Consider the following 87,012-nt stretch of genomic DNA (forward strand, 5'->3'; position numbering starts at 1 on the left):
CCGAAACAAGCGATACGACTCCCGCGCCTGCTGTTGGACATGAGCGGGCAGGGCCGCGAACATCGCGCGGAAGCGCCGAGTGAGATGCGAGTTCATAGCCGCTCGGGGTCGAGTTCCTCGGTCAACCCGGCACGATGCTCGGCCAGCGCCTCGTTTGCCAGCCCCACGAGCCGATGAGCGGACCCGGCAATGGTCCGATCGAAGTCGTCCTCGGCTGCCAGTTCGGCCAGCAGCCTGGACGCCAACACCTCCTGCTCGGCCTCGGGAAGTTTGGCTGCCTCGGCGAATGCCTTCTCAAGCAGCGTTGTCATGTCGCTGTCCTCCGACCCAATAATACCGCCAAGAAAACCGATCGGCGGGTGCCCTCGGTAGCTCGCCAACCGGGGCGGCGTCGCCGTAAGAGGCTTGGAGCGCCTCACCGTGGCCTCTCGTTGTTCCGCGACCCCGGTTGACGAGCAACCGGGGCCACCCGCGAAAGCCCCATCATAACGACCCCGGCGGTTCCTCCCAGATTGCAGCCCCTCCGGCTTCGCCCGGCGACTCCGGCGACGGAGCCAGGAGGGGAGGCTCTCGCCCGGCGGGTGGCTGGGGTCTCGGGCGGGTGGCTGGGGTCTCGGAACGAGACCCCGGCGGCTTGGCCTCGCTCAACGGGACCGGGGTCCGAAGACGGACCCCAGCCACCCGCCGCTGGGGGGAGCCTGCTACCGGCCGGGCGCCGAGATGATTTCGCGGCCATTCCGGCTACCGATTGCTCTCCATGTCTCTAGGGCGATGTTCTCCTTGGTGAAATTGACGTGACCATCGACGTAAAGTGTGTTGACGCCGCTTCGGTGATTGCTGCTTGCGGTCCATGCCCCGTAGATCCATGAAGTCCCGTTGGCGCACGACTTCTCATTCGGCAGGAGCACGTGGTTATAGAGGGTTGATCCGTAGTCGCCAAAGAACCAGTTGTTGCCCTTCCCCGAGAAGTTCCGCGTGGCGGTCCGGGGATCCAGCGCCTCGCAACGATCCGCGAATTGCTCGTATTGATCCGGATAGAACAATTGATCCGGAGTCTGGAAGACGGTTCGCTTCGCGTCGCGCGCGAGGCGGGAAGAGGGTCCGACGAGCCATTCCGTGAAGGCGATCGTCGTTGAGGCGCCATCGGTGAAATCACGATACCCGACGGGTGCGTTCCCGAGCCTGACGAAGGACCCATTGTGGCCGAACGACTGAATTCCTAGCCCGAGATTGCCGACGTAATTCGTCGATCCACCCATTCTGTACGAGCGATCCTCTCCGTCGGCCGGGCAGATGAAGGTGTTAAGGCTGGTCGTGGCCAGCGTGCTTCCCTGATCACCGATCTCCGGCGCGAGTCTCGCGAAATTGATCGCATTGTAGATCGCACCCTGTTCCAGATAAGGAAGGATCGCGACGTGAATGGAATAGCCGGTTGAAGACGAAGCTGCCGGGAAAACACCGTGGAGCGAGGCATATTGGGCAAGCGCGAGGCCAGTCTGTCTCAGGTTGTTCGAGCAGTGGACCTTTTGGCTAGCCTCGCGAGCCGACGCGACGGCGACCAAGGTCAGGACCATCAGAATCCCGATCATCGCGAGAGAGACGACGACCTCGATCAGTGTGAAGCCTTCGCGAGAACCCAGTACATTGCGACGGATCATTGGTCTCCCTCGCGAATCGAGACCTCCACGATCGGCGATTTGATCATTTGCGTAACGGAATCGATGTCTCTCCCTTTGATCTCCTCTCGGAAGTAGATGACCGTCGTGGCATCCGCGAAGATGATGTAATTTCCCGGTCTCTCGGGAGGCCGCTCGAGTATGGCCTTGTACCTCAGCGCGCCGTCAGCCATCGTCTCGCCCGGGGTGTTGTCGTCGGAATGAATATTGATGCTCGCGTAATCATATCCGGTTTCCCCTTGCAGTAGATTGACCCCGAGCGACACCGGCAGGCTGATTTCCGGGTTGTTGCGGTATACGTCAACCACGCAAGTGATCGCTTCTCCAATCCCGAAAGAGGCGCCGTTGACTGGTTCAACGAGGCGGATGTCGAACGGTTCTCTGAAGTTCTGCTTGATCTCGACGACATCGGTCTCGTTATCGACGACAATGACCGCTGGTCCTGCTCCTTGCCTGACCTGAAACGCACCGTCGTCTGATCGCGAACAGCCCAGGCCGATGATCACCAGGAAAACGCATGGAACGAACGTGCGACTCCTGAGAAGAGATGACACTTCTCACCTCCAATGCGATAAGCAACGACCGCATTCCACCGCAATGTTTCAACAGTAATCAAGTTGATTGTATAGTGTCAAGAGATAGTCAATACTTTTTCATCTTGCTCCGCTGAAAACGGAGGCATGTCGCCTCGCGCCCCACTCCACAGATCAAAGCAAGTCCCTGACCCGCTCCAGCTCGGCCTGGATGTTCCGCAGGGCGGCGACCGCCCGATCCGGGTCGACCACACAGCCCTCCAGGCTGCCGTAGTGCTCCTCCAGGGCCGACAGGAGCAAGGCCCGGAGCCTCGGCTCGTCGGGGACAGGAGGCAGGGGACTCTCGGCATAAAGGCGCTCCAGGTGCGACTCCTTCTCGGCGAACCACTGCCGGAGCCGATCCTCGGTCCACTCGCCCCGACGGATCGCCTTGAGCTGGTCGTTGTTCCGCTGCAGGTCGATGTCTCCTTCGAGCAGGATCTGCTCGACCTCGCCGATCAGGCGCACCACGTGGTAGGCGAACTTCGTGTCGTAGCCGTGCTCGGCGACCAGCTCGGCCCGCTTCCCCTGCGGCTGCTTGATCGTCAGCTTGTGCAACTGGCTGTAGGCATACCCCTTGAACTTCGGCCAGGCCCCTTTGTGCAAGAATAGCCGCCGATTCTCCCGCACAAGGTTCCCGACCCTCGTGCTGTGCAACACGCAGGTTGCAGGCGTGAACAAGCTATCAATGATGTTCGGGTTGTTCTCCATCGCCAGTTGGAAGAACTTGACGATGCCGAAGATCGACAGGTCATACATCCTCCCGTGCCCGGCCAGGGCGTCCCGATCCTCAACGTGATGCTCCTGAAACACCTCGAAGCGTTTGGCCGTCTTGCCGAAGCCGAGGATCTCCCCCCGAAGGTGCGGGAAGATGTCCTCCTTCGGCGGAATCGCCCAGCCGTACACGTCCATGTCGCTCGTGTCCGACGAGACGCCATAGGCGACCGACCCCATGATCGTCTCGTACATCACGTTGTTCGGCAGCCATCGCGGGGGCCGGATGAGCCCTCGATCCGCGAGTCGTTTCAGCGTGCTCATCGCGGTCCCTCCCTCAAGCCGCCCGTCCGGTGCGCTTCCGACCCAATCACGCCCCACGGCTTCAGACCCCTGCGTCGGGGCCTGGGTTCGGGGCGTTGTCCCAAGGTCCCGGCATCGATTCCGGTCTCAACCCATCCCGACCGTTCCCGCCCACGGGGGGCCAGTCCCCACCGAATCCCCCCCCTCAAGCCCCGAAGCGCCACCTCGCGATCAGTCGCAACGCCACCAATCCCCCGAGCACCGGCCCCCACCCAAAGGTCCCAAACCATCGCGACACCGCCAACATCCCCTGACTCTCCACCGAATCCGGACCGAGCCCATCGCGCAAAATCCAGCAGAACGGCCCGACAAGCAACACCCAGCACACGATCAGCCCGTCGATCCCCACCCCAATCACATGCCGCATCCCGCCCCCTCCTCCTCCTCACGCACAGGAGTTCCAACCATCGACCCTCTCAGGCAGGAACGGCGATCCCGAATCGACCCCGACTCCCCATCGCCAACAGCATCCGCGGCGGTCTCGAATCGCCGCATCAATAGAGGTGATTTTTATAGGAAGTCTCAATCGCTTCACTCAGCGATCCCACCGTCTGTCCCTCGATCCGGGTCTGATCGACGAGAATTTCGGCAAGCGTCGGCACTGATGACTTGCGGCCGGTCGCGCTCGGCTCCCACAGCTTCGACCGGATGAGGGCCTTGGCGCACTGAAAGAAGCACTCGTCGACCTCGATGACGACCCCAACCAGGGGTGTCTTGCCCTCGACCGCCAGCGGAGCGAGCACCTCCTCATCGCGGATCACACACGCCCGACCGTTGACGCGAAGGGTCTCGCCTACCCCAGGAATCAGGAACAAGAGGGCCGCGCGACCAGTCTCGATGATGTTCCGCAGGCTGTCGGCGCGGCGGTTCCCGCGCCGCTCGGGAATCAGCAGCGTCCGGGCGTCCCGGACCGCCGCCAGGCTTCCGGGCGCATCGCCTCGCGGAGAAACGTCGCACGACCCGTCCCGGCCGACGGTACCGATCAGAACGAACGGCGATTCGGCAATAAACCGGCTCATGTGGCCGTCGAGTTCCGACAGTTGCTTCTTGATCACCAGCTCGCTCGGCGAGCCGATCACCTCGGCAAGTTCCTCGGCGGAGGTCACACGGTTCTTGAATGCGGCGATTCCCATCGAATTGACTTCCCCGACGACGATCTTGGAAGGAAAGGGACGGTCCGAACCGAACTCCTCGCGGCGCCTCACACGCCGAGGATACGGACAGGCGGGTTCATCCGCCAGCTCCCCCGGGCCATCTCGGCGAAATCCAACGGACAGCTGCCGTCGGCGACCGATCGCTCACTCAGTGGCGCGACTCAGCGCCGAGGCAACGCAAGGGCCCCAGGCCCGACCTCCCAGAAGAGGCACGGTCCGCCGCCACCCCCGGCCGCGAGCAATCCTGCTACTGGACACTCCAGCCCCCCACGAGCCCGATCACCACCGGATAGATGATCACCCAGACGAGCGACGTCACCAGGGAAAACCCCAGCTCCAACACTCCCAACGCCATCACGATCCTCGATCCCCGACGGTCCCACGATCGCGCCGCCACGATGATCGCCAACGCAATCAGGACACGACCAAACCCACTCCCGAACCGCAGGAAGGGAATCACCGGCAACACGCCGCAAATCACCAGGCCGGCGCCGAGCAATCGGTACGCAAGCCGAGGCGATTCAATGTATGTTTTATTCACAAATCCAAGCATTCATCTGACTCTCGAAACCAAACGCCCCGGCCTCCCTTGGGAGAGGACACCCTCCTTTGCGGTCCAAAGGTCGCCGTCGAGCTTGCTCAGGCCGAGCTTCGCGCCTCCTCCTGCAAGGCTCGGACGATCCGACCGATCACCTCCCGCGTTCGAGGGCTGCCAAACGCCGGATCCTCCCCCTCCTGCCGGAGCAGTTCCTCCATTAACCCAACGAGCCCCTCAGACCCCGACACTCCCACCGCAATCTCCTCCACCTCGGGCAAGTCGTCCAGATACGGCACCAGCTCATGATCACCGCCGTTGTACACCCGATCCAGCAGCGATTCGGTCACGTCCTCACAGATCTCGGCAAGCGTCAACTGCGCATAATCGAGCGTACCGTCGGGCTTCAGCGGTGGATCGTTCCAGAGCCTGCTCATCACGTCCTCCCTTCGCCTCAACTTCCTTTGGGGACTGCGCGGCGGCCTTTCTCCCGAACTGAGCACCCCACCCCTTCGTGCCGATCATCGGCGTCACGCTCGGCACATGCAAGAGCGTGACGCGCGCCGATCCTTCCGAGTCTCCTCGGTCCCAAGGTGAGGCCCTGTTCCCCTCCCTTCCGTCATCCCCTTGGCCCCCTTCGAATCAACCCGCTCCAGCCCCCTCGAAAAAAACGTGCTTAAGACGGCCGATTCTCCCGATGATTTCAAGTGTCGGGCCGTCCTCCGCCGCATCCTTCTCCTTCCGTTCCCGACCCGAAACCGGACCCCGTTGACGAATCACCTTGGAATTTTGAGCAAACACTCCCATGAGCCACGCCACCGGACCCCGCAGCGACGACGGGAAAACCATCTCCTCCTCCAACGCCACCACCCACGGCCTCACCGCCAAACGCCCCCTCTGCGCCGAGGAGGCCGAACGCTTACAGGTCATTGTCGCCTCCTGGACCGCCAAGGCCATGCCCGAAACGGCTCCCGAGGAAGCCCTCATCGCCTCGGCCGCCATCGAATATGTGCGCTATTTGCGCTGCGTCGATGCCGAGGAAAGCCGCCTGAAGCCCGGCCTCCACCAGGCCCTCCGCGACTGGCGCGAGCGGAAACAACACGCCATCCGACGCCGCGCCCAGGATCTCAAACACGATCCCGAAACCGTCATCACCGAATTGCATGAAAGCGCCTTTGGCATCGACTGGATGCTCCGCCACTGGCGCACCTTGCACACTCTCCTCGTCTCCGGCCGAGGCTGGACCGGACGCGACCTGATCACCTCCCTGCACCTGCTCGGCCACCCTGCCACCTCCCCAACCGACCCGACCGGCGAACCCGCCCTCGTCTGGTCCCTCGCCGCCTCCGCCTTCCCGAAAGCCGTCCAACCCGCCACCGACTCGACCGGCGACCCCTCCGCCGTCGATCGCCTCCGATCCTTCGTCGACCATCAGATCGCCCGCCTCGAAACCCTCCGCCCGATCGTCTGGAACGACGTCGACCGCCCCGAGGCCGATGCCATCGAGGTCGCCGCGCTGGTCGACACCAGCAAGGACGGCCAGCTCCGCCACCGCTACCGCCGCGACGCCTTCCGCGACTTCCACAAATCCCTCAACGCCCTGACCCGGCTGCGCTCCGAACGCTCGAAAACCTTCGCCCGCGAGGCGAAGCTCATGGACGCCTCCCGCTCCCAGCACTCCGACCGCCCCGCCTACGTCCCTCCCTCGGCCGATCGGCCCGATCCTCCCCGCGTCGATTCCCGAAACGAACCCCCGCCCGGCCCCGAACCCTCTCCCGAGAATCGCCGCAACCCCCAAATCCCAAAAGAGATCCGCACCACGCCCTCCGACCCCTTCTCCCCTCCCGACCGGCGCACCGCACCGCGCACCGACGAGCGCACCGCGCCCGACCGCTCCGCCCCGAAACCCTCAACCGGGCCGATCGACCGCCCGATCGACGCCCCCGATCGCCCCTGACCACCGCCCTCCCCTGCCCGATCCTTCTCCCCGCCGCCCGACTTCGGAGCCGGTCCCGATCGCCGACCGCCCGGCCCGTTCTCTGGCCGATCGACCCCGGCGAGGCTACGATCGACCCGACCGGGCAGCGCGGCCCTCGGCCTGCGATCCCCCGAACTCAGCCAGGGCGCTCCAGAATCGAACACGAGGAACCCGTTGATGCATTGCCTGCTCCCGCCGAACCGCCTGGGTCCCGCGGCCGTCGTCCTCCTGGTCGTACTCGGCTTGGGAGTCCCCCCGTCTCGGGCGATCGCCCGGCAGGAACCGGCCGAGGGGGGCATCCCGACGGCCGAGTACGCCGTGCGTCGGCAGCTCCTGATCGACACCCTCGACGCCTCCGTGCCCGTCGTCGTTCAGGGGGCCGAGCCGCCGGTCGAGGACTACCTCCGCTTCCGCCAGCGGAACGACTTCCTCTACCTCACCGGCATCGACCAGCCGGGGGCCTTGCTCCTGATCGAGCCCCCCTCGACCGACGATCCCGACGCCGCCCCCCGCGCCGTCGTCTTCCTCCCGCCGTACAGCGCCTTCGCCGAGCGCTGGAGCGGCCCCCAGATCGTCCCCGGACCCGACACCGCCTCCCGATTCGGCCTCGACGACGCCCTGCCCCTCAGCGACTTCGACGCCCGGCTCACCGAAGCTCTCGGCCTCTTCCCCGACGTCGCCAACCCCGATCCCGATGCCGCCGATCCCCCCGCCCTGTTCACCCACCTGGCCCGAGGCCACAACGCCGACCACTCACCCGACGGCCGCTTCCAGACGAGACTGGAACAGCTCGCCCCGGGCATCCAGCTGCGCGACCTGTCCGACGCGATGGCCACCCTCCGGCTGATCAAGTCCGAGGCCGAGCTGGCCCTCTTGCAAACGGCGATCGACATGACCATCGAGGCCCACCGCGACGCCGCCCGGGTCATCCGCCCCGGGGCCTTCGAGTACCAGGCTCAGGGGGCGATCGAGTACGCCTTCACCCGCAACGGCGCCCAGCGCCCGGCGTTTGCCTCGATCGTCGGCTCAGGCCCGAACAGCGTCATCCTCCACTACCACGCCAACCGCCGGCAGATGCAAGGCGGCGACCTGGTCGTCATCGACATCGGGGCCGAGTTTCACGCCTACGCGGCCGACCTGACCCGCACCTACCCCGTCTCCGGCCGCTTCACCGACCGCCAGCGCGCCGTCTACCAGCTCGTCCTCGACGCCCAGCGCGCCGCCGAGGCCGCCTTCGAGCCGGGCAAGACCACCCTCGCCGATCTCCAGCGCGCCGCCGCCGACTGCATGCGACGCAGCCCGCTCCGCGACGCCGAAGGGAACACGCTCGACCGCCACTTCATCCACGGCATCGGCCACTGGCTCGGCATGGACGTCCACGACGTCGGCAGCACCCGCCAGCCGATTCCCGTCGGGGCCGTCTTCACGATCGAGCCGGGCATCTACATCCCCGACGAACAGCTCGGCGTCCGGATCGAGGACGACTACCTTGCCACCGCCGACGGCCTGGTGAAGCTCAGCGCCGCCTTGCCGTCGGAATCGGAGGAGATGGAAGCAATGATGATGGCCCCCGATCACCCGGTGCCGTGATGGCGGATCAGCTCCACCACCTCCTCGTCATCGGGCGGCCCGAGCGTGGGCAAGGCAGCCGACAGCACGGCCGCGATTCCTCCCTCGGGAGCGAAGATCGGCACGGCCACCGACCGCTCGGCCCCGAAGGCCCGCAGCCAGTAGCCCGACCCCACCTCGACCGGCAACCGACCGGCCACAGAGATCGACGCCGCTCGCTCGACCACGGCACTGACGATCCCCAGATCGGTCCGGTCGAGCGAGACCTCGCGCGCGGCTTCCTGGAATCGCTGCGCGACCTCGTCGGGCATGTCCGGCGCCGGCGCAAAGGCCGCCAGCTTCAGCCGGTCTCCCTGGTAATACCACAGACCCGTCGCTCTCGCGTCGAGGAACTTCCGGAGCGCCTCGACATGATCGCCGGTCCCTCGCCCGTTCTTTTCGGACATCGTTGCCTCGGCGACAGGGCGGAGCGGAGAGAGCGCCGCCGCCTTCGGAGTGTTGGGGAGATGAGTCGGAGATGCCTTCTGGGTGGGGCACCGCGGCGGTTGTCACACGCTCACAATGCCCAACCGGGTGTTCAACGTCAATGTCAGACCGATCCAAAGACCCACTTACTTGATGCCGAGCAGCTCGACCTCGAAAATCAAGGTCGCGTTCGGAGGAATCACTCCCCCGGCCCCTCGGGCGCCGTATCCTTCCTCGGGAGGGATCGTCAGCTTTCGAAGACCGCCGACCTTCATGCCGGCCACGCCAACATCCCAGCCTCGAATCACCTGACCCGCCCCGAGCCCAAAGGCAAACGGCTGGCCACGATCCCGAGAACTATCAAATTTCGTACCGTCTTCGAGCGTCCCCACGTAATGCACCGAAACGGTCTGCCCCGCCTTGGCCTCTGGCCCGGTCCCCGGCGTCAGGTCTTCGATCTTGGTTGCGAAATCGGCCATCACCGCCACCTGTCCGAAACGAAACAACACGCAATGTTCGGCCCGATCGACGGGAGATCCGGCCATCCTTGACCACGATCGTACGGCCAGAACGCCGGTCCAGCAACCGGAATCCCCTTCGATCCCTGTCAATCGACCACCACTCCGAATGATGTTCGATGTCCCTGGTTGCGAAGAATTTCGCCATCGCCGATGCCAGTCCCTGGTTGATTGTTGACCCGATTGACTCGCCCGGAGCCTTCCCCGATGCGTCAGAGTGTCCACGTCAGCGTCTCGACCCACGGCCACCGTCACCTGGCCTCGACCGGCTCTCCGTGGGAGCCGAAGGTCGGCTACTCGCGGGCCGTCCGGATCGGCTCGACCATCGCCGTCACCGGCACGCTCGGCCTGGAGGCCGACGGCTCGCTCGCCCCCAGCGCCGGGGCGCAGGCCCGCCGGGCCCTGGCGATCATCTTGGCCAGCATCGAGGCCCTCGGCGGCTCGGCCTCCGACGTGATCCGGACCCGGATCTACGTCACCAACCTCGACCACTGGCCCGAGATCGCCGAGGAACACGCCGAGGTTTTCGCCGCCATCCGACCCGCCACCACCATGGTCGAGGTCTCCCGCCTGATAACCCCCGAGGCCCTCGTCGAGATCGAGGCCGACGCCGTCGTCACCAGTTGAAATTTCTGAACGCCTTCGGTCCGCAAGGTTGACAGGACCGAGGCCGTTGGTAATAACCTGTTCTCAACTAGCTCACCTGATCGTTGGACCTCCCGCCGAGACTCCTCCGACCCAAGCCGATCGGAACTCGTGAATCAACTTCGAATTTCACACCTGTTGATATTTGCGATTCTCGCGGCTCATGGGGCGATGACCGTGGGCGGGCACGGTTTGCACCAGCACTCGGTGCCCGAGTGTAGTGACACGCACGATCACCCTGCTGAGCCGGACAATCGGTCCCCCTCGGTCCCGATCCACGATGAGGCGGCCTGCCCCGTCTGCCAGTTCGTCGAGCAGGGTCAGCTCTCGGTACCGCCGGTCCAGGCCACACCCCCGACTCTCGAGGGGGAGGGGCCGGATCGTCCAACCGTTTGGCTCGTCCTCCGGCTCGTCATCTCCCCATCTCCTGCCCGGGCACCTCCGGTTCTCGTCTGAGTCCTCCCATCCGATCGGGTCGTAAGGAGTCGACCGCCGTGCCTCGGCAGGTCGGATTCAAGGCCTAGGCCGTGGCATCGACCACTGCCAAGCCACCCGTGCGACCAGCGATTCCCGCCGTTTGCTCCCGCGGATCTCGGGGCTCAAGGCGCCTGGTCCGTGTCGGATTCGATCGCCCCTCGATTCGCTCGCCGAGCCGAGCATGACAGCCCGTGTTCTATGCGCTTTGAGTGCGGGCAGCATAACCGATCGATCCGATTCAAAATCACATCTAAAAAAGAGCATTCTAATGCGTTTGAAGCTCTGCTGGCTCACCTTCACTCTCATTGCGACACCGTTTGCGCTGCTCCGTTCAGCGTCTGCGAACTTCGTGACCGACTGGAACGTGGAAGTTCGCAACACGATTCGCGCCACCAGCACTCCGCCGCCTCGTGCCAGCCGGGCGATGGCGATGCTGCACGGGGCGATCTACGACGCGACGAACGCGATCACACGGACGCACCGGCCGTATCGGTTCAGAGGCGTCGCGCCAGGCGCCTCCATCGAAGCCTCCGCGGCACAGTCGGCGCGGGACGTACTCGTCGGGCTCTTCCCATCGCGCACCGCGATCTACGACGCCAAGCTCGCGACACAGCTCTCCACCATTGCCGACGGCCCGGCGAAAGCAGCGGGGATTTCGCTCGGGTCGGCTGTGGCGGCGGAGATGCTGAGCTGGCGCAGCAACGACGGCTCGGACGCTCCGTCGAGTTACACGCCGACGATTGCGCCTGGCCGATGGCGGCCGACCGAGCCGGGCTTCGCGCCGGCGCTGCTGCCGCAGTGGGGCGCGGTGACGCCGTTCGGCATCACGTCGGTCGAGTCGTTTCGACCGGTTGCGCCGCCCGCACTCGACAGTGTCGAGTACGCGAATGCCGTCAACGAGGTTCGCCTGATCGGCAGCGCCACGTCATCGACGCGCACCGCCGACCAGACGCAGATCGCCCAGTTCTGGGCCAACGGCGCCGGCACCGAGACCCCGCCGGGCCACTGGAACCGCATCGCGATCGCGGCCTCCGAGTCGCGGAATCTCTCGATTGCGGACAACGCGCGAATGCTCGCGCAGCTCAACATCGCGCTGGCGGACGCCGCCATCGTGAGTTGGGAAAGCAAGTACCTCTACGACTTCTGGCGGCCGATCGACGCGATCCGCGAAGGCGACACCGACGGCAACCCGCTCACGTCCGACGACGACACCTGGACGCCGCTGCTGATGACCCCGCCGTTCCCCGAGTACACGAGCGGACACAGCACCTTCAGTGGTGCCGGCGCGGCCGCGCTGGCGGGCTTCTTCGGCACCGACGCGATCGCGTTCACCATCGGCAGCGACGACATCGCCGGTGTCGAACGAAGCTACGCCAGCTTCAGTGCCGCTGCATCGGAAAGTGGTCTCTCCCGCATCTATGGCGGGATTCACTTCTCGTTCGCCAACGTCAACGGCCTGAGCAGCGGCGATGCCGTCGGCAACTCCATTGCGGCGAACTACTTCCAGGTCATCCCCGAGCCGTCGTCGCTGGTCCTGCTGGGCGTGGGCATCGCCGGCCTGGCCGTTCACGCCGTCCATCGCCGGCGGCGAAGAAGGTGAGTCCCGTCATCCCTCCCGCCGCTCCGGAGACGCGGCGGGCAGGTTCTTGGTTCGTCGGCGTTCGGCACCCCCGCGCATCAATCAATTGATAAGGAAAGAACATGAACTTACGACTCATTTTTATGTCCTTCGCGTTCGCTTGCCTGATGGACGCGGCGACAAGCACCCAGGTCGTTGCGTCGACAATCGTTTTCGACCTCGAAGATCAGGCCCAGACAGGATTCAACGATGGGGCTCTGACGTCGCTGACCCTGACCCGGCAGGGGCTCTCGATGACGATCACCCGGCCCGGATCGCCAAATCAATTCGACATTTATGACGTTACCGACATCGGCAACCCGACTTTCCCCGCATCGTGGGGGGTTCGGTCGATCAGCCCGTGGTTCAGCAATGACGGGACGGCGTTTGTCGCCAACTTCTCGAAGCCGGTGCAGTCGGTGTCCATCGACATGGGCGACTTCGGCGGCGACCCCGACGACCTGTTCATCGAAGCCTATTCCGAACTCGATGCTACCGGCACGCTGCTCGACTCCGTGACGTCGCAGCTCCAGGGGGGTGGTGGTGACTGGACTGCGGCCACACTCCGGGTCTCGGTCGCGACTCCGTCGATCCGGTCCATCCGCTTCATGGGTGGAACCGAACGATTCGAGACACCGATCGGGGTCTTCCGGGTCCCCAATTCGGTCTATTACGACAACTTCGCCGTCGTCGTCCCCGAACCGGCCTCGCTCTCGCTGCTGGGCGTAGGCATCGCCAGCCTGAGCGTCTTCGCCATCCGTCGCCGTCAACGAAGGACGTGAGTCCCGTCATCCTCCCCTGGCAATGATCCTGGAACGCGGAGGCGAAGGTCTCGGCTCGCCGGTATCCAGCGAGCCACGCTCTCGATCGATCGACAAGGAGAAACCATGTTCTTCCGCCCATTTTCCGCGTTCATCGCTTCCGCTTGCCTGATGCTTGCGGGGGCGTCCGCATCGGCAGGATATCAGTACGAGTTGCTGACCGCCGACGGCAGGCTGATTCGCTATCTGCTTGACTCCAACGACCAGGGCGACATGATCGGCAGCGTGCCGAGCATTCCTGGCGGTAGCCTCGATGGATTCCTGCGTTCCGCCGATGGATCGACCTCGTTCTGGTCGACGTCCGACTACCTGGCCTATCCGACGTCGATCAACAACGCCGGGACGATCGTCGGCGTCAACATCCCCCTCGTCGGGGGGCTGCCCGAGGGATTCATCCGTTCCTCGGCGGGTGTCGAATCGCCTTATAATTTTCCGGGTGCACTGGGCACGATCCCCTTCGGCATCAACAACGACGACGTGATCAGCGGCTTCTACGTCACGCCGACGGGCCGCAAAGGCTTCCTCGAGAGCCTCTCTGGTACGCTTTCCCGAACCGTCGAGTTCCCCGGAGCGGCGGAGACACAGCTCTTCGCCCTCAGCAATTCCGGGCTGGTCGGCGGTGCATCCTGGGACTCGGCCGGCGTCATCTCGCCATTCCTCTATGACGTTTCGACCGAGACGTTCACACTGCTGCCCAAACCGACGACCGGCGACAACTACATCGTCAGCAGTGTCAACGACTCCGGCGACGCGATCGTCTTCGGCCTGGGGAGCGCCGCCGGGAACTACCGTGACGTCAGTAGTTTCGTCTTCGATGCGTCCGAAGGGACGCTGACCCAATTGAATGTGCCCGGCGCCTTCGAGACCTACGGCTACGATCTGCGTAACGATGGCTCGGTGCTGGGCTATTACCAGAATCTCGACGGCAGCTTCGGCAGCTTCAGGGCCACAGACATTCCGGAGCCGTCGTCCGCGATGTTCGCCATGATCGGCGTCGTCTCCATCGCTGCTGGCATCGCCCGGCGACGTCGTTGCTTGTCCAGCCGGAGGGTCGATCGCCCCTCGATTCGCTCGGCTCGGCGAGCCTGAGGGGTCGGTGTGGGGGTCATTCCTCGCGAATGGCCCTCGGGCCGCGCGGGCGTTCGCATGCCGCTCGCACCAATCAGTGATTTTCCGATGTTTTTCAGTTGACCTCTTGTTTTGATTTTCTCAAGGAACTGCTGATGCTTCGTCTACGATGTGTCCGTCTCCTCACCCCCCTGGTCTTCCTGGCGATTCCCTCGTGGGCCGCCGCGGAGACGCTGTTCACGATCACCGACCTGGCCACGTTGGGAGGTAATCAGAGCTTCGCCCGGGCCATCAACAACCATGGCGAGGTCACGGGCAACGCCTCGACCAACGCCGGGAGCAACTTTCCCCTGAACGCTGCCAGGTGGTCTCCCGGATCGTATCAGAGCCCCACGAACCTGGGAGTGCTGCCCGGCGCCGACAGCAACTTCAGCCGGGGCTTCGCCATCAACGACTCCGGCACCGTGGTCGGCGAGAGCAGTAACAACACCTCACGGGCCTTCATGTTCCGCGACGGAACCTTGAGCGACCTGGGCACGCTCGGCGGTGCCAGCGCTGTGGCGCATGGCATCAACGCGCACCATCAGGTCGTGGGGATCTCCTCGACCGGGACCCAGTCCAATGCCTTCCTCTGGGAGGATGGGACGATGACCAACCTGGGAACGCTGGGGGGCAACTTCAGCCGGGCCTGGGCGATCAACGACGGGGGTCAGGTCGTGGGTGTATCCCGGGTGACCGGCAACACGACGAGCCACGCCTTCCTGCACGACGGCAACTCGATGATCGACCTCGGCTCCCTTGGCGGTGCGGACCGATTCAGCGAGGCGTTGGCGATCAACGCCTCAGGCCTGATCGTGGGGCGTTCGTCCCTGGATATTGGTGGAAACTCCGTCCAGCGCGCGACCCTCTGGGACGGCGTCGGCTCGATGATCGACCTCGGCACGCTGACCAATCCCGATGACGGCAACCCGTTCCGATTCAGCCGGGCCAACGACATCAACGACCTGGGAGTGGTCGTCGGTACCGCCTCTCGGTTCGAAGGGTTTTCGGGTCGAGCGTTCATCTGGGATGCAACCCACGGCATCCGAGACCTCAACAGCCTGATCGCTCCCGGCTCCGGATGGCTGCTGACCTCGGCCGAAGGGATCAACAATCGCGGCCAGATCGTTGGCTTCGGCACCTTTGAAGGGCAGACCCGAGCCTTCGTGCTGACCGTGATTCCGGAGCCCTCGTCCGTGATCCTCGCCGCGATTGGCGGCATCTCCCTCGCTGCCGTGGAAATCGCCCGTCGTCGTCGCTCGTCATCGATCCACAGGGTCGATCATCCCTGATCCGGGAGGTTCACTCATGCTCATTTGCATCACTCGCATACGCAAGAGCGATAATCCCTCAATCATGATGAGTTGCACAATGGTTTCCCCTATCCGCTTCTTCCGTATGTCCGCCGGCTTCATCCTGTCTCTCTGCCTTCTGCCCGCTGTGGCGGAGGCCGGAGGGCTCCGGTTCACGATCCAGACCATCCCGGCCCTACCGGCGACGAATCCGCGGTCGCAGGGCAATGCCATCAACGAGCTCGGCCAGGCGACCGGCCTGTCGAACATCCCCGGCAACTCGGAGGCCTTTCTCTTCGAGGGTGGCACCACCACAAGCCTGGGGAACCTGGGGCTGGGCGGCGGCTTCACCAGCGGCTCGGGCATCAACGACGCCGGGGTGATCGTCGGCTCGGGAAGCGTGTCGACCGGGACCGGATCGTTCTCCGACCGCGCCTTCGTCTGGCAACCGGGGCTCGGCTTCACGGCCATCCTCGATCCCGAGGGTATCGGCCTCGGCTCCAATGCCAACGCCGTCAACAACGCCGGTCAGGTCGTTGGCGTTTACCGCTACAGCGGCTTCGACCGACAGGGGTTCGTCTACCAGGTGGGCGACCCGATTGACACCTACGCCCTGCTGCCGTTCCTTGCCGGCAGCGACACGACCAACGGTGCCCGGCAGTTCGCCAATGCGATCAATGACGGCGGCGTCGTGGCCGGCGCGGCTCGGACCCAGGCCGGCGAGGCGACCCAGGCCGTTCGCTGGGTGCCCGACGGCTCGGGCGGCTACACCATCGAGACGCTCGCTCAGCCGACCTCGGGCACGACCTTCAGCAACAGCTTCGGAATCAACGACCACGGCCAGATCGTCGGCAGCTTCACCGACGGCCAGTCCCAGGCCGTGCTCTGGAACCCGGACGGCACGGTCGAGCTGCTCGGCGTGCCCTCGGGCGCGTTCAGCACCACAGCCCGGGACATCAACAACCACGGCCTGATCGTCGGCGATGTCGTCGACAGCGCCGGCAACTACGGCTTCCTCTACAAGGACGGCCAGCTGCTCGACCTCAACGACCTGATCTTCGGCCCCAGCGACTTCTCCCGTCTGACCAACGTCCGGGGAATCAACGACCGCGGCCAGATCGTCGGCTTCGGCACCCTGGCCGATGGGACCATTCGGGGTTTCGTCCTGACGGTTGTCCCGGAGCCGTCGAGTATTGTGCTGGCCGGGCTCGGGGTTATCTCTGCGGTCGTCGCGGGGATCGTGCGTCGACGTCGTTTGGAGAAGAGCCTCGGCGTTGATCGACGATGAGGCCGCCTGTGAATTCATGCCCCAACAGGTCCGCCCACAGCGAGAGGGGCAAACACAAAAGAATGAGCTTGCTTCGATGAATATCATGATCCTTCTGAAGCCAGGGTGCTGTCACCTTGCCTCCCTGGTTCTCGCCGCGCTCTTGCTTTGCCCACCCGGCTCGGCCCGGGGTGGCTCCATCGTCGTTGTGACCGAGATCATCGATTTCTCCGGGGCCGATGTGGTCCAGGCCCGCGGGATCAACGACGCCGGGCAGATCGTCGGCTACCGCACGGTCGCAGGGGTGACCGAGGGGTTCGTTCGCACCGGCGGCGGATACGAGTTTTTCCAGGTCGGCGGGGCGAACACGTTCGCCCTCGGGATCAGCAACTCCGGGACCGTTGTCGGCGGGGTGGCCACGCCGCTTCCGGGGAACGACTCGTTCGTCCGGACCGCTGGAGGCGACGTGACGACCTTCCAGCCGCTCGGGGACACCAACTCGGGCGCGATCGGGCTGAATGACTCCGGGTTCGTCGTCGCCTCCGGCAATGCGTTCGGCACTGGAGGTTATCTCCGCCGACCCGACGGTACGGTCACCCCCGTCGACTCTCCGTCCAGCCCCGAGCGCGTCGTGCTCAAGACGAACCTCACCGATATCACGAACTCCGGCACCTTGATTGGGCACGCGATCGGGCAGGAGGGTCCAGAATTCTTCGGCCGAGGGTGGATCAGCTCGGACGGCGGGGCCACCTTCACGGACCTGGTCATGCCGGGCGAGCAGTTCACCTACGCCTGGGGCGGGAATGACCGTGGTCTGGTGGTGGGTGACTTCAGCACCGGATTCACCGGCAATCGGACCGGATTTGTGTTCAACACCCTGAGCGGGAGGTTCACCACGTTCTCGGTATCCGGCGCGGACTGGACGGTCCCGACCGGGATCAACGACGACGGCCGCGTGGTCGGGTTCTGGCGGTCCGAGTCCGACGGCCAGGTGCGGGGGTTCGTCGCCCAGGTGATCCCGGAGCCGTCGAGCATCGCGCTTGCCGGGATCGGGCTCGCCGGAGGAGGCGTGATTGCCCTTCGACGTCGGCGCGGGGGCGCGACCCAGCCCCGCTGAAGACCCCATCGAGCCACCGTCCTCTCGGGCCACTCGGCCGGTAGGACCCTTTTCGGAGCGGAGCCATGTTGTTCACAAGCGTCGAAGAACTGGCGAGAACGAGGGCCTTCGAAGAGGGCCACGAGCCGGGCGTCGAGATCGCCGACGGCGTGCGGATCGTCCGTCGCCAGGCCTTCCGGCTCGCGGCGTATGGGCTCGGGGTGGCCACACTCGGCGGTGGCCGGTCCATTGCGCGTCAGGACGATACAGGCCCATTCGGTCGGGGGCCGACCGCCCAGCCCCTGGACTTCGACGGGATGGTTGACCGGCTGCGCCCGCTGGCCCGGCGCCTGGTCGCGGAGGACGACCCCGACGAGGAAACCTACCTCCGCGCCGTCGCCGAGCTGCTCTCGAGGCTCGACCCGATCCCCGAGCCCTGGTCGGAGCCGAGATTCCCGCCGGGAGGCGACCAGGCATACGGCCTGTCTCTCTGGTATCCGCCCCTGGTGGTGTTCGAGATCGTGATGAAGCCCGGCGCCGTGATCGAGCTCCACGACCACCGCTTCTACAACGGTGTCCTGATGGCCGTCGAGGGTCGTGTCCAGGTCCGGAACTTCGAGATCTTCGACCGCGAGGACCTCCCGCCGATGGGTGAGGAGTTCCTGATCCGCCAGACGGCCTCCCGGGCCCTGGAGCCCGGCCAGTCCGCGAGCCTCTCGCGAACCCGCGATAACCTGCACGAGGTTCGGGCCGGCGACCGAGAGGTCCGCCTGCTCGACGTTTTCACCTACTTCCGACCCGAGGCCCGCTCGTTCGAGATTGCCTTCGACGACCGGCCGATCGACCGGGATCGCGGGCTTTACAAGGTCGCCTGGAAGGAATCGGGCTGAATTCTCCCACGACGGGCAGCGTTCCATGCTGAGTCTGGAGAAGGATCGACATTGAAAAACTTCCTGATGATTCGCGTCATCAGGTCCGCCACCCCGCTCCGGGCGATAGCCTCTCCGGAGCCGTCAATTTCGGGACCAGCGGGGAACGTTTGGGGGGGATTGCCCGCTACGACCTGGACGACGGGACATGGTCGCTCGATGGCACCAACCCCGGTCTGATTCTCTTCGGGCTCGGAGCCACCGTCGTTCCCGAGCCCTCCAGTCTGGTGATGCTCGGCCTGGGCCTGACAGGGGGATTGGTCGCGGTGCGTCGGAGCCGCAGACACGGCTCCTGAGGGGTTGCCCTGGGATGGATCAGACGAGAGGTCCTTCGGGCGGTTCCCGACCGTCGTGCTCCAACACGCGCGGGGAAGGGCCGACCGAGAGCCTCTCAATCGCATCGACGGCGATTGATAAGGTCTCCCGGCCTCAATCCGTGGATGACTCGCCCTGAAGCTCCTCCGGCACCTCCCGACCGGCCAGGCGGTACATGTAGGCGGCCAGCGCCTGGATCTGAGCGGGGTCGAAGGCCGAATCCCAGCCGGCCATCTGGGTGCCGGGAACCCCTTTGGCGATGACGGCGATCACCTGATCGGGCTGGTCGCCGTGTTTCCAGTCGTCATCGGTCAGGTCGCCGGGTCCAGGTCCCGAAAGGCTCTGAGCGATCGGTCCGTCGCCGCGGCCGGAGTTGCCGTGGCAGGAGGAGCAGCGCGACTCGAACAGCCGCCTCCCCTCGGCCACCACCCCTTCGGTCGATCCGCCCCCGCCACCTGCTCCCGGGGGTATCAGCGATCGCCCCGCGATCGCGGCGACCACCAGGACCGCCACCACGGCTCCGGCAATCAGAAACCCTCGCCCTCCGGCCGAGGAACCACCACCGCCCGGCATCGCATCGAGATCGTCGTCCACCGTCATCTCCCCTGGGATCGAGTCGCGTCGGTCCGGAACCGCCAGGCCCGGCCGATTCCCGCAGAATGCTCCCTCAATCGAGGCATCGAACACAAGCCCAAACGTTCTTTCTCAAACACCATCACATCATCACTCTTCGGAAACGTCTTCCAGCAAGGTCAGGGCCACCACCTCATCGAGGCGGATCAGGACACGCGCCCGGTTGCGACGGATGCCGAGGCGGGCGGTGTCGACGACGTAGATCTCGCGCGAGGATCGGCCGTCGCGGAGGTCGTGCAGGTCGGCGTCGCGGAGGTCGAGGAAGGCGGAGTCGGCCTCGGCCAGGGTGCCGATGCAGACGAACGGCGAGGTCAGATCCACGACGACCGGGCGGCCGAGGTAATCGTTGAGCAGGGTCGAGCGGTCGGTCATGGCACGGGTCCTTCGGACGGTCGAGGGTGGCGGTCAGGGGGTTCGGATTGCCTCGGAAAGCGTCCGGCACGCAGGGTCGGCCAAGAGCCTCTGGAATCGGCCGGATCGGGCCTTCGGGGACCGGGGCCGGAACTGGGCTCGGCTCGCCTTGACGGATTTTAAGGGGGACGATAGGGTCCGGCCACCATGTCCAACCATATCTCCTCCATCGTCGTCGGCCTGGGCGTCGCCGTGTCCGCGTTTCCGATCGTGGCCGTGGCCGGGCCCCCGCCCGTCCCCTCGGCCGCGCAATCGGTCTCGGACGACGGCCTGCCCGCCGACCTGGCGCCGGCCGAGGGATCGCTCGCGGCGCCTTCGTCGTCCCTGGCTTCGCCCGAGGGGGAGGCCACCGCACCGACTCGAACGGTGCTCTTGATGAAAGACGGTCACGTCAAGATCTTCGACGGCCCGGCCTCCGAGGATCGCGTAGACCATATCATCACCCTCGACATCGGACAGATCCGCATTCCGAAGGCCCAGGTTGAGCAGCGCTTCGACACGCTCCGAGCGGCGTACGAGTACCAGCGCGACCACCTGCCCGACCGCGACCCGGACGAACACCTTCGCCTGGCTCGCTGGTGCCTGACCCACGGGATGCAGGACGAGGCTGCCGAGCAGCTCAACGCCCTGCTCTCCTGGAGCCCCGACGACGTCACGGCCAAGAACATGCTGCGCAACCTCAGCATCGCGAGCCGCACTAAGGGGGCTCGCGATTCCGGGGTCGTCCGCACCGGAGCCGAGGCCGGCCGGGGTGGCAACGAGCCGAGAGAGCTGGACGTCTCGGTCCTCGGCCAACTCCGCTCCTACAAGGGGAGGATTCCTCCTCCGGTCGTCTTCGACCTGCCCGAGCCGCTCGCCGTGCGCCGCTTCCAGGAGTACGGGCAGACGGTCCACCGCGTGCTGCAGGTCCGTTGCGCGAGCTGTCACGATGAATCCTCCGATCGCAACTTCCGGCTCATCCGGGCCCGCGATCCGAAGGATCTGACCAACGCGATGCTCGTCCGCACGAACCTCGACGCCACGCTCGGCCTGATTGACCGGACGAATCCGGGGCACAGCCCGCTCCTGATCAACGCGATCATGCCGCATGGGCCAGACCAGAAGGCGATCCTCACCAACCCGAACTCTCCGGAGTATCGGGCCATGTGGGGCTGGGTTGAATCGCTCCGGCGAGACGCGCCCCAGACCGCCCAGGCCGAGGCCCCCGCGCCCGATTCTCAGTATGGCCCCGCTGCCGTTCCTCAGCCGACCGGATACCCGCAGCCGGGCTACGAGACGGTGCCGGGCACGCAGGCCCATCCGGGATTCGGCGGCGGCTTTGCCGCGCAACGAGCCGGTCAGGCAGCGGTCCAGGCTCCGTCGCTGTATCCGGCGCAGGCCCCGAGCCCCTACGGGGTGCCCGGTGCTCCGGGGATGACGCCGTACCCGAACGCGATCAATCAGCAGATCCAGATGGATGCCGTGCACCCGTCGGCCCCTGAGGACCTAAACTTCCAGACCGTCTCCCCCCTGTTCGGTTCGCCCGACTCGGCCTCGTTGTCGATCAACGGCCGGACGATTCCGCCCCCCTCGGCGACCCCAACCGCGCCGGTCCCCGGAATGGTTCCTCCGGGGACCATCCTGCCACCGAACGCGGTCGGGATTCCGGGGATGACGCCTCCTCCCGGGTTCGTGATGCCTCAGGGAGCCACGCTTCCCGGCACCAACGGCCCTGTGCCGACCCTTCCGCCGGGGGCCTCACGGACGGCCCCGGCCCCGGCCGGCGGGGCGAACCCGATCGTCACGCTGCCGGACGGAACGCAGATCATCACGCAGGCCGACGGCTCGAAGATGATGCGCCTGCCTGACGGCGAGCTGGCCCCGATTATGGACAAGGCCGCCATCAACAACGCGTCGGGGCCTTCTCAAGGCGACTCGTCGTTGCAAATCGACCCCGCCCTGCTTGAGCGGCTTCAACGCCGACGGATGGGCAACGCTCCCTGAGCGATGCTCGCTCCCTGGCCTGTTGAATGCATCTGATCCACGAGAAAGGGCCTGCCTTCCGAACGGGGAAGGCAGGCCCTGATTTTGTTTATAGATTCACTTTCTTGGACATCGCGATCAGCCAAGCACGAAGCGGGAAATGACGGCCCCGGCCGCCCCGGCCGAGGCGAGGGCGACGAGGCGGAGGCGACGGGTGTAGTAGCCTCGGGTTGCCTCGTCGGCCCGGATGTAGAGGGAGAGGATGGCCAGGCAGCTCAGGGCGAAGCCGACGAGGCCGCCGAGCACGCTCAGGCGACGGGCGCCGACCTCGCGTCGGTAGACATCAAGGAAGGCTTCGCGGTGCTCGGGGGAGAGCTCGGCCTGCTCGGCGGCGATGTAGAGGACCTGGGGCAGGGCCGCTTCCGGATCGCTCGCCAGACTGACGCCGAGCCGATCGAGGTCGAGCACGATCGGCTCGACATGCCGGTCGAGGATCAAGGACTCGACCTGCTCCTCGGGCAAGGGCCAGCCCTCGGGGATGTCGGGAGCGAGCCACTCGGCCACGGTCTGTTCGAGGAGGGCTCGGGCGTCGTCGAGGGCGCGCTCCTCGCTGTACGATCGGCGTCCCTTGGCCACGATCGGGCCGCCGTCATCCTGGAAGTCGCCCCTCGGCGTGACGGCTCCTTCGGAGACGTCGAGAAACCAAGCGGGCTGTGCCAACGGTCGCGCGTCGGTCCCGACGGCGGGCTGCTCGGCCAAGGCCGGCAGGCTCGCGGCGAGGCCGAGGGCCAGGGCAATGTTCAGGGCGATCCGATTCATCGTGAGACGGTCCTTGCCTGCGCCGAGGGCGAGGGGCTGACTGACCTGCGTTTGAACAGAGTCGGCTTGCCCTCGGCCGAGCGGGCGGAGTGCTCCGCCCAGGTGATCATTCGCTCAGAAAGGAATTCGCTCCCCAACGGTCAAGCTTGAGTGAAATCGGGTGGCGAGGGTCCAGATCGGCACCGAGGGGTTGACGAGGGCTCAGGCCCCTCGGGCCAGGGCGAACCGAGGGTCGCGGGCGGCCTTGTTCCGGGGGCTGACCAGTTGCAGGACGATGGCGGTGAGCATGACCGAGCCGACCCCCATCGCCACCGGAGCCGGGATGAACTGGGCGACGACCAGGCCCAGCAAGGCCGTCCAGAGGACGGGCCAGATTCGGAAACGTCGCAGGCGGTTGCGGGCAACCAGAGCCGACCAGGGACCGACGGCAAAGATTAGGCCGAAGTAGACCAAGGGGCCGATGGTCGCCACCCGGTGTGCTCCCAGGCCGGTCGCGTCGGCCCAGAGGTTGACCGGGTCATTGCCAGCGAAGGCGACGAACTCGCCGGGCAGGTCGAGGTTCGTCCAGTCGAGCGTGGTCATCAAGACGGCGCCGACCGCCGTGCCGATGGCCCCCAGGGTGAAGCGGCGGGTGGCCGGGTCGATTGCTCGGCCTTCCCAGAACTTCGACGGGATCAGCAGGCTCCAGGCCCCCAGCAGCGAGGCTCCGGCGAGCACCCCGATCTGACCGGCCACAGACGCTCCGGGCCGCCCGTCATACATCAGGGCGACCATGGGAATCGCCAGCAGCAGGCAGAGCGGCGCGGAGACGAGCATTGAGGTGGCAGCCTCGGCCACCCGAATCCGAGGGCTCGGCAAGGGGGGCGGCGCGGTTGGGATCGGGGTCGAGGGCCGTCGGACGGCGGCCGGGTTCGACCGCGCGGGTCGGTGTCGAGGGCCTCCCAGGAGCGATCGCGAGGCCGAGGCGGAGGCCGGGGTTCGGCGCGCCTGGCGGCCGAACCGGGGGCGGAACCAGCCTCGGCCGCGAGGAGACCGGGGGGGCATGGTGTTCGGGCCGATGTAGAGGACCGAGTCTTCCTCGCCGATGTGCAAGACGTCGTCCTGCTCGTTCGGGGTCTGCGGATCGGGGGCGGCGACCGGTTCGGCCACGGGAATCGGCCCGGCGGGGCTCGATTTTCCCTCGCCGATGAAGCGCATGTCGGGTGCCTTCGGCGCGTCCTGGGGGACGAGCAGCTCGACGGCGTTCTGCGGGCGTCGGGTCGGGTCCTTGGCCAGGGCTCTCGTCACGATCGAGCGGTACGGCTCGGGCAAGGGGGAGAGGTCGGGCCGCGAGGTCAGGTGCTTCATCAGGACTTCGTGGGGCGTCTCGCCGTCGAACGGGACGCGGCCGGTGAGCATCTCGAAGATGATGATGCCGATGGCGTAGATGTCGATCGGCTTCTGATACTTGCCGGTCGAGATCTCGGGGGCCATGTAGTGACAGGTGCCGACGCTGGCCGAGTGCCCGGCCTCGGCGGTGTTGGCGATGAACTTCGAGAGGCCGTAGTCGCCGATCTTCACGACCCCCTCTTCCAGGAAGAGGTTGGCCGGCTTGAGGTCTCGGTGGACGATGCCGTGGTCGTGCAGGTATGAGACGCCGTCGACCAGCCCTTTGAGCCACATCCGGGCCTCGTGGATGGGCAGGCCGTCGGGATGCTGTTCGAGGATCTGGGCGAGGCTCGGGCCGGGGACGTATTCCATGACGACGAAGGTGTCACCCTCGTCGGTGGTCCTCATGTCGAAGATGGTGATCAGGTGTGGGCTTTTGAGGTTCATGCACTGCTGGACGCCGCGTTTCTCGATCTCGACGTTACGCAGCAGGAGCTTCAGGGCGACATCCTTGCCGGCGTCGGAGACGGCGTAGTAGACCTCGCCGAATCCGCCTCGGCCGATGGCGCGCTTGATGGTGTAGCCATCGAGCGGCCGGTCGCCCGAGCCGAAGAAGTAGCGTTCGCTCAGCCGGCCGTTGGAGGAGGAGGAGCGATCGCGATCGGGCATCGGAGAGTGCTCCGCGGCGAGAGGCTCCGACCCGTCGGAATTCGGCCGAGGAGCGTTGGCCGGCGGGTGAGCGATCGTCTCGGCCAGCGGCTCGCCGGAATTGGGTCGGGCCAGGGGGTTCATCGGAAAGAGACTCCGTCGGCGAGAGTTCGATTCAGGCTCAGCCGGTCGCGGTCGTTGAAGGGGCTTGAGCTTCGGAGCGATTCGGGGAGGCCCCATCATCGGACGAACTCCAGGATACCGTATTGATCAGACACGCGCCGTGGTCCGGGGTTCAAGAGGTTCGAGACTAAAGGAGAAGCCCTCTCCCTTGACGGCGGAGGTGCTGGTCAAGGGGGCTCGGGAGCGCGCGGGAGCGCCGTCTACCTCGAAGCTGCCCGGGCATCGGCACCAAAGGGCGTCGGCCTGGCGAAACAACACGATCGGCTGATCGAGTTTCGGGGCCGCGATGTGGCATTGCCGGGTCGGCCCGATCAGGCAAGACTGGGCCATGAGCAAGACGCCGTCGATGGCCATCGGCGGGCGATGGCGGCTCATGAGGCGAAGGGTCGCGGTCGCACTGATGGGGCTGGGGCGTCGGAATTCGAGCTCGACGTTGGCTCCGAGGCGGATCAGGTCGCCATCTCGCAAGGGGGCGGAGTCGATCGCCCGGCCGTTGACAAACGTCGGTTGCAGGGCGCGCAGGGTGTAATGTTCGCCGTCCCGGACAATGACGGCATGACGTCGGGCCAGGTCGGCCAGCAAGGGGAGGTCGGCGGTGCTGTCGGGCCCGGCGCGACCGATGGTGATTTCGTCATCGAGGCAAACGAGGTAGCCGCCGATCACATCCGCCCAGAGCAACAACCGGCCATGCGGCCCCCCAAGACGCGAAGGGGGGCGTTCGGTCACAGGAGCAGGAGACGGCGAAACGGAATCGGCCAGGGTGCGATCGTCGAGGAAGCGGATGTCGGCCGTTCGGGGACCGTTGGCCGTCGAGGAGCGCGGGGGCAAGGTCGGAACTCGGGGGCCGATCGCGCCAATCTGCTGCCAGGCCCGGCTGCGCGCCTGTCGGGCGGCGGGATGGTCGGGGACGGTCTGGAGGAGGTCCTCGGCGGCGGCGAGGATCGCCGGCCACTGGTTCGGAGTGTCGGCCAGGGCTCGATAGAAGCGGTCGGCCTTGGCCGAGGCGGTCTGCTGGCGGGCTTCCAGCTCGCGACGATACGCACCAAGGGCACTCGTCGCGTCGTCATCGGCAAGACGAGCGGCGCGATCGAGGAGTTCGAAGGCCAGGCCGAACTCGCCGCGACGGGCCTCGGTCCGGGCCACTTTCCAGGCCTCGGCCGCCTCTCGGAGACGGTGGAGCGTGGGGCTGTTGAGCTTGCGACCGGCCAGCGCGTCGAGCCGCTCGACGACCCGGTCGGGCTCTCCGGCGATCAGGTCGGTCCGAAGATCGCGGGCCACGCGATCGCTCAGTTTCGACCGGCACGAGGCGAGCAGATCGGGAGCCGCGCCGAAGGATTCGGCCGTGGCGAGATCGGCCAAGGCACCGTCGAGGTCGTCGGCCTCGGCGCGTCGGGAGGCGCGTTGGACCAGTTCCTTGGCCCACTTGCCGCGAAGAACGATGGCCTGGCGGTACTCGGCCACATCGGCTCGGGAGGCCAGCGCGAGCGCCTCGTCGAGCCGGCCGGCCCGGGCCGACTCCTCCGCCTGCTTCAAGACGACTCGCCAATGTCCCAACATGGTGGAGTTGCCGCCCTGGTTGACGTTGCCCATGGGGGTGTCCTGTTCGCCTGCCTCTGCCCAGACCTGCCTGGCCCGTTGCGTCCGTCACCGAGTCGGGCCAGGCCAGGCGATTGGCCTGGATCAGCCTCAGGGCGGCTCGGCTTGGCCTGGCTTGGGGCAAGGCGGCCTCAATCGTCGCATCGGCCGGTTGACAGCGTGCTCGCGAGGTCCGCGATCCGCAACGCACGAAGGAAAGACCAAGAAAAAAAAGGGATCGGGGAACATGCCGAGCCGGAGGCCCGATGGCTGCTTGGATCGGGTCGCGTGTGCTCGTGTCTCCTCGGGAAGTTATTCGTCACGCCGACCGATCAATTGCGAGGAATATACGGTCGTTTCTCGAGTGGCAAGGCCCCAAAGGGAACGTCTTCGCGACCCGGGGGAAAATGCCACGGATCGAGGCGATTTTCGGCCTGCTGGCCCGCAAACGGCGGAAACCCGAACCCGCGCGCCCCGGAAGGTTCGGGAAGACGCGCGGGCCGGGCCATTGCGATCGCCGAAGGAAGACCGATCCGGGCGAGCCCGGATCGGCGAGCGAGCGGTCCGTGACTCAAGGGTCAGGTGGCCGGGGTCGGCTCGGGGGTCGGGGTGAGGTTGAGGCTTTCGAGGGCCGACTCGACCTCGGAAGAGATGTCGCGGTCCGGGGCCACCTCAACCTTCACGCCCTGCTCGATGTATCGCCCTTCCAGCTCGGCCTTGCGGGCCATGATTTCGAGCTGCTTGTCCAGTTCGGCGATCGTCTTCTTGGCCTGGGACAAGGGGGTCGTGTCGAAGGTGAACTCGTTGCTCGACTGCTCCGCCTTGATCTGGGCCAAGCGGCTCTCAATGGCCTCGATCTTGACCAGCAGGTCCTTCTTCTGGGCACTCATCTCGTCGAGGGCTCGCTGGATGGCGTAGGTCCGCTCGACCTTGGCCTTGAGGGTCTCTTCCAGGCTGTTGACCGTGTCCTGGGTCCGGTTGAAGGTGTCGAGGCGGCGGGCCAGATCGGCCTTGACCTCCTCAGCCGTGTAGGTGACGCCGCTGGTCAGTTGCAGGCGGCCCTTGTCGAGCCCTTCCTTCAGGGCGAGCATTTCCTTGCCCTGCGTCTCAAGGTTCCCCTTGGCCACCTGAATCTCTTGCTTCAGGGCGTCCACCTCAACCTGAGCACGAGCCAGCGACTCGATGCTCTCCATGATCGCCGGCTCCAGGGCGTCGACCTGCTGGCGAGCCTCGTCAATCTTGTACTCGATGGGCACCTGCGACTGAGCCAGCGCCCGGGCCTGTTCGACGGCCGTCCGGGCATGATACTTGGCTGAGGTTCCGAACAGGAGCCCCAGCACCGCCACGCCCAGGCCAGCCCCGACGACCGCCTTCTTGACCGTCTTGCACATCTTCGTTACTCCTCGTAGATTCCCGAAACTTCGCTTCGGCGTTCGCTCAATGTCGAGTGATTCGGCCGTTTGGCCCGGTTGGTTCTGGCGGCTGGCCAGAGATGTCCGGTTGGAATCGGCCGCTCTACCAGGAATTCGGGCCTCAGCTCCGATTATTCGGGAAATCCGCGCTGAGGGAATCCGATCGGGCGAAAAATCAAGGAGGGAGGACCGCTGAGGTCAAGGGCCGGGCGGGGACGGCGTCGTCTTATTGAGACGGGGACGGGGAACAGGGGGACGGAACCGAGCCCGAAGGGTTTCGTTGGTGAGAGCCTTCGGGGGAGAGCCCTTCGAGCGAGGCATCGGGATCGAGGCCGGCCTCGATCAGCAGCTCTCGGGCAAAGGCAAGCGCCGCGGGAGAGAGGGAGCGGTCGGCGAGCCAGGCCATGCCGGCATGGAAGGCCAGCCGAGGGGCGTTGAAGTGCAGGATGACGAAATCGCCGTGGGCGAGTTCGGATCGGACCATGTCGGGGTGGACCAGGGAGATCGCGTCCCCTTCTCGGATCATGGCCTTGATCATGGTGACGGAGGTGGTGTCGATCTTGCGATGGGGCCGCTCGTGCCGCGAGGAGCCGGAGTCGAGCCAGTGGCGGATTGAGGGAGGAATGGGAGGGCCGATGAGGGGATAGTCCTTCAGGACTGATCGCTCGGGCGATTTCAAGGTACTTAGCGGATGATCGGCGCGGCAGACCCAGATTCCTTCCTGGGGAGGGAACTCAATGACTCGAAATTCCTTCTGATCCCGAAGGTGCTCGACATTCGCAACGAACAGGTCGATTTGCCTGCGGCGAAGCAGTTCCGGCAAGACGTGCCAGTGTTCGACATGCAGGGTCAGGTGAAGCTGAGGGAAGCGCCGCATGACCCGCCCGACCACCGAGCCGAGCCAGACGTCGGCCACATACGCACCGGCACCGAGCGACAGCTCTCCGTCTTCGAGATCGACATATTTTTTTACGGTGCGAGCCATTCCCTCGATCGTCTGGAGGACTTCCCGAGCGGACTGGGCGACCAGCTCGCCGAAGACGGTCGGGACGACGGTTTTCCCGTGCCGGTCGAACAGGCTGACACCCAGCTCGCGTTCGAGCTGTTGAATGCTTTTGGAGAGGGCCGGTTGGGTCAGATCCAGCCGTTCGGCCGCCCGGTGGTAATTCCCCACTTCGACCAGTGTCAGCACGTGGCGGAGCTGCCGCAGTTCCAAGCCGGTACCCCTGGCTATCAGACTGATAAAGATCGAAAATCGAGTCGCTCTCTTCTTGTGCGGAAGACGCTGCAGACGTATCACTCATCGTAGCAGTTCGTGAATGCGATCTCCAGCAGTCACGTCAGCCACCTTTGAATAATCCGCAACCCCGCTCGATCGTCGAGGCGACCGGAACGAACTTCCGAGCGAAGCAACCCGAGCCGATCGGATCGCGTGCTCTGAGTGCGCCGAGGAATCTCATGAAGTCATCAAACAGAGTGCTCGCGCTCGTCTTGGCCACCGTGGTCAGCGGTGGGGGGAGCGCCCCGGTTTCGGCATGCCCGTCGGAAGCCGACGATCAAGGCGCCGTTCGGGCCGTGATGGAGTCGTTTGTCAAGGCGTTCAATGCTGCGGATCCGAAGGCCCTCGCGGCCCACTGGACCGCTCAGGGAGAGTACATTGACGAGGAGGGAGGGGTGATTCGGGGCCGCGAGGCACTGGAAACCGGGTTTACCGCCTTTTTCGAAGGAGCTCCCAAGGCTCAGGCCGAGGTTCAGTCGGACGCCTTGCGGTTTCTCTCCCCGGACGTCGCCGTGGACGAAGGGCGGGTGACGATCCGGTTTGAGGATGCTCGCGGGACGACCCGAGCCTTTTACACTGCCCTGCTCTCCCGAGAGGAGGACCAGTGGCGTCTGGCATCGCTCCACGAGATGACCGACACGGGACCGTCGCTGGAGGAACTTGACTGGCTGGTGGGGGAGTGGAAGTCGACCGACCCGGCAGGCACCGAGATCGCGACCCGATACGCCTGGAATGCGACCAAGACGTTTCTGACCGGTCATTTCACGATGGAATTCGGCGATCGGACCCTGGATGGCGTGCAGATCATCGGGATCGATCCGGCGACCGGCGGCATTCGCTCCTGGACCTTCGAGGCCGAAGGAGGGGTCGGTGAGGCCAACTGGGAGCAGGACGATCCGGACCATTGGGTCTTCGTGGCCGAGGCGACCCTCGCCGACGGGGCCAGCTTGACGGCGACCAACATCCTCCGTCGGATCGACGAGAACACCTTTACCCTCCAGTCCGTCGGTCGCGCGATCGACGAGCAAGAACTGCCGGATATGCCGCCGGTCAGGGTCTCTCGCGTGCCCCCGAAGCCGTGATCCGTTCCGCCAGCATCCCTCGACGTTGATCAACTCCGAGACACCACACACCAGGAACGGGCCATCATGAGACGATTCATCTCAAGACTCTCTGTGATCACACTCTGCCTTCTGTTCGTGACCGCCGAGGTCCAGGCCCAACGCGGCCGAGGTGGCGGCGGGATGCGCGGCGGAGGCGGAGGCGGAATGAGGGGCGGCGGCGGAGGCATGTCGCAACGCGGCGGCGGCGGGTTCAGTGGCGGAGGGATGCCCCAACGCGGCGGTGGTGGGTTCAGCGGCGGAGGCATGTCACAACGCGGCGGGATGCCCCAGGGGGGCGGATCGCCCCAGCGGGGAGGATTCGGCGGCGGCTTGCCCACGTCAAGCCAGTCCATGAGCCGAGGAACCGCCGCAACCGGTCCGTTTGGCGGTTCTGGAACAGGGCAGGCAACCTCCCGAAGCACGACCGGGCCCAGAGGAGGCCAGTTCCAGACGGGATCGGGATCGGGCAGCTACACCACGAACCGAGGCGGCACGATTGATTACGGCGGCGTGGGAGCCGGAGGGACGGGACCCGGCGGCGTCTCGGCGGGGAGAGGTGCCTACGGCATCCAGGGCACCACGGCTGGAGGGCGAGACTACACGAACTATGGCCGGGTCGGAGGGGTCTCCGGCCCCGGCGGCAATGCCGTCGCCGGCCGTTCGAATGTCGGGTCAGTGACCGGAGATCGCGGGACCGCCTATGGTGGCTCGCGAGGAGTGGCCGGAGTCGGCCCCGAGGGAGCGTTTGGCGGAACGGAGCGCGCCGGTGTCGCCAGCGGAGAGCGGGGCACCATCGCCTCGGGAAGCCGCGCCGGATTTGCGACCGGCCCCGAGGGGACGATCGCGGGAGGGTCTCGGGGGGCCATCGCGGGCAACGAGTACGGGACCGTCGGCCGATCGCGAGGCACCTACTATGCGTCGTCCGGAGACCTGGCGGCGCGGGGTGACTATGCTCGGCGGGCCTATGTGGGAGCCCCTTACTTCACGCCGAACTGGATGGTCGGGTATCCCAACGCCTGGGTCGCCCCGGCCGCCATGGCAACCGCAGCCACCCTGAACTGGGCGACCCTGGCCACCTACTGCGGCTACCCGGCTCAGCCGGCCTACTACGACTATGGCGGCAATGTCGTCTACCAGGGCGACGCGATGTACATCGACGGCAACGTCGCGGGAACTCCCGAGCAGTATGCCGATCAGGCGTCGGAACTGGCTGCGAGCGGCAGCGCGGCTCCGGCCGATCCGAACGCCGCGTGGCAACCGATCGGCGTGTTCGGCATCGCCCCGCCCGATGACGCCCCTCCCAACGAGTTCTTCCAGCTCGCCATCAATCCGCAGGGAGTCCTCCGGGGCAACTATTACAACGCGATCGACGACACGGTGATTCCCATCGCCGGCGCAGTCGACAACACCACGTATCGGGCGGCCTGGTCGATCGGAGATCAACCGACACCCGTCTTCGACGTCGGCATCGCCAATCTGACCAAGGACGAAACCACCATGCTGATCCACGATCAGGAGGCCCAACCGATCCAGGTCACGCTGGTCCGCATGCCACCGTCCTCGCCGGAGAATACACCGCAAGGGGGAGCCCCCTCCAACCCCTGAGCCCCCGGGCGAGGGGCCAAAACATACCCAGATCCATTGACCAGAGAAATCATGCACCGCCTCCATCACAATTCCGTATGATGGCGGAACCGAGATTCTGAACGGAATGGCCCGAGTTCGGGTCGTCCGTTGAAAATCGAGCGTCGAGACGAACGAAGCGGCTGAGGCGTGGAGCCTGAGCGGTTCATTGTTCTGACAGAGAGGATCTTTAATTATGACTTCTGATTTACGAAGACTGGCTCTTGCCGGGCTGATGAGCCTGATGACGGCTTCGCTCGCCCATGCCCAGTACGGCATGTACGGGTGGAATGGTTGGGGGTCGACCACGGTCGGAGGCGACCGAGCGCGTGGAATGGGTGCCTATGCCGCCGGCGCGGGGATCTACAACGAGCAGACCGCCGAGGCTCGTGCGATCAACACCCAGACCAACATGAACCTGAATGAATATCTTTACGAGTCAGAGCAGATTCACGAACAGCAATACTATCAGAAGGTGGCCGCGCGGGAGGCTCGCACGCGCGAGGCAGGCCGCGAGATCCAGGACCGCCATTTGAACAATCCGACGCCGGCGGATATCACGAGTGGCGATGCCGTCAATGCACTCTATCGATGGCTCTCGAACCCAAAGATCCCCTACGACCTCTTGCACAGCGCCGGTGCCGACCTGACCCTGAGCGGTGACGAGGTGCGGAAGATTCCCCTGAACTCGGCGGCCCAGGGGGTGGTGGTTTCCATCGCTCGGCTGGCAGGCGAGGATCAATGGCCGGGCGTGCTTCGCGGAGAGCCCTTCGATACCCTTCGGAAGCGCTACACTGCCTTGGTTGAGGAAGTCCGAGAGCGTCCTGACGGGGAACCAGTCCCGGACGAGGCGTTCGATCAGGCCATCGCCCTGCTCGAACAGATGCGATCGGCGGCGAAAGCTCAGCTGCGAGGGCCTGATTTTGCCGCGGCGGAACGGTATCTGAAAGCGCACGTGGGCCTGCTCCAGATGACCCGGAAGCTCGATTTTCGGGACCAACTGGAACGTGCTCGGGACGTGAAGGAAGTTCCACTGACGAACGCGCTCACGTTCTTGCAGGTGCACAACCTTCAGTTCGGCAAGGCGGAAGGCCCGGACGAACAGGCCCTCTACCTCAATTCCATCTACCCGAAGCTGGCCGAGATGCGGAACCGCGTTCTGTCAATGTCCGGCGGGCCTCCCCCGGTGCCTCAGACCGATCCCTCGCAGGGGGCTCCCGCGGCGATGTTCGAGAACGTGCCGTGGGAGCAGATGACCGGCAGGGGGCAACAGCCCTCCCGGTAAGTCGTCTCAAAAGGCGGCCGATCGGCGGTCGACACGCGCACCTTGGCGCGTGTCGGCTGTCGCTCGGTGTCAGCCTTCCGGTGTGATCGGGAACTGGACCCCTTGAGCCAGGGGCAACGTCGAGCCGAAATTGACGGTGCAGGTCTGGCGGCGCATGTAGGCTTTCCACGAGTCGGAGCCGGCCTCGCGACCGCCCCCGGTGGCCTTCTCACCGCCGAAGGCCCCACCGATCTCGGCACCCGAAGTGCCGATGTTCACATTCGCGATTCCACAATCCGATCCCTGGGCTGAGAGGAACCGCTCGGACTCACGCAGATCGTCGGTGAAGATGGCCGACGAGAGCCCTTCAGCCACATCGTTGTGCAGGGCAATGGCCTCATCCAGATCTGTGTAAGTCATTCCATAAAGGATCGGGGCGAAGGTTTCCTGCTGGACGATCGGCATGGCTGCTTTGGCCCGAATGAGGGTCGGCTCGACAAAGAACCCGGGGCGATCGACGCGGCGGCCTCCGCAGACGACCTCGCCCCCCTGATCCTTCGCGGCTTCGACAGCGTCGAGCATCGCCTTCACGGCGGCCTCGCTGATCAGCGGTCCGACGAGCACCGCTTCGTCGTCGCAAGGGTTGCCGATCGGAAAACTTCGATAGGCTGAGGCCAGGCGATCGAAAAAGCCCTCGGCAATGGATTCGTGGATAATCAATCGTCTCAACGTCGTGCACCGCTGCCCGGCCGTGCCAACGGCGGCAAAGGCGACCGCTCGAAGAGCCAGGTCGAGGTTGGCTTTGGGGGTGACGATGATCGCGTTGTTGCCACCTAGTTCCAGCAGGCTCCGGCCCAGGCGACTTGCGATCCTCGGCGCGATCGCCTTGCCCATCGCCACGCTGCCGGTGGCCGAGACGAGGGGCAATCGCTCGTCGTCGGCCATCCGGGCGCCCAGTTCGGCTCCACCAATGGCAAGCGCAAACACACCGTCATACTCGGTTTGGCCCATCACCTGATTGACGAGGTGTTGCACGGCAATGCTGGTTAGGGGGGCCTGCGGCGACGGCTTCCAGATCATGCTGTTGCCGCAAACGGCCGCGATCATCGCATTCCAGGCCCAGACGGCGACCGGAAAATTGAAGGCGGTAAGGATACCCACCGGCCCGAGGGGCAGCCATTGCTCGAACATCCGGTGGTCGGGACGTTCGGTGGCGATCGTCAATCCGTAAAGCTGCCGGGAAAGGCCGACGGCGAAATCGGCCATGTCGATCATCTCCTGAACCTCGCCCCGACCTTCGGATCGGATTTTGCCGACCTCAAGGCTGACAAGCAGGCCGAGATCCTCCTTGTGCTGGCGCAAGGCATTGCCGATTTGGCGAACGATCTCGCCACGATGCGGAGGAGGCACGGTCCGCCAGCGATGGAACGCGTCAATCGCGCGATCGACAGCAGTATCGTAATCGGCGATCGAGGCGGAGACGACCGATGCGATCGGGTCGCCGGTGCTAGGGTTGATTGAGGTGATCGGCTCCCCTGCCGGCCGATCGATCCAGGTTCCGGCACAGGCACCGGAATGGCCGTCGCGAATGCCGAGCCGTCGCAAGAGGTCGTCGATCATGGCAAGGTCGCTCCATTCGTGGTCGGATCATCCAGGGCGGGGGCAAGCAACCGACGACCTGCCGGGTTCACACGTTCGGATCACCGAACAGCTCAAGCAAGGTCAGGGAGAAGCCAGGGAGCAGGTCGCCGCCGTCGAGTGCGTCGCCAAGGGATCGAATCGTCACCGAGGTTGGCGATGTGAACACATAGACGCGGTTGACTCCCGGCACGACGAGCCAGACCTGACGACTGCCGGCCCGGAAGTAATCCTCGACGGCGCGGAGGTCGTCAGCCGTCCTGTTGCTCGGGCTCACCACCTCGATGGCCAGATCCGGCACGACTTCCCAGGCCGCCGCTCGGGGAACGGGACGTGCCTCAGGCCAGCGATCAAAGGAGACGAAGGCCAGGTCCGGACGCCGATCGAGCCGTTGCTCAGCATCGATCCGGAACAGTAATTCGCTGACCACTCGGCCCTGTTCGACCACCATTGGGTGTGTGACCAACCCCCGAAACAGGACCGAGGCAACCCACGCTTCAAACGCTCCCATCGGCGGCTTCTCCACACACTGCTCATCAATCACCTCGTAAAGCCCTTCGGGCTCGTCTCGCAAGGAATTGTCCCCGGACGTCGAGGGGTTCTGGACCGTGGTTTCGGCGGCAGTCGCCATGGTCGGGCTCCGGTGGGGATACGGGAAGACTGGGAACGGAAGAACGCCGGTCGAAGCCGAGGGAGCGATCGGGCAATTCGATGCCATTGTAACCGAATCGGGTGCGCATCAAGGCGGGTGGTCCGACCGGTCCGGGTGCGATACACTCGAACGTGATGGGTCAACGGGTCGAGCGTTCGGACCGATCACCTCGGAACGCTCGACCCGCCTCGCGAGGCATCGAAGGACAGGCCGCCATGCCGTCGACCGCTTCGGTCACCACCTCCGCCGAGCTGCCACTGCAGCCGATCACCGTGGCGATGTTCCGCGCGATGGTGCGATCGGGAACCATCGGCGAGAAGGAACCGGTTTATCTCTGGAAAGGGAGGCTCGCCCGGCGCATGGCCCCGAACCGCCCGCATTCGCTCACCCTCGATCGCTCGCGGCGAGCATTGGAATCGCTGATCCCACCCGCGTTTCACGTGCAGCAGCAACAGCTCGTGGCCATGTGCACTGAGCACAGCACGCCCGAGCCCCACCTGGCGGTCCTGCGCGGTCGACCGGAGGATGTTCCCGACAACTTCCCGACAACGGCCGACCTGGTTCTGATGGTCGAGGTCGCCGATTCGTCGATTGCGCTGCACCGGGATCAGGCCGATGACTTCGCCCGGAAAGAAGTTCCCACGTACTGGATCGGCGACCTGAAGACTCGGCGGATCGAAGCATACGACACTCCGAACCAGGGAACGTATCAACGGACCTCGGTCGTTTCCGAATCGGAGGACATCCCCATTGAAGTTAACGGTCAGGAGGTCGGCCGCCTCCGCGTGTTCGACCTCTGACCTCCGTAATGATCGCTCACCCAACCGAAACCCACCGCCCGACGGACCACCATCGAACCGGAGCCGGAGATTGATGCGACTGCTCGCGACCGCCGCGGCCCTTGTCCTGGGGGTGCTGATCGCACCGGGGGCCGGAATGGCCCAGGACCTCGTCGCCGAGACCGACCCAAAGACGCCCGAGGAGGAGCGGAAGGCGCTCCGATTGCCTCCCGGCTTCGAGATTCAGCTCGTCGCCTCGGAACCTGATATCTACAAACCCATGAACCTTGCCTTCGACGAGCAGGGGCGGCTCTGGGTTACATCGTCGATTGAGTATCCGTTCCCTCCCGAGGACGGAACTCCAGGACGCGACCGCGTGACGATCCTCAGCAATTTCGGCCCTGATGGCCGGGCACGGTCGGTCACGCAGTTTGCCGAGGACCTGACGATCCCGATTGGCCTCTTGCCGCTCTCGTCGAAGGAGGCCTTGGTTCATAGCATCCCGCACATCCTCCGCCTGACCGACACCGACGGCGACGGCAAGGCCGATGATCGTGAAGTCGTCTTGCGCGAGTATGGGTTTCAGGATACGCACGGCATGACCAACGCGTTTACCCTCGGGTTCGACGGCTGGATCTATGCCTGTCATGGCTTCTCGAACACCTCGACCGTTGAGGCGAAGGACGGCGAGGCAATTACGATGCAGTCGGGCAACACCTATCGGTTCCGCCCTGATGGCTCGGCGATTGAGCAGTGGACCTGGGGCCAGGTCAACCCGTTCGGTCTAACGCTTGACTCGCTGGGGAACCTCTGGTCGTGCGACTGCCACACCTTGCCGATCTACCACCTCTTGCGAGGGGCCTACTACCCGAGCTTCGGCAAGCCGCACGATGGCCTCGGATTCGGCCCGGCGGTGATGCAACACTTGCACGGATCGACAGGAATTGCAGGGATCACGTACTACGAAGCCGATCATTTCCCCGAGGAGTGGCGCGGAACGATCTTCGTCGGCAACCCGGTGACAGCTCGCGTCAACCACGACCGCATCTCCTGGGCCGGATCGAGCCCGACAGCGATCGAGCAGCCCGACTTCATCATCAGTGATGACCCGTGGTTCCGGCCGGTCGACATCAAACTCGGCCCGGACGGGGCACTTTACATTGCCGATTTCTACAACCGTATTATCGGCCATTATGAAGTTCCGTTGACTCATCCTGGCCGCGATCGAGACCGTGGTCGGATCTGGCGCATCATCTACGTCGGCGAGGATGGATCGAATCCTCCGCCGACCATGCCCCGAGCCGACTGGGGAGCGGCAAGCGTGGCCGACCTGATCAATGACCTGGCCCACCCGAATCTGAAGGTCCGATTACGGGCAACGGATGAACTGGCCAATCGGGCTGACGGGGAGGCGATCGTTCCAGCCTTGCTCACGGCCTCAGCCGATGATGGGTCGGCTGAACGGCGGGTGCATGCCCTCTGGGCACTCGATCGTCGCGGGGCGCTGCCAGAGGATCGGCTCGCGGCAGCCCTGGCCGATGAAGACCGTGCCGTCCGCACGCACGCCGTCAAGATCCTGGCTGAGCGATCGGCGTGGGACGAGGACCAGCGTGCCGCGGTGGATGACCTTCTGGCTGATTCCGATCCGTTCGTCCGCCGCGCCGCCGCCGATGCCATGGGACGGCATCCGGACCCGTCGCAGATCGCCTCACTGCTCGACGCCTGGAGCGCGGCCGATCCGGCCGATACGCATCTGGTTCACGTGGTGCGGATGGCCTTGCGCGATCAGCTTCGATCGGCGAATGCCTGGGCCAGCCTCCCCGATCCGTTGACGGAGGCCGATGAGTCGAAGCTGGCCGAGGTGGCGCTCGGAGTGCCAACCGTCGAAGCCGCATCGTTCCTGCTCGGTCACCTGCGAGCGAACCCGAAAGCGGTGGGTGATGTGTCGCGCTTCGTTGAGCACGTCGCCCGATACGGCGGGGAATCGTCGCAGTCGGATGCAAGGGAGTATGCCCGGTCGGCCTCGGACGGGGACTTGCGACAAAGTCTCGCACTGTTACGAGCGGTTCATCGAGGCGTGCAGGCACGTGGAAACCGGCTCGACGAGTTGTCGCGATCCTGGGCGGAGGAGGTGGCCGGCGCTTTGCTCGCATCAACCGAGGACCGTGACCGGATCGACGGGATCGAGGTGACGGGCACGCTGCGACTCGGTGCGAAGGCCGAGACGCTTGAATCGATCCTGATCGATCGGAACACCACGGAACCCCTGCGGCTGGCCGCGATCGATGCAAGGACGTCGATTGATCCGGTCGGAGCGGTCGGACCACTGTCCAGACTGCTTGGATCAGCAGATGAAACTCCTTCGATCCGCGATCGGGCGGCTGAGGCCCTTGGACGGACCGGACGGCCCGAGTCGGACGGCGTCTTGCTAGAGGTGCTGGCGATCGCACCGAGCCGTCTGCAACGAACGATCGCCGTGACCCTGTCGGCCACCCGGAACGGCGCCGAGGCGTTGTTGAAGTGCGTCGAGGAAGGTCGGGCCCCTGCCGAACTGCTCCGGGAGCCTGGGGTCCAAATCCGGATGACCAACGCGGGAGTTGAGGCGATGGCCTCGCGGATTGAGACCCTGACCGCTGGCCTGCCGCCAGCCGACGAGGGGCTCAGGCAGTTCATCGATGAACGATTCGCGCGGTTTGCATCCCTGGAATCGAAGCCCGATGCCGAAGCCGGCCGCGCGGTCTTTACCGAGTACTGCGCGGGGTGCCACAAGATCGGCAGTGAAGGAGCCGAAGTCGGGCCGCAGCTCGATGGCGTGGGTATCCGAGGTCCGCTCCGTGTGTTGGAGGACATCCTCAACCCGAACTTGAATGTGGATCAGGCGTTCCGCGCCACGACGCTTGGCCTGAGCGACGGCCGCATCTTGACCGGTCTGTTGCTGGCCGAAGAAGGGGACGTGCTGGTCCTGGCCGATGCAGAGGGGAAGTCCCAGCGCATTGCAGTTGATGAGGTCGAGGAGCGGACAACCTCGTCACTCTCTCCCATGCCCGCGAACTTCGCCGAGCGAATTCCGGAAGAGGAGTTCCACGAGCTCATCGCCTATTTGCTCTCGCAGCAGACCAAGGAGGACTGAAATCGGACGAGCCACCCCCGCCCCGGGCGATTGGGGCGGGGGCAGACATGGAGAGAGAGAACAGCGATCATGAGCCACGGATGAAACAGAGATGAAACACTGATTAATCGGAGAATAGGAGAAGATCCATGCGGTTGGCCCGACGACTGGTGACGGGAGCGGTGCTGGTGCTGGCGGTGATGGTGGCGGACGGAATCGGGCAGGATGAGCCGGGAGCGTTCCCCAAGGCGGACGGATACCGGGGCATCTGGTACTCCAACCAGCCGTCGAATGATGAATACAAGTACAAATACAGTGGAGGATTCGCCACGTATCCACAACAACACATTCCGATTGCGATTTATGCCGAGGAAGTCAAGACGACCTTCTTCGTCTTTGGCGGCCGCCCAGCCGATGAGAACCGCCTCTTCATCATGGTCGGCGCGTATGATCACGCAAGTGAAACGGTCCCGCGGCCGACGATCCTGCTCGACAAGAACACAACCGATGCACACGACAACCCGGTGCTGAGCCTCGACGACGAGGGGCATCTCTGGGTCTTCTCGAACGCCCACGGCACGGGAAGGCCGGCGTTCGTGCATCGAAGCGTCAAACCGTATGACATCGACGCATTCGAACTCGTCAGCGAGACGAATTTCTCGTACGGCCAACCCTGGTTTCTCGGCAAGGGGGAGGGGTTCCTCTTTCTGCACACGCGGTATCAAGAGGGCCGACGCATCCTGCACTGGATGACTAGCCCCAACGGCCGGGAGTGGTCGGAACCCCAACCGCTTGCGAGCATGGCCAAGGGGCACTACCAGGTGAGCTGGAGGCACGGCAAGACCGTCGGCACCGCCTTCAACTATCACCCCGAGCCCGTGGGCCTGAACGCCCGGACGAACCTCTATTACGTGCAGACCGACGACGCCGGTACGACGTGGACCACCGTAGACGGATCGCCCGTCGAGACGCCGATGACCGACCGCGATCATTCTGCATTGGTACATGATTACGAATCGGAGAATCTACTCGTCTATTTGAAAGATCTGCAATTCGATGCCGAGGGCCGCCCGATTCTCCTCTACCTGACGACACTCGGATACGAGTCCGGCCCCGACAACGGCCCGAGAATCTGGCAAACGGCTCGATGGACCGGCTCGAACTGGGAGATCCGGCCCGTCACGACCTCGGATCACAACTACGATTTCGGCTCCCTTTACGTTGAAGCTGACGGAACCTGGCGGCTCATCGCCCCGACCGACCCCGGCCCGCAGCCCTTCGGCACGGGAGGAGAGATCGTCATGTGGACGAGTACGGATCAGGGAGCGACCTGGAATCGGATCAAGATCCTCACGAGCGGCAGCGCGTTCAATCACACGTATGTGCGGCGTCCGGTGAATGCTCATCCGGAGTACTATGGCCTCTGGGCCGACGGCAGCGCCTGGGAACCGTCCCCCTCGTCGCTCTACTTCACCGACCGGGACGGCTCGCGCGTCTGGCGATTGCCGACGGTGATCGAGGGGGACCGAGCCCGACCCGAGGTGGTGCGCTAAGTCGTCACCTGGCCAGACTTCAGGGGCCGGCGGGTCGGCCCCTGACGAGCGATTCACACCTCAAGCGGTTCGTACAGCTCAGGGGTGCGGCTCTCAAGCAAAGGAATCAGGCCGTTTGTGACGTACTGGGCGAAGTGCAGGGCGGCGCGGTGGGCGTCAAGGGCGGCCTGGTCGTCGTACTGTTCGTAGAGGAAGAAGCGGCGGGGGTCGGTGGTGGAGCGGTGGACGAGGTACATCCGGCAACCGGGTTCGGCCCGGGTGGCGGGAATCAGGTCGCGGAAGTAGGCGATGGCGTCTTGCTCGCGGCCTTCCTTGACAACGTAGGTGACGGCGACACAGATCATCGGCACGCGCTCCCCGAGAGTGAAGGCACCGCGACTCCGCCCTCCCTGGCTTCGATCGGGAGGGCGGCCTGAGCGGGTCAACTCGACGCTCAAACGGACTTCGAGTCGATCCAGGTCATGAGGCTGCGGAGGCGCTTGCCGACCTCTTCGACCGGGTGCTCGCGTTCGACGCGGCGGGTGGCCTTGAAACCGGGCTGGCCGGCGCGGTTCTCCAGGATCCACTCGCGGGCGAACTGGCCGGTCTGGATCTCGTGGAGGATCTTCTTCATCTCTTTACGAGTCTCCTCGGTGATGATCCGGGGGCCTCGGGTGTAGTCGCCGTACTCGGCGGTGTTGGAGATGCTGTAGCGCATGTAGTTGAGGCCGCCCTGGTACATCAGGTCGACGATGAGCTTCAGCTCATGGAGGCACTCGAAGTAGGCGCTCTCGGGCTGGTAGCCAGCCTCGACGAGGGTTTCGAAGCCCATCTTCACCAGGGCGGAGACGCCGCCGCAGAGCACAACCTGCTCGCCGAACAGGTCGGTCTCGGTTTCCTCGGCGAAGGTGGTTTCGAGGACGCCGCCGCGAGTGCCGCCGATCCCCTTGGCGTAGGCCAGGGCCAGGGCCTTGCCTGCTTCGGAGCAGCCGTCGCCGGTGGCGATCAGACAGGGAACGCCGCCCCCTTTTTCGAACTCACTGCGGACGAGGTGGCCGGGGCCTTTCGGGGCGACCAGGGCGCTATCGACTCCCGAAGGGGGCTCGACCTGGCCGAAGTGGATGTTGAACCCGTGCGAGCAGAGAAGCAAGTTGCCCGCCTTGAGGTTCCCCTTGATGTCACGGTTGTAGACGTCGGCCTGGACCTCGTCGGGCAGGAGGAGATTGACGAGGTCGCCGGCCTCGGCGGCCTCGGCGGCCGAGACGGGCGAGAAGCCATGCGAGACGGCCAGTTCGTAGTTCTTCGAGCCCGGCCGCTGCCCGACGACGACGGTGCAGCCCGAGTCTCTCAGGTTCTGGGCGTGGGCGTGTCCCTGACTGCCGTAGCCGATAATGCTGATCGTCTTGCCTTTGAGCAGGCCAAGGTCGGCGTCCTGGTCGTAATACATCGTCGCCGGCATGGGCGGGTGTCCTTCTCTCTCAGTCGGAGTCTGGCAGCAAGGTGCACGAAACGGTGGGATGCGGTCGCGATGGTGTTCATCTATGTTCGTCGCGCGCGGTCGAAGACCCGCCCGCGCAGCCGCGCGACCTTTGGGAGGATGTCTTACCATAACAACGGGTCGGATCGCCAGATGGGTCATCCGCCCGGAGGCCGATCGACCAATGGCCCGGTCTCTGCGCGGAGCAAGTCGATGGTGAAGGTCGATCGGCTCTTCGCTCGCGTCCGACCGACTCGAACCGATAGAATCAAGGTCATCGGGCCGTGCGTTGGCCTTTGCAGGAGAATCGGATCATGCCGGTACACGACTGAACTCGCGTCGGTGCGGGGACGTTCCACGCCTTTCATACAAATTGGATTGGTCGTCTGATGGAGGCCCTCAACCAGTGCCTCCCGGAAGGGTTCTATGCCCTGGCCGAGCAACATGCCGGGACGATGATCGCCGACATCCTGACTCTCCAGGCGCCGGGCTCGAAGACGGTCGATCCTCCCGAGCAGGGGGCGATTGCCGTCGCGGTCGCCCCTCCTCGAACGCGGCGACGGCTGATCCCCCCTCCCTCGGCGACCTATCGGGCCGAACGGAAGTCGATCGCCATTCGCCACACCAGCGGGCACCGGCTGGTGGCCCTGGTCGAGATCGCCTCGCCCGCGAACAAGGACCGCAGTTCGTCGGTCGAGGAGTTCTCCGAGAAGATCGTCTCGGCGCTGAAGGCGGGGGTGCATGTCCTCCTGATCGACCTCATCCCCCCCGGTCGGCACGACCCGACCGGGCTGCATGGCGCGGTCGGGTCGGACTTTGCTGGAGCGCCAGACGAACTCGACCCCGAGGCCCCCTTGAGCCTCGCCTCGTATGTGGCCGCGGGGCCAACGCGGCTCGCCGAAGCCTTCGTGGAACCGGTTGCCGTGGGGATGCCCCTGATCGACATGCCCGTGTTTCTCGATTCGGGGAGGTATGTTAACGTCCCCCTGGAACCGACCTACGAGGCGGCCTATCGCGGCATACCCGGCTTCTGGCGAGAGGTCATCGAGGGTCTTCGTGATCCCGAGCCAGCCTGAAAATCGTTCAACAGGCGGGGGACGGACGGAACGACGCCGGCGGAGCTATTCCAGTGGTCAGGGCGTGGTGCCCCCCGGCCCTTCGGTACGCCAGAGGAACACGGAGCCGTCGTGGACGGTGCAGGTCAGGGAGGAACCATCGGGAGAGAAGGCCAGGCCGTTGATCTGATCGCGAGGCCCGTCGAGGGTGAGCAACGACTGGCCGGTGACGGGGTCCCAAAGGCGGACGGTGCGAGCGCTGCCAGCGGCGGCGACGAGGGAGCCATCGGGAGAGAAGGCAACGGCGCGGAGCTCGCCGTCGAGATCGCGGATCGTCCGGACGAGTTCGCCGGTGCTCGGATCAACCAGCAGCAGGTGGCCATCGTTGCTGGCCACGGCCAGGGTCGAGCCGTCGGGCGAGGTGGCCATCGCCAGCGGCTCGAAGGGCAGCTCGATCGACCGCAGCTCGCGACCCTCGTCCGCGTTCCAGAGCCTGAGCCGCCGGTCGAGAGACGCGGTTGCGATCGTCTCACCGTCGGGCAGCACCGCTGCGATCACGCGGCCGGGCGTCGCCTGGCCTTCAAGGACGAGTCGGCAGGCCCAGGTACTTGTGTCCCAGACGCGGGCCGTGCCGTCGTCGCTCGCCGAGATCAGCAAGCGGCCGTCGGGGCTGAAGCCAACGGTGCGGACCTTGGCCGAGTGGCCCGGCACGTCGGCGACGAGGCGTCCGGTAGCCGCCTCCCAGACCCGCAGATTCGCGTCTTCGCGGAGCGCGCTTGAGGCGAGCAGCCGGCTATCGGGGCTGAAGGCCAGGGCCGAGACGGTGGAGGGATGGGCCTTCCAGCCGAGGGCCTCGTGGCCGGTGGCGACCTCCCAGAGGCGCAGCGGCCTCGGGTCATCCGGCTCATCGGCCCCGGTGGCGAGCCATCGGCCGTCGGGGCTGAAGGCGACGGCCCAGGCCTCGTCCTCGTGCCCGGCCGGGCCGGGGGCCTCGGGAGGTGGGTCGAAGTGCCAGCGGATCAGGTCGCGGCCGGCCTGGAACAGCAGCGACCGGCCGTCGGGTGCGAAGGTGAGGAAATCCGACCGGACCGGGCCGCCGGGGAAGGTGGCGACGACCTCTCCGGTGGCGACCTCGCGGATTTCCAGGCGGGAGAAGGCGCCCTGCCCCTCTCGAGGGGCGAGGGCGATCCGGGAGCCGTCGGGGCTGAAGGCCAGCGGGAAGAGGTAGGGCGTATCGGACGGCTCGGGGTCGAGGAGCACCCGGAGCCGGGGCTCGCCGTCGGGGCGATCCCAGAGGAAGACGCGGCCGGTCGGGTGATCGACGACCGCGAGCGTCCGGCCCGAGGGGTCGAAGCGCACCGGATCGGCGACCTCCTGGATGGGGAACTCGCCGACAATCGCGCCGGTCTCCGTCTCGACGAGGAGGTTCGGGGCGTCGAGGGCCCCGATCAAGGCAAGGCGTCCGTCGGGGCTCAGATCAAGCCGATACACGCGCGTCCCACCGTGCGCCACGGCCACCTCGCGCAGGATCGCGTCGGTGCGGGCATCGTGGGTTCGGAGCAGGCCGTCGGTGAGGATGACGTACCGATCAATGTCGGGAGCGGTCCCGAGGCCCTCGATCGGGCCAAGGTCGGCGATCTCGACCAGGGGCTCCGCGCCGTCCGGATCGAGGCCGAGCACCAAGGCGCTGGGCTTCCAGCCCTCGTCCACCGAGACGACGAGCAGGCGTTCCCCCCCGCAGAGGGGGAGGACGTTGGTGATGAACTGACCGTCCCTGGCGTCGAGCCGTGCGACGCGGCGGCCAGTGGCGATCTCATAGAAACCCAGGGGGTAGAAGTGCAAGAGATTGCCCCCCACCGGCTCCACTCCCTCGCGGATGGCAAGGAGCCCGTGGCCGATGGGGATCGGCGTCGTGAAGAGCCATCGGCCGATGTCGAACATCGTGCGGCCGGTCGAGCGACCGGCGATCGGGTCGCGGGTAATCAGGACACCCTGGCGGTCGATCGTGACAATCCGGCCGTCGGCGTCGATGGAGAGGGAGGCAAGGTCGGCGTCGTGGCCGCGGAACACCTCGAACTCGCGGCGGGCCGTGTGGGCGAGGTAGTTGGCGACGAAGTCGAAGCCGGGTTCAGACGTGGGGCCGCCGACAGCGGCGACCTCGTCGAGGATCTCCTGGGCACGCTCGGTCTGCTCTTGACCGAGCGCATCTCTGGTCTGGCGGAGGAGGGCCGCGAGCAGGTGGCGACGGGCCAAGCGGCGCTGGGCGTCGGCCTCAATGCGCTGGGCGTCGGCCTCTGCGGCGGCGAGGCGGGCACGCTCGGCGTTCCGGAGGGACTCGGCCGCATTGTCCTGGGCCTCGACGGAGTTGCGGTCGGCCCGGTCGCGTTCGGCGCGGAGCCGGGAGTTCGAGGCCGAGACACCGACGATCGCCGCCACCAGAAGCCCGATCGCCGCGGCGCGCCAGGGATGGCGCCGGGTGGCTTTCCAGGCCCGTTCGGGGACCGAGGCGCGGCGGGCGAGGATCGGCCGGCCGTCAAGGAAGCGGCGGAGATCATCGGCCAGGGCAGCGGCCGAAGCGTAGCGTCGCCAGGGCTCCTTGGCCAGGCAGGCCAGGGTGATCGTCTCCAGGTCTTTCGGAAGCCCCGGCCGAAGCGACCGGGGCGCAACGACCTCCTGCTCCAGGACCATCCGAATCGTCTCGGGGTTCGACTCCCCCCGGAACGGCGGCCGGCCGGTAAGCAGCTCGTAGAGGATCGCACCCAGGCCGTAGACGTCGCTGGCCGGACCGACTTCGCGGTTGCGCCCGGCGGCCTGCTCGGGGGCCATGTAGGGGGGCGAGCCGATCGGGACGCCGCTGCCGGTCTCGTCGCCGGCCTCCTCGACGATCCGGGCCAGACCGAAGTCGGTCAGCTTCGGAACGAAGCCGAGCCCGGCGACGCCGTCCCCGCTCGCCTCGGGCCAGAGCAGGACGTTCGACGGCTTCAAGTCGCGGTGCAGGATGCCGCGCTCGTGGGCGTGTTGCACCGCATCGGCCAGAGCCAGGGCGATCGCCGCCGCCTTCCGAGGCGTAATCGGGCCGTCTCGGCTCTGCAGCCAGGCCGAAAGATTCGGTCCTCGGCAGAGGGCCGAGGCGATGTAGCAGGACGACCCCGCCCGGCCGGCCTCGAAGACCGGGACGATATTCGGGTGGTCCAGGCCGCCGGCGGCTCGGGCCTCGCGGAGGAACCGCTGCCTCGGTTCCGGGAGGCCCAGGGCCGCAATCGCCGGCACCTTCAAGGCCACCGCGCGACCGATCCGAGAGTCGAACGCCTCGAAGACGATGCCGAACCCGCCCCGGCCCACCTCTCCCCGAATCGCAAAGCGGCCGATCGTCCGGGGCACGGCCGGGGCATTCTCTCCCCCCTGCCCCTCGTCGTCTCGGTCCCGGTCGCGGTCCCGATCGCCCCGGGGCCAGACCTGCTCGACCAGGGAGAGACATCGGAGCAGGGCGTCGATTTCCTCCAGGGCCGCAAGATCTTCCTCCAGGGTCGAGAGGTCACCGTACTCCTGGCCGCCGGTCGCGTCGTCGAGGCGGCCGGAGCGGGCCATCGCGGCATCCTCGGCGAGCAGGGCGGCAAGGATGCGGGGATCGACGGGCGAAGGGTCCTCACGGGGGGTCATGGCCTGCCCTCCAGGGCCTCTCGGAGCCGGATCATCGCCCGGCCCCAGCGCTTGCGGGCCGCTTCGGCCGAGATCCCCAGCCGATCGGCGATCTGCTCGAAGGTCTGGCGCTCCTCGTGATGCCAGCGGACAAGGTCGCGGTCGGACACCGGCAGCCGGTCGAGGACCTCCAGGAGTATCGCCTCCAGCTCGGCTCGCATGGCCTTCGAGGCAGGGGAGCTGCTGGGATGGACCAGCTCGGGGGGGAGGTCGCCCCCGGCCGGGTCGGGTTCTCCGAGGGGAACCTCGCGGTCGACTCGCCGCTTTTCGACGTCGAGATAAGATCGGCGAACCATCGCCAGACGGTTACGGAGGATTACCAGGATCCAGGCGCGCCACTGGCCCCGGGTACGGCCCCGAAACTGGTCGAGCTGGCGGACCGTATCGACCATCGCCTGCTGGACGATGTCCGACGCGCCGACCTTCGCCCGCAGCAACGGCGGGAGCCCCCGCCTGGCGATCCGGACCAGCTCGGCTCGCATCGATTCGAGCAGGCCGGCCAGGGCCTCGGGATCTCCCACACGCGCGGCGGCGTAGTTCGAATCAATGCGTCGAGAGCGATCATTCGATCGAGAGCTCGTCATGGTGCGATCGCTCCCACTCCTTCTCAACATGTGCACAGATTCGGCCCTCACATGGCCGACCCGAGCAGTATGGAAGCGATCCGGTCCGACGATCAAGCCCCAAGACCCCTTCGAAGGTCCGCAGGGAAAAAAATCGACATCCGGCCCGTCCGGTCGGCCGCCTCTCTGCATCTGAACCCAGGGGGAGAACTCTCCGCCGCCGCTCTCGCAAGTCGAGGGCGGACCGGTCGCCCTGCGCTCTCGAAAGGCCGGACGCCACCCCGATGGCGATCGGCAACGGACACACACTTCAACAAGGAACCCTCGCGTGATGCACCACGGATCCCTCCACCCCGCCCTCATCTCTCTCGTCCGCGACCGGACCCGGATCGCCCCGGCCCTGCTGGCCCTCGCCGCGCTGGTCGCGGCCGCGCCGTCGACAACGCGCGCCGAGGTCATCAATATCACCTCCTTCAGCCTCCCCGGCACGGTGAGAACGACAATCCAGGACGTGAATAACGCCGGGCAGATCGTCGGCGACTTTCGGTCGGCGCCCGGCCAGTTCATTCAGCCGTTCATCCACGACCTGAACACCGGGGGGACGACGACCTTCACCATCCCCGACTCGACGAACATCGTCGCGGCGGGCATCAACGACCTGGGGCAGGTCGTCGGCCTTTTCCGCTCGGCCACCGACAACACCCTGGTGCGGGGCTTCCTGAAAGACGGCTCGACCATCTCGGTCATCCAGGTGCCCGGCAGCCCGAACACCTACCCGATCCGGATCCGCAACGACGGCCTGATCGTCGGCCGATTCGACGACCCGAGCGGCTTCCGCCAGGGCTTCTTCTACGACGGCTCGACCTTCACCCCCTACGCGGTCCCGGGCGCCCTCTCCACGGAGATCGACGCAATCACCAGCACCGGCACGTTCATTGGCAACTATCGCGACGCCTCCGGCAGGTCCCTCGGCTTCATCGACGACGGGACGACCTTCACGACCCTCGCCGTGCCCGGTGCCGGTGGCTTCACGAACGCATTCGACATCAACGAGTCGGGCCTGATCGTCGGCAGCTTCGTCGATTCGCTCAACCGCACCCTCGGCTTTACCTACCTCGGCGGCCGCTACACGACCTTCGGCGTCTCCAATCCCAACGGGGGCCTTTTCGATACCTACGCCCTGGGAGTCAATGACTTCGGCAAGATCGTCGGCTTCTACTTCGACGAGAACGGCAGGCAGCATGGTTTCACCGCCCAGTTCATCCCCGAGCCGTCGAGCCTCGCCCTGGCGGGCATGGGCGGGCTGGGGATGATCGGCATAGCGGTGCGGAAGCGACGGTCGGCGTTGAAGAGGTCGGCGACGGCGTGATAGGCTGACGATCGCGGGGGCCGGCCGCCGGAATCGGGGCGGCTGGCCCATCTTCGACACACCTCCGACGCGGGGACGATCGATGAGCCACGCCCCGACACAGCGACGGGCCGGCGAGCCGGCCTGGGAGATCGCCCGGCTGTTCCCCAATCAGGGGGGGTGGTCGGAGCAGGAGTACTTCGACCTGAGCCGGGGGAACCGGCTCGTCGAGTTCTCGGACGGCTTCGTCGAGGTGCTGCCGATGCCGACCCTGACCCATCAATTGATCGTTCAGTTCCTGTTCCTGGCCGTCCGACAGCACGTGATCGAGCGGGGGGTCGGCGGCCTCGTCCTCGTCGCCCCGTACTGCGTCCGAGTGGCCCCAGAGACCTACCGCGAGCCGGATCTGATGTACCTGGCCCAGGAGCGAGCGGCTCGGGCCGAAGAGCGGTTCTCCGAGGGGGCCGACCTCGTCATGGAGGTCGTCAGCGAGTCGAACCGCTCGCACGATGTGGAGACGAAACGGATCGAATACGCTGCGGCGGGTATCCCGGAATACTGGATCGTCGACCCGAAGGAAGGCCGCATCCTCGTGCTGGGGCTGGAGCCAGGTGCATCGAGCTACGTCGAGCACGGCACGTTCGCCAGGGGGGAGCGGGCGACCTCTCGTCTCCTGCCGGGGTTGGTCGTCGACGTGGCCGAGGCGCTGACGGCTCGCGGCTGAATCGACGGCGGATGAACCCCGGTCACTCGGTCCCCTCGACCACCTCGATCACGCCGTCCATTGGCACGTTGTCCAGGACCTGCGACATCGAGCCGGTCACGGGCCATCGGATCGTGATCGACTCGATCGCCGAGGCGTGGCCCAGGCCGATCGTCTGGCTCAGGGCGTTGCCGCTGAAGCTGGTTCCACCGGAAACAAGCCGGTGCAGCGATCGAGTCGAGCCGTCGGGGTCGCGCAGGTCGATCGTGAAGCGAGCCCCCAGGGCCGAGCGGTTCGATCGGGTGCCCACCAGTTTGAGCGTCAGCCAGTGGTGGTCGTGGCCGGGGTTCTGAAAGAGGGCGTTGTACGAGCGATCGCCCGGCACCGCGCCACCAAGCTGGACGAAGAGATCGGCGGCACCGTCGCCATTGAAATCGGCGATCGACACGCCATGCCCTTTTTGCAGGTGGCCGGTCCCGCTGGAGGCGGTTGCGTCGACAAACCGACGGCCGGAATCGTTGCGCAGGAGGACGTTGGGCATCAGGTACGAATAGCCGGGCCGTCCGGTCGCGAGGTAGAGGTCGAGGAAGCCGTCGCCGTCGAGGTCGCCGATGCTGGAACCCATCGGCAGGAAGACGTGATTGAGGCCGAGCGGAGCGGCGAGGTCGGAGAACGAACCGTCGCCATTGTTCCGATAGAGGCGGAGGTGCCGGGAGGTTGGTTCTCCAACCTGATCGAACACGAAGCCGAACAGATCGGCCGAGTAGTCGGTGACGAACAGGTCGAGGTGGCCATCGTTGTCGAAATCGAACCAGCCACACGAGAAGCTGTCGATGGGCCCGAGCACACCGGCCTCGGGGGCGATGTCCTCGAAGGTGCCGTCGCCAAGGTTCCGGTAGAGACGGTTCGGCACGGCCATGTTGGACACGTAGAGATCGGGCCATCCATCGTTGTCGAAGTCTCCCCAGCTCGCACCCTTGGCGTATCGAGCGTTGGTGACTCCCGCCTCGGCGGTCACGTCGAGGAAGGTGCCGTCGCCAAGGTTCCGATAGAGACGAGAGCGGCGTTGATCGGCATCGCCTCGGAGGGCGTCGGGGGCGAGGAATAATCGGGAGGCGTCGAGATCGCCGCCGCGTGCTTCACCGCAGACGAACAGGTCGAGGTGTCCATCGTTGTCAAAATCTCCCCAGGCAGCCGACTGGCTGGCGATCGGATCGGCAAGCCCAGCGCGGGCGGTCACGTCTTCGAATCGCTCGCCGCCGAGGTTGCGGAGCAAGGTCATCGGCGCGGGGTTCTCCCAGCCTCCTCGAAGCAAAATGACATCCAGGAACCCGTCGTTGTCGAAATCGGCATGAGCACAATTGACGGCAAGCACATACGAATCGAGCCCGAATCGCGACGAGGCATCGGAGAAGGTGCTGTCGCCGTTGTTCAGGAAGAGGCGAGGGCCGAGGTCGGTTTCGTAGCTCGTCCAGAAGAGGTCGGGTAGGTCGTCGCCATTGAAATCGTCGAAGACGCTGCCGCCGGCCATGTCCGGCCCGGCCGAGAGCAATCCGGCGGCCTCAGCCACGTTCGGGAACCGAGGGAAGGTCTGGTCGTCGTCTCGGGTCGGCAGGGGCAAGACGCGGCGGTCCTCTCCCGAGGTGTTCCGGCCAAGCAGGTCGAACGCCAGTTGCAAGACCCAGTGCATCGCCAGGTCATCGGGCCGCTGGCGAAGGTATTCCGAGAGCCAGTCGGCTGCCTCGCTCGCTCCATCGGGCAGAAGGTGAACAGCCCCCGGCGCGATCGGCCAGAGGCAGGTCGAGGGGCCGACGCAACCGATGCAATTCTCCGTCTCGCCTCGGCGAAGGGACGCCACCCCTCGAAGGGCCAGCAGATTCTGCCTCAGGCCGACCGAAACGAGCGGATGCTCGGCCGACTCCGAGGCCCGATCGAGCCACACCTCGGCCTGGTCAAACGCCCCTTCGTAAAGCCACAGGATAGCGATATCGCGCTCGATCGTCGAGCGGACCTGCGGCGCATCGAGGCTCTCCGGGTCGATCGCCGCGAGCTGCTTCTGAAGCGCTTCGATTCCCCTGCGGTTCCTCCCCCGGATCGACGCGACCACCTGATCAAGATCCCCTCGATCGCTCACCGGCCCGCTGAACCTGCTGGCCAGAGTAAAGCCGCTCTCGTCGATCGGCTCCGTTCCGTAGGGAGGGATCGTCAGGTAACGCTCGGCGACCGAGAGAGAGGGGGCGTCCCCGACTGTTCCGGCACGGGCTCCATCCATGTCGATGCCGTTACCGATGCCTTCGACCGGAGCCGGAGCCGGGTCTGCCCCAGGCTCCGGCGGCTGATTGCATCCGAACGACAGGCCGAGGACCACCAGGGCCCCGATCGCGATCAAGGTCCGAGCATGACGACCGCAATAACGCATCGGACCTCCCTGGCACTTCGAGCGCAGCGGGTCGCTCAGAGCTGCGAGTGGCCGACGACTTCCTCGGGCTCGTTGTCGGTGTCGGACTCGACGACCTCGCCGGGGGCGGTGCGCACGGGGCGGCTGGAGCGGACCAGGGCAATCCGGCCGGTCCGGGCGAGTTCCCGGATGCCGTAGGGGCGCATCAGCTCGATGAAGGCCTCGACCTTCGACTCCTGGCCGCTAACCTCGATGATCAAATGCTCGGGGCTGACGTCGACAATCCGGCCGCGGAAGTCCTGGACCAGGCCGCGCAGCTCGGCCCGACGCTCGGGAGAGGCATCGACCTTGATGAGCATTAGGTCGCGCTCGACGAACGCCTCTCGGGAAATGTCGATGACCTTGACGACCGTAACGATCTTCTCTAGCTGCTTGCGAACCTGCTCCAGCTGGCTATCGTCGCCGATGACGACGAAGGTGATCCGGGAAAGGTTCGGGTCCTCGGTCTCTCCCACGGCCAGGCTGTCAATGTTGTAGCCTCGCGAGGCCAGCATCCCGGAAATGTGGGACAGCACTCCCGGCTGGTTCTGGACCAGGGCGCTCAGCACGTGGCGATGGCGGTGGCGGTCGCGGGCCGGGCGGTTCGTCTCGGACATCGATTCCTCTTCGAAAGGCGGTGCGGCCGACCCGTATTGGATCTGGCGAGCCGATCGACCGGGCGGCCCGAGCCGCTCCTGAGACGCCGATCTCGCCGAATGGCCAGGCCTGGGCCATCGCCGCGTTCTTGATTCGTACGGAACACACGCGTGCTCGACGGTCGAGAAGCGTCAAGGATGGCCGAGGTCGTGTCGACCCCACCCAACCCCTCTTCTCCGTTTCTCCCCGCGATCGTGCTCTTTAGTCTACGAGCCTCGTTCCCGGCCTCGCAAGGCCGAGCGTCGAAGTCCGTTCGAGGCTCGACACCACCCCGGCACACTCGGTTCGGACCGACGAGGCGTCCGACTCCTTGATCGAACGATTTTTCTGGTGCCTTCGTATCGGACAGAAACAGGGCGGAGACGCGCTCGTTGAGCCAGTTCCGTCGTTGCCTTGACGACTCGATCGGACCAAACACGGTTGCACGGTCATCCGCTGCTCGACGCCCGAGTTCTCAGCGTCGGCCCGGCTCTCCCGCCGCCCTGGAAGCTCGATCGGACGGCCGAAACGACTGGAGACCGTTGCGAAACCGAGGGGCTCGTCACTAAGATAAACACCCCACACCGGTCCGACGAGGCCTCTTTGGTCGAACGGCTCTGCGCTCAAGTGGTCCACGGGGGCCGATCGTCATCTGCACGGTTGGCGTTCCCGACCCTTCGAGCCGAGCATGCCTCGTCGAGCCGGGGCGTCCACGCCCTGACACCAACCCACCCCTCCTGGCGTCGCGTGAAGGATGGCTCTGGCATCATGACCACGCCCGTGATGATCGAGGCCCAAGGCCTCACCAAGCAGTTCGGTTCGTTCCTGGCAGTCCGCGATGTGAGCTTTCAGGTCCCGAGCGGACAGGTCGTCGCCTTCCTTGGCCCCAACGGCGCGGGAAAGACAACGACGATGCGGCTCTTGACCGGCTTCATCGCTCCGACGCATGGTCAGGCGTCGATCGCCGGGATCGACGTGCAGACGGATCGGATCGCCGCCGCCGAGCGGCTCGGCTACCTGCCTGAGAACGGACCGCTTTACCCCGACATGACCCCCATGGCGATCCTCGAATTCTTCGGCCGGGCCCGAGGCATGGGCGCGTCGGCCCTGAAGGATCGGATCGAGACGGTCATCGGGCTTTGCTCGCTGTCGACCGTCGCCTACAAGCCGATCGCCAAGCTCTCCAAAGGCTACCGCCAGCGCGTCTCGATGGCCCAGGCGATCCTCCACGACCCGGAGGTCCTGATCCTCGACGAGCCGACCTCCGGCCTCGACCCGAACCAGATCAAGGGGGTCCGCCAGTTGATCCGAGACCTCGGTCGATCAAAAACGATTCTCGTTTCGACCCACATTCTTCAGGAAGTCGAGCCGGTGGCCGACCGGGTCCTGTTCATTCACGATGGCCGCCTCGTCTTCGACGGCGCTCCAGCCGAGATGCGGTCCGGGGTCGCCTCGCTGGAGGAGAAGTTCTACCAGCTCACCGCCTCGCCCGCCTGAGCCCGATCCTTGACGGCAACCGAGGTTACCGAATCGGCTCGGGTCCACCCCTTTTGAAATTCCTGGCCCATCGCAACCAGACACAGGCACAGACACTCGTTTCTCCAAGTTTTTTCGATTCGAGGGACCGCAACGGTGACGACGATCCAGAACGAATCAAACCGGACGACCGCCCCCGAGCGGCCCGCGGGGGCAAGTGCTCAGCCCTTCCCTCGGCCGTTCGTCGTTTGGGCCGTCTGCCGGCGCGACCTGGCACGCTACTTCACCAATGTCGCCGGCTATGTGTTCATCGTCCTGTTCATTGTCACAAGCTCGGTGGCCGCCTTCTGGCCCGATGCCTTCTTCGCCAACAACCTGGCAACCCTCGGCCAGCTGAACGAGCTGATGCCGTACTTGCTCCTGCTGTTCATCCCGGCGATCACCATGAGCGTCTGGGCCGACGAGCGGCGCCAGGGGACCGAGGAACTCCTGCTGACCCTTCCGGCCCGAGACCTGGAGGTCGTGCTCGGCAAGTACCTCGCCGCGCTCGGCATTTACACCGCCGCGCTCGGCTTTTTGGCCTTTGGGCTAACGGTGGTACTTGCCTGGCTCGGCCGGCCCGATCTGGGAGTCCTGCTCGCGACGTTCCTCGGCTACTGGCTGATGGGGGGGATGCTCCTGGCAGTGGGGATGGTCGCGTCGTTGCTCTCGGGCAATGTGACGGTGGCCTTCATCCTGGGGGCACTCTTCTGCGCCGTCCCGGTGTTTGCCGACCTGCTCGGCGGACTGTCGGGAGCAGGAGCGGCCCGGGTGATCGAATCGGCCTCGGCCCCGTCTCAGTTCCGCGAGTTCGGCCGAGGGGTGGTGCCCTTCTCGGGAGTGCTCTACTTCGTCGGCCTTGCTGCGGCAATGCTATATGTGAACGTCGCCCTCGTCGGCCGTCGGCACTGGGCCGGCGGCGAACGCAGCGCGGGATTGTGGGGACACGCCCTCGTCCGGATCGTCTCGGTGGTCGTCGTCGTTCTCAGCCTTCAGACGCTCGTCGCCCGAGCCGGCTGGCGGCCCGACCTCACCGCCGAGCGGCTCAACACCCTCTCCAGCGAATCGCGACGCCTGATCAAGGAAATCCCGAGCGATCGCCCCGTGTTCATCGAGGCCTTCTTTAGTCCCGAGGTGCCGCGAGACTACGTCGAGGCCAAGCAGAACCTTATCGGCCTGCTCAAGGAGTTCGCCGCGATCGGCGGCAGCAAGATCCAGCTCAACCTGATCGAGACCGACCGCTACGGCGAGGAAGCCCGACGCGCCGAGCAGCAGTACGGCATCATCCCTCGCAGCGTCATCACCATCAGCGCCGCCCGACAGGGGTTTGATGAGATCCTCATGGGAGTCGCCTTCACGAGCGGTCCCGAACAGGTGGTCATCCCCTTCTTCGACCGCGGCCTTCCGGTCGAGTACGAGCTGACCCGATCGATCCGGACCGTCGCCGGGGCCGACCGCAAAAAGGTCGGCATCCTCGACACCGACGCCGGCCTGCTCGGCAGCTTCGACTTCCGCTCGATGGCCTCGAACCGCGAGTGGCAGGTCGTTACCGAGCTTCGCAAGCAGTACGAGGTAACCAGCGTTCCGGCCGATGCGCCGATCCCGAGCGACCTCGACGCCCTGCTCGTTCCGCAGCCGTCGAGCCTGACCGAGCCGCAGGTCGCCAACCTCGTCTCCTACGTCGAATCAGGAGGACCGACCCTCCTGTTCATGGACCCCCTGCCCCAGTTCGACCGATCTCCCCAGAAGTCGCTCGCACCCACCCAGCCGAAGGAACAACCCGGCGGCATGTTTGGTGGCGGACCTCCCCCCGAGCCGAAGGGGGATCTAACCCCCTTGCTCGAACGGCTCGGCATCGACTGGCCGCAAACCGAGATCGTCTGGAATCCGTACAACCCACACCCGAGGTTCACGGAACTTCCGCTTGATTATGTGTTCATCACTCCTTCCAGCGGTGCGGCCGACGCCTTCAACCCGAACGAGCCGATCGCCTCAGGATTGCAAGAGCTGATCGTCCTGTTCGGTGGCTACGTTCTGCCCCGGAGCAGTGCCGAAACCGACTTCACCCCGTTGCTTCGGACGAACGACGAGGGGGGAATTGCCCCCTTCGACAGCCTGGTCAGCCCCAGCTTCTTCGGCATGGGGATCGACCCCGACCGTGCCACCCGCCTGGCCACGAACCGCGCCTATACCCTGGCCGCCCGCCTTGAAGGCAAAGGACGGAGCGAAGGCGAAGGTGACGGTGACGACAACGAGCCTGAGGGTGGCATCAACGCGATCGTCGTCATGGACCTCGACCTGATTTCCGACGCCTTCTTCCAGCTCCGCCAGGCTGGGTCGGAGGACCTCGAGTTCGATAACGTGGCCTTCGTGCTCAACTGCGTCGACACTCTGGTGGGTGATGACTCATTCATCGACCTGCGCAAGCAACGCCGACGCCATCGGACCCTCACGCGGCTTGAGGCCGCCGACCGCGCTTTCGAGGCCGATCGGTTGGCCCAGGAGCGCGAGGCCGAAGACGAGGCCGACGATCAACTTGAGGCCGCTCGCGCTCGGATGAACGAGAAAATCGATGCGATCGATGCCAACACCGAGCTGGACGACCGCACCAAGCAGGTCATGCTCGCCCAGGTCCGCGAGGTCGAACAACGCCGCCTGAACGTGGCCGAGGCAAACATCGAGGACGCCAAGCTCCGCAAGATCGAGGACAGCATCGCCGCCAAGGAACAACAGCTTCGCGCCATCCAAGGCCAGGTCCGCATGGCCGCCGCCATCGTCCCCGCCCTGCCCGCGTTGGCGCTCGGCATCGCCGTCGCCATCATTCGCTCACGCCGCGAGAACCGCGGCGCCAACCCGAACCGATTGGCATGATCGCAGTAGGCAATACTCGGTAGGCAGCAGACAGGAAGAGGCCGGAGATCGGAAACTGCCTTCTGTCTTCTTCTGACTTCCCTCTGCCTACTGCCTACCGCCTACTCCCATAAAGAGCCACCACCATGAACGAAACCGCCAAGACGCTCGCATTCGCCGGTGTCGCCCTGGTGACGCTGGCCGCCGCCTCGCTGGCCACCTGGCTCCCCGACTGGCGAGGCCCGGGGGCCGGGTTCGACGACCAGGGGGACCCTTTCTTCCCCTCGTTCGCCGAGGCCGTCGAGGCCGACCCGCTCGCCGCTCAGGTCCTCGAGGTCGTCTCCTACGACGAGGACACCGCCGAGGTCCGCCCCTTCCAGGTCGAATTCCGCGATGGCGACTGGACGATCCCCTCGCACCACGACTACCCGGCCGACGCCCAGGACCGCATGGCCCGCCTCGCCGCCCAGGTGGCCGACCTGACCAAGGGGGCCATCCGCTCCGACCGCACCAGCGATCACGAAGAACTCGGCGTCATCGACCCAATGGACGAGAAAATCACCACCCTCAAGGGCCGAGGCACCCGCATCACCCTCCGCGGCACTCCCGGTGGCGAGGCGATGGCCGACCTCATCCTCGGCCGACCCGTACCCGACCGCGAAGGGCTCCGTTACGTCCGCATCCCCGGCAAGAATCGGGTGTATGCGGCCGAGGTCGACCTCGACCTGACCACCCGCTTCGCCGATTGGATCGACACCGACTTACTGAACGCTTCCGCTCCCCAGACCCGCCTGATCTCCTACGACACCCGCAAGGTCAACCCTGACGAACGTACCAACGACGGCGCCTTCGTCGTCCGTCCCGGCGATCCGCTCGTCATCGACCGAGACAACGCCAACGAGTGGATCATCGAGGGCCTCGGGCCCGACCAGGAGGTCGATTCCAGCAAGGTCGGCGACCTGATCCGGGCGGTCGACTCCCTGAAGATCGTCGGCGTTCGCCCCTTGCCCAGCGCCCGCAACGCCATTCTCCGATCCCTCGTCAGCAAGGGGTTCTACCCGACCCAGCAAGGCGATCTGCTCTCGAATGAAGGGAGCCTGACCCTGGCCAACGACGAAGGGATCGTCACGACCCTCCGCTTCGGCGAGATCACCCTCGCCACCGGCGACGAGCTGACCGCCGGCGTCGGTGAGGATCAGGACGCCTCGGCCGAGGCTGAGGCCGAGCCCGACGACGCATCCACAGATGCCGAATCCTCCGAATCCGGCCAGACCGAAGGTCGCTACCTCATCGTCTCCGTCGCCTTCGATGAGACCTACCTCGCCAGCGACGACGACGACGCAGACGCCTCCGGCACCCTCCCCGACGACGTCTTTGCCCGAGCCCCCGACGACCCCGTCCGACAGGAGGCCGAGGCCAAGCTCGCCGCCGACGCCCAACGCAAGGAGGAGGCCCGCCAGCGCCGGATCAACGAAAGCAAGGAGAAGGTCGCCGAGCTGAACCGCCAGTTCGCCAACTGGTACTTCGTCGTCCCCGGCGACGACTTTCGCAAGATCGCCCTTGATCGCGACGCCTTCCTCAAGGCCGCCGGCACGCCCGACGCCTCCGACGCCGCCGCTCCCCCTCCCTCCTTCGGGCCCGGCGGCTTCAACCCCGGCGGCGGCCTCCCCCCCGGCCTGAACCTCCCCGGCCTCGGCGGCCCGCAGGGTTGACCGAGACGGGACGGAACGCGTTCGAGAACGACCTTTCGCGTCGGAGGCCCGATGACTCCACCGTTCGTCTCCTCCGACGCCCGAACCGATCGCGTCATGCAATTGCGAGGGGTCCGGGTCCACAACCTCAAAGGAGTGGACCTCGACCTGCCTCGAAACGAGCTGATCGTCTTCACGGGCGTCAGCGGGTCGGGGAAGAGTTCGCTCGCATTTGACACCCTTTACGCAGAAGGCCAGCGGCGCTACGTTGAGACCTTCTCCCCCTACGCTCGGCAGTTCCTGGAAACGCTCGACACGCCCGAGGCCGACCGGATTGAGGGGCTGCCCCCCGCGATTGCCGTCTCGCAACGCCAGGGGAAGCGATCGAGCCGGAGTACGGTCGGCTCCGTCACCGAGGTGCATGACTATCTGGCGATCCTTTACGCGAGGCTCGGCCAGGTCAACTGCATGCACTGCGGACTGGAGGTCCGACCAGCCGACACGGGCTCGGTGGTCGCCGCCATCGAAGGGTTGCCCGAGGGGACTCGCTACCAGATCGGCTTCCCGCTGGAGATCCGACCGGACACCGACCGAACCGCCCTGGCCGCCTTGCTGCGAGAGGACGGCTTCCTGCGCGTCCGGGTCGGCGATCGGGTCGAGACGATCGAGGACGGTCCCATCCCCGATCCGGTCGGCGAGGCTTCGGTCGATGTGATCGTCGATCGGCTCGTCCGAGGGCGCGAAGACTCGGGACGACGGGGAGACTCGATCGAAACGGCCTTCGATCGTGGCCTCGGCCGTTGCCGGGTGATCGCCGAGGAGGAGGTTCGGACCTTCTACCGCGGCTGGCGATGCGCTGGGTGCGGCACTGATCACCTGGCCCCCGAGCCTCGTCTGTTCCGCCCGAACAGCCCGATCGGTGCCTGCCCGTCCTGCCAGGGATTCGGCCGGGTGATCGACCTCGACCTCGATCGGATCGTCCCCGACCGATCGAAGTCGATCGAGGCCGGGGCGATCGCTCCCTGGACGACGCCGAACTACCGGGAACATCTGGACAACCTTGTGCGCGTTGCTCCCACGCTGGGGATCCCCACCGACCGGCCGTTCAAGTTCCTGGAACCGGAGCAGATCCGCTTGATCCTCGAAGGAGCACCCAGGAACGGGTTTGCCGGGCTTCGCCGCTTCTTCGACGCCCTGGAGCGGAAGACGTACAAGATGCATATTCGCGTCTTCCTGAGTCGATGGCGAGGCTACCGCCCCTGCCCCGATTGCGGCGGGGCTCGCCTTCGGCCCGAGGCCCTGGCGGTGAAGGTCGCTGGCCTCGACATCGCAAGCCTCTCGGCTCTGCCGATCGGCGAGGCCCGAGCCGTGATCGACGCCTTCGCCTCGACCGAAGGCATGGCCAGGTCGATCGCCCGACGCGCGATCGACCCGGTTCGGGCAAGGCTCGGCTATCTCGGACGCATCGGCCTCGACTACCTGACGCTTGACCGCCAGGCCCGAACGCTCTCGGGAGGAGAGACGCGACGGGTTGCCCTGACAAGGGCGCTCGGATCGGGACTCGTCAATACCTTGTACGTTCTCGATGAGCCTTCGATCGGCTTGCACCCGAGCGACATCGACCGGCTCGTCTCGACCCTGGTCGATCTTCGCGACCGAGGGAATGCCGTCGTCGTGGTTGAACATGACGAAGCGATCATGCGATCTGCCAACCGAATCGTTGATGTCGGACCCGGCGCGGGAGCGATGGGAGGCCGCATCCTGTACAACGGCCCTCCCGATGGCCTGGCCAACGCTCCCGAGTCGGCCACGGGTGCATTTCTGGCCCGGCGTCGCCGGGTCGTGCCACCTGCCCGGCGTCGAGCACCGACCAAGGAGAAGACCCTGACCCTCCGAGGAGCGACAGGAAACAATCTCAAAGATCTTGATGTCTCGTTTCCGCTGGGTCTGATCTGTGTCGTGACGGGGGTGAGCGGATCGGGCAAGAGCACGCTGGTCGATCGCACCCTTTACCCTGCCCTGGTCCGCCGCCTGAAGGGAGAGCACGAGCCGGGGGAACCGTTCCGCGAGCTGCTCGGCACCGGGTCGATCGACGACGTGATCCTCGTCGATCAATCGCCGATCGGCCGGTCGGCCCGATCGAATCCGGCGACGTATGTGAAGGCGTTCGACGAGATCCGCAAGACCTTTGCCGCCACCCACGAGGCCAAGTTGCGGAACTACGGCCCCAGCCGGTTCAGCTTCAACGTGCCCGGAGGCCGATGCGAGGCGTGCGAGGGGAACGGCCACCAGATCATCGACATGCAGTTTCTCTCCGATGTAATGGTTCGCTGTCCCGAGTGCCACGGCACTCGGTACCGGTCAGAAACGCTGGAAGTGACTTACCGGGGCAAGTCGATCGCCGAGGTGCTGGACCTGACCGTCCGCGAAGCGTTCGCTTTCTTCAAGAACCGGCCCAAGGTCCAGGCAAAACTGCGACCGTTGATGGGAGTCGGGCTCGACTACCTCCGGCTCGGTCAGCCGGCCTCGACCCTCTCCGGCGGCGAGGCCCAGCGCTTGAAGCTCGCGTCGTTCCTGCCGACCTCGGCCGCCTCGGCCGCGACCCGGTCGGCCCTGCCGTCGTCCCTCTTGCTGCTGGATGAGCCGACGACGGGCCTGCATCCCTCGGATGTCTTGACGTTGATCGACTGCCTCAACACCCTGGCCGATCTCGGGCATTCCCTGATCCTCGTCGAGCATAACCCCGAGCTGATGCTTTGTGCCGACTGGATCATCGACCTCGGCCCCGGCGCGGGAGACGCCGGCGGCCGGATTGTCGCCGAGGGGCCTCCCGAGACGATCGCCCAGACCGACACCCCCACCGGCCGCGTCCTCGCCGCCGCCCTTTCGATCGGAGCACACGAATGATTACCATCACAACCCTTCTTGCGGTGATGCTGACGACGGTGAGAGCGGGCCAGCCGGAGCAGGTGGCGGAAGGCCAGAGAGTCACCGTCGCCGATGTCGGAGCACTGCGGAGGGCTCTGGAATCGGCCAGGCCGGGAATGACGATTGCCCTGGAGCCGGGAGTGTACGAGGGGGGGACATTCGTCCGTGATCTGACCGGCGAGCCGGGAAGGCCGATCGTCATTACGGCGGCCGACCCGGAACGGCCTCCGGTAATCCGGGGGGGCGGCTCTGCGTTTCAACTGAGCGGTCCGGCCCATGTGGAACTGCGGGACATGGTCTTCGAAGGGGCGACCGGCAACGGCCTGAACATCGATGACGGCGGGTCGGGCGAGGGGACGGCGCATCACATCGTTTTACGTCGATTGGTCGTGCGGGACGTGGGGCCGGATGGGAATCGAGATGGAATCAAGCTCTCGGGCGTCGATATGTTCCGAGTCGAGGACTGCACGATCGAGCGCTGGGGGTCGGGCGGGTCGGGCGTCGACATGGTCGGGTGCCACGACGGCGAGATCGTCGGCTGCGTCTTCCGGAACGGGGGCGGCCGGGGGGGAAACGGGGTGCAAGGCAAGGGAGGGACCGCAAGGATCGCCGTCAGGCGGTGCCGGTTCGAGCAGTCGGGCGACCGTGCGTTGAACCTCGGCGGCAGCACGGGAACACCGTTCTTCCGGCCGCTCGATCCGGGGTACGAGGCGAAAGACCTGCTCGTCGAGGACTGCGTTGTGATCGGCGGTCAGGCGGGGGTGGCGTTTGTCGGGGTCGATGGGGCGGTTGTTCGGCACTGCGTCTTCTACCGGCCGGGACGGTTCGGGCTCCGCATCTTGCAAGAGAGTGTCGGGCCAAACTTCGTGCCGAGTCGCAATGGGCAATTCATGAACAACATTATCGCTTACCGATCCGACGAGATGGTCATGCCCATTAACATCGGTCCGAACACGGCTCCGGAGACTTTCACGATGGCCCGGAACGTCTGGTACTGCCTCGATGCTCCGCAGCGGAGCCCGAGGCTCGACCTGCCGGAAGACGGGGGGCGATCGGGTGTGGACCCCGGCTTTGTCGATCCTGAAGGGGGGGATTTCCGGCTCCGTCCGGGAAGTCCCGCTCACCCGGCAGGGCCTCGGGAACCGGATCGAAACTGAGGCCGAGCCGCCTGCGCGGGGGGATCGGGGAATTGAGTACGGTCACGAAACGGGGCGGATTGTCAAAGAGCAAGGGGGACCGGGCCTTCGTGGTCCATCGCGCCATCACATCAGTATTCATCTATAATTTTGAGTTCGGATGGGGAGGCTGGGACGAGGGTCCGGGCCTGGTGTGGAACACGAGGACCCCTCACCCCAACCCTCTCCCCACGGGCGGGGAGAGGGAGACAGAACCGATCGGCCAGTGGGACAGAGGGACGGTTGATCGAGGTCATTACTCCTGACCGAGGACCCAGGACTCATCGAAGATGGCGTGATTGACGACCGATCGGCGGTCGGAGGTGAAGACGAGGTGGATCCGGCCGTCGCGGGCCTGGAAGACGATCGGATAGCCGTAGTCGCGGTCGCCGTCGGCAATCACGCGGCGGTGAGGGTAGGAGGCGTCGTTGTCGGTCGAGAGGGCGACGGCAAGCGGGGTGCGACGGGTCATGCTGTCGTTGTAGACGAGCAGGAGGTTGCCACTCTGAAGCTTGAGGAAGTCGACGGCGGCGTTCGGGTTGGGGAACTCGGAGTTGAGCCCTTCGGTCCAGGTCTGGCCGCGGTCGTCCGACTCGGCGCGGATGATGTAGCCGTCGGTGGTGGGGCCGTAGTCGCCCCCGCGTCGGCAGTAGGCAACAATCCGGCCGTCGGGCAGTTGCACGGGGGAGGGTTGCAGGTTCCCGCGGGCCGACCGGATGCGGCCCAGCTCTTGCCAGCCGGCGAAGGGGTCGGCCGGGTCGAAGCGGTAGAAGACCGAGCAGGTGTCGGGTCCGACTGATTCCGTGTCCTCGCCGGTCTCGAAGTAGGCAGGGAGCAGGTAGGAGCCATCGTCGAGGACGATCGGCCGGTTGCGGACCATCATGCCGGCCTCAGTGGCGAGGATTGAAGCGTCGGACCAGGTCTGTGCGCCGTCTCGGGACACCTTGAACTGGATGCGGGAGCTGGACCAGGTCTCGCCGAACCGGACAACGTAAAAGAGCCAGACGAGGCCGTCGGGCGCTTGCCAGATCACCCCGTTGCCGGCCGATCGGAGCGGGTCCTTGGCGATGACCTCGGGGAAGGTCCAGGCGTCGGACCCTTTGGCGAGGCGAGAGCCGTAGACGGCCGTGTCGGTCGCGTACTCGCCCGCGCCGCCGTAGTAGACGAGGTAGAGATCACCGTTGGCCAGCTCGTCCATGCAGGCGGGATGCTTGTACGGTCCGGTCTCGATTTCTGGTCCGAAGATGCGGTTGATCGTCGGCGATCCTCCGGCAGGGGGATCCGCCTGGGGGGTCGACGCAACGATCAAGGCGAGGAAGCTGGCGAGCGTGAGAATCGACATGTGCGGAGGGTCCTGAAGTCGAACGCGGATCGGGAATGGGGTTGGCGCTCACGATCGGGTCGATCGAATCGAGGGGGGAACGGGCGACCCGGCCCGGATTGGGAATTACCGTATCGCTCGGGAGGGCGTTCGACAACGGCCTCGTCGACCCTTGTCGAGGCGGACCGGGACAATCGGCCGAGGCGTCACGTGATTCGGCCCTCCGCGTCGGGCACATGCTTCGGCCTCGCGGGCGAGCATCGGTCGCTTTAGGTCGGTGCGCACGCCGGTGCGCCTTTGGGTGCGCTTCGGATCGGGGAGGGAGAATTCGCGTAACGGGTTGAGGGATCGAAGGTTTCGGACGATGCGCCCGAGTTCGTTTCGGCAACCGTGCTCGTCGGTTCCACGGGTCGGAGCAGTTGGCTCGGCAGGAACGAACCCGAACGATTTGGCCGGTCGGTGCGCTTGCGGGTGCGCCGGTCGGTGCGCCCTGGGTGCGCCAAGGGGGGAAGAACGGAACGTGTTTCATGGCAGGAACATCGGGAAAACCAGGCCGTTCGTTTCGAGACAATTGGGGATGGTCGACACCTCAGTCGGCCAGGCGAGAACCTCGAATCGAAAATGCAATCAATCATGAAACTTCAAGAACGCCGAGTCTCAAAGGAAGCCATCGACAAGCCGTGACGAAATCCGAGATCGGTCCGAGGAACGCGAGGGGTCGGAAACAGGACTCACCGTAGAAAGGATCGTGAGAAGGAGGGGTTTCAGTCACACAAACTGAGGGAGGAGGACGGATTTCGAAGGGCCAAGGTGCTCGACGCGGGCAGGGGTCACGCCTCTCCTCTTGTTTCCGGATCAGGATCGTCGGCTCCCCTGGGAGGCTCGGGGCGGGACCGAGGATGTTGGGGCCGACCGGGATGGGAATTCGATGATGGGCAGGCCCTTTGCTTCGGTCTTGAGTTGAAACAGTAGGCCGTGGAACCGCTTTGGGCCGTAGACGGTCATCAGCGCGACGAGGGACCAGAGGAGCACCGCAGGCAGGAAAATGGGTTCGAGCCCATAGATTGCGTTGACGATGGCCATCATGCCCAGGTCGGCAGCGAGGTGCAGTCGGATGCGGCGCGAGGAGACCGAGCCCGATCGTCGGGTGAAGAGGAGCGGGGCGATCAGGCCCGGCAGCCCGCAGCGGCCCGTGCCGAAGAAGGGGCAGCGGGAGCAGGTCGTGCGGAAGGTCTCGACGAGCCAGGCCAGAATCACGGCGGTCGTCGCCAGACCGAGCCAGAGGCCATGAACGAAGGCGATCGCCACGGCCCCGATCAGAAAGGGCGGGACACCGAGGCCAAACCAGTACGTGAAAAACTTCCGGCTGGAGACAACTCTCGTGATCGCCGTCATCAGCGTCCTCCTTCTGGATTTCGAGGGATGGTCTGTTCGACCGAGCGATCCGATCCGATCCGATCCGAAGGCCGGTTTCGGCCCTCACGGCCCGCTCGGCCTGGAGAATTCATCCGCAGGCCCTGGCGAGACCCGCCAGAAGTCGCAATGATTTTTTCTTGAGGGGGTGTCGCGAACCGTCGGGCCTTGCATCCGGAGGCACTGATGAAACGCGCAGACGAAGGGTCGGTTACGGTCTGGATCGGCGACCTGAAGCGAGACGCCGACACCGCCGCCGAGGAGCTCTGGGAACGCTACTTCGGCCAGCTTGTTCGCCTCGCCGCTGCCCGGCTCCGAGGAGCGTCTCGGGCCGCGGCCGACGAGGAAGACGTCGCCCTGAGTGCCTTCGACAGTTTCTGCCGGAACGCCGAACGTGGCCGATTCCCTCGCCTGGAGGACCGCAATGACCTCTGGCGGATCCTGGTGACGATCACGACTCGCAAGGCTACGGACCAGCGACAATGGCAAGGCCGCAGGAAGCGGGGAGGCGGACTGGTCCTCGACGAGGCAGCGCTGGAGGGGCCAGAGGCTCAGGGCAGAGCGCGAGGGCTGGTGGCGGTCGCCGGCCGGGAGCCGACGCCCGAGTTCGCGGCGATTGTGACCGAGGAGTACCGCCGTCGCCTCGACACCTTGCCGGACGACGTCCTTCGTCGCATTGCCCAGTGGAAGCTGGAGGGGGAGCGCCACGAGGAGATTGCCCGACGGCTCGATTGCAGCGTGCGAAGCGTCGAGCGCAAGCTCGCCTTGATCCGTCGGTACTGGCTTACGGAGGAGCCGACATGAGCGCCGATCACCATGTTGACTCCGACCCGATCCCGCTGTCGATCGCCGCGCGCATCGACCGGGTCTGCGACCGATTCGAGGCCTCCTGGAAAACCGGATCGCGTCCCAGAATCGAGGATGACCTCACCGTGATGGATCCGGAGGGCCGAGAGGCATTGCTGCGGGACCTGCTGGCCCTGGAACTCGACTACCGGGAGCGTTGCGGGGAACGACCGACCCTGTCCGAGTATCGGCAGCGATTCCCCCACGAGGAGGCGATCGTCGAGACGGTTTTCCGAGCGTCGGTGGAGCACCCTCCCGGTCCCAACACCGAAGCCGAATGCGAAGGTGAAGGCGAGGAGACGTGCACGTTCGATTACCCTTCGAACGCATCGCAAGACGAGCAAGGGTTGCCTCGCCTCTCCTCGGGACGCTTCGGCGACTACGAGCTGATCGCGATGCTCGGCCGGGGGGGGATGGGGGTGGTATACAAGGCTCGTCACCTGCGGCTGAATCGGCTGGTGGCGTTGAAGATGTTGCGATCCGGGGCCGTGGCGACCCCGGCCGAACAGCAGCGGTTTCGGGCCGAAGCCGAGACCGTCGCCGGGCTCGACCACCCGCACATTGTCCCGATCTTCGAGGCTGGCGACGTGGCCGGGCTGCCCTACTTCGCCATGAAGTATATTGAGGGCCAGAGCCTGTCGGCCCGGATCTCCCGGTACCAGGGGGATCCCGTCTCGACGGCCCGGCTGCTCGCCACGGTGGCCCGCGCGGTCGATGCGGCGCATCGACAAGGGTTTCTCCATCGTGATCTGAAGCCGGCCAACATCCTGATCGACGCAAAGGGGAAGCCGTACGTCACCGACTTCGGTCTGGCCCGTCGTCTCGACGAGGAGGCCACCGCCCTGACCGGATCGGGGGCCGTCCTGGGGACTCCCAGCTACATGGCTCCCGAGCAGGCGGCCGGGTCGCGGCAGGCGGTTGCTGAAGCGGCTGACATCTACAGCCTTGGGGCGATTCTGTACGAGTTGCTGACCGGACGGCCGCCGTTCCGAGCCAAGACGGTGTTGGAGACCTTGGTGCAGGTCCTGGAGCGCGACCCGATTCCGCCGCGTCGGATTCGGCCCGAGGTTTCGCAAGACCTGGAGCAGATCTGCCTGAAATGCCTGGAGAAGGAGCCGAGGCGGCGTTACGCGACCGCCGAGGAACTGGCCAGGGATCTGGATTGCGTGATCCGGGGTGAGGTCGTTGAGTCTCGAGACCTCGGACCCTGGTTGCGATTGCGACGCTGGAGTCGGCGCGAGCCGAAGCTGGCGTTCGGGCTCCTGGGACTGGCGGCGATCTCTGCCCTGTTCGGGATCGACGCGTGGAGGACGGCCGATCAGACAAGCTCGGAGGTCATGTGGGTGATGCTGATCATGATCGTCTGGGCCGCGGCGAAGCTGATCTTCCAGCGGCTCTCTCGGATCGAGTCGCTTGCCTACCTCGCGCCACCGGCCTGGATCGTGACGGACGTCATCCTGTTCACCACGGTCATCGGGCTGGTTGACGGGGTCTCCAGTTCCCTCGTGATTGGTTATCCCTTGCTGATCGCGCTATCGGGTCTCTGGTCTCGCGTTTCCCTTGTCTGGCTGGCAACCTCGCTGGCGATGGGTGGCTACGGGATTCTGGCGCTGAGCCAATCTTCCTCCCTGGCAACGGAGAATCACTCTCCCGGGATCATCCTGACAGCCTTGATCGTCGTTGGTGTTGCCGTTGCTCACCTGGTCCGTCGCCTGAACGCGTTCATCTTTTTTTACGAGAAGTACGTACCGGACGAGGCCCCCTGAGTCGCCACGGGGATCGGAGGCCTCTGATCCCGAAAGGCCAGGATGACGGCACCGTGGAAAGGTCCCGAGCGAGGAAGGACGCGGAGGCGTTACGGAGAGGGGGTGATGGGGCGACCGTCGAGGAGGGTGTCGAGCTCGGCCGCGAGGGAGTCGAGCACCGCCTCGCCGGTGCCGAGGTGGACGGCCTGGACGGTGCCGTCTCGGGCGATGAGGACGAGGGTTGGAACGGAGGTCACGCCGTAGGCGTCGGTGGCCCGGCCGTCGGGGTCGAGCGGAACGAGGAGGTTGACCTCAAGGGCTTCGAGGGTGCGCTGGATCTCGTCGGGTTGCTCACCGACATTGATGGCGTAGCAGACCACCCCGCGATCTCGGTACGGTTGCAATGCGGTCGCAAGGCGGGGGAGCAGGTCGAGGCAAGGGTTGGCCCAGCTTGCCCAGAAGCAGAGGACGACGACCTCTCGACCGGCGTGGAAGGCCAGGGTGGCCTTGTTTCCATCGAGGCGGTTGAGGTCCAGCTCGGGGGCCGGTCCGCCGATCAGGGTTCCGGCCGTCCCGTTGGCCAGGGCGGAGTAGATATCTTCAACCCGTTTTGCGTTGTCGGGCAATTCCAGGGCAAACGCGTCGTCGGGAATCGGTGCGCCGAGGGTCCAGTTGAAGGTGGCGGTGGTGATGAGCCGATCGACGCGGTTTTCCCCTGTGGGGACGGTCAGGATGCGGACGAGCTTCCGGGGCAAGGGCTCGGAGTCGGGGCCGATCCAGAGTTCTTCCTCGTCGCCTCGCCAGCTCAGGGTGTAGCGATCGAGGGTTTGGCCGTCGACCTGTTCGGTTCCGACGAAGGCGCCGTCGGTTGCGTGCGACTGGACGAGGTCCACGAGATCGGGACGCATAAGGGTATCAATGAGCGATCCGCTAATGCTGATGGCGACGATCGGGTTGCGTTCCAGGGCGGCCGCCGGGTCGTTGAGTTGTTCGGCTTGCGAATAGAGGGCCTTGGCGGTGTAGAGGGTGGTGGCGGTCTGGCCGTCGCCGACGACGATCAGGGAGGGTTCAGGACGGTCGCCGGGGCGGACCTCGATCCGGAAGCGGTCGGGGCGCTGCACCTGAAGGCGGTAGAGGTTGGTGCCGGCTTGGTCGTCGTCGCGGGCCCCTTCGACGTTCCAGTCGAGCCGCACGGTCAGGTCGAACGATTCGAGGCCGTCGAGGAAGGCGACGAGCCGATCGTAGGCGGCGATCATCTTCGGGTCGTTCGCGCCGGGGGCCGGGGCGTCCTCCTGCGACGGGGTTGCAGGCAGCGCCAGGGCCAGGACGAAGGACGGCAAGAGTGAAAGCATGTCAGGAGGATCCTGTCAGCGAAGAGGAACGTTCGATGATCATCAATAGGGAGTCGATCCGGAAAGGGCGGCGCGGGCTTGGTTGATGAGGTCCTGGATCCGAAGGACCCGGGCATTGTTCGGGCCGATCTGGCCTCGACCGACGCGGAGGGTGCGATCGACGAGCCGCTGGGCGATCGCCTCGGCCTCGCGGTGTTGCCGGCCGACCGAGGGGTTCCAGCCGCCGGCCGCAAGCCCTTGCCGGAGTCCGAGCAAGGCGTTGCGTAGCTCCTGGGCGTCTCGGTGGAACTGAGGGCCTTCGGGAATGATGGAGACGTTCGGACGGATGCCGAGCAGATAGGCGTCAACCTCTCGGATCGCCTCGTCGATGAAAGGGACGGCCTGGGCCATCGGGGGAAGGATCCCCCCTCCGCCCCCCCATCCGGGAGGGCCGGGCCAGGGAAGCTGGTCGTAGCCAGGGCGATCGATGATCACCGGCTGATTCGGGTCGATGATGAAATCACCTCCCACTCCGAGCAAGCGGCTCAGATCGTCGATCCCGCGCTGAACGTCGTTCCAGGCTCGGGCGATCCGGACCGGGGGTCGAGCCCCCTGGAGGACCGCGGCGGTGTGACGGGCCTGGTTCTGGATCGGCGCGAGGAGTGGCCCGAGCTGCGAGATGAGGAGTTGCCGGCGGGCGAACTCGTTGACGCGACTGAGGCCCGAAGCCATGCCGTCGAGATCACGAAGGACCCCGTCATAGGGTGGGAATCGGCCGATCTCCTGGTCGATCCGGCTACCGAGCACCTGCACACTGGCCAGGGTCCGCTCGGAAACATCGGCCACGAGTCGCCAGTCGTAGCCCGGAGCCGACGGTGGCGAGACGGGAGGCCGGCCGGGCGTGATGCCGCCGGGAGGCAGAGGGGCTCCGCCGTACTCGCGTCGCAGTTCGGCGACCATCCGGTCCATGCGTCGGGCCGAGGCGTTGGCGCTCGGCGCCGTGCCGGGAGGGCGATTCAGCTCGCGTTGGACCTCGGTCAGGGCGCGTTCCACTCCGTCGAAGGCGCGGAGCCGTCGGCTGTCGTCGGCGTGGCGTTGGAGCAACTCGTTGTAGAAGGATTCAGCAGCGCCTCGGAGCGCATTGCCCCGGATTTCCAGGTTGCGGCCCTGTCGGGTGCCCGCCAGCTCGTATCGGACCTCCTCGACAAACCGATCCGACTCGGCCACAAGTTGTTCGGCCAGCACGGTGGCCGCGCTGCCTCGGCCGAACTGGGCCCGGGCCGTCGGCCCGACCTCCGAACCGAGCGTCAGAAATAGCAGCTGCAGCACGACGACGGTCGAGGATCGGCACATGGAAAACAACCTCTGGATGCTGGTGTCGAACACGCCTCCTGCGACCGGAGCGCCCTCCTTTGGCGCGTGTCTTCTCCGATTGCGTTACTCAAAGAACGGAAGGACATAACGGGCCAGCAAGGCGGGCGGTTGCTTGGGCAGGATGAGCAACAGGCCCAGAGCGATGCAGGTCATCTGGGTGATCACGGCGAGCCAGACAATTCCGAGACTGACGGCTCGGGCCTCTCCCGATCCAGGGCGGCGGCGACGGCGACGGGGAGTGCCAGGACGAAGCAGACTTCGGGCTCGATGAATATAAGCGTTTCCGAGGGCGAAGTGAACCAGGGCACAACAGAGCACACTGAACAGCAGGAAGACGCTTCCGGCATGCTGAGCGACCCCTTCGCCACCGCGAAGGTCCTGAAAGGCGAGCGCGGCAAAGGCCACGAGCGTGGCATTGTCGGACCCTCGGAGGATCTCCTCGTTGCCAAAGAGAAGCAATTCCTGAGTGACCCCTTCCGCCGGAGCCGGAGTCGAAGCCGGAGTGTCTTGATCCTCGGGGGGAGGGGAACTGGTCATGATTCCCTGGGGTTCGACGAAGAAGGAAAAAGAAAAAAAAAGAGGCTCAAAGGAGCATCGGGAACGCCTCGGATCGAGGGGACGTGGCGCTTGCGGCGAGGGGATCGGTTCAAGAGATTTGGAGGTTGATCATCCGAGTCGGATCGGCCATTGAGGATCACCGCCGGGCTGATCCGACCGATGACGCTCTGAGCGATTTTCGAATCCGAGTCCCTCCCCGTCGGACGGTCAGGGCGGCGACGATCAAGACGGTGGCGCGCATGGCCTTCGACCCGGAATCTGCTCCGGGATCGTCGGCGGCGGCGGTCGACGAGGCCGCACTGGCTGCCGAGGCATCCTCCTCGGCGCTGGCCATGCCGACGCTCACGGAGGCGATGGTCGAGTCGGAATCGGCATCGGTGCTCGAGGAGGATTGCTCGGCCGAGACGATTTGCTCGGAGCCAATCGCCGCGTCGCCCTGGGTCTCGGCCTCGGCCGAGGCCACCTCGGACGAGGAGGGAGCGGAGGGAGCCGCAGGGACCGTATTGGTTTCCTCAGCGTTGTTCATCGGAGCGGACGCCTCGGCCACGGGCGGGGCGACCGACCTTGAATTCAGGTCTGGCGCGTCCTGTCCGACCAGGATCGCGATTGGAGCGGCGAGGCCGGGAGGGATTGCCGGGGGGGGACCTCCGGGATCACCTGGAGCCCTTCCCAGCGCGGGGACCTCCGGGTCGATCGAACGGGCCGGAAGCAGGGCCTCGGCCAGGGCCTCGTTGGGCGATTGTGGCTCGAACACGGGCTCCGGGTCGAACCGGAAGCTCGGAAGACGAGGGGGATCGGGGGCGGCCACCGTCACGGGAAGGCCCAGTACGGGCGCCTCTTGCTGATCGTCCGTCAGGGTGACCGTGACCACGAAGGTACCGATGCGATCGTATTGAAACGTCGTGCTCAGCGAGGTTGAACCGGGGGGCAGGACGCTTCGGATCGGGCTGCCGGTTCCCCAGTCGATCTCGACGGTCAAGGGGTCAAGGGGGCCCGGATCGGAGAATTCGGCGGTCAGCTCGATCGGCGATCCCTGGGTGGCGCGATCGGGAATCACGATCTGCCGAAGCCTGGGGGGAGCGTTCCGCACGAGGACCCGAGCGGTTGCCACGGCCTCGTTGCTTCCATCGTTTACCCGAACGGTGATCTCGTACTGACCGTCCTGGAGGTAGCGATGCGACCGATCCGGCAAGCGGCCGGGGCGATCGAGGTCGAAGGTCTCGACGGGCGAGCCGTCTCCCCAGTCCACCTCGACCGACCAGCGATCCTGAGGGCTTGGGTCGTCGAAGGCGCCGAGGGAGAAGCTGACGTCGGTTCCTTCGATGGCGTCCTGATCGGCTGCGATCGTCACGGAGGGGGGAGCGTTGCTCACGACGATGACCTGCTCGGCCTCGTCGAACGCGCCGAGGGGATCTTCGACCCGGACGGTCAGGCGGACGTCTCCGCTTTGAGGGACCGTCAGCCAGGCTTCGCCGGGAACGTCTGACGGTTCGAGCCGGCCATTGCCTTCCAGCGAGAAATCAAAGGTAAGCTGATCGTCCGGATCGGGGTCGGAGGCGACGACGATCACCCGGCTTGGGGTCCCCTCGACGACCGGCGTCTGGACCTGAATCGAGCGGATCCGAGGGGGTTGATTTTGCGGTTCGGGGGGGAGTTCGACATCGATCAGCCCGCTGTCGATGCCCACCGTGAAGTCAAAGAAGTTGTCAAACGGGTCGACGTCGAGAAGCTGAAACGCGGCCACTCCGTTGTCCCGGATCGACTCGTAAATGAGTTGGAGGGTTTCGGGGTCGGTCACGTGAAAGAAGCCGGTGTCCACGAGATCGTTGCGGAAACCGCCGTCAGGGTTCTGGGAAAGGATGGCCGTTCCTGAGGAGTTGGTCTCGACCGTGGTGACCTGATCGAACCGACCGACGGTGATCCCGTTGAGCAGCAGGGTGTTGTCGTCGCGGTCGAAGTCGCCGGGGCCGGTGTCGCCGTCCTCGAGCGTCAGGCGAACGCTCAGCTCGGCAATGGAACCGCCGAGGGCATCGACCACGGCCGAAGAAAACCCGGATCGCACGCCGATGGTGCCCGGATTGCCCCGGAAGTCAGCGGGTTCTCCGGTCGAAAAATTCCCGACGAAGAGGTTGCTCGCCCGGACCTGCGAAACGATCCGACGCCCGTTCTCGCCGATCAGGTCGAGCACAATCCCCCCGACGCGAGACACCGCTTCGGGGAGCAGGCCGCCGCTTGTGGGCGACGTCATGGTGAACGTCGTCAACAAGGCCCGCGGTTCGAGCCGTTGCAGCTCAGGACGAACGCGCAAGCATCGGGAGCGGACACGGGATCGTTGCATCAGGCACACACAAAAGGGGGGCTCAGGGTTCGAAACCAATCACGACCCACGCCAGGGTTTTTCAGGCCACTTGGGACACAGACTCCCTTACATACAGCATTTCATTGTAACCGCCGAATACCCATTCGGCGACCATGTTCGCTCGATCTCCTTCCTTGCACGATGCCACTTCGGGGAAAGCGACGCGAGGACGTGATTGCCCGATCAGGAACGGTTTTTCAACGCATCCTCTTTCAAGCCGTCTGTTAACGGTCTAAAATTGAGTGTGTGTCGGATTCTTCGCGACGGGGAATCACCACGGTTGTGCCATGTCGGCCCTGCTCCGCGACGGTTCGCGGATCGGGGCCGTTTGTGTTTGGATTGGAGATCCGTTGAAGACCTGAATCGCTGCCCCGCTCGCACGACTTCAAGCTGCCGGGGACGCTGGGAGGAGACCGACCTTCGAGCGGCCCGACGGACGAGACGCCACGGAGCGATCGCCATGCGTTCTCATCCTCAAGCGTTCGACCTCGACGACGTGATTCAGCGCGAGCACGCCGAAGTGCTGAACCGTCGGCGAGCCGCCGGTGTGATCCGAGGAGAGGAGACCTCGGAGGATGTCGCCCGGACCCTGGTGGGTCTGTCCTTCTCGGGAGGAGGGATCCGATCGGCCAGTTTCAACCTTGGGCTCTTGCAGGCGCTCTACCGGCACGGATTGATGCGGTCGATCGACCTGCTGTCGAGCGTCTCCGGGGGGTCGTATGTCTCGGCTCGTCTGGTCTCGGAAGTGACCCATCCGGAAACCCGGCTTGACTGGGAAGGCAACGGCACCGATCACCCGGCCTTGCCCGAACCGGAGTCGAGGCCGGAGCCGGACGGTCAGAGGCCGCACGAAGGCACGGCGCATGTGCCGTCGCGTGATTCCGGGATCAAGACGCCGACCGGCCCGGAACCGCGCGCCCGAGGCCGGACCCGCCGGAAACGATCGCAGGAGGACACGCAGGAGCAGGAATCTCCCCGACGGTCGACACATGGGAATCTTTCGTCGAGCACCTTCGCCCTGGCTCCTGACCCGACGGGCCGTCAGTCTCCGGAAGTCCTGGAGATGATTCGAGGCGGTCGCTACCTGCGTCACGAAACGCTGGCGGGTTTGAACCGCTGGCTGATCGGGATTGTCTTGATTGGCGTGGTGACGTTCAGCGGAGTGCTCTGCCTGGCCTCGCTGTCGGCGTTTTTGTTCCGATTGCTCGATGACTACCTACTGGTCGATTGGCTGTATGTGCTGGGCTTCCCGAGCGACGTGCATCGCGCCTTGTTTCCGGCCTGCGTGGTGTTCGTTGGCTGGCTGTTCGTCTGGGCCATCGGCTACTGGCGTCGAGGGGAGCGAGTGACCGGGCTCTCGGCCCGTCCGCTGCTGGTGCTGACGATCGTGTCGTTTTTGCTGGCGATTTCGGCCCTGCTCGGAACCGGCGATATCGACATCAACTACCTGCGGAACCTGTTCGGCATCCAGCCTCCGGACCAGGAGATCAACCGGATGCAAGGCTGGCTCCAGTACCTCTTGCCGGCCTTGCTGGTGATCTTGCTGTTGCCCTACCTCCGCCCTCGGGAGCTGATCCGTAGCGGCACGCATCCTCGGAACCTGGCCGAGAGCTGGATCTTCGCCATCGCCAGCCGGGCGCTTCTGTACGGCATCCCGTTGCTGATCTTCGCCTTCATGGCGCGCGAGAACCTGTCAAAGTTCAACGAATCGCGGCTCAATCGCGCCGCCTACCTGCACGGCATCCGGCTTCCGGCGCAGTCGGACCTGATCTGGATGGACTTCAAGGACTGGCGGAGCGCCTGGCGATCGCTTGAGGCCGAGGCCAAGGCCGCCGAAGCCCGAGAGGCTGCCGAGGGACCACATCCGATCGACTCGCGACGGCAGTTGAGCAAGCGGCTCTGGCAGACGGCCAACACCCCCATCACGCGGGACGAGCTTCAGACGCTGCTCGGGCCTCACCTCGCGGTGATCGATCGGGACCGTCGGGCGGGGAAACTCGCCTGGCCATCGACCCTTTTGGAACTGGCCGTGCACTGCGAGGAAGAGAACGCCCGCCTGGTGCGCTCGCTCTCGTTCCCGAAACGCTGGCTCTTGCTCGTCGGCCTGGGGGTCGAGTCGCGCAACGCCCTGACTGATCATCATCACTATCGGGTCGCCTCGCGATTGCTGGGAGAGGAGGTCTGCCGCCTCCTGAACCAGAAGGTTCTTCGAGAGCCGGCCCTTTATGAGGATGCTCCGTCCTTGAAGGTGATCACCGTGCGCGACCCGGAGCGCGCCTCGGAACTGGAACTGCTGATCGCGTCGTCCTCTCCGGCGGCCACGACCCTGACTACCCCGTTCGCCCTGACGCTGGAAACCCTTCGAGACGAAGGGGCAGACCTGGAAGCGATGGCTCAGGCCGAGAACCTGGAAGACGGCTACAAGAACTGGATCGCGTTTCGAGCCCAGCTCATCAAGGTCTTGACCCGCGATCCGAACCAGGGGTTTTCGGGGAGGAAGACTCGGGAAACCGCCTTGAACGCCCTGCTCGAATCTGAAGACGCGCAGAACGTCCGTCGCAGGGAAGGAGTCGAGACCGGTGGAGGAGTCGGGGTCGGAGTCGGGGCCAGGGCCTCGGGAGACTCGGATGATGTGACGGCGAGGATGAACGCCACGATCGCTCAGCTTCCGCCAGGCCTTCGAACCCTCGACGCCGAGCTGACCTCCTTGAACCGAGGGTTGCTCCAGACCGTTTACCCTGACCTCTTGAAGCCTCGGGACACGATCTTCGCCTACAACGTGCAGCCGGCCGACCAGCGCATGAGGCTCTCGTGGTTTGCCTGGGCGCTGGGGCTCTTTCTCGTCTCGGCGTTGCTGGTGAACCTCAACGCCACCTCGATGCACGGCTACTACCGCGATGAGCTGGCGTCGATGTGGATTCGGGAGCACCCGGGAGAAGGCTCGACGATCCCGCTTGTCCGGATCGAATCGACGAACAAAGGGGCCCCCTACCCGATCTTCGGCGCGACGATCAGCCAGCTTCGGAGCGATCAGACGCGCGCGAAGTCTCCCGAGGACACCTTCATCTTCTCTCCCCGCTTCTGCGGATCGCTCCGCACGGGGTTCGCCGCGACCGAGGACTTCCAGGCAGGACGATTTGACCTGGCCAACGCCATGGCCATTTCGGGGGCGGCGCTGAGCCCGTCGTACCCGAACAACCCGCTGGTCGCCGTCTTGCTGCTCTTGACCAACATGAGGCTCGGCCAGTGGGTGCCGAATCCCGGCTACCGAGGCTTGCCGCTGCCGCTTCATACGCTCTCGGAGCGTCTACCGGCCTCTCCCCTGCGGTTGCTGATGGACCGATTCTCGAAACCCGACCAGCGCTATCACTGCTTCGTGGCCGATGGCGGTTACGTCGAGAACCTCGGGCTGGAACAGTTGCTCTTGCGACGATGCCGCCTGATCATCGCCTCGGATGTGTCGAGCGACCCGTTCTGCCTGTTCAGCCAGTTCATGGAGGTCGTCCGGCGGGTCCGGACGGAGCACGGGATCGTGATCCGAGGGCTCGACGACGATCCGTTGACCCCCGATCCCGAAGGGCTGCGCTGCATCGTCCCCGACCGATCGGTCCAGCTTGCCGGTTCGGAGGAGACCACCCGGCACTACGCCCATGCCCATTTCGCGGTGGCCGAGATTCACTACCCGCCGGGCCAGGCATCGGGCGATTCCGAGCCGATGACCGGCTGGCTGATTCTGGTCAAGCCGTCGTTCACCCTGGATGAAGGGACCGAGCTGCTCAGCTTCTGGGCCGAGCATCCCGAGTTCCCGAACGATCCGACGACCGACCAGTTCTACGCCGCCGACAAGTTTGAAGCGTACCGGCTGCTCGGCTTCCACATCGGCGAGCGGCTCGCGCAGGCTCTCGACGGCGACCCGTTCGAGCTTCCGGACGGGTCTCAGGCGATGTTCCGGGCGATCCGGGCCGAGTTGCTCGGCCACTGGTCCGACCCGAATCCGAGGCCGCACCCCGACCAACCGCCACCGCGGTCCCGTCGTCGAGCGGCGTCTCACAAACCGACCAACGGCGCGCACGGGGCGGACCTCGACGAAGCGTCTGAGCCCTCCTCGACCCGATCGCACCGATCCTCGCCCTCGCACCACCCGGCCCGCTGACCGGACGGCGCCGGGACCCCGAAGGGAACCGGGTTCCCGGCGGACGATTGTCGATCATCGCGGGAGAAACTGCACGGCGTCGAGAATGACGTGGCCGTTGGTCCCCTCGTTGCGGACCTCGACACGCGATTCACCGTCGAATCGGAAGGTGCCGAGTGATTGGAACGGGCCGGGGCCGGCCGGTGATTGCCGCTGGTTGACCGTCAAGGCCGTCTGACCTTCGGCGTGGTGAATGAGGATCGGAACATTGGTTGCTCGGTTCGAGGAGGGGGCGTAGGCGATCCGGACCTCGTACGATCCTGGTTCGAGTGCGGCGTGATAGGTTGCGGCCTTGGTTCCCTTCCCCTCGTGGTGATCGTGCCGGTAGCCGAGATCGACGAACGGCCTAAGCGCCGAGCTGATCCCCCAGTTGCCGACCAGTTCCGCCTCCTCGTCGTCGATGACAATGCCGTCAAGCTCGGACGACTGGAACGAGACGTTTGGGCGGTTCGAGGTGGAATCGGGCAGGTCGAGCACCTGGCCGTCCTGGAGCAGGCGGTCGCGGAGGGCGTCGGCCGGGATCTCCTGGACGGAGGTATCATGGTCGATCGCCAGAACCGCCCCAGTGGCGGCTGACTGGCCGAGGATCATGAAGACCGGCTCCATCCGAATCGACCCGTAGGCAATGTGCGACGAGGAGAGGCAGACCGGCACGACGAGGTTGGCGCACTCCTCCTCTTTCGGCACGAGGGCCCGGTAGCTGATCTGATACGGGCCGCCGGGGCTGATCTGGATGTCCCCCTCGTTTCGGGCGTGGCCGTTTTCATCCACATAACGTTGAACGTTATGACTGTCCATGTTGTACGAACCCATGCCGACGGAGTCGGGCGTGGCGTCGATCCCTCGGAGGTGGCGCTCGGTCATGACGAAGTCGGAGACCATCCGGCGGGCTTCCCGCACATAGATTTGATGCGGCCAGTGGTCGTTGTCGGTGAACTCATCGCGGGAGAGGCCGTAGCTGGTGGCCTTCGAGCGGATGTCGTCGGGGATATCGGGATCGTTGGCGAGGAAGTACATCAGGCCCTTTTGATACTGCTCGTGCTCGGCGATGATCTCGCGACGGCGTTCGTACGAGGCCTCGGGGTAGTCGTAGTTCATGCCGATGTTGTCGGTCGAGAAGGCGCCGTGGTTGTTGGTGTCGGTCTTGCGGTTGGGAATGGGGTCGAACTTGTTGAAGACCCCCTTGAAACCGCTCTGAAGGTAGCGGCGGAGCAGCTCGTACTGATTCGGGTCGTAGCCTTCGGGCTTCGCAAAGGGGACGCGGTTCTCGGGGTGATCGGTCAGGCACATCCGGAAGCAGTAGGCCTGAAGCCGGTGGTCGGCTTCGCCGTCGAGGCCGGGGTCTTCGTCGTGGATGAGAGGGAGCAATCCGCTGGAGGGGTCGCCGGGAGTGACGTAGGGATCGACCGGGAAATCGAACTGGTGGCTGACGGCGCGTTTCTTCTGGACGCCGTTGAGGGTTTCGCCGTACTGGGCGTTCGACTCGCGGCCAACGGTGTACGAGACGCCGGCGGCGGCCATCAGGTCGCCTTCATAGGTCGCGTCGATGAACATGGAGCCGCGGAAGGTCTGGCCGTCGAGGGTGGTGATGCGGACGATCCGGTTGCCGTTTTTCTCGACACCAGCGTTCCGGTCGAGCCAGGCGTCTCGGACGACCGGGATGTCGTGATCGGCGACGAGATCCTCGAACACGGCTTCGGCGATGTGGGGCTCGAAGATCCACATGGTCCGATTCTCGCCGTCGATGGCGGGGGTGCCCTGCCCTTTGTTGCCGTAGTCGTCGCGCGACTGCCATCGCCAGGCGTCGGGCTCCTGATACTTCTGCCAGACGCGGTGGTAGAACTCTCGGGAGATGCCGCCGATGCCGTCCTTGCGGCCGCTGTCGGTCCAGCCGAGGCCGCCGCTGGAGAGGCCGCCGAGGTGGACATCGGGCGAGACGACCACGACGGACTTGCCCATGCGGTCGGCCTGCACCGCCGCGGCAATGCCCGCCGATGTGCCGCCGTAAACGACCACGTCGAACGTTTGCCCGTCATCGACGGTCGGCGCGGGAACACGAGGAGCGCCCAGGACGGCAATGATGATCGCGAACAGCATGTCAATCACCGAAACGGTTGAACACGACAGAACCGGAGACTCCCGCACAGGAAGCCCAAGGCCCTCGGGAACTCGGCCGGACAGGTTCCCATTGAAGCATCGACGAGGAGTTCGGGCCACCCTCTGTCGATTCTCCGACGCAACTTGCCAGACGTGACCTAAGCTTGTCTTGAGGGACGGCCACCATCCGCGTTCCGAGTTGCGAGATCAACGCGTGTCCGAGAGGCCCTCGATTCTTCCAGAGGATGGGAAAGGCCGACCGATGAAGTCATTGCTGGGCCTCTTTGATTTCTCCTCGAAACCGGATCGGGTGAGCAAACCGACCGGACCGAACCGCCGGCAATCGATCCGATACGGAGCGGACGCCGAGATCGCGATCGGCTGGTGGGAAGGAGACGACTTTCAGCGGGTTGTGGGGGCCTTGCTCGACATCTCCCAGGGCGGGGCGGCGGTCGTCGTGTCCGGCCAGCACGTTCCCCCCGAAGGAACCGCCCACATGCTCCTCGCTGAAGACGGCGGAGCCGACTGGCTCGACGTCATCATCCTCTCGATTCGCCGCGAGCCGGCCGGGCCGGTGATTCTGCACCTCCAGTTCGTCGGCGACGGCTCCTATGCCTTCTTCCGATCGGCCTTGCCCGGAACCGACCTCGGCGGCCGCGGCATTGCCTACGAGTCTGGCGAATACGACCCAAGGGACTGGCGATAAGCCCTGGCACGGCCTTCAACTTCTCAGCCTGGGGGCTCCGCCTCAAGACCGATCTTGCACATCCTGATCAAGTTGAGCTAGATTAACCCACCCGTTCGCTGCTCCTCGATCTTCTCTCGGGCCGGGAACACTCACGCATGTGCGTCTGGTTGATGGTGGTGCTGCTGGTCTTTGGCGCCGGAACCGCCGCGACGGCCCAACCGCCCGACGCCCCGGCGGGCAAGCCCGGGGAGGTTGAGCAGGAGCTGATGCCGATCGACGCGGCTCCGGGAGCCGCTGCCCCCGATGCCAACCGCGCGGCCGAGCCGCCGAAGCTCGGCTTCGGGGCCTGGTTCACGCTCGGACTGACGGCGGTGGTCTTGCTGACGCTGGTCCGAGATTGGGCGCCGCCGGACGTCGTCTTTCTGGGGGCGGCGGTGTTGCTGGCTCTGTTCGGGGTGTTGGACCCGAGCGAGGCGTTCAGTGGGTTTTCGAATCCGGGGGTGTTGACGGTCGCCGGGATGTTTGTGGTGGCGGCCGGCCTGCGCGAGACGGGGGTGCTCGACATCATCGGCGATCGCTTGCTCGGCCGGGTTGGCACGCCCGAGGGGGCCCGGGCGAAGCTGGCGGCCCTGGTTGTGCCGAGTTCAGCGGTGATCAACAACACGCCGATCGTGGCGATGCTCTTACCAGTGGTGGTTGACTGGTGCCGGAGGCAGCGGGTGGCTCCGTCGTCGGTCCTGATGCACCTGTCGTTCCTCTCGATCCTCGGCGGCTGCTGCACGCTGATCGGGACGAGCACGAACCTGGTGGTGCACGGTCTCTTGCTGAAGCAGAACGACCCGAGCCTGCCGGGCCTCGGGTTTCTGGAACTCGGCTGGGCAGGCTTTCCGTGCGCAATGGTCGGGGTGGCGTACCTGCTGTTCATCGCTCCTCGGCTGACACCCAAGCGCAAGGACGTGTTGCAGCAGCTCAGCGAGGCAAGACGCGAGTACCTTTCGGAACTGATGGTCTCCCCTGGCTGCAAGCTGGTGGGCAAGACGGTCGAGGAGGCCGGCTTGCGGCACCTGCCGGGGCTCTTCCTCATTGAGATCGACCGCGATGGCGAGGCGATCGGCCCGGTCGAGCCCGATGTGGAGCTGCACGCCGGCGACCGCCTGATCTTCACCGGAGACGTCTCGACCATCGCCGAGCTGGAGAAGGTCCCCGGCCTGATGCCCGCCGCGCAGCCCGAGTACGAGATCGCCGCCGGGTCCGGTGTCGATCGACCCGGCCACCGGCTCTGCGAGGCGGTGCTGAGCTCGGCCTCTCCGCTGGTGAACCGGAGTGTTCGGGAGGCCGGCTTCCGGGGGATGTACGACGCGGCGGTTGTTGCCGTCCACCGCAACGGCGAACGCCTGGCGGGCAAGGTCGGCGATATCGTCTTGCGGCCCGGCGACACCTTGCTCCTTCAGGTCGGCCCCGACTTCAGCCGGGCCTTCCGCGATCACCGGGACTTTTATCTCATCTCCGAGGTTGAAGGCTCGACCAGCCCCCGGCACCTTCGCGCCCCGGTCGCGGCCATCCTGACCGGCCTGATGGTGTTGGCGATCGCCTCGAACCTCGTCGAGCCGGCCGTCGCCGCCCTGCTCGCCGGCGGCCTGATGGTCGCCACCCGATGCCTCGGGAGGCCCGACGCCCTCCGCTCGGTCGAGTGGCCCGTCCTGCTGGCGATCGCCTCCTCCCTCGGCCTGGCCGAGGCCATGGACAAGACCGGCGCCGCCGCCGCCGGGGCCGATCTGTTGGTGGCCGCCACCCGATCCCTCGGCCCGATCGCCGCCCTGGCGGCGCTTTATCTCGGCACAATGCTGCTCAATGAGCTGGTCACCAACAACGCCGCCGCCGCCCTCGCCTTCCCCCTGGCTTTGGAAACCGCCCGGACCCTCGGCGCCGAGTCCCGGCCGTTCATCATCGCCATCACCCTGGCCGCCTCGTTCGCGTTTGCCTCGCCGATCGGCTACCAGACCCACATGATGGTGTACGGCCCCGGCGGCTACCGCTACGGCGACTTCCTCCGCGTGGGCCTGCCGTTGAACCTGTTGCTCTGGGTGACGGCGATCATCATCGTCCCCATCATCTGGCCGCTCTGAGTGGGGATCGGCCGCTGGTTCCCCTTCAAGGCTCCCTCCGGGTTGAGCCTGGCTGGAATCGATCGAAGATGAGCCTCGGCGGGGTTTCGTAAGCTACGATTCGGGCGGACCTCAGCAATCGAGCGCCTGAAGAAGTGCCGTACCCGAAGTCGAGGCGAATCGGGGAATTGGTGAAGGCTGCCTCTGTTGTTCAGGCCGAATGTCTGAGACGATGTTCCCACCCACCACTCGATGCTTGGCTCATGAACGCGTTCTGATCACAATACACGATCAACCTTCAGAGTTTCCATCCTGATTCTTGACAAGGGATCTCACGACGATGTCCAGGCCTTCCCGATCACGATCCATCGGCCGCCATCGCCCGAAGCACATCGAGCGAACCCGCCTGCAGCTCGAACCGCTCGAGTCCCGAACCATGCTTTCGGCCGATCTGCCGATGCCGGTGGTCGTATCGGGAGCAGCGGGAGCCGAGGTCCTGGCCCTGGAGATTGCGTCCCCCTCCGCCTCGGCGCACGAGCGATTCGTGAACCGGATCGCCACGGCCCTGGTCGATCAGCCGCTGGCCGATGCCGTGCAGGACCGGCTGGTCGGCTGGCTCGATCGGGGCATGTCCCGGGAGCGAGCGGCGGCGATGGTCTTGCAGTCAGTACCGGCTCGCCGAGTGGAAATTCTCAACACGTATGAGAAACTTCTCCACCGTGAACCAACCGCCGGCGAGTTTCAGTTCCACCTGAGCGAGACGGCCAGGGGTGCCGACCAGCTCGCCGTGATCTGGCGGGTGATCGGCTCGGCCGAATATTACCGGAACCGCGGAGGAGGCACGCACGAGGGGTACCTGAACGCAATGGCCGACGACCTCTGGCAGCGGAGCCCGACCGAGGCCGAGACCGCCCGATGGGTCGGTGCGCTTGACCGGGGGGTCCCTCGCTCGCTCGTCGTGGCCGACCTGCTGCGGAGCCCCTCGTACCGGGAGGTGACCGCCGCCCGGATCGCCTCGATCGCCACGCCCGGCCGCGTGGACGAGCAACTCGCCGCCCGTGTTTCGACCGCCTGGCAAGGGCCCCGGGCCTTGACCCGGGCCAAGGCCCTGATGCTTGGGTCCGCCCCCTACCTGGACTCGATCCTCGCCGCTCCGTCCCTCCCGCCAGTCTCCTCATTGCCCGAGTCCGAACTCGCCTCCCTGCCGCCGGTCGGTTATCCGTTTACCCCTAAGTTCAGCCTGTTGACGAACTGGAACCCGATTGCTCCAGGGGGCGTCGACCTGTTCTCGCTCGCCTCCTTCGGAGCCTCGCCGGACGGAAACTACTGGGTCGGCACCATCGCGTCGGGCCTGTTCGCATACGATCCGGTGACGATGATCTCGACCAGCGTCTGGAGCGGCGCAGCCAACTCGATCGCGCCCATCTCGAACACCGAGGCCTGGCTGATCGGTTCGGATCAGTGGCAGGAAGGGCCGCTGTTCATCGCCTCGATCACCAGCTCGGGCACGCTCTCGACCGTCGCCGACCTGCCGGGGGGCGACTCGCCGTCTCAGATCGGCGCCTCGGCCGATGGCATCGTTTGGGTCCTGGGAGGTTCGGGGACGGTCTACTCGTATCAAGAGGCGTCCGACTCGTGGTCGGTCATTCCCAATAACGGATTCTCGATCACGCAACTCGGAATCGGTTCGGCATCGAACATCTGGGCGATCGGCAGCGATGCTCAAGGAAGCGCGGTCTTGCTCTCGTGGTCGTCGGGTGGGGGCTGGGCTGTTGATTCCGAGTTCAGCGGCACCACTCCCACCGAGGTGTCGGCGGCGGCCGACGGCTCGGTCTGGGTCGTGGCCGATTCCGTACTCTTCCTTCGTCCTCCGGGAGGATCGTGGGCTGCCGTCACGAAGCAGACCCCGCCGGGCATGTTCTTCGGCCTGGCGGCCAACGACCGAAACCGCGTGCTGGCCTCCCTCGACTCGGCGCAAGTGCTTCAGGTCCTCTCTTTTGGCCTGCTCGACCGGCCGGCCACCCCGTTTCCCGAGGTGACCGATCAGTGGGACGCCGGCTACGCCGCCATCAACGCCGGCCTCGGTATCGTCGCGCCGGGCGGTGTCCGGGCGCTTTACAACGACGCAATCGCCACACTGAGCGGTTATCTCAACAAGATTGAGTCCACCTTGCCCGGTCAGGAGATCCCGCGACCGCCCGATGTGTCCCCGACCAACTGGGATGCCATCAAGAGCCAGCTCATCAATGAACTGAACGACGTGATGGGCGTCAACAACCTGTACACGCAGCTCACGACCCTCAATTCGGACATCGGCACGGTCACGAACGACCGGCTTGTCGCCGCCGGAACCCTCGTCGCTCTGACCCAGAGCGAGCAGCAGAACGACACCGCCTCGCTCGCGATTGTCGGCGTGTTCGAGGCTGCCCTTGCGGCCATGGCAGCAGCTTTCAGTGGCGGAGCGGCCATTGGCGCCGCGGCCATCGCCTCGGGGATCGACAACCTCATCGGCGACCTGACCAACCAGCCGAACCCCGGCCCCGATACGAAGCTCGAAGAAACGTATGCGGCGCTCTTGACCACCCTCGGAAACCTCTTCACGGACAATGTGAAAACCTTCGCTCAGCAGCAAACGACCATCGTCGGGGATTACGGGATGCTCTCGACCCTCGGTACGGCCATCTCCTCCGGGCTCTGGGACTGGGAAGACGTCACCACCAGCGCGATCGAGCAGGCCACGTCCAACAGCTACGACCTGTTCTTCTATCAGTCGCTGATGCCAGTTAAGTGGCAGATTGTGTACATGGAAGATTACATTTGTGATCTCTATGTCTGCAATCAACTCAAACCGCCGACCTACGATCTCTACGAGGTTGTTCTCCAGCAAAGCAACACGTCGCTCCTGGCCGACGTCTGGTTTGTCAACCAGATCGGTGCGTCGACCAACCCCTTCGACAATCCCGGCCCGTACCCGACCGAGGAGCTGCTGACGGCCATCTGGAACCTTGGCGTCTCGCAGAGCGACTTCTACAACGCCCAGAACGGCTGGGATCTGAAGATCGTCAATGCAACCTGATCCTTCCCGAGGAGCACTCGGGGCGCCCTGCAGGGGCACCCCCGCCTCCCGGAGCATCACCTCAGGTGATCACGACGCAACAACGAACTCTCTCGGTCCCGCCCTCGCCCTGGCCCTCGCCCCCATTGGTGCAACGAACTGAGGCCGATTCCAGGCGTCAGGTTATCGGCCCCGATCGAACGCGATCCAGCCCGAGCCGGACCAGGAGTAACCGACCAGGAAGGGGGCTTCGAGCAGAAACGGATCGGAAATCGCCGTCATCACGAAGCTCCCATCAACCACCCGCTCGAAGCGGCCCGTACTCCCCGAGGCAGGGGTGAACTCGGCGACCCAGACGGTGATGAACCGACCGTTTCCGACGAAGATCAGCTCGACCTGACCCTCGTAGTCGAAGCAGAGCACGTCGCCATTGGCCGCGGTGAAGGCCACGGGCTTGGCGCTGGAGAAGGCGCCGGTCGTCGGTCCGGTAAACGCATCAAGCCGGACGAGGCCCTCGGCCTGGTAGCGTCCCAGGTGTGTGGCCGTGCCAATCGCGTCGTGCGGCGAGGCCTGCCCCGGCACCAGGGGGATGAACTCCGCAACCCCTGCTCCCGTCACCTTGAAGGGAACAACCTGTGCTCGTGCCGGCGCCGCCCCGAGCGCAAGGAGCATCGCGAGGAACCCCATCAGAGATACCGTTGGGATGCCGTTTCGAACCATCGCTTGCATTTTCAAACACTCCTGAGTCCG

At 65.6% G+C, this 87,012-nt stretch carries 66 protein-coding genes and 1 pseudogene (1 of these 67 only partly in view); 33 read left to right on the forward strand and 34 right to left on the reverse strand.

All coding sequences use genetic code 11. From position 1 onward, the window contains the following. From HG800_RS19245 to HG800_RS19285, 9 genes are all read right to left on the reverse strand, one after another. Positions 1-96: the start of a ParE family toxin-like protein gene (locus HG800_RS19245; protein ID WP_169978472.1), read on the reverse strand. Its footprint begins 174 nt before the window's first position; 96 of the gene's 270 nt are visible here — the first part of the coding sequence; the start codon lies at positions 94-96; its stop codon lies beyond the left edge, outside the window. Continuing rightward, complete coding sequence (locus HG800_RS19250; protein ID WP_169978475.1) at positions 93-311, reverse strand: hypothetical protein; 219 nt, start codon at positions 309-311, stop codon at positions 93-95. The genes HG800_RS19245 and HG800_RS19250 overlap by 4 nt, the downstream gene beginning before the upstream one ends. A gap of 390 nt (positions 312-701) precedes the next feature. Next, on the reverse strand, positions 702-1,658 hold the full coding sequence (locus HG800_RS19255) for a DUF1559 family PulG-like putative transporter (RefSeq protein ID WP_169978618.1): 957 nt from the start codon (positions 1,656-1,658) through the stop codon (positions 702-704). Further along, a complete protein-coding gene (locus tag HG800_RS19260) occupies positions 1,655-2,230 on the reverse strand; it encodes a hypothetical protein (RefSeq protein ID WP_169978477.1) in 576 nt (191 codons plus the stop codon). The genes HG800_RS19255 and HG800_RS19260 overlap by 4 nt, the downstream gene beginning before the upstream one ends. 153 nt (positions 2,231-2,383) lie before the next feature. Next, positions 2,384-3,286, reverse strand: coding sequence for a nucleotidyltransferase domain-containing protein (locus HG800_RS19265; RefSeq protein WP_169978479.1), 903 nt, complete (start codon positions 3,284-3,286; stop codon positions 2,384-2,386). Positions 3,287-3,470: 184 nt separating this feature from the next. Continuing rightward, a complete protein-coding gene (locus HG800_RS19270; protein WP_169978481.1) occupies positions 3,471-3,692 on the reverse strand; it encodes a hypothetical protein in 222 nt (73 codons plus the stop codon). Positions 3,693-3,819: 127 nt separating this feature from the next. Continuing rightward, a complete protein-coding gene (locus tag HG800_RS19275) occupies positions 3,820-4,458 on the reverse strand; it encodes an MSMEG_1061 family FMN-dependent PPOX-type flavoprotein (protein ID WP_169978483.1) in 639 nt (212 codons plus the stop codon). 268 nt (positions 4,459-4,726) lie between these two features. Beyond that, positions 4,727-5,032, reverse strand: a complete 306-nt coding sequence (locus tag HG800_RS19280; protein ID WP_169978485.1) for a hypothetical protein — start codon at positions 5,030-5,032, stop codon at positions 4,727-4,729. Between the two features lie 86 nt (positions 5,033-5,118). After that, positions 5,119-5,451, reverse strand: coding sequence for a hypothetical protein (locus HG800_RS19285; protein ID WP_169978487.1), 333 nt, complete (start codon positions 5,449-5,451; stop codon positions 5,119-5,121). Between the two features lie 368 nt (positions 5,452-5,819). On the opposite strand from HG800_RS19285, the gene HG800_RS19290 reads away from it, so the two are divergent. Together HG800_RS19290 and HG800_RS19295 are read left to right on the forward strand one after the other, a co-directional pair. Continuing rightward, entirely contained in the window at positions 5,820-6,971 is a 1,152-nt protein-coding gene (locus HG800_RS19290) for a hypothetical protein (protein WP_169978489.1), read from the forward strand. A gap of 198 nt (positions 6,972-7,169) precedes the next feature. Further along, entirely contained in the window at positions 7,170-8,582 is a 1,413-nt protein-coding gene (locus HG800_RS19295; protein ID WP_169978491.1) for an aminopeptidase P family protein, read from the forward strand. On the opposite strand, the gene HG800_RS19300 is transcribed toward HG800_RS19295, so the two are convergent. Together HG800_RS19300 and HG800_RS19305 are read right to left on the reverse strand one after the other, a co-directional pair. Continuing rightward, positions 8,567-9,007 (reverse strand): hypothetical protein, encoded by a 441-nt coding sequence (locus HG800_RS19300; protein WP_169978493.1) that lies wholly within the window; start codon positions 9,005-9,007, stop codon positions 8,567-8,569. The two genes, HG800_RS19295 and HG800_RS19300, sit on opposite strands and share 16 nt — an antisense overlap. Before the next feature lie 165 nt (positions 9,008-9,172). Then, complete coding sequence (locus tag HG800_RS19305) at positions 9,173-9,505, reverse strand: FKBP-type peptidyl-prolyl cis-trans isomerase (protein WP_169978620.1); 333 nt, start codon at positions 9,503-9,505, stop codon at positions 9,173-9,175. 246 nt (positions 9,506-9,751) lie between these two features. On the opposite strand from HG800_RS19305, the gene HG800_RS19310 reads away from it, so the two are divergent. The 10 genes from HG800_RS19310 to HG800_RS27000 all read left to right on the forward strand — a co-directional run bounded on the left by HG800_RS19310 (position 9,752) and on the right by HG800_RS27000 (position 19,092). Then, entirely contained in the window at positions 9,752-10,171 is a 420-nt protein-coding gene (locus HG800_RS19310; protein WP_169978495.1) for a RidA family protein, read from the forward strand. Between the two features lie 129 nt (positions 10,172-10,300). Next, complete coding sequence (locus HG800_RS28460) at positions 10,301-10,645, forward strand: DUF2946 family protein (protein ID WP_169978497.1); 345 nt, start codon at positions 10,301-10,303, stop codon at positions 10,643-10,645. A gap of 289 nt (positions 10,646-10,934) precedes the next feature. Then, positions 10,935-12,266 (forward strand): vanadium-dependent haloperoxidase, encoded by a 1,332-nt coding sequence (locus tag HG800_RS19320; RefSeq protein ID WP_169978499.1) that lies wholly within the window; start codon positions 10,935-10,937, stop codon positions 12,264-12,266. A gap of 101 nt (positions 12,267-12,367) precedes the next feature. Continuing rightward, positions 12,368-13,066: a PEP-CTERM sorting domain-containing protein gene (locus HG800_RS19325; RefSeq protein WP_169978500.1), complete on the forward strand. Its 699-nt coding sequence runs from the start codon at positions 12,368-12,370 to the stop codon at positions 13,064-13,066. 105 nt (positions 13,067-13,171) lie between these two features. Continuing rightward, on the forward strand, positions 13,172-14,194 hold the full coding sequence (locus HG800_RS19330; protein ID WP_169978502.1) for a PEP-CTERM sorting domain-containing protein: 1,023 nt from the start codon (positions 13,172-13,174) through the stop codon (positions 14,192-14,194). A gap of 134 nt (positions 14,195-14,328) precedes the next feature. Next, positions 14,329-15,504, forward strand: a complete 1,176-nt coding sequence (locus tag HG800_RS19335; protein WP_169978504.1) for a DUF3466 family protein — start codon at positions 14,329-14,331, stop codon at positions 15,502-15,504. A 79-nt stretch (positions 15,505-15,583) separates the two neighbouring features. Continuing rightward, positions 15,584-16,792, forward strand: a complete 1,209-nt coding sequence (locus HG800_RS19340; protein WP_169978506.1) for a DUF3466 family protein — start codon at positions 15,584-15,586, stop codon at positions 16,790-16,792. 76 nt (positions 16,793-16,868) lie between these two features. Continuing rightward, on the forward strand, positions 16,869-17,888 hold the full coding sequence (locus HG800_RS19345) for a PEP-CTERM sorting domain-containing protein (protein WP_169978508.1): 1,020 nt from the start codon (positions 16,869-16,871) through the stop codon (positions 17,886-17,888). A gap of 65 nt (positions 17,889-17,953) precedes the next feature. Next, a complete protein-coding gene (locus HG800_RS19350; RefSeq protein WP_169978510.1) occupies positions 17,954-18,757 on the forward strand; it encodes a hypothetical protein in 804 nt (267 codons plus the stop codon). 149 nt (positions 18,758-18,906) lie between these two features. Next, complete coding sequence (locus tag HG800_RS27000; protein WP_206352354.1) at positions 18,907-19,092, forward strand: PEP-CTERM sorting domain-containing protein; 186 nt, start codon at positions 18,907-18,909, stop codon at positions 19,090-19,092. Positions 19,093-19,225: 133 nt separating this feature from the next. Here the strand turns inward: HG800_RS27000 and HG800_RS19360 are convergent, their stop codons facing one another. Both HG800_RS19360 and HG800_RS19365 read right to left on the reverse strand, forming a co-directional pair. Beyond that, a complete protein-coding gene (locus tag HG800_RS19360) occupies positions 19,226-19,705 on the reverse strand; it encodes a c-type cytochrome (protein WP_169978512.1) in 480 nt (159 codons plus the stop codon). A gap of 129 nt (positions 19,706-19,834) precedes the next feature. Next, on the reverse strand, positions 19,835-20,116 hold the full coding sequence (locus tag HG800_RS19365) for a hypothetical protein (RefSeq protein WP_169978514.1): 282 nt from the start codon (positions 20,114-20,116) through the stop codon (positions 19,835-19,837). Positions 20,117-20,302: 186 nt separating this feature from the next. Here HG800_RS19365 and HG800_RS19370 point away from each other — a divergent pair, with 186 nt between their 5' ends. Continuing rightward, entirely contained in the window at positions 20,303-22,138 is a 1,836-nt protein-coding gene (locus HG800_RS19370; protein WP_169978516.1) for a hypothetical protein, read from the forward strand. A gap of 117 nt (positions 22,139-22,255) precedes the next feature. Here HG800_RS19370 and HG800_RS19375 read toward each other — a convergent pair whose 3' ends face one another. The 5 genes from HG800_RS19375 to HG800_RS19395 all read right to left on the reverse strand — a co-directional run bounded on the left by HG800_RS19375 (position 22,256) and on the right by HG800_RS19395 (position 29,338). After that, on the reverse strand, positions 22,256-22,936 hold the full coding sequence (locus HG800_RS19375) for a hypothetical protein (RefSeq protein ID WP_169978518.1): 681 nt from the start codon (positions 22,934-22,936) through the stop codon (positions 22,256-22,258). 201 nt (positions 22,937-23,137) lie between these two features. Beyond that, positions 23,138-25,096 (reverse strand): serine/threonine-protein kinase, encoded by a 1,959-nt coding sequence (locus tag HG800_RS19380; RefSeq protein ID WP_169978520.1) that lies wholly within the window; start codon positions 25,094-25,096, stop codon positions 23,138-23,140. A gap of 126 nt (positions 25,097-25,222) precedes the next feature. Continuing rightward, positions 25,223-26,725, reverse strand: coding sequence for an FHA domain-containing protein (locus HG800_RS19385; protein WP_169978522.1), 1,503 nt, complete (start codon positions 26,723-26,725; stop codon positions 25,223-25,225). A gap of 563 nt (positions 26,726-27,288) precedes the next feature. Further along, positions 27,289-28,101 carry a hypothetical protein gene (locus tag HG800_RS19390; RefSeq protein ID WP_169978524.1) on the reverse strand — a complete coding sequence of 271 codons (813 nt, stop codon included), beginning with the start codon at positions 28,099-28,101 and terminating at the stop codon, positions 27,289-27,291. Positions 28,102-28,348: 247 nt separating this feature from the next. Next, a complete protein-coding gene (locus HG800_RS19395; protein WP_169978526.1) occupies positions 28,349-29,338 on the reverse strand; it encodes a LysR family transcriptional regulator in 990 nt (329 codons plus the stop codon). Between the two features lie 242 nt (positions 29,339-29,580). On the opposite strand from HG800_RS19395, the gene HG800_RS19400 reads away from it, so the two are divergent. From HG800_RS19400 to HG800_RS19410, 3 genes are all read left to right on the forward strand, one after another. After that, on the forward strand, positions 29,581-30,483 hold the full coding sequence (locus HG800_RS19400) for a YybH family protein (protein WP_169978528.1): 903 nt from the start codon (positions 29,581-29,583) through the stop codon (positions 30,481-30,483). A gap of 66 nt (positions 30,484-30,549) precedes the next feature. Further along, positions 30,550-32,109 (forward strand): hypothetical protein, encoded by a 1,560-nt coding sequence (locus tag HG800_RS19405; RefSeq protein ID WP_169978530.1) that lies wholly within the window; start codon positions 30,550-30,552, stop codon positions 32,107-32,109. A 214-nt stretch (positions 32,110-32,323) separates the two neighbouring features. Beyond that, complete coding sequence (locus HG800_RS19410; RefSeq protein ID WP_169978532.1) at positions 32,324-33,412, forward strand: hypothetical protein; 1,089 nt, start codon at positions 32,324-32,326, stop codon at positions 33,410-33,412. A 69-nt stretch (positions 33,413-33,481) separates the two neighbouring features. Here the strand turns inward: HG800_RS19410 and amaB are convergent, their stop codons facing one another. Further along, on the reverse strand, positions 33,482-35,011 hold the full coding sequence (gene amaB / locus HG800_RS19415) for an L-piperidine-6-carboxylate dehydrogenase (RefSeq protein WP_169978534.1): 1,530 nt from the start codon (positions 35,009-35,011) through the stop codon (positions 33,482-33,484). A 67-nt stretch (positions 35,012-35,078) separates the two neighbouring features. Further along, positions 35,079-35,660, reverse strand: a complete 582-nt coding sequence (locus HG800_RS19420; RefSeq protein ID WP_169978536.1) for a Uma2 family endonuclease — start codon at positions 35,658-35,660, stop codon at positions 35,079-35,081. Positions 35,661-35,896: 236 nt separating this feature from the next. Between HG800_RS19420 and HG800_RS19425 the strand changes: the two genes are divergently transcribed. From HG800_RS19425 to HG800_RS19435, 3 genes are all read left to right on the forward strand, one after another. Beyond that, positions 35,897-36,481 carry a Uma2 family endonuclease gene (locus HG800_RS19425; protein WP_169978538.1) on the forward strand — a complete coding sequence of 195 codons (585 nt, stop codon included), beginning with the start codon at positions 35,897-35,899 and terminating at the stop codon, positions 36,479-36,481. Between the two features lie 73 nt (positions 36,482-36,554). Then, positions 36,555-39,590, forward strand: coding sequence for a PVC-type heme-binding CxxCH protein (locus HG800_RS19430; protein WP_169978540.1), 3,036 nt, complete (start codon positions 36,555-36,557; stop codon positions 39,588-39,590). 128 nt (positions 39,591-39,718) lie between these two features. Further along, positions 39,719-41,122: a BNR-4 repeat-containing protein gene (locus tag HG800_RS19435; RefSeq protein WP_169978542.1), complete on the forward strand. Its 1,404-nt coding sequence runs from the start codon at positions 39,719-39,721 to the stop codon at positions 41,120-41,122. Positions 41,123-41,175: 53 nt separating this feature from the next. Here HG800_RS19435 and HG800_RS19440 read toward each other — a convergent pair whose 3' ends face one another. Both HG800_RS19440 and ilvC read right to left on the reverse strand, forming a co-directional pair. Next, on the reverse strand, positions 41,176-41,466 hold the full coding sequence (locus HG800_RS19440) for a putative quinol monooxygenase (RefSeq protein ID WP_169978544.1): 291 nt from the start codon (positions 41,464-41,466) through the stop codon (positions 41,176-41,178). 89 nt (positions 41,467-41,555) lie between these two features. Then, positions 41,556-42,560, reverse strand: coding sequence for a ketol-acid reductoisomerase (gene ilvC / locus HG800_RS19445; RefSeq protein ID WP_169978546.1), 1,005 nt, complete (start codon positions 42,558-42,560; stop codon positions 41,556-41,558). A 383-nt stretch (positions 42,561-42,943) separates the two neighbouring features. Between ilvC and HG800_RS19450 the strand changes: the two are divergent. After that, a pseudogene (locus HG800_RS19450) lies at positions 42,944-43,654 on the forward strand (DUF4058 family protein); the annotation flags it as partial. 57 nt (positions 43,655-43,711) lie between these two features. Here the strand turns inward: HG800_RS19450 and HG800_RS19455 are convergent. Together HG800_RS19455 and HG800_RS19460 are read right to left on the reverse strand one after the other, a co-directional pair. Then, positions 43,712-47,293: a protein kinase domain-containing protein gene (locus tag HG800_RS19455; protein ID WP_169978550.1), complete on the reverse strand. Its 3,582-nt coding sequence runs from the start codon at positions 47,291-47,293 to the stop codon at positions 43,712-43,714. Next, the gene (locus HG800_RS19460; RefSeq protein WP_169978552.1) at positions 47,290-47,916 is read right to left on the reverse strand and encodes a sigma-70 family RNA polymerase sigma factor; all 627 of its coding nucleotides are present in this window, start codon (positions 47,914-47,916) and stop codon (positions 47,290-47,292) included. The genes HG800_RS19455 and HG800_RS19460 overlap by 4 nt, the downstream gene beginning before the upstream one ends. Positions 47,917-48,226: 310 nt before the next feature. On the opposite strand from HG800_RS19460, the gene HG800_RS19465 reads away from it, so the two are divergent. Together HG800_RS19465 and HG800_RS19470 are read left to right on the forward strand one after the other, a co-directional pair. Next, positions 48,227-49,264, forward strand: a complete 1,038-nt coding sequence (locus tag HG800_RS19465) for a PEP-CTERM sorting domain-containing protein (RefSeq protein ID WP_169978554.1) — start codon at positions 48,227-48,229, stop codon at positions 49,262-49,264. Between the two features lie 82 nt (positions 49,265-49,346). Then, positions 49,347-49,967, forward strand: coding sequence for a Uma2 family endonuclease (locus tag HG800_RS19470; protein WP_169978556.1), 621 nt, complete (start codon positions 49,347-49,349; stop codon positions 49,965-49,967). Between the two features lie 22 nt (positions 49,968-49,989). Here the strand turns inward: HG800_RS19470 and HG800_RS19475 are convergent, their stop codons facing one another. Further along, positions 49,990-52,365 carry a CRTAC1 family protein gene (locus tag HG800_RS19475; RefSeq protein ID WP_169978559.1) on the reverse strand — a complete coding sequence of 792 codons (2,376 nt, stop codon included), beginning with the start codon at positions 52,363-52,365 and terminating at the stop codon, positions 49,990-49,992. 35 nt (positions 52,366-52,400) lie between these two features. After that, on the reverse strand, positions 52,401-53,000 hold the full coding sequence (gene ilvN / locus HG800_RS19480) for an acetolactate synthase small subunit (RefSeq protein WP_169978561.1): 600 nt from the start codon (positions 52,998-53,000) through the stop codon (positions 52,401-52,403). 787 nt (positions 53,001-53,787) lie between these two features. Here ilvN and HG800_RS19485 point away from each other — a divergent pair. The 5 genes from HG800_RS19485 (at position 53,788) to HG800_RS19505 (ending at position 63,160) form a co-directional block, all read left to right on the forward strand. Continuing rightward, the gene (locus HG800_RS19485) at positions 53,788-54,516 is read left to right on the forward strand and encodes an ABC transporter ATP-binding protein (RefSeq protein ID WP_169978623.1); all 729 of its coding nucleotides are present in this window, start codon (positions 53,788-53,790) and stop codon (positions 54,514-54,516) included. A gap of 135 nt (positions 54,517-54,651) precedes the next feature. Further along, positions 54,652-57,405 (forward strand): Gldg family protein, encoded by a 2,754-nt coding sequence (locus HG800_RS19490; RefSeq protein WP_169978563.1) that lies wholly within the window; start codon positions 54,652-54,654, stop codon positions 57,403-57,405. A gap of 125 nt (positions 57,406-57,530) precedes the next feature. Next, entirely contained in the window at positions 57,531-59,096 is a 1,566-nt protein-coding gene (locus tag HG800_RS19495) for a DUF4340 domain-containing protein (protein WP_169978565.1), read from the forward strand. 51 nt (positions 59,097-59,147) lie between these two features. Next, on the forward strand, positions 59,148-61,982 hold the full coding sequence (gene uvrA, locus HG800_RS19500; protein ID WP_169978567.1) for an excinuclease ABC subunit UvrA: 2,835 nt from the start codon (positions 59,148-59,150) through the stop codon (positions 61,980-61,982). Beyond that, positions 61,979-63,160, forward strand: a complete 1,182-nt coding sequence (locus HG800_RS19505) for a right-handed parallel beta-helix repeat-containing protein (protein WP_235963805.1) — start codon at positions 61,979-61,981, stop codon at positions 63,158-63,160. Before uvrA ends, HG800_RS19505 begins: the two co-directional genes overlap by 4 nt. Before the next feature lie 274 nt (positions 63,161-63,434). Here HG800_RS19505 and HG800_RS19510 read toward each other — a convergent pair whose 3' ends face one another. Together HG800_RS19510 and HG800_RS19515 are read right to left on the reverse strand one after the other, a co-directional pair. Beyond that, positions 63,435-64,520: a sialidase family protein gene (locus HG800_RS19510; RefSeq protein ID WP_169978569.1), complete on the reverse strand. Its 1,086-nt coding sequence runs from the start codon at positions 64,518-64,520 to the stop codon at positions 63,435-63,437. A gap of 834 nt (positions 64,521-65,354) precedes the next feature. Next, positions 65,355-65,894, reverse strand: a complete 540-nt coding sequence (locus HG800_RS19515; protein WP_169978571.1) for a hypothetical protein — start codon at positions 65,892-65,894, stop codon at positions 65,355-65,357. Between the two features lie 204 nt (positions 65,895-66,098). Here HG800_RS19515 and HG800_RS19520 point away from each other — a divergent pair, with 204 nt between their 5' ends. Both HG800_RS19520 and HG800_RS19525 read left to right on the forward strand, forming a co-directional pair. After that, on the forward strand, positions 66,099-66,716 hold the full coding sequence (locus HG800_RS19520) for an ECF-type sigma factor (protein ID WP_169978573.1): 618 nt from the start codon (positions 66,099-66,101) through the stop codon (positions 66,714-66,716). After that, on the forward strand, positions 66,713-68,524 hold the full coding sequence (locus HG800_RS19525; protein ID WP_169978575.1) for a serine/threonine-protein kinase: 1,812 nt from the start codon (positions 66,713-66,715) through the stop codon (positions 68,522-68,524). The genes HG800_RS19520 and HG800_RS19525 overlap by 4 nt, the downstream gene beginning before the upstream one ends. Before the next feature lie 89 nt (positions 68,525-68,613). Here HG800_RS19525 and HG800_RS19530 read toward each other — a convergent pair whose 3' ends face one another. From HG800_RS19530 to HG800_RS19545, 4 genes are all read right to left on the reverse strand, one after another. After that, on the reverse strand, positions 68,614-69,855 hold the full coding sequence (locus HG800_RS19530) for a DUF2092 domain-containing protein (RefSeq protein WP_169978577.1): 1,242 nt from the start codon (positions 69,853-69,855) through the stop codon (positions 68,614-68,616). Positions 69,856-69,897: 42 nt separating this feature from the next. Beyond that, complete coding sequence (locus HG800_RS19535) at positions 69,898-71,187, reverse strand: hypothetical protein (protein ID WP_169978579.1); 1,290 nt, start codon at positions 71,185-71,187, stop codon at positions 69,898-69,900. 84 nt (positions 71,188-71,271) lie between these two features. Beyond that, the gene (locus tag HG800_RS19540; protein ID WP_169978581.1) at positions 71,272-71,745 is read right to left on the reverse strand and encodes a hypothetical protein; all 474 of its coding nucleotides are present in this window, start codon (positions 71,743-71,745) and stop codon (positions 71,272-71,274) included. Positions 71,746-71,902: 157 nt separating this feature from the next. After that, entirely contained in the window at positions 71,903-74,014 is a 2,112-nt protein-coding gene (locus tag HG800_RS19545; RefSeq protein ID WP_169978583.1) for a PKD domain-containing protein, read from the reverse strand. 571 nt (positions 74,015-74,585) lie between these two features. Between HG800_RS19545 and HG800_RS19550 the strand changes: the two genes are divergently transcribed. Then, entirely contained in the window at positions 74,586-78,278 is a 3,693-nt protein-coding gene (locus HG800_RS19550) for a hypothetical protein (protein ID WP_169978585.1), read from the forward strand. A 54-nt stretch (positions 78,279-78,332) separates the two neighbouring features. Here the strand turns inward: HG800_RS19550 and HG800_RS19555 are convergent, their stop codons facing one another. Continuing rightward, positions 78,333-80,414 carry an FAD-dependent oxidoreductase gene (locus tag HG800_RS19555; protein ID WP_169978587.1) on the reverse strand — a complete coding sequence of 694 codons (2,082 nt, stop codon included), beginning with the start codon at positions 80,412-80,414 and terminating at the stop codon, positions 78,333-78,335. A 262-nt stretch (positions 80,415-80,676) separates the two neighbouring features. Here HG800_RS19555 and HG800_RS19560 point away from each other — a divergent pair, with 262 nt between their 5' ends. From HG800_RS19560 to HG800_RS19570, 3 genes are all read left to right on the forward strand, one after another. Next, positions 80,677-81,120 carry a PilZ domain-containing protein gene (locus HG800_RS19560; protein ID WP_169978589.1) on the forward strand — a complete coding sequence of 148 codons (444 nt, stop codon included), beginning with the start codon at positions 80,677-80,679 and terminating at the stop codon, positions 81,118-81,120. A 137-nt stretch (positions 81,121-81,257) separates the two neighbouring features. Next, a complete protein-coding gene (locus HG800_RS19565; RefSeq protein WP_169978591.1) occupies positions 81,258-83,228 on the forward strand; it encodes an SLC13 family permease in 1,971 nt (656 codons plus the stop codon). Between the two features lie 319 nt (positions 83,229-83,547). Then, positions 83,548-86,283, forward strand: coding sequence for a hypothetical protein (locus tag HG800_RS19570; protein ID WP_169978593.1), 2,736 nt, complete (start codon positions 83,548-83,550; stop codon positions 86,281-86,283). Between the two features lie 162 nt (positions 86,284-86,445). On the opposite strand, the gene HG800_RS19575 is transcribed toward HG800_RS19570, so the two are convergent. After that, positions 86,446-87,012, reverse strand: a 567-nt coding sequence (locus tag HG800_RS19575) for a hypothetical protein (protein WP_206352355.1), incomplete at its 5' end; no start/stop codon positions are given.

The organism is Tautonia rosea (genome assembly GCF_012958305.1).
Lineage (GTDB): Bacteria > Planctomycetota > Planctomycetia > Isosphaerales > Isosphaeraceae > Tautonia > Tautonia rosea.

Excerpts from the sequence above, each read along its gene's own strand:
- HG800_RS19340 (WP_169978506.1), top strand. The coding sequence starts at position 15,584 with ATGGTTTCCCCTATCCGCTTCTTCCGTATGTCCGCCGGCTTCATCCTG.
- HG800_RS19250 (WP_169978475.1), bottom strand. The coding sequence starts at position 311 with ATGACAACGCTGCTTGAGAAGGCATTCGCCGAGGCAGCCAAACTTCCC.
- HG800_RS19510 (WP_169978569.1), bottom strand. The coding sequence starts at position 64,520 with ATGTCGATTCTCACGCTCGCCAGCTTCCTCGCCTTGATCGTTGCGTCG.
- HG800_RS19525 (WP_169978575.1), top strand. The coding sequence starts at position 66,713 with ATGAGCGCCGATCACCATGTTGACTCCGACCCGATCCCGCTGTCGATC.
- HG800_RS19530 (WP_169978577.1), bottom strand. The coding sequence starts at position 69,855 with ATGCTTTCACTCTTGCCGTCCTTCGTCCTGGCCCTGGCGCTGCCTGCA.
- HG800_RS19550 (WP_169978585.1), top strand. The coding sequence starts at position 74,586 with ATGCGTTCTCATCCTCAAGCGTTCGACCTCGACGACGTGATTCAGCGC.
- HG800_RS19495 (WP_169978565.1), top strand. The coding sequence starts at position 57,531 with ATGAACGAAACCGCCAAGACGCTCGCATTCGCCGGTGTCGCCCTGGTG.
- HG800_RS19505 (WP_235963805.1), top strand. The coding sequence starts at position 61,979 with ATGATTACCATCACAACCCTTCTTGCGGTGATGCTGACGACGGTGAGA.
- HG800_RS19275 (WP_169978483.1), bottom strand. The coding sequence starts at position 4,458 with ATGGGAATCGCCGCATTCAAGAACCGTGTGACCTCCGCCGAGGAACTT.
- HG800_RS19545 (WP_169978583.1), bottom strand. The coding sequence starts at position 74,014 with ATGACGTCGCCCACAAGCGGCGGCCTGCTCCCCGAAGCGGTGTCTCGC.
- HG800_RS19405 (WP_169978530.1), top strand. The coding sequence starts at position 30,550 with ATGAGACGATTCATCTCAAGACTCTCTGTGATCACACTCTGCCTTCTG.
- HG800_RS19365 (WP_169978514.1), bottom strand. The coding sequence starts at position 20,116 with ATGACCGACCGCTCGACCCTGCTCAACGATTACCTCGGCCGCCCGGTC.
- uvrA (WP_169978567.1), top strand. The coding sequence starts at position 59,148 with ATGACTCCACCGTTCGTCTCCTCCGACGCCCGAACCGATCGCGTCATG.
- HG800_RS19320 (WP_169978499.1), top strand. The coding sequence starts at position 10,935 with ATGCGTTTGAAGCTCTGCTGGCTCACCTTCACTCTCATTGCGACACCG.
- HG800_RS19515 (WP_169978571.1), bottom strand. The coding sequence starts at position 65,894 with ATGACGGCGATCACGAGAGTTGTCTCCAGCCGGAAGTTTTTCACGTAC.
- HG800_RS19425 (WP_169978538.1), top strand. The coding sequence starts at position 35,897 with ATGCCGTCGACCGCTTCGGTCACCACCTCCGCCGAGCTGCCACTGCAG.
- HG800_RS19400 (WP_169978528.1), top strand. The coding sequence starts at position 29,581 with ATGAAGTCATCAAACAGAGTGCTCGCGCTCGTCTTGGCCACCGTGGTC.
- HG800_RS19385 (WP_169978522.1), bottom strand. The coding sequence starts at position 26,725 with ATGGGCAACGTCAACCAGGGCGGCAACTCCACCATGTTGGGACATTGG.
- amaB (WP_169978534.1), bottom strand. The coding sequence starts at position 35,011 with ATGATCGACGACCTCTTGCGACGGCTCGGCATTCGCGACGGCCATTCC.
- HG800_RS19285 (WP_169978487.1), bottom strand. The coding sequence starts at position 5,451 with ATGAGCAGGCTCTGGAACGATCCACCGCTGAAGCCCGACGGTACGCTC.
- HG800_RS19255 (WP_169978618.1), bottom strand. The coding sequence starts at position 1,658 with ATGATCCGTCGCAATGTACTGGGTTCTCGCGAAGGCTTCACACTGATC.
- HG800_RS19555 (WP_169978587.1), bottom strand. The coding sequence starts at position 80,414 with ATGCTGTTCGCGATCATCATTGCCGTCCTGGGCGCTCCTCGTGTTCCC.
- HG800_RS19460 (WP_169978552.1), bottom strand. The coding sequence starts at position 47,916 with ATGACGAGCTCTCGATCGAATGATCGCTCTCGACGCATTGATTCGAAC.
- HG800_RS19420 (WP_169978536.1), bottom strand. The coding sequence starts at position 35,660 with ATGGCGACTGCCGCCGAAACCACGGTCCAGAACCCCTCGACGTCCGGG.
- HG800_RS19375 (WP_169978518.1), bottom strand. The coding sequence starts at position 22,936 with ATGAATCGGATCGCCCTGAACATTGCCCTGGCCCTCGGCCTCGCCGCG.
- HG800_RS19280 (WP_169978485.1), bottom strand. The coding sequence starts at position 5,032 with ATGCTTGGATTTGTGAATAAAACATACATTGAATCGCCTCGGCTTGCG.
- HG800_RS19390 (WP_169978524.1), bottom strand. The coding sequence starts at position 28,101 with ATGTGCAAGACGGTCAAGAAGGCGGTCGTCGGGGCTGGCCTGGGCGTG.
- HG800_RS19535 (WP_169978579.1), bottom strand. The coding sequence starts at position 71,187 with ATGTGCCGATCCTCGACCGTCGTCGTGCTGCAGCTGCTATTTCTGACG.
- HG800_RS19560 (WP_169978589.1), top strand. The coding sequence starts at position 80,677 with ATGAAGTCATTGCTGGGCCTCTTTGATTTCTCCTCGAAACCGGATCGG.
- HG800_RS19565 (WP_169978591.1), top strand. The coding sequence starts at position 81,258 with ATGTGCGTCTGGTTGATGGTGGTGCTGCTGGTCTTTGGCGCCGGAACC.
- HG800_RS19540 (WP_169978581.1), bottom strand. The coding sequence starts at position 71,745 with ATGACCAGTTCCCCTCCCCCCGAGGATCAAGACACTCCGGCTTCGACT.
- HG800_RS19485 (WP_169978623.1), top strand. The coding sequence starts at position 53,788 with ATGACCACGCCCGTGATGATCGAGGCCCAAGGCCTCACCAAGCAGTTC.
- HG800_RS19430 (WP_169978540.1), top strand. The coding sequence starts at position 36,555 with ATGCGACTGCTCGCGACCGCCGCGGCCCTTGTCCTGGGGGTGCTGATC.
- ilvN (WP_169978561.1), bottom strand. The coding sequence starts at position 53,000 with ATGTCCGAGACGAACCGCCCGGCCCGCGACCGCCACCGCCATCGCCAC.
- HG800_RS19335 (WP_169978504.1), top strand. The coding sequence starts at position 14,329 with ATGCTTCGTCTACGATGTGTCCGTCTCCTCACCCCCCTGGTCTTCCTG.
- HG800_RS19470 (WP_169978556.1), top strand. The coding sequence starts at position 49,347 with ATGAGCCACGCCCCGACACAGCGACGGGCCGGCGAGCCGGCCTGGGAG.
- HG800_RS19265 (WP_169978479.1), bottom strand. The coding sequence starts at position 3,286 with ATGAGCACGCTGAAACGACTCGCGGATCGAGGGCTCATCCGGCCCCCG.
- ilvC (WP_169978546.1), bottom strand. The coding sequence starts at position 42,560 with ATGCCGGCGACGATGTATTACGACCAGGACGCCGACCTTGGCCTGCTC.
- HG800_RS19330 (WP_169978502.1), top strand. The coding sequence starts at position 13,172 with ATGTTCTTCCGCCCATTTTCCGCGTTCATCGCTTCCGCTTGCCTGATG.
- HG800_RS19350 (WP_169978510.1), top strand. The coding sequence starts at position 17,954 with ATGTTGTTCACAAGCGTCGAAGAACTGGCGAGAACGAGGGCCTTCGAA.
- HG800_RS19370 (WP_169978516.1), top strand. The coding sequence starts at position 20,303 with ATGTCCAACCATATCTCCTCCATCGTCGTCGGCCTGGGCGTCGCCGTG.
- HG800_RS19305 (WP_169978620.1), bottom strand. The coding sequence starts at position 9,505 with ATGGCCGATTTCGCAACCAAGATCGAAGACCTGACGCCGGGGACCGGG.
- HG800_RS19440 (WP_169978544.1), bottom strand. The coding sequence starts at position 41,466 with ATGATCTGTGTCGCCGTCACCTACGTTGTCAAGGAAGGCCGCGAGCAA.
- HG800_RS19435 (WP_169978542.1), top strand. The coding sequence starts at position 39,719 with ATGCGGTTGGCCCGACGACTGGTGACGGGAGCGGTGCTGGTGCTGGCG.
- HG800_RS19475 (WP_169978559.1), bottom strand. The coding sequence starts at position 52,365 with ATGCGTTATTGCGGTCGTCATGCTCGGACCTTGATCGCGATCGGGGCC.
- HG800_RS19290 (WP_169978489.1), top strand. The coding sequence starts at position 5,820 with ATGAGCCACGCCACCGGACCCCGCAGCGACGACGGGAAAACCATCTCC.
- HG800_RS19310 (WP_169978495.1), top strand. The coding sequence starts at position 9,752 with ATGCGTCAGAGTGTCCACGTCAGCGTCTCGACCCACGGCCACCGTCAC.
- HG800_RS19465 (WP_169978554.1), top strand. The coding sequence starts at position 48,227 with ATGCACCACGGATCCCTCCACCCCGCCCTCATCTCTCTCGTCCGCGAC.
- HG800_RS19345 (WP_169978508.1), top strand. The coding sequence starts at position 16,869 with ATGAATATCATGATCCTTCTGAAGCCAGGGTGCTGTCACCTTGCCTCC.
- HG800_RS19520 (WP_169978573.1), top strand. The coding sequence starts at position 66,099 with ATGAAACGCGCAGACGAAGGGTCGGTTACGGTCTGGATCGGCGACCTG.
- HG800_RS19295 (WP_169978491.1), top strand. The coding sequence starts at position 7,170 with ATGCATTGCCTGCTCCCGCCGAACCGCCTGGGTCCCGCGGCCGTCGTC.
- HG800_RS19410 (WP_169978532.1), top strand. The coding sequence starts at position 32,324 with ATGACTTCTGATTTACGAAGACTGGCTCTTGCCGGGCTGATGAGCCTG.
- HG800_RS19570 (WP_169978593.1), top strand. The coding sequence starts at position 83,548 with ATGTCCAGGCCTTCCCGATCACGATCCATCGGCCGCCATCGCCCGAAG.
- HG800_RS19300 (WP_169978493.1), bottom strand. The coding sequence starts at position 9,007 with ATGTCCGAAAAGAACGGGCGAGGGACCGGCGATCATGTCGAGGCGCTC.
- HG800_RS19380 (WP_169978520.1), bottom strand. The coding sequence starts at position 25,096 with ATGAACCCCCTGGCCCGACCCAATTCCGGCGAGCCGCTGGCCGAGACG.
- HG800_RS19325 (WP_169978500.1), top strand. The coding sequence starts at position 12,368 with ATGAACTTACGACTCATTTTTATGTCCTTCGCGTTCGCTTGCCTGATG.
- HG800_RS19270 (WP_169978481.1), bottom strand. The coding sequence starts at position 3,692 with ATGCGGCATGTGATTGGGGTGGGGATCGACGGGCTGATCGTGTGCTGG.
- HG800_RS19455 (WP_169978550.1), bottom strand. The coding sequence starts at position 47,293 with ATGACCCCCCGTGAGGACCCTTCGCCCGTCGATCCCCGCATCCTTGCC.